A 111,417-nucleotide genomic window follows, 5' to 3' on the forward strand; every position below is an offset into this window, starting at 1 on the left:
GCCTGACCTTCCTGCCAAACAGGGGCCGTCTGCTGGTGTGGGCGACGGACATCCTGCCCGGCGAGCGGATGTTGGCGCTGCGGGTTCAGCCCAGAAAGTGAGTGGAGAGCCGGCTCTGACTCGGGGCCATCCGCCTCAGGAGCTGAACAGCGCTGCGATGGTTGTGCCTGATGCGGAGGTCTCACTCGAGCCAACAAGTCGCCCTGCTGAGGATGAACTGATCCTGCAGCTGGTTGTGGGGCGAACCGTGTTGAGTGATGGCTTGCTTGGCTATCTCGTGCCGTCAGGTGTGCTGCTGCCCCTCTCCGACTTCTTCTACGCGGTAGAGTTTCCCATCCAGGTTACCGCAGCCGAAGGACATGCCTCTGGCTGGTTTATTGATGAGCGCCACCAGTTTGATTTGGACTATGCGCGGGGCGAGGTGCGGGTGGATGGAAGAGTCCACAAACTCAACCGTAATCTGGTGGAGTTGCACCAACATGAGATCTATGTGCATAGCAGTTTGCTGCAGCAGTGGCTGCCGCTGCGACTTTCAGTGGATCTGGCCTCCCTGCGGTTAAAACTGGAGCCTGATGAAGCGTTGCCCTTCCAGCAACGTGCGCAGCGGCAGATGCGTCGGCAGATGCTGGGGCGGAAGTGGGAGGCTGGCGATGAGTTGCAACTGCCCTATCTGCCGGATGTGTTTGAAGCCGTGGAGGTGCCGTTGATCGATCTCTCCGGTTCGTTGGCGCATCGCGGGGTAAAGGGGCAGCCCGCCAGCAATGCGGCTCAATTTAATATGTTGGCAACCGGAGATCTGCTGTGGATGAATGGCAAACTCTATGTCTCAGGCAATGAGAGCGATGCCATATCGAATGTGCGTCTGACACTTTCGCGGAAGGACCCTGAGGGTAGGGTGTTTGGCGAGCATCTGGGAGTGACTAGTGTGGCGCTGGGAGATGTCTACTCGCCCTCTATGGCGTTAGTGTCCGGCAGTGGCTCAGGGCGCGGCCTGACGCTGTCGAGTATGCCGCTCAACCATCCAACCGAGTTCAGCAAGACTCACCTTACCGGGGAACTGCTTCAGGGCTGGGAGGTTGAACTCTATCGTAACGGCGAACTGCTCGATTCCCAGATTTCACGGTCTGATGGTCGTTATGAGTTTCTCGACGTGCCTCTGCTACCCGGCAACAATCACATGAAACTGGTCTTTTACGGCCCTCAGGGACAGCGCCGGGAGGAGGTACGTCGGGTGCTCGTGGGAGCGGGGCAGGTAAGCCCCGGGGAGCAGCAGTTTCAGGTTGGAATCAACCAGAAGGATGAGGGGGTTGTTGAGCTTGATGAGCGCAAGGATAGTGGAGACAGTGCTCGGGGCGCCTATCAGCTGGCCCTGGAGTATGAGCGAGGGATTAGCAATAACCTGACCCTTGGTAGTTCCTTCACAGCCCTGCCGATGGCGGATGGAGAGCGCAGGTACTACCTGGGAGTGAATGCCCGTGGCAGTTTACTGGGGGCCTTCTCACGGGTGGATCTGGTGCATGATCTGATGGCTGGGGGGGTAGCCCTGGGCCTCGATCTGCAGACACAGCAGGATCTCTTCAGCCTGACGCTTTCCCATGATCAGTTTTTCAACTTTACCAGTCGGAAGACCGGGGTTATGGAGGGCGATGATCCGCTGCTATCGAATACTGATTTTCGTCTCGATGGAGATATCGATGCCTTCAATCTGCGTTACGCACTCACCTTTGGCTGGGACCGTTTTCGTTCTGGCAACAGTGAAATCCACGTGGGCAACCGGTTGTCTCTCTTCTGGGCTGACACGGCGTTTACGAACACTTTGGACTACTATTATTCTGGCCAGCAAACTGGCCACAGTAGCGGCCTGAACGGGGCCCTGCGGGCGAGCGGTCGTTACAATGATTTTCGTCTGCGTGGGACGCTTGATTATGCGTTGCTGATGCCTGGAGTCTCGCTCGATCAGCTGAGCGGGACCCTCGATTGGCGAGTGGGGGATGGCTACTCTCTACGGGCCGATCTCTCCTACAATTTTGGCACCTCCGTGATCAGTCTGGGTGGGAGCCTGAACCGCAAATTCAAATACTTTGCCCTCTCCCTGAGTTCAAGCTACTCCTCTGACGAGAAACTCAACGTCGGGCTGACCTGGAGCCTCTCTCTGGGGCGGGAGCCACGCCATGGAAGCTGGTTTATCTGGCCTGAAAAAAGAGCTAGTTATGGCGCTGTGTCGGCATCGGTGTTTATCGACAGAAACATGAATGGGGTGTTTGATCAGGGGGAAACCCCACTCGTCGGCACCCGCTTTCGTCGAGGCAGCGTGCCTGATGATGCGCTCAGCGCTGAGTATGGAGTGCTTCTGCTGACCGGCCTTGCCCCGCACCGGCCAACTCAGGTGATGCCGATCCTCGGCAGTGTTGAAGACCCCTCCCTGATGCCCGTCTACAAAGGCGTGGTGCTGTTTCCCAGGCCAGGACACGCAACGCGGGTTGATTTCCCGTTTACTCCAACCGGTGAGATTGATGGAAGTGTGTTACTGATTGATGGGGGGAGCACTAAAGAGCTGTCTAACGTTGATATCGAATTGCTGAACAGAGAGGGCAAGGTGGTCGCGGTTGAGCGTACAGCCTATGACGGATTTTATCTCTTTAGCGGCGTCTTTCCGGGGGATTATCGGGTGCGGGTCTCACCGGAACAGGCGCGCCAGCTGTCGTTCGAGGCCTCTCGGGAGGTCAAGCTGACGATTGCCCCTGATGGTGATGTGATCAGCGGTATTGATTTCAAGCTGCGCCTGACGGCATCTCACTGATTTTAAGGAAATCCTCTGTTTGAGGAGTGAGCTTCGTGCATTGACTGCTCAGGCCTTGCATTGCTGCCAGGTCAGATCTGAGTCCGACAGGCTGTCAATCGAGATACTCTGCATCAATGCTGATCCGGGTTCTGACCGGCTTGCCAAAGCGCGGTGGCAATCGCAGATCGGCACCGATAAAGACCTCTGCGCGACCATTGGGAGCCAATACGATGGGGCCTTCCGGATAGCAGCGAAAGTTTTCCAAGACGGCTTCGTTTCTGCTATCCGACGATCTGCTATGGGGGAGCAGAAGACGTATCTTTGCATTTGGTTCCCCTTCAATCAGCAGGTGGGCCGGTCTGTGGAAGCCGCTTGCCTCGGCAGAGCTTCCCCCAAAATGCCGGTGGCCTGTCTGTGGTTCAATCGAGATGATGGTTTCTCTGTTGCTCTGGGTGATGATCCGGCCGAAAGAGAGAGGCTCTATTTCCCGGATAACCAGCGCTGCACGGCGGTTGCCATCATCGCCGGCTGCGATGGTGTTCGTGCTAAAAGCAGAGACTGTGAGAATGCACAGCAGCAACTCGATGAACGGTTGCCGGTGACAAAAGGTGCCGCCTCTGTTGCGGGCGGAGTCAGAGGGGCTGATCGCCATCGCAAGGCTCCTGTTGCCTGAATTGCGCGTTTACCAGGGAAATTTTGGGATGATGGAGAGAGTATGGCAATAACTACGATATGGTTTTTCTACCGTCTGTGATGCTGTTCGAACTATCGGTTTGCTGTGATTGGAGTTAAGAGGTTGAGGGCAGTCGACCACGCTGTTCGATATACTCCCACATCCAGACACCTGAAGCCCCAGTGGGCCGCAACCATGTCACAACGCATCGAACAACTGAAATCCTGGCTGAATGGCCTCCCCGATCTGGGCGACTACCGTTTCGAGCCGGCCTCCGACGATGCCAGCTTCCGTCGCTATTTCCGCATCACAAACAGCCACGGCAGCTTTATCGCGATGGATGCGCCGCCTGCCCAGGAAGACACTGCCCCCTTCATCCAAGTCGCCGAGGCGTTTGAGACGATCGGCCTGAACGTGCCACACATCCATGCGCGGGACATCGAAAACGGCTATCTGTTGCTGAGTGATCTAGGCAATCGGCTCTATCTCGATGAACTGGACGAAACTAGTGTCGAGCGCCTCTACGGCGATGCCCTTGGCGCGCTGATGACGATCCAGGCCTGTGGCCCACGGGAGGGGCTTCCGCCCTATGATGAGGCGCTGCTGCAGCGAGAGATGGAGCTGTTCCGCGACTGGCTGCTTGGGCGACAGCTTGGGCTGACACTCAGCACAGAAGAGCAGTCGATGCTCGACGAGAGCTTCGCCCTGCTGGCACAGAGTGCGCTGGAGCAATCTCAGGTCTGTGTGCATCGCGACTTTCACTCGCGCAACTTGATGTTCACCGAGCGCCACAACCCCGGGGTCATCGACTTTCAGGACGCAGTGGTCGGCCCGGTCACCTACGATCTGGTCTCGCTGCTGCGCGACTGCTACATCGAGTGGCCGAAATCGCGGGTGCGGGCTTGGGCGCTGGGCTACTACGAGCTGGCGGTGCAGTCGGGGGTGTTGAGCGATGAGCACGAGGACCGCTTCCTGCGCTGGTTCGATCTGATGGGGGTACAGCGCCACCTGAAAGCGGCCGGGATCTTCGCCCGCCTCAACCGACGCGACGGCAAGCCGGGCTATCTGAAGGATATCCCCCGCACCCTGGGTTATATCGTCTCGGTGGCGGAGGATTACCCTGAGCTGTCGGCACTTGCGTTGTTGATTGATGAGCGAGTTTTGCCTGCGCTGAAGGCTTAGCAGGCTTGGGGGCGCGTCAGGCTTCGCCGAGTGCCCCCTTTCCCACCCCCTCATAGGCGCGCACCAGAAAGTGTTCTGAGGGGTGTTCCGCTTTGAGGGTCTCGGCGATGTGCTGCGCTAAATTCTCTACGGTGGAGTCGGTGTCGATCAGGTAGCAGCAACTGGCCGGGAGTTGCAGCTTGAATGGCCCCTGCGCGGCTTGGTAGGCGATCTGTAGATAGCGCACCCCATCTTCGACGTTCTCGCCCTGAATGTAGCTGCGGCTACAGATGAAGATATCGCGCCAGCGTGCGGCCCACTCCCGCTCCAGTGTCGCGTCGCGCTGGCCGTTGCGCAGAATCTGGATCGGCGAGCGGTGGCCGTGGGCGATGCGCTGGCAGTTGCCGGCGTGCTGTTGCAGGCCGTGGCTGTATTGGTAGCAGGCGCCGTCGCAGGGTTCAGGGTAGAGGTGGATGCCGAGCCGCTTTACATTGGTGGGCATCAGCGGTGTCAGAGTCGCCTCGATGGCCTGGGTGACCGCCTCGCTGTCGATCCGCGGCGCATCGATCAGGCAGATGGCATCGGTTGGTGAGCGGTGGTGGATGAAGCGGCCATTGTCCAGCGTAAATCGCAGCTCCAGCATTTCGCCCTGCTGGGTCAACTTGAGCCCGGGATTGGCGTTGGGCACTAATAGTTTGTGGTCGAAGTGCTGGTCCAGGCTCTGCTTGACTTGGCGTTTGACCTCGGCGAAGTCGAGTACCATGCCCTGGGCGTCGAGTCCGCCCTCCAACTCTATATCGACCAGCCAGCTCTCGCCGAGCAGGCCACGATGCGGGTCCAGGTAGGAGAAGTCGATAACAGTCAGGCGGTTGACGAAGAGTCGGGTCATGGATTTTGAACGGTTCGCTGCTGATTAACGCTGGATAGGGGCGATCTGCCAGATCTGCTGCGCATACTCCTGGATGGTGCGGTCGCTGGAGAAGTAGCCCATCTGCGCGGTGTTGAGTATCGCCATCTGGTTCCAGATCTCTGGCTGGCGGTAGATGGCATCGGCCCGATCGCTGCACTCAAGGTAGGCCTGGAAGTCGGCCATCACCATAAAGTGATCGCGATCTAGCAGGCTCTCCACCAGTGGTTTGTAGCGCTCCGGCTCTTCAGGGGAGAAGAAGCCGTTGCCGATCATCTCTACCACCCGCCGCAGCAGCGGCTCGGACTCGAAGTGGTAGCGTGGATGGTAACCCTGCTGGCAGCGCTGTTTCACTTGGTCAGTGGTGAGGCCGAAGATGAAGATATTCTCTGCTCCCACCTGGTCGCGGATCTCCACATTGGCGCCGTCCAGGGTGCCCATGGTGAGTGAGCCGTTGAGCGCTAGCTTCATGTTGCCGGTGCCGGAGGCCTCCATGCCGGCGGTGGAGATCTGCTGCGACAGCTCCGCTGCGGGGATGATGTCGGCCGCGGTGGTGACATCGTAGTTGGGGATGAACAGCACCTTCAGCCGTTTGTTAACTGCTTGGTCGTTGTCGATGACGTCGGCCACATCGTTGATCAGGCGGATGATCAGCTTCGCCATGAAGTAGCCGGGGGCCGCCTTGCCGCCGAAGATGTAGGTGCGTGGCACCACCTCGGCGTCGGGGGCGTCGAGCAGGCGATTGTAGTGGGCGATCACCCGCATCAGGTTGAGCAGTTGGCGCTTGTATTCGTGGATTCGCTTCACCTGTACATCGAACAGGGTGTGGGGGTCGATCTGTTGCCCCAGGTGGAACTTGACCAGCCCTGCAAGGCGCTGTTTGTTGACCAGTTTGGCTGCGGCGAATCGCTCCTGAAAGCTGCTGTCGTCGGCCAGCGGGATCAGCGCCTCGAGCTGGTTCAGGTCACGCACCCAGGCGTCGCCGATCGCCTCGCAGATCAGCGCCGAGAGGGGGCGGTTGGCCTGATAGAGCCAACGGCGCGGGGTGATGCCGTTGGTGATGTTGATGATCTTGTCAGGATAGAACTCATCGAAGTCGTGGAAGGTCGATGACTTCAGCAGTCCGGAGTGGAGTGCCGAGACGCCATTGACCTTGTGGCTGCCGATGATCGCCAGATGGGCCATGCGTACCCGCCGGCCATCCTGCTCATCGATCACAGAGAGCCGCCGCTGCCGCTCAGTGTCGCCAGGGTGGAGGTTGGCCACCATCAGCAGAAAGCGGCGGTTGATCTCATAGATCAGCTGCAGATGGCGTGGCAGTAGCCGCCCGAGCAGCTCCACCGGCCAGCTCTCCAGGGCCTCTGGCAGCAGGGTGTGGTTGGTGTAGGAGAAGATCTTGGTGGTGATCTCCCAGGCCAGCTGCCACTCCAAATGGTACTTGTCGATCAGCACCCGCATCAGCTCCGGGATAGCGATGGCAGGGTGGGTGTCGTTGAGCTGGATGGCGACCCGCTCCGGCAGCTCGTGGATGTCGTTGTGGTCGGAGAAGAAGCGGCGCAGGATATCCTTGAGTGAGGCGCAGACGAAGAAGTACTGCTGCTTGAGGCGCAGCTCGCGATTCTGGCTGCTGCTGTCGTCGGGGTAGAGCACCTTGGAGATGTTCTCCGAGAGGGTCTTCTCCTCCACTGCGCTGCTGTATTCGCCCATGTTGAAGCAGCTCAGGTCGAATGCCTGATGCGCCTTGGCGCTCCACAGCCGCAGGTTGTTGACGGTGTCGTTCTTGTAGCCGGGGATCGGCGTATCGTAGGCCTGGGCGAGCACGAGATCACCCTCGATCCAGTCGAACTGACGCCGGCCGTTCGGCCCCTGATACTCCAGTACCCGACCGCCAAAGCGCACCTTGTAGGCCACCTCTGGGCGCGGGAACTCCCATGGGTTGCCGTGCGCTAGCCAGTTCTCCGGGTGCTCGACCTGTTGGCCGTTTTCGATGCGCTGGCGGAACATGCCGTACTCGAAGCGGATGCCGTAGCCGATGCCGGGCAGGTCGAGGGTCGCCATTGAGTCGAGAAAGCAGGCCGCCAGCCGCCCCAGGCCGCCGTTGCCCAGCGCGGCATCGTGCTCCAGGTTGCGCAGTCGCTCCAGTTCGATGCCTAGCCGGTGCAGGGCGCTGCTGCAGGCGTCGTGGATATCCATGTTGAGCAGGCTGTTGGTCAGGCTGCGACCGATCAGGAACTCCATCGACAGGTAGTAGACCCGCTTGGCGTCGTGTCGGTAGTAGCTGCGCTGGGTCTCCATCCAGCGTTCGATCAGCCGGTCTCGCACCACATGGCAGAAGGCCATCATCCAGTCGTGGTCGGTGGCGGTGAAGGGATCCTTGCCGATGGTGTAGACCAGATGGTTGGAGACCGAGCGCTGGATCGCCTTCGGCTTGGAGGCGAGAAAGTCGAATTTGAAGCGGTTGCTGCTACTCATGGGCATTCCTGTTGCTGATCGTCCCCAGTATGGCAGTGGCGCGACAGCAGGGGTAGTCGCAGCAGTAGTGGCAACAGCAGCGGATAGACCAGTAGGCCGATCGCGTCGGCTCCCAGGTCGAGCAGCGAGAAGTGGCGGTCGGGCAGAAAGTGCTGGATTAGCTCGATCAGCAGACCGTAGCCGAGCAGCGGCAGCCACTTGCGCCGGTCCCAGCGTGAGTGCGGGAAACTGAAGTCGCTCAGCAGGGCCAGGCAGAGAAACGCACTGCTGTGCTCCAGCTTGTCCCAGACACTGGAGACCATCGGGTAGTCGATGCTGGTGGTGGCCAGATGGGTGATCGCCAGCAGCGCCAGAACAAGAGCCGCCCGGAAGCCGAGGGTGAGTGGCGTGATTGGTCCTCTCCCCGGCTGACCAGTCTCAGTTCTGCTCACGGGCCACCGCACGATAGCCGATGTCGTTGCGCAGATAGACCCCTTCCCAGCTGATGCTGCGTGCGAGCTGGTAGGCCCGTGCTTGGGCCGCGGCGACGCTCTCGCCCAGGGCGGTGGCGCAGAGCACCCGGCCGCCGGCGGTGACCACCTGGCCATCCTGCTCTGCGGTGCCGGCGTGGAACACCTTTTCGCCATCGCACTCGCCTTCAGGTAGACCGGAGATTACCCTGCCCTTGGCGTAATCGCCGGGGTAGCCACCGGCGGCGAGCACCACGCCGAGAGCGGCGCGTGGATCCCACTCGGTGGTCTCACTATCGAGCTGGCCGTCGATGGCGGCGAGGCAGTGGGCCACCAGGTCGGAGCGCATCCGCAGCATGATCGGCTGGGTCTCCGGGTCGCCGAAGCGGCAGTTGTATTCGATCACCTTGGGGGTGCCGTCGGCCATGATCATCAGCCCGGCGTAGAGGAAGCCGGTGTAGGGCAGCCCCTCTGCAGCCATGCCCTTGATGGTGGGCAGGATCACCTCATCCATGATGCGCTGGTGGATCGCCTCGCTGACCACCGGTGCCGGCGAGTAGGCCCCCATGCCGCCGGTGTTGAGACCAGTGTCGCCGTCGCCGGCGCGCTTGTGGTCCTGGCTGGTGGCCATCGGCAGCACATGTTCGCCGTCAGCGATGACGATGAAGCTCGCCTCCTCGCCGTCGAGGAACTCCTCGATCACCACCCGGTGACCCGCCTCGCCGAAAGCGTTGCCGGCGAGCATATCCTGCACCGCTGCCTCGGCGGTCTGCAGATCCATCGCGACGATGACGCCCTTGCCGGCGGCCAGACCGTCGGCCTTGATCACGATCGGCGCACCCTGCTGCTGCAGATAGGCGAGTGCCGGCTCGATCTCGGTGAAGGTTTTATAGTCGGCGCTGGGGATCTGGTGGCGGGCGAGGAAGTCCTTGGTGAAGGCTTTGGAGCCCTCCAGTTGGGCCGCGTCCTGGGTCGGGCCGAAGCACTTCAGGCCGGCTGCAGTGAAAGCGTCCACCAGGCCGATCACCAGTGGCACTTCGGGGCCGACGATGGTCAGGCCGATCGCGTTGGTTTTGGCGAAGCCGACCAGCGCATCGATGTCCTCGACGCCGATCGCTACGTTCTCCAGCTTCGGTTCCAGTGCGGTGCCGGCATTGCCGGGGGCGACGAAGACTTTGTCGGCCAAAGGAGACTGGGCCGCCTTCCAGGCGAGGGCGTGTTCTCGGCCGCCGGAGCCGATGACGAGTATCTTCATGGTGTTCTACTTCAGGCGTTATGGAAACTGGCGCAATGATACAGTTTCATGAGACGGGTTTGTATCGTTGCGGAGTGAGGGGCGGCATGAAAAAGGCCCCGCAGGGCCGTGTTGATCGGGGCGACGGGTCTGCGCGTTACAGGCCCACCAGCTGGGCGTGCAGTCCGCGGTGTTCGACCTTGTGCAGCAGGTCGCTGGCGTGGATGTTAGCAGGATCGTAGTCGACCAGTATGAGATGACGGGCCTTCTCGTTGACGCAGGCCGAGACCACCCCGTCGACACTGGACAGTTCACGTTCGATGGCGTTGATGCTGGCGTCGTCTAGCTCTTCGACGATATGGATCATTACATCAGTACAGGTGTTTGGCATGGTAGCACCACCCTAGGGTTGACTTGAGATCAGTAGATCGACTCAGTGAGGGTCATGTAGAAGAGATAGACCAGGCTGGCGCGAAGGTAAAGCAGAAAAGCCCTGTAAGGTGTGGTGGTGCGGCTACTTGTGTGTGGTGACACCACGTTCGCTGGCTTCGAAGAAGGCGATGATGCGCTGCGCCTCGCTGCCCTGGGGCTCACCGCGCAGCTGTTCCAGAGCCTGGGAGATGTTGAGGTCTGAGTGGTAGAGGGCCTTGTAGGTCTGTTTGATCGATTTGCGGGCCGTTGCATCGAAGCCGCTACGGCGCAGCCCCACTGCGTTGAGCCCCAGGATGCGCGCTGGGTTGCCGTCGCAGGTGGTGAAGGGGGGGACGTCTTTAACCACCTTGGCGCAGCCGGCGATCATGACGTTGTCGCCGATGCGGCAGAATTGATGGATTCCCGCTAGGCCAGAGATGAAGGCCTTGTTGCTGACGGATGCATGGCCGGCAAAGGCGGTGTAAGAGCCGACTACGTTGTGGTCGCCAAAACGGCAGTCGTGGCCGACGTGGCAGTTAGACATGAAGTAGTTGCCGCTGCCGATGATGGTGCCGTCCTCGCTCTTCACGCCGCGACTGAAGTTGACGCCCTCTCTGAAGTGGTTGTTGTCGCCGATCAGCAACGGGCGGCTCTTCTCCGGAGTGAAGCTGAGATCCAAAGGTTCGCAACCCAGCATGGCGCCGCTGTAAACGCGGTTGTTTCTGCCCAGGGTCGTGCCGCTGAAGATGCGCACCCCGTTCTCGATCACGCAGCCCTCGCCGATGAAGACGCCGCTCTCGATGATGGAGAAGGGGCCGACGCTGACTGATGGGTGCAGCTCGGCACCGTCCTCGATGATGGCGGTGGGATGGATCTTATTCATGGAAACAGCGTCTCATCACAAAGAGCACAAAGAACACTAGGGCGTTAGCCATTATTTCTTCGTGTGCTTTGTGTTCTTCGTGGTAAAGCCGATCAGTGACGAAAGTGCCGCATGCCGGTGAAGACCATCGCCATGCCGTGTTCGTTGGCGGCGGCGATCACCTCTTCGTCGCGCATCGAACCACCAGGCTGGATCACTGCGGCGATGCCCGCTTCGGCGGCGCTGTCGATGCCGTCGCGGAAGGGGAAGAAGGCGTCGCTGGCCATCACCGACCCCTCCACCTCCAGACCGGCGTGTTCGGCCTTGATGCCGGCGATGCGGGCCGAGTTGATGCGGCTCATCTGGCCGGCGCCAACGCCGATGGTCATGCCGTCGCGGCCGTAGACGATGGCGTTGGACTTGACGAACTTGGCGACCCGCCAGGTGAAGAGTAGGTCGCGCATCTCGGCCTCGCTGGGTTGCCGCTCAGTGACCACCTGGATCTGTTCGGTCAGCTGCAGATCGGCATCCTGCACCAGCAGACCGCCGTTGACACGTTTGAACTCCAGCCGGTGTAGCAACTCAGAGGACCACTCGCCGCACTCCAACAGCCGTAGGTTCTTCTTCGCGGTGACCGCCTCGATGGCGGCGGCGGAGAGCTTGGGGGCGATGATCACCTCGACGAACTGGCGCTCGACGATGGCCTGGGCGGTCTCGCCGTCGAGCTCGCCGTTGAAGGCGATGATGCCGCCGAAGGCCGACTCCGGGTCGGTGCTGTAGGCGCGGTTGTAGGCGTCGAGCAGATTGTCGCCGAGGGCGACGCCGCAGGGGTTGGCGTGTTTGACGATGACGCAGGCCGGGCCCTCGTCGAAGTTCTTCACGCACTCCAGCGCCGCATCGGTGTCGGCGATGTTGTTGTAGGAGAGCTCTTTGCCCTGGATCTGGCGGGCAGTGGCGACACTCGCCTCGTCGATCTGGTGTTCGACGAAGAAGGCGGCCTTTTGGTGCGGGTTCTCGCCATAGCGCATGGTCTGCACCTGCTTGAACTGCATCGAGAAGGTGCGTGGGAAGTCGCTCACCTCGTCACCCACTCGGGCACCCAGGTAGTTGGCGATGGCGGCGTCGTAGCGGGCGGTGTGTTCGAAGGTCTTGACTGCCAGGTCGAAACGGGTGGCTGGACTGACCTCGCCGTTGCGGGCGCTCATCTCGTCGAGCACCCGGCCGTAGTCGTCAGCATCCACCACCACGGCGACGTCGGTGTGGTTCTTGACCGCGGCGCGCAGCATGGTGGGGCCGCCGATGTCGATGTTTTCGATGGCGGTGGGCAGATCGCAGTCGGGGTTGGCGACGGTCTGTTCAAAGGGGTAGAGGTTGACCACGATCAGGTCGATGGGGCCGATGCCGTTCTCTTTCATGACGCTGTCATCGGTGCCGCGCCGGCCGAGGATGCCACCGTGGATCTTTGGGTGCAGGGTCTTCACCCGGCCGTCCATCATCTCCGGGAAGCCGGTGTACTCGGAGACCTCGATCACCGGGATCACGTTTTCGGTAAGTAGGCGGGCGGTACCACCGGTGGAGAGGATCTCGACGCCCTTATCGGCCAAGGCGCGGGCGAAGTCGACGATGCCGGTTTTGTCAGAGACGCTGATCAGGGCGCGGGTGATTGCAGACATGGTTGCTCTATCCGTTTGTTTATCAATTGGTTTCTAGTTGGGGTCACTGCTTCGGTCGCGTCTCATCCTGGCGGGCAGGGTGCTGCTGGGGGAGGCGCAATCGGAGTGGCCGTTGTTATGCTCGGTGGATGGGGTTCAGTCCAGTCCGTACTGGGCGAGCTTTTTGCGCAGGGTGCTGCGGCTGATGCCGAGTACCGCGGCGGCACGAGTTTGGTTGCCGCCGGTATAGTCCATCACGCTCTCCAGCAGCGGTGACTCCACTTCGTTCATCACCAGCCGGTAGAGATTGCTCATACCATGGCCGTCGATGTGCTCGAAGTAGCGCTGCATTGCGTTGTGGACGCACTGTCGCAAAGGCTCTGATTTTTTCCTCGGAGTGGCGCTAAGATCCCCCTCGCCACTCTTGCTGTATAGTCCTGCCTCAATGTTCATGCCGCTATTTCCCCCAGTTGCATTTGCATCGAAAAAAACCGACCTATGAGTTGTAGTTGTGCTGCGATCGTGTCGGTCTGATTGATCTCCCTTCTGAAGCCTGCGCCACCCGGGTGGGTCTTGCTGTACCACGCAATGTGTTTGCGTGCGATGCGTACGCCCTGGTGTTCTCCGTAGAATGCGTAGAGGCTTTGCAGGTGTTCCATCAGTACTGCTTGTGTCCACTTCAGCGATGGACTTGGCAGTTTTTCCCCTGTCTTCAGGTAGTGATCGATCTCGCGGAAGATCCAGGGCCTGCCCTGGGCTGCCCGGCCGATCATCACTCCGTCCGCTCTTGTCTCTCTTATAACTTCAGCCGCCTTTTCCGGGGAGTCGATATCGCCGTTGGCGATGATCGGGATAGCGACAGCCTCTTTTATCTGGCGAATCGTCTCGTATTCGGCCTCTCCCGCGAAACGGCATTCACGGGTGCGGCCATGCACCGCCAGCGCTTGGATGCCGCTGTTCTCGGCGATGCGTGCAATCTCTACCCCATTACGGTTGCTGGTATCCCAGCCGGTGCGGATCTTCAGGGTGACAGGAATATCCACCGCGTCGACCACCGCTTGAAGAATCTTTTCCACCAGCGCGCTGTCCCGTAGCAGTGCTGATCCTGCCGCGACCTTGCAGACCTTCTTGGCCGGGCATCCCATATTGATATCGATGATCTGGGCGCCATGCGCCACATTGAGGCGCGCCGCCTCCGCCATCATGGTCGGATCCGAGCCGACGATCTGTATCGAAATCGGGCCGCTCTCCCCCTCATGGTCGAGCCGCTTCATGGTCTTGCGGTTGCCCCACAGCGCGGAGTTTGCCGAGACCATCTCGGAAACCGCCATGCCGGCTCCCAATCGCCGGCAGAGTTGCCGAAACGGGTGGTCGGTCACGCCAGCCATCGGCGCCAGGATCAGGTTGTTCTCCAGCTTGTAGGGGCCGATCTGCATGAGTCCCATCACCTGGCTGCGCGTGGCTTTTATTGAGGGAAAGACTGGGAATCTTACCCTCAATCAGGTCATGAAGTAAAACCTGTTTTGCCGCTGTGGGGTGGAATTTACATGGATATCAGTGGGTTAGAGGGTTTGCGTGCCGGAATTCTATTTCCATAAACAGATTAGAGGAATTCAAACTTGAAGCCAATCACGTCGCTACCCGGGTCGACCAGTTCCATCTGGATACGGATCGGCAGTCCGGCTGGCATCAGGTTATCGGTGGAGAGGCTTAGCGGCAGGTATTCGGCAGGCAGGAAAGTGCGTCGGGCGACCGCCTTGCCCGCTTCATTGAAGAGGCTCAACTGTAGCTTGGGGAAGGGTTGCTCGAAGCTTGCCTGGTTGACCATGTCGAGCTGCAGATAGAGGGCGTCGTCATGTTCTGGGTGGATGCGTAGGTCGCGCTCGACCACCACGATACGCTTTGGGTCGCGCCGTTGAGGAAGAGTACAGTTGAACTGGTTGCAGGCTTGCTGCAGCAGATCGCGCCCCAGCGGATGGGCGGCGATCTGGTCACGGAACTGCCAGGTCAGTTGCCCGCCTAGAACGATTAGCAGAAGCAGTGCGCCGAAGCCCCACAGGCGGCTCTGCTTGGCGTAGCCGGGCTCAATGAAGATCCCTCCCAGATCGAAGGAGTCCTCATCCAGTGTGTGGGCTGGTGGCTTCTCCTTGTCTGCCGAGGAGGGCTGGCTTTGTTCCCCAGGCGGGGTGGACGGAGGCTCTTCGTCGCTCGGCTGTGGCTGATCCTTCGCTGGGATCAGGGCGACATCTTCTTCAGCCTCAGCGAGCAGGGCGGTGGTTTTGCTCTCAATCTCCTGGCTGGGGTTGCTGTCGATGTCCAGGTCATAGTCGTTGAGGTTGACCCTGTCGATGCTCAGCTCATCCTCTTGCTCTTCCTTGATATCATCGAGGGGGACGCCCGCTGCGCCCTTCTCTGGAAGTGAGAAGTCGATGCTGTCGAGGATCACCGAATCGCTGTCGAGCAGCATGTAGGAGCTGGTCTGCTCGTTGCCCTCGGCATCGGCATCAAACAGCTCATCAGTCTCGCTGGTTTCAGCCTCGAGCGTGGTTTTCTCATCGGCCAGGGCCTGACCGGATGTGTCAGGGGGGCGCTGTTCCTCTGCATGCAGCCCAGGCAGCGACTGCAGATTCTGCAGTGCATTGAATATCTCCTCACACTCGCAACAACGAGCAAGGCCGTTGGCGGCCTTGAGTTGATCCAGGCTGATTCTGAACAGGGTGTGGCAGTTGGGGCAGCGGGTAAACATCAAAAGCGTGGGGGCGTGGAAACAGTTGGACTAACGTTAGACGGAAGTGGTGAGTCAGGCAATAGGCAGGTGTAGATCGGTGCGGCGGTTTAAAACTCTTTGTCGAGCACCAGACGGAACATGCTGACACCTTCGCCAAAACGATAGCCCAGGCCGATACGCGGTAGTCCAGAGAAACCGCTCTTGCCGCCGTTGGAGAGGTCTACACTAAGGCCTGTCTCCCACAGAGCGGTGATCTCCTGCTTCTCTTGCTGCAGTGAAGTGAACTCTGAGCCGTTGATGTAGAGCTGGTTGAGACCGTAGATGTTGAGGTCGGCGTTCCAGCCAAAGATGTTGCTCTGTTTGGGGAGATGGATGTCGAGCTGGGTTTCGAACGAGAGAAATCGGTCGGACTGACTGTTGTCGTCCAGGGCGTAGCCGGAATAGCGCACCCGGTTGCCGAGCAGCAGGTCGTGATTGCCCCAGTCAAAGGCGTAGCGGCTCTCCATGCCAGTGGAGTAGATCCAGGCAACCTGCTTGCCGTCGCGGGCCTTGCCGGTGCCGATGTCGACAAAGGGTGTCAGTATCCACTGCTCCGATGCGGGCAAGTGTAGGTGCAGCCCGGGCAGGCGGCCAACCGTCTCGACTTGGTCGGGCAGGTTGGGTAGAGAGATGTCGTCGAATTTGAAATCGTAGAGGCCGATGGTGGACGGCTTGGTGACCTCGAGTTCCCAGCCCGTTTTGTCGCCCAGCCGCATCGAGGCGTTGAGCGGGATCCTGAACGCGCCGGTGGTGCGATCGCTGGAGCCGATCGGCGGTGCGGGGGTGAAATGGGGACTTTCGTGCAGATCAAGTTGGGGTGTCGCAGCAGCAGGCAGCGCGGCCACCAGCAGCAATACTGCCGTGAGTATCCGGTGCGCTGCGTGGCGCTGATTTGGGAGCATTGGTTGCCGTCTGTTCCCTTTCGTGGGGGTCCCTTGATGATCACATCCTGCTGCAGTGGATGAATAGTGCATCTGAAGCACCGCTGTTGTCTCCCCTAAAATCGTGTGGTGTGACGTTGTTCCGCCTGCATTGGGATGGCAAGCTTTAGCCTCTATCGGCAGCCAAGCTGATTACTTGAATCATAGTGTGCAAAACTCATCAGGATGATAACGCGATTCCCAGGATTGAAGTTTGGCATTGTTGCACTGCCCGTGGTGTTGCTGACGCTGGGCCTGGCGGCTGCGAGCTTGCCGCTCTGGCTTGAGCCACAAAAGGACCGGTTGGCCGCACTGATTTCAGATGCCTTGGGGCGTAAGCTGGAGCTGCGCGGAGAGCTGCGCCTCAAATCGCTCTTTCCACCGACCCTGCAGGCACGGCAGGTGGTGTTGATGAACCCCGCCTGGGCCTCTCGTGCGGAGATGATCAGCGCCCGCGAGCTGCAGCTCAGCCTCTCCCCTATGGCGCTGCTGGCGGGGCGCATTGAGGTTGCTGAGGGGCGTCTGCTAGGGGCCGATCTGCGGCTCGAACGTGCTACAGATAACGCCAACAACTGGCAGTTTGAGGCGTCTGGTGGGAGCTCAAGCGGTGCTTCGTTGCCGGAGATCCCCCGGATTCAGATCGACGACTCACTCCTGTCTTATCTGGAAGATGGCATTTTGCATCGACTAGAGCTCACATCGGTCAGCGGTCGGCTCGAGGCGGCGGGCCATTTCGAGCTGCTTGGCGATGTGCGCTACCGCTCGATCCCGATGAACGGACGTTATGTTATCGATTTTCCAGCCCATGAGCCGACCAACTACTCATTCAGTTTTGCCGGTGAGGGGCTGCGGTTGGCGGGTTATACCGAGGCGGAGCGCTTGCTGTGGCTGCTTGAGGCGTGGCAGAGCCCCATGTGGGAGCGTTTGAGCGGCCTCAGCCTGGCTGCTGATGCACGGGTTGAAGTTGCGGGTGAACTGCGCGCTAGCGATCAAGGGATGGCGCTGCAGCAGATCTTTGGTCGTGCGGTCAATGTTGCCGGCGTCAACAGACTGTTGCTGACCCAGGGTAGTGCCCGGATCGCCGAGCAGAGCCTGACCATCGATCTGCAGGGAGAGGCCGATGCTCAGCCCGTCTCACTGCATGCCACCCTCGGAGAGAGAGGGAAGGGTGAAAAGCGGCCACTCACTATCGTGTTGAGCTCAGAAAAAAATAGCCTGAAGGCAGATGGTGCTCTGCATGAGACAAGACCGCGGTTGACTGAATTGTCGCTGCTGTGGAAGGGGGAGCGGTTCGAATCACTGGTGCCTTCACGAAGCCCGTCAGTTCCCATCGGGGCCTACCGGCTTGCTGCAAAGCTGCAGATTACGCAGGATCAGTGGCGGTTGCAGCAGATCGAGGGACGGATCGGGAAAACCCGCTTCGGCGGTGATCTGCAGCTGGAAACACGCCAGGGGAGGCGGACACTGACAGGTGAGCTGGGCTTCAAGCGACTCAACCTGCGCCCGCTGCTGAGCGGGGCTAGCAGGCAATCAGACGATGCAGAAGAGATGTTGCACCTGCCGCTTGCGCTCGACCTGGCTGTGCGTGCCGAATCTTTGCAGCTGCCTGCAGCTGAGTTGCGTGCGGTGCAGGCGCGTCTCACTCTCTCCGACGAACAGGTTGCCCTTGAAGATGTCGCCTTCCGATGGCGCAAGCAGAGGTTTACCGGCCAGGGCCGGCAGCAGCTGAGTGGCGGTGAATGGGATCTGCAGCTGGCAGGCTCGCAACTGTCTCTTGCAACCCTGTTGCCCAAATCCGGCCTTAAGGGGAAGCTCGCTGGCATGTCGCTCGAACTGTCGGCTAAAGGTGTGAGCCGAGAGGCAGTGGCGAAAAGCGGGCGAGTGCAACTGCGCCTGCAAGGTGGGGTGGTCGAAGTCGCCGGTTTTGGTAAACAACAGCCCTTACGCTGGGAGCTGAAACAGACCCAGCTGAAAGGGGCGCCGGGAAAGCCACTGCGGTTTGCCGCCTCGGGGCAGGTCGATGGGGAAAGCCTGAAACTGAAGGCTGTCGGGCCGCAGCTCGCTCAGCTGCTCGAATCGACTGGGCCGCTGCGGTTTGCATTCGATGCGAGCTATCCCAAAGGGGGGGCGAGCCTGAAGTTCGATTTGGCGGCTAGTGATTGGCGTTTGCAGGGGCCGCTGCAGATCGAGGCCAAGGGGCGTGCTCTGCCCGCCTGGGCGAGTCGGCAAATCGGCCTGGGCAAAGGCTGGCCGCACCGGCTCAGGATGAGTCTGCTGCTGCAGAAGCGGGGGCTACGACTGCAGCCGTTTTCGCTCACCCTGGGGCGCAACCAGATCGGCGGTAGGCTCGAGCTTCGTCGGGGCGGTAGCCGACCAGCCTTGAGCGGCTCGCTGACATCGGAGCGACTCGATCTCAGGCAGCTGTTTGCCGCCCAGTCGGGCCTGCGGGGAAAAAAGTCGCAGCGGCTGGCCGAGCGTCGCATCCGGCTCGAGTGGGTCTCCGCAGCGGATCTGGAGCTGGATCTCGACTTCAAGAGTCTTCGCTATGGCAAGAGTCGCCTCGGCAAGGGGCAGCTGCGGCTGCAGACCAAAGGAGCGCGATTGCGCTTGGTGCCGATCGAGCTGGCATTCAGCGGCGGCGGTACGCTACGGGCTAAGCTCTATGCTGATCCGCGTGGGCCGCAGAAAAAGTTCAAGCTGTTGGCCCACGCTAAGACATTGGATTATGGGCAGTTGCTGCGCCACCTCGATCTGAGCCGGGACCTGGATGGCAAGAGCGACATCACCCTTGATCTCGATGCGGGTGCACGCACCTGGGGGGGGCTGCTGCAGAGCCTGAGCGGGGATCTTGTGATAGTTGGCGGCAAGGCGAAGCTGCGCAACCAGGAGCTACCCTACAAGCTGCAGGATCTGGTCACCACTCTGCTGTCCCAGCTGCAGGATGAGAAGCAGCACGACACCCATCTGAATTGTCTGGTGAGCCGCTGGTACCTCAAGCAGGGGGTGGCGCGCAGTCTGGGACTGCTGGTTGATACCCAGGAGCTGACCATCGCCGGCAGTGGCAAGATCGACTTCAGGCGGGATCGTATCGACATGATCCTCGATCCGCGGCCCAAGCAACTGACCCTGATCTCCTTCGCTAATCCGGTGGCGGTGAGCGGATCGCTGCATGATCCGCAGATCAACCCGACCAAGCTGAGTGTTTTGAAAGCGATCGCCGGCGTGGCACTGGGGATCTCCAATCCCGCGCTGTTGCTGTTGCTGGTGGCGTTTGGCGATGTTGGGGTTGGGGATGAGAATCCCTGCCTCAGCGCCTATCAGAAGCTGGAGCGGCGCGTTGGCGTGGATGAAGAGAGCAATGAGTTGCTGGAGGGGGTGCAGGCCGAGCTGGGGAGTCAGATGGATCGGGTTGGCGGAGCGATCTGGCGGGTATTGAGTCCAGTGGATGAGGCGCTGAGTGGCGAGTCACCAAGGCAGCAGGGTGAGGCTGGCCTGAGGGCCGGCGAGAGTATTCTTGACTATGACAACTAGCCCCGTGCCTGGGGATTTATGCACTCAACCCGGTTACGGCCGTTCGATTTCGCCAGATAGAGCGCCTGATCCGCGTTTTCCAGCAGGGCCTTGGCGATGCTCTCCAGATCGGGCTGTAGATCGGGTGGTGGTGGCAGGCTCTGCGCGGCGCCGATCGAGACCCTGATCGGGATCGTCTGGCCGCTCTCCAACCGCACTGGTTCGCGCTCCACACGCTGGCGAATCCGCTCCGCTAGCCGCAGTGCCTCTTCCAGCGTGGTGTGGGGCAGCAGTAGGGTGAACTCCTCGCCGCCGTAGCGGATCGCCAGGTCACTCGCCCTCAGCTGTTCTCGCAGGCGCCGGGCCAGCTCCTGCAGTACCTGATCCCCCGCCGAATGGCCGTGTTGGTCATTGATCTGTTTGAAGTGGTCGGCATCGACAAATAGGCAGCTGAGCGGCTGGTGATAGCGGTGCGAGCGGGAGATCTCCTGGGGCAGGCGTCGGTCGAGATATCGGCGGTTGTACAGTTCGGTGAGCGGGTCGGTAAAACCGCTCAGCAGCAGACGCTCGCGATTGGCGGCGTTTTCCAGACAGACACCACTGACTGTGGCGAGGTGTTCGATGAAGTCGCTGGCATGGTGGCGGGTGAAGCGGTCGTGGCGCCGGCTGCCCATGCAGATCCAGCCGATAATCTTGCCGCGGCGGGGGATCGGAAGCAGTGCGATACTCTGCAGCTGTTGTGGGTTGTCGAACAGACCGGCGTGTTCAGGTACCAGGAAGGGGCCGAGCCAGACTCGTTGCAGGCTGGCGAGATGGGGGTGTGCCTGTTGCAGATCATCGACCAGACGCACTGCGGGGAAGCTCTCTGCCGGGATGCCGTTGTTGTTGAGCAGGTCGCGCAGATGGTGTTTCCGATCCTCTAGCAGCAGGCAGATCGACGCCAGCTCCATGGAGCGTCGCATGCCATCTGTCAGATGCTGCAGCAGTTCCGCCAGGGAGCCGGCAGAGAGCAGTTCCAGCTCTCGCTGATGGAAGCGATTCAGGGTCGTCTCATTGCGCCGCGCCTCGTTGCTCAGCTCCTTGAGTCGTTGTTTGAGATGGCGGTTTTCCCGTTCCATATCCCGCATGTCGGCGCGTCGCCCTTTCTATGACTGGGCGTGTTAGCGGCGCTTCTGTTTGATACTTGAAGAGTGGCGACTACTATCTGATTGGTCATCAGGGATTGGATAACTCAGGGAGAGTGCGATGCGACAGGGATGTTTTGCCGGTTTGGTGTTGGGTGTCGGCTTGTGTGTAGGGTGTGGCGGTGACGGCAGCAGCGGATGAGTCGATCTACCGCTGTACCATGGCGGATGGTGCGGTGGAGTTTCGCCAGCGCCCCTGTCAGCAGGGGGTGCAGAGCGAGACCTGGGTGGTGGAGCAGACTCGCGGTTTTGAAGCGCCGGCGCAGCGCCCCGCTGCCGTCAAGAAACGCAAATTACGACGTAAAAAATCGAATGCCGGGGCGGCTGAGCGGGCGCGCAAACGCCAACAGGAGCGCTGTTTTCGTACCGAGCAGAAGCTGCAGCGGGTCGAGAACCGGTTGCGGGCCGGCTACAGAGCGTCGCAGAGCGCCCGTCTGCACCAGCGCCAGGGTGAGTATGAGGATTATCTGAGTCGCTTCTGTCACTAGGGAGCGTTGGAAACCCGCCAGCGTTGGTAGTCTGGCTCGCTGAGATAGCCGCGGCTGTTGATGTAGTTGGCCACGTTGCGCAGCCGATAGAAGCGCACCACCGAGTCGACCCGGATGATCTCATTGCCCTGTTCGTCGAAGAACAGCAGGGATGGAGTGTAGAAGAGGCCAAGTTCTTTCGCCCACTGCTTCGCCGTGGAGCGTCTGCCGTCGGGGGTGACGATCGGGGTGTCGGCGTTGATATCGAGCTGCACGTTGTCGAACCGCTGGAACAGCCTGTTGATGGCGGGTTCGCGTAGCGGCTGGCCATGCAGCACATCACAGGCGTGGCACTCACCCTGCTCGAAGAAGACCGCCAGCGGGCGCTCGCCGGGGAAGCGGGAGCGGTCGAGGTTGTGCGGTGGTGGCAGGAAGAAGGGCTCCTCGTTGAGCTCGCCGGGCTCGAAGTGGGTCGCCTCGTCGGCGCGGGCCAGGTAGTCGGGAAAGCTTTCTCTCTGGTAGTGGCGGTCGGCCACATACTCCAGTGCAGCACGAAACTGGTAGGGTGGGTAGTAGCCGCGCAACCGCAGTGCCTCGTGGCCTTCCTCATCGTAGAAGATCAGCGAGGGAGTGAAAGTGGTGTTCTCGCGCTGCGCCAGTTCCCGCTCCGTGAGCAGCTCGCCGGCCAGGTCGGTTACCTCGTCGATGCCCCAGATGTTGATTGCGACTACCTCGAAGTGGCGGCGGGTGTAGGCGGTGATGTCGGAGAGACCGAAGTTCACCTGCAGAAGCATCTTGCAGTAGGCGCAGCGCTGCTGGCCAAAGTAGAGGATCAGCCCTTGCTTGCCGCTTTGTTGGACATCGGCCAGATCCTCCTGCAGGTCGAGGAAGCTGTGCTTGAACCAGTCGGGGTGGCTGAGCGGCTCCTCCAGGGGAAAGTCATCGAAGGCGAAGAGATCTTTGGTATCTTCGGCAGCAAGAGCCGGGAGTGCGGACAATAGCAGGCTGCCCCACAGCAGCAGGGGCAGGAGAGATCGATGGTGTTTCATGCGGACAGCTCTTGGTGGTTTATTTTTCCAATGCGCCCGGAACAATTAGTCTGCCTGCCGCCGGTAGTTGTTGTTGGTGTGGCGGCTGGTTCTGTTCCGGCCGCTCTGGCCGGAACGCTTTATCCAAGTATATGCAGGGTGGACTCGGATTACTCCTTTTCGCGTTCGAGGTATTGCGACCAGTTGACGCTGCTGTCGCCGAATACGAAGAAGAAGGGGTTGAGCAGCGAATCTTTGGTGTTGTAGCGCAGCGGCTGCATATCGAGCATGGTGATTTTGCCGCCGGCAGCTTCCACTACCGCCTGCGCAGCGGCGGTGTCCCACTCGGAGGTGAGGCCAAGGCGTGGGTAGAGATCGGCGCTGCCGTCGGCCACCAGGCAGAACTTCAGCGAGCTGCCCATGGATGTCAGCTCGTGGGGACCGATGTTTTCGAGGAATTTGATCAGCGAATTGCCGGCGTGGGAGCGGCTGCCGGCGACAATCGCTGGACTGCGCAGCTTGGCTTGCACCTGGATCGCCTCGGCCTCTGCCGGGCCCTGTTTTTTCCACGCCCCCTCGCCAAGTACGCCGTAGTAGAAGCGCTCCAGCACCGGCGCATAGATCACGCCGAGCGTCGCCTGCTGATTCTCCACCAGGGCGATGTTGACGGTGAACTCGCCATTGCGTTTGACGAACTCGCGGGTGCCGTCGAGCGGGTCGATCAGCCAGTAGCGCTGCCATTCACGGCGGGTCTCGAAGGGAATCTTGGCGGACTCCTCCGAGAGCACTGGGATCTCCGGGGTGAGGCGCTCCAGCGCCTCGACGATGATCTGGTGGGAGGCGAGGTCCGCCTTGGTCAGTGGCGAGTCATCGGCCTTCTGCTCGATGCCGAAGTCATCGGAGTTGTAGACCTCCATGATCGCGTCGCCGGCCTGTTTGGCGAGTTCGAGGAGTTGGTCCATGGAGATCGGTGTCGTCATTGCAGATATTCCCTTGTCAGGCAGAGTGCGGCGATCGAGCGCGCCTCGGTAAAATCGGGTTGGGCCAGCAGTTGCTGCCAGTTCGAGAGCCTCCAGGGGACCACCTCGATGGGCTCGGGTTCATCCCCTTCGAGCCGGTCCGGATAGAGATCGCGCGCCAGAATAACATGGGTATTGTGCTGGATGTAGGAGGGTACGATGGTCACAGTGCGCAGTAGTTCCAGGTTTCGCGCCGCGTAGCCGGTCTCCTCGCGGATCTCCCGCCCAGCCGCCGCCAACGGCGTCTCGCCGGCCTCGATGCGCCCCTTCGGCAGGCCGAGCTGATAGTTGTCGGTGCCGCTGGCGTATTCACGGATCAGCAGCACCGTATCCTCGTCGAGCATCGGCACGATCAGCACCGAGCCGCTACTGCCGCCAAGCAGCCGTTCGTGGGTGCGGCGCTCACCGTTGGCGTATTCGATCTCCATCTCCTCGACACGGAAGATGCGGGACTGGACCACTTGGCGGCGGCTGAGGATCTTTGGTTTTTGTGGCATGATCGAGCTCGTTTCGTTGCAACCAGCTGGGGTGGCACAGCCTAACATGGAGCAGACTTTTGACGATGATTGACTGGCAGCAAATCGATACCGTGTTGCTCGACATGGATGGCACCCTGCTTGATCTGCACTTCGACAACCACTTCTGGCTGGAGTATGTGCCACAGCGTTACGCAGAGGCCCGTGGTCTGGAATATGCGGAGGCCAAGGATCAGCTGATGGCTCGTTACAAGAGCATCGAGGGGACTCTGGAGTGGTACTGTGTCGACCACTGGAGCCGCGAGCTGGGGCTCGATATTGCGCTATTGAAGGCGGAGGTGGAGCATCTGATCCAGGTGCATCCGCATGTGGTCGATTTTCTCGATCAGCTGATGTGCGCCGGTAAACGCCGGGTGCTGGTGACCAACGCCCACCAGAAGGCGTTGGCGTTGAAGATGGAGCGGACCCGTCTGGCGGGCTTTTTCGATCACATCGTCACCGCCCATGATCTGGGCCTGCCGAAGGAGGATCCTGCGTTCTGGGACAAGCTGCAGGCACTGGAGCCGTTTGATCGTGAACGCACCCTGTTTGTCGATGACAGCCCCTCGGTGCTTGCCTCGGCCCGGGGCTACGGCATCCGCTGGTTGCTGGCGATCCTCAAGCCAGACTCCAAGGGGCCGCTGCGTGAGGCGGGAGAGATCCCAGCCATTCACGACTTCTCCGAGGTGATGGCGGGTCTGAGTTCGGTCTGCTGATCAGCTCTTTTGGGTGTCCTGGCTGGCGCTGATCTGTGCCAGCATCTGCTCCATCCGCTGTAGCCGTTCATCCATCTGCAGGGTGCGCGTCTCGATGTTGTGCACCTCGCCAGCCTCGCCCTCGCCAGTATCCCGTGCGAACTGCTCATGCTCCCGTTGCAGGGTCTCCAGCACGATGCCGATCATCATGTTCAGGAAAACGAAGGCGACGATGAAGATGAAGGAGAGATAATAGCTCCAGCTCAGTGGGTAGATGGCCATGGTCTCGTACATCACGTCGGTCCAGTCCTCGAAGGTGGCGACGCGGAACAGGGTCAGCATGGCGATGGTGATGTTCTCCCACAGCTCCGGGTTGATGGTGTGGAAGAACATGCTGCCCGCTGCGGCGTAGATATAGAAGATGATGAACATCAGCAGCGAGACGTAGCCCATGCGCGGGATCGCAGTGACAAAGGCGTTCAGCAACACCCGTAGCTCCGGGATGATGGAGATCAGCCGCAGCACGCGGAAGATGCGCAGCAATCGCCCGAGTAGCGCCGCCTCACTATCCTCCACCGGAATCAGGCTGGCCACCACGATGATGAAATCAAAGACATTCCAGGCCTTGCTGAAGAAGCGTTTCAGATTCTGCTCGGCGATTATGCGGATGCTGATTTCCAGCAGAAAGAACAGGGTAATGCCGATGTCGAGGATTGCGAAGACGCTGCTCAGAGTCGGCGGGATGGCGTAGGTCTTGGCGCCGATCACCATCGCTGAGATCAGGATCACCAGGATTACGAAGGTCTCGAAGCCCTTGTTTTCGCGGATCGAGATGAAACGGTTCTGGAGGCTGGCTGCGCTGAGGTTCATGGGGTTCGGGGTGGCTGGAGTTCAGATTTTTAGGTCGCGGATTATAGCTGCTGCCGCGGAAAAATCATGTGGCTGTTGGCTCAGATTGGGGCATGGGTTCAACAGACAGATCGGCTTACGATAGCAATGCAGTGTGGGGCGCTGCTGTTTGGCTCAGCCTCTTGCGTGGTTTTCTGCTCGCGCTGCTGACGACCTATCGTCCCCATGTCTTGAAGCGTTTTTTACAGTAGTCGAGCAGTTCACGGTAGTTACGGAAGTGGAGCTCGAAGCCCGCTTCCGCCGGGGCGTCGAGTTCGCACCAGTCGTTGCTGTAGTCGCGACAGATCTGCGGGCGCTCGGCGTAGATACCGCAGGCGCCGTTCGGCTGGATGTGTTCGCAGCGGGCCTGGAACAACAGAAACCAGCCATCCTCATCTTTGTAGACCTCCACCCCCTGGTGGGAGACCTGCCACAGCAGGTGCTCGAAATCGACCTTGGAGCGTGGCGCGACGCCGAGGGCCTCGGTGGTGTAGCTGCAGCATTTTGAGCCGCTGCAGCGGCCACACTTGTCATCCACTCGGGTTATTGCGGGTTTTTTGATGTGCCCTCCGGATGGTGCCGGTGCCGGTGCCGAGGGCGTTTGGGCTTGTCACCCTCGGCCCTGTTTTCGTCGTGCTTTTTATGATGACCGCTGCTGTGGCTTCTGCCGTGGTGCTTACGGCCATCCTTGCTGCGATGCTGCACACGCTTGCTGCGGTCCGGGTAGATGCGGCTCTTTGGATCGACCTCTGCCAGCAGTTCGGCGGAGACCGTCTCCATCGGGATGGCGTGGCCGGTGTACATGGCGATGTCGGGAAGGGAGAAGGCGTAGGTCTCGCAGGCGAAGCTGATGGCGTCGCCGCTGGCGCCGGCACGGGCGGTGCGGCCGATACGGTGCACATAGTCTTCCGCATCCTCCGGCAGATCGTAGTTGACTACGTGGGTGACATCGGGGATGTGCAGGCCGCGCGCCGCCACGTCGGTGGCGACCAGTACCGATAGTTCACCGGACTGAAATTTGTTGAGCAGGCTGAGGCGTTTTTTCTGTGGCACGTCGCCGGAGAGCACCGCAGTGTCGATCTGGTTGCCCTGCAGGAAGCCCCAGACCTTGTCCGCGACCCGTTTGGTGTTGACGAAGACGATGGTGCGGCTCGCCTCTTGCCTGCGCAGTAGGCCGATCAGCAGTGGGATCTTCTCCTCGTTGGCGACCATGTAGCCGATCTCCCGCACTTTCTCAGCGGTGACCTGTTCTGGTTGCACCTCCACATGCTGCGGGTTGTTCATGTGTTCGTAGGCGAGCTCTTGCACCCGGTAGGAGAGGGTGGCGGAGAACAGCATGCCGAGGCGGCGGGTTGGGCCCGGGCAGCGCCGCAGCAGGTAACGGATATCCTTGATGAAGCCGAGGTCGAACATGCGGTCCGCCTCATCCAGCACTACCACCTGGATCTCATTGAGGTTGTATACATGCTGTTTGAAGTAGTCGATCAGTCGTCCGGGGGTGCCGACCAGGATGTCAACGCCTTGCTGCAGCTGGTTGCGCTGCTGTTCGTAGCCGGTGCCGCCATATACCGCGGCAGTGGTGAAGTCGGTATGTTTGCAGAGTGCCTCGGCGTCTTTGTGGATCTGCACTGCTAGTTCGCGGGTCGGGGCGAGCATTAGTGCGCGGGGTTGGTTGGGCCGGCGTTGTTCGCTGCTGGGGTGGTCGATCAGGTGCTGCAGGGTCGCGACCAGGAAGGCAGCGGTTTTGCCGGTGCCGGTCTGCGCCTGGCCGGCGACATCGTTGCCGGCGAGGGCGATTGGCAGGGTCTCCGCCTGGATCGGGGTGCACTGGATGAAGCCTGCCTCGGTGATGCCCTGCAGGAGTTCAGGGGCGAGATCGAATTGGTCGAATCGTGTGTCTGTCAAGTGTGTTTTGCTCATGGCGAGCAAGGATAACCCAATTTTTGTGAACTTTGGACTTGAATTAGTGGGATTTTTTCGATCCAATAAGCGACTCGTCACTGTTTGTGGCGTGAATTCACCTGATTTACCTGCTTCTAGGAACCCAAACACAGAGCACCATGCGGTGCCTGGTGTCTTCCCAGATCTTTTTGGAGAAACCCAACGTGAGTGGACAGATTGTTCATGTGACGGACGACTCTTTCGAGTCAGATGTGCTGCAGTCAACCCTGCCGGTTCTGATCGACTATTGGGCGGAGTGGTGTGGCCCCTGCAAAATGATCGCACCGGTGCTGGATGAGATCGCGGCTGAATACTCCGGCAAGCTCAAGGTCGCCAAGTTAAATATCGATGATAATTCCAACACCCCGCCCCAGTACGGTATCCGTGGTATCCCCACGCTGATGCTGTTCAAGAATGGCGAGGTCGAGGCGACCAAGGTGGGCGCGGTCTCCAAATCACAGCTGACCGCGTTTATCGACAGTAATCTCTGAGCGCTGGCAGAAGCCTGGCGACTGGACGCGTCACGAATGCCTGCTAGACTTCCCGCAACGCGAATCCGCACGCAGATCGCCCCCATCAAAATCTGAAGATACTTTTTCTCGGCTTGTCCCCCTATTCGGGGGCGACTCTCTTTTCCCGCCGATCCCATCAACTCAAAACCATCCCAAAACACCATGAACCTGACTGAACTTAAAAAGATGCCGGTCCCAGAACTGGCCGACCTCGCGCGCGATATGAAGATCGAGGGCATGGCGCGTACCCGTAAACAGGATCTGATTTTCGCTATCCTCAAGGCCCATGCGAAGAAGGGCGAGGACATCTACGGCGACGGGGTGCTGGAGATCCTGCCGGATGGTTTTGGTTTTCTGCGTTCGGGCGACAGCTCTTACCTGGCCGGGCCAGACGATATCTATGTCTCACCGAGTCAGATCCGTCGTTTCAGCCTGCGTACCGGCGACACCATCTCCGGCAAGATTCGCCCGCCGAAGGATGGCGAGCGCTACTTCGCGCTGCTCAAGGTCTCCGAGATCAACTTCGACAAGCCGGAGAACGCCAAGAACAAGATCCTATTTGAGAACTTCACTCCGCTGTTCGCCAACCAGAAGTTCACTCTGGAGAAGGGTAACGGCAGCACCGAGGACATCACTGCCCGCACCATCGAACTCTGTGCCCCGATCGGCAAGGGGCAGCGCGGCCTGATCGTCTCCCCGCCCAAGGCGGGCAAGACCATGATGCTGCAGAATATCGCCCAGTCGATCGCCTACAACCACCCCGAGTGCTACCTGATCGTGCTGCTGATCGACGAGCGTCCGGAAGAGGTGACCGAGATGGCCCGCTCGGTGCGCGGTGAAGTGATCTCCTCCACCTTCGACGAGCCGGCCACCCGCCACGTGCAGGTCGCCGAGATGGTGATCGAGAAAGCCAAGCGGTTGGTCGAGCACAAGATGGACGTGGTGATCCTGCTCGACTCCATCACTCGCCTGGCGCGCGCCTACAACACCGTCATCCCCTCCTCCGGCAAGGTGCTGACCGGTGGTGTCGACGCCAACGCCCTGCACCGTCCCAAGCGTTTCTTCGGCGCCGCGCGCAACGTGGAGGAGGGCGGCAGCCTGACCATCATCGCCACCGCCCTGGTGGAGACCGGCTCGCGCATGGACGATGTGATCTACGAGGAGTTCAAGGGCACCGGCAACATGGAGGTCCACCTGGATCGCCGCATCGCCGAGAAGCGCATCTTCCCCGCCATCAACATCAACCGCTCTGGCACCCGCCGCGAGGAGCTGCTGATGAAAGAGGGCGATCTGCAGAAGATGTGGATCCTGCGCAAGATCCTGCATCCTATGGATGAACTGGCGGCGATGGAGTTCCTCTTCGACAAGCTCAAGGTCTCCAAGACCAATCAGGAATTTTTCGACGCGATGCGGCGTTGAGGTAATGACTGACCCGGTTGCCACCGCGCCCCGGGTTTTATCCTGACGCCAGGCTAGCATGCCGTGACTGCAGCGTTCCCCCAGCAAACCTAATGCGATGAAGGCGATGATCCTCGCGGCCGGGCGCGGCGAGCGCATGCGCCCGCTCACCGACCATACCCCCAAGCCGCTGCTGCCAGTGGCGGGCAAGCCACTGATCCAGTACCACATCGAAAATCTGGCCCGTGCCAGCGTGCGTGAGTTGGTGATCAACCATGCTCACCTGGGTGAACAGATCGAGGCCTGGTTGGGTGATGGGGCGCAGTTTGGGGTTTCAATCCGCTACTCCCCCGAAGCCGAGGCGCTGGAGACCGGCGGCGGCATCTATCGTGCGCTACCTTTACTGGGAGAGGCGCCCTTCCTGGTGGTCAACGGCGATGTCTGGTGCGACTTCGATCCCAGCTGCCTACAGCTGGCCGGAGGAGATCTGGCGCAGCTACTGATGGTCGCCAATCCGGACCACCACCCAGGGGGGGATTTTCATCTGCAGGCGGGGCGGCTGGATGATCAGGGCAGTCCAAAGCTGACCTTCAGCGGCATTGGCCTCTATCGTCCGGCGCTGTTTGAAGGATGCCGGGCTGGCCGCTTCCCGCTGGCGCCACTGTTGCGGAATGCGATGGCCCAGGGCCGGGTGGCCGGCGCTGAACATCATGGTCGCTGGATCGATGTTGGCACTCCGCAACGCTTGCAAGAGCTGGAGCGCAAACTCACAGGATAAACTCGACCATGGGCCAGGAGATCAGCTCAAGCATCTTTTCCCCGGATGACTTTCGCGAGTTTCGGCAGCGGCTGAAGGCAGAGACCCGGCTCCTCGCTGAGTGGCTCAGAGAGGGGCGTTTTGCGTCGGTTGGGCACTGCGGTGGATTTGAGCTGGAGGCCTGGCTGGTGGATGGTAGTGGCTATCCTGCACCACTCAATCAGCCCTTTTTGCAGGCCCTCGACAACCCGTTGGTGGTGCCCGAACTGGCCACCTTCAATGTGGAGCTCAACAGTACTCCGCGCGCGATCAGAGGAACAGTCTTTTCCGAGATGGCGGCAGAGTTGCAGCAGCTTTGGTGCGAACGCCGGGATGCCGGCGCGCCGCTGGATGTCCGTCCAGGCATGATCGGTATTCTGCCAAGCCTGCGCCAGTCTGATCTGAGTCTGGCTAATATGTCGCCACTGAATCGCTACCGTGCGCTCAACGAGCAGGTCTTCCGGCTGCGTCGGGGTGAGCCGGTTGAGCTCGATATCAGCGGTCGGGATCAGCTGCAGTTGAGTCATCAGGATGTGATGCTGGAGTCGGCCACTACCTCATTTCAGATCCATCTGCAGGTGGGTGGTGCGGAGATGGCGCGCTTCTACAATCTAGCAAAGATGGTCTCGGCACCGATGGTGGCACTGTCGGCCAACTCCCCCTTTCTGTTTGGCCGGGATCTGTGGGATGAGACCCGCATCCCGCTGTTTGAGCAGTCGATCTCGGTCGGCGGCTCGGATCTCACCAAGCGGGTCAGCTTTGGCGTGCGCTACGTGAAGGACTCGATCATGGAGAGCTTCACGGCCAATCTAGAGCGCTACCCGGTGTTGTTGCCGAAGCTGATGGATGAGCCGGTTGAACGGCTTGCCCATCTGCGCCTGCACAACGGCACTATCTGGCGCTGGAACCGGCCGTTGATCGCCTTCGATGAGGCGGGCCAGGCGCAGCTGCGGATTGAGCACCGGGTGGTGCCAGCAGGCCCCAGCGTGACGGATAGCATCGCCAATGCCGCGCTCTTCTTTGGTCTGATCTACCAGCTGGCGAAGACCCAGCAGGCGGCAGAGCAAAAACTCGGTTTTATCCGTGCCAGGAGCAATTTCTACGCCGCCGCGCGGCGTGGGCTGGATGCTGAGATATTCTGGTTTGACTGGCAGAGGATGCCGCTCGCTGAGCTGGTGCTCGGACAGCTGCTGCCGGCTGCCGAGTCGGGGCTGGCGGCACTGGGGGTGGAGCCGGCTGAGATCGAACACTGGCTGGGCATCATTCGCGGGCGGGTGGAGACGCGGCAGACAGGAGCCGCCTGGCAGCGCGCCTGGGTGGAGCGCCATGGCCATGACATGCTAGCGTTGACCCAGGCCTATCTTGAGGCTCAGGAGAGTGGCAGACCGGTCTACCAATGGTCGATCTGAAGGAGGTTGCAAGGATCGATGCTGAAACAAGCGTTCTCTATCCCTGACGGATTGCTTGATCGGCAGGCCGATCAGCTGGCGTCTCTGCTCGAAGGCCCCACCCTGTTGCATCTGCCAGGGGCGCGCTCTGATCCGCTGTTTGTCTCGGTGCTGATGCACGGTAACGAGACAGTGGGCTGGGAGGCGATCAGGCGGCTGTTGCGGCGCTATGCCGGGGGGCGCGAGCTGCCGCGGGCTCTGAGCCTGTTTATTGGCAATCTCACTGCTGCAGCGCAGGGAGTCCGCCGCCTGCCGGGGCAACCCGACTACAATCGGGTCTGGCCCGGCGCTGAGGCCCAGGGGCTGCCTGAGCAGCGGCTGATGCAGCAGGTGGTGGAGGAGATGCGCCGGCGCCAGCCCTTTGCCAGTGTCGACATCCACAATAATACCGGGCTCAATCCGCACTATGCCTGCGTCAACCGTATTGAGCCCCGTTTCCTCCACCTTGCTGCCTTGTTCGGGCGTACCGTGGTCTATTTTCTGCGCCCCCGGGGGGTTACCTCGATGGCGATGGCAGAACTCTGCCCCTCGGTGACCCTGGAGTGCGGCAGGGTCGGTGAGCGCCGCGGCGTGGAGCACGCCATGGGCTACCTCGATGCCTGTCTACACCTGGCGGAACATCCGCAACATCCGATGGCAGAGCACGACATCGACCTGTTCCACACGGTTGCCCAGGTGAAGATTAGAGAGGAGACGAGCATCGGTTTCGACGGTGCGGTCGGAGATATTGTGTTCCACTCTGACATCGACCACATGAACTTCCGCGAACTGCCGGTCGGCACCGCACTGGCACGCATCGGGCCGATTGGTACGAAGCTCCTGGATGTGCGTGATGAGCGGGGGACCGATCGTACCGAGCGCTATTTTCATGTCGAGGATGGTGAGCTGCGGCTGCGCACGGCAGTGATGCCATCGATGCTGACCACCGATGCCAGCATCATTCGTCAGGATTGTCTCTGCTACCTGATGGAGCGTTACGACAACCACCTGCATGAGGGTGATTGAACCGCCACTTTGCTGAGGGATAGACGGGCGGGAATTATCTACCATATTTAGGGCTGAACTTTCCTGTTTGATGAGAGACGTCGCCCGCCATGAGCAAGCCCAAACCACCCCTGATCGGCATCACTGCAGCCAATGATCCGCGCATGCCGGAACACTACCTGTTGCGCTGGGACTATGTGCGTGGAGTGGTTGCGGCAGGTGGCATCCCGGTGATCCTGGCGCCCACCTCTGGATTGGAGATCAAGGCGGTGCTGGCTCGGATCGATGCCCTGGTGCTTTCCGGTGGCGGGGATATCGACCCGGCCTCCTACGGCGGTAGCGCACGGATTAAGCCGCTGCTGGCGAATCCGGAGCGGGATCAATTCGAGCTGGAGCTAGTGAAGCGGGCGCTTGATCTGGAGATGCCGCTGTTAGGTATCTGTCGCGGCATGCAGGTGATCAACGTCGCCTGCGGCGGTGATCTGATCCAGGATATCGAAGCCGAACGGCAGAGCCCGATCCTGCATGATGACCCGCTGCGTCCGCGGGACCGGATCGCCCATGAGGTGTCGATCTTGCCGGGCACCAGCCTGTTCGGCATGGTGCGACGTGAACGCATCGCGGTGAACAGTTTTCACCATCAGGCGGTGGATCAGCTTGGTGCTGAGCTGCGCATCAGCGCCTTGGCGGATGATGATCTGGTGGAGGCGATTGAGCACCCGCAGCTGCAGTTTGTGATGGGGGTGCAGTGGCATCCGGAGTCGCTGTGTAGCCTTGGTGCGCCGTTCTCAACCCTGTTCGATGAGGTGACCCGGCAGGCCTCCCGGATGATGCATGCCTGAGCCTACTTGAAGTAGTACCAGAGTAGCCCGACATATTCGTGCATAGCGTAGGCGACATTCTTCACCGCCAGGCCATTGGGCAGTCCCTCGAGCCAGACATGGCGGGTGTTGGTTTTGTGGATGAAGCCGGTAGGGGCCGGGATCACCTCCACGCCATTGCGTTTAAAGGCATAGACGGCGCGTCGCATGTGTAGGGCGTTGGTCACCAGCAGCACCTGCTTGATACCGAGCTTTTTCAGTAATTGTGCACTCAGGCGGGCGTTATCCCAGGTGGTATTGCTGGCGGCTTCGATCTGGCTGACGCTGACCCCAAACTCATCCTGCAGGATGCAGGATGCGGGCTGCGATCTTCGCTTCGGGCTCGCCGAAATAGATCGGGGTGCCGCCGCTGGGGATCACGGGCAGGCCGGTCTGGCGCGCCAGTTTGGCCGCATAGCGCAGTCGCTCCAGTTCGCGAGCGCTGACCGTGTCGCCGCCATACTCGGGAGCATCCAGATTGCGCCCGCCGCCAAGTACGATGATCGCCTCGGGGTGACTCTCTGCCAGGCGTTCTTCGCTGAGCGCGGGGTGGATCTCCAGGCCCTGCGCGAGCAGATCGGCAGTGATCGGCAGACTGGTGACCCACAGCAGTAGCAGAGCGAAGACAAATACCCGTCGGCCGTAGCCAAAGCGCCAGTAGAGTAGCCCAAGAAAACCGAGCAGAATCAGTCCACCGGGGGGGAGCAGCAGGTACTCGATGGCGCGGTGGGTGATGACGTCCATGGGCTGTGTCGCCTCAGGCTGATGAACAGTGACATGAATTGATTACAGATTTTAGCCTTTCAGCAATCTGCGATGAAGGGCGCTGCTGTTGTCAGCGCTGCGCAAACAGTGAATCGGCCTGCAGATCTGCGTGGTAGGAAGAGCGCACCAGCGGGCCACTGGCAACGTTGCTGAAGCCCATCGCCTCGCCGCTTTGGCATAGCGTATCGAACTCTCTGGGGGTGACATAGCGTTGCACCGGCAGGTGGTCACGGCTCGGTTGCAGGTATTGCCCAAGGGTCAGCATGTCGCAGCCGTGAGCGTGCAGATCTTGCATCACCTGTTCGACCTCCGTCAACTCCTCGCCGAGACCGAGCATCAGACCCGATTTGCTGGGCACCTGTGGACAGGCCTGTTTGAACGCCTGCAGTAGTTGCAGAGACCAGGCGTAGTCGGCACCGGGGCGTGCCTGCTGGTAGAGTCGCGGCACTGTTTCTAGGTTGTGGTTGAAGACATCCGGCGGCTGCTGGCTGAGTTGCTGCAGGGCGACCTCCAGACGGCCGCGAAAGTCGGGCACCAGGATCTCGACGCGGGTGTTGGGCGTCAGCCGGCGGATCTCGCGGATGCAGTCGGCGAAGTGGCCGGCGCCGCCGTCGCGCAGGTCGTCTCGGTCGACTGAGGTAATCACCACATAGTAGAGCCCCATCTGCGCGATTGCCTCCGCCAGCTGGCTGGGTTCGTCTGGATCGAGGGGGCGTGGCTTGCCGTGGGCGACATCGCAGAAGGGACAGCGGCGGGTGCAAATATCCCCCATGATCATGAAGGTGGCGGTGCCCTTGTGGAAACATTCGCCCAGGTTGGGGCAGGCGGCCTCTTCGCAGACCGAACTGAGCTTGTGTTCACGCAGCAGCTTGCGCACCCGATTGACCTGGCTGCCCAGCGGCGCCTTGGCGCGAATCCATTTTGGTTTGCGTAGCAGGCTGTCGCGCTGTTCCACCTTTACCGGGATGCGGGCGAGCTTGCTCTCACCGCGTTGATGGCTATCGGGGGTTGAGCGGGAAGGTGGCTGGTGGGTTTTGGTTTCACTCATCGGGGCTGGATTGGGATGTGTCGCTGTCAAAGCGCAGAGTGTACCCCAGTCGATCGGCCAGTTGTTGCGCCAATTCCACGGCTAGGATGGGGATGGGCGTGTGGCATCCTAGTTCTGACAACTGGGTCACCGCCAGCCCTGGATAGCCGCAGGGATTGATGCGGCTGAAGGGCTCGGTTTCCATCGCCACATTGAGGCTGAGGCCGTGGTAGCTGCAGCCACGTCGCACGCGCAGACCCAGGGCGGCGATCTTGCGCCCCTCTACATAGACTCCGGGGGCGTCGGCACGGGCTTCTGAGGTGATGCCCCGCTTGGCGAGCAGCTCGATCACCGACTGCTCCAGCAGGGTTACCAAGGCGCGCACGCCAAGTTTGGCGCGGCGCAGGTCGAGCATCAGATAGGCGATCAGCTGGCCAGGGCCGTGATAGGTGACCTGGCCGCCGCGGTCGCTCTGTACGATGGGGATCTCCCCTGGGTTTAATAGGTGCTCCGGCTTGCCTGCCTGGCCCAAGGTGAAGACTGGGGGATGTTGGAGCAGCCAGAGTTGGTCGGTGCTCTGGAGATCGCGCTGTTCGGTGTAGTCGCACATCGCCTGCCAGACGTCCAGGTAGGGCTGGACGCCCAGTTCACGCACAAGCAGGGTGTTCATGTCAGCTGCTCAGAGTGCCATGTAGACCTTCTCGTGGGCGCTGAGGTCGAGATAGATGGCGTCAAGCTGGGCCTTGCTGCTGGCCTTGATGGTGACGGTGACCGAGACCCACTTGCCGCCCTTGCTGGTGCGGCTGACCACCGCGCCTTCGTGCAGGTCGGGCACGTGGCGGCGGATTAGTTCAACGATTATCAGATCGAAGCCGGGTTCGGCCTTGCCCATCGCCTTGATCGGAAAGCTGCAGGGAAATTCCAGTAGGCTCTCTTGCTCGTCACTCATCTTCTACTCCAGCCACATCAGGGCGGCGTCTTTGGCTTTCTGCCAGAGATTGCCTTCCGCGACGCTCTCCAGTGCGATCAGCGGTACCTCGGCGATCGTCTCGCCAGCCAGCTCGATGCGTACCTGACCCACTTCCTGCCCCTGCTGCACGGGTGCGGTGATGGTGGGGATCACGTCGAGCTGCGCATTGAGTTTTTTGTACTGTTTGTGGGGAATGCTGACGTGCAGGTCGTGGGCCAGCCCCAGCGCAATCTGTGGTTTGTTGCCCTTCCAGATGCGCGCCCGGTTGAGGGTTTCGCCGGCACTGTAGAGGCGGTGGCTCTCGAAGAAGCGGAAACCGTAGTTGAGCAGCGCCTGACTGGCAGAGGCGCGTGCCTTCTCGCTCTTGGTGCCCATCACCACCGAGATCAAGCGCATCTGCTCGCGCTGGGCGGAGGCCACCAGGCAGTAGCCGGCGGCCTCGGTGTGGCCGGTCTTCATGCCGTCGACAGTGTTGTCGCGCCACAGCAGCTTGTTGCGGTTGTGTTGTTTGATCTTGTTGAAGACGAAGGACTTCTCGCTGTACCACTTGTAGTAGTCGGGAAACTCGCGGATGGTGGCCATCGCGACCTTGGCGATGTCCTCTGGGGTGGTGTAGTGGTCTTTGTCGGGCAGGCCGGTGCTGTTGATGAAGTGGCTGGCGTGCATGCCGAGCCGGCGCGCATGGTTGTTCATGACTTCAGCGAAGGTCTCTTCGCTGCCGGCGATGTGTTCTGCCAGGGCGACACAGGCATCGTTGCCCGACTGGATGATCATGCCCTTGATTAGATCCTCCACTTTGACCCGTTTGCCGACCTCGATGAACATCCGGGAACCGGGTGTGCGCCACGCCTTTTCACTCACTAGCACCTCGTCTGTGAGGTTGATGTTGCCCTCCTTGAGTTCGCGGAACACAGCGTAGGCGGTCATGATCTTGGTTAGGCTGGCCGGCTCCAGGCGCTGTGAGGCGTTGGATTCAGCAAGTATCTTGCCGGAGTAAAAGTCGAGCAGCAGATAGCCGCTGGCGGCGACCTTGGGTGGGGATGGAATGGGCACAGCAGCCTGTAATGTGAGGCTGAGTGTAACTAACGCGAGAATGAGCAGGGAGCGGAATAGGGTCATGTTAGGCTTCATTGAGTTTCTGGGGGCGCGACGAGCGCCTATTTTAAGAGCTTGTTGAGTGCAGGGAAACATCTCTGATTGGGAGAGAGGGAGGAATGTTTCCCGCGATCAGCGGATCACCACGTGGCTGTCGTGGATGCCGAGTTCATCCAGGTGTTGGGCGAGACGGTCAGCACCCTCAACGTTGGGAATTGGCCCAATCTGCACTCGGTAGACTGGTTGCTGCTCGGAGCTGGAGTGACGGATCTGCACTGGTGTGTCGAGCTGGCTGAGTATCCTCTGCTGCAGGCGCCGGGCATTTTGCTGGTTGCCAAAGGCGCCCACCTGCAGGAACAGACTGGGGTCGTCCTTGGGCTGGCTGCGAGCTGGTCGCTTCGGCGGCTTGGTGGGTGCGCCTGGGGTGATTGCTTCGATCTCCACCAGTCCGGTGCCTCGGCCAACGATGCCAAGTTTGTAGGCTGCAGTATAGGAGAGATCGATCAGGCGATTGGCATGGAACGGACCGCGGTCGTTGATCTTTACTACCACGCTACGGCCGTTGCGCAGGTTGGTGACTCGGGCATAGGTTGGCAGCGGCAGGCTCTTGTGTGCCGCGCTCATGCCGTACATGTTGTAGATCTCGCCACTGGAGGTGCGCCGACCGTGGAATTTGCTGCCGTACCAGGAGGCGATGCCGCGCTCGCGATAGCCACGACTCTGCTTCAGGGTCTGGTAGCGCTTGCCAAGTACCACGTAGGAGGGGGCGTTGCCGTAGCGGCTGCGCGGCTCTTTTTTCGGTACTGCGTCAGGTATCGCGTTGATGTCGCTGGGTGCTGGGATCGCGCTTGAGATGCCGTCGATGTCCTGTTCGATGATCGACGGGCCGATACTGCAGCAGGTGAGGGCGAGTAGCAGGGCCGGCCAAAACAGTGGCCGCAATCTGCCACTGAAAAATCGTTTTCTCGACCGGGTCGCTCGTCTCTTCACTGCAATTGCGCCAATTTACCGATGGGTCAGGATCAATCGAGAGGCGCTCTCTCCCGGGCCTCTTTGGCTCTCTTGATGGCGCGGCTCAATTGATAGGTGGCCATCGCATAGAGGTTGCTGTGATTGTAGCGGGTTATCACGTAGAAATTGTGCAGCCCGACCCAATACTCATCTTCTTCCCCGGCATCGAGCCGGATCAGGCTGCCCAGAGCATCACCTGTCAGTTGAGGTGCCTGCTCGGCTTTCAGGCCTGAAGCGAGCAATTCTGTTACTGAGGTAACCGGTTTCATGCCGCGTTCCACATATTTCTCATGGACCTTGCTGCCGCCCCGTACCCGCAGGGCTATCGGTTCGCCGGCCCGCCAGCCATGGCGCTTGAAATAGTTGGCGACACTGGCAATGACGTCGGCCTTGTTGTTCCACAGGTCACGGCGGCCATCCTTGTCATGGTCGACTGCGTAGGTGCGATAGCTGCTGGAGATGAACTGCGGCATGCCCATGGCGCCGGCATAGGAGCCTTTGGATGCGGTCGGAGAGATCTGCTCCTCACGGCTCAGCAGCAGAAACTGCTCCAGTTCACTGCGAAAAAATTTGCTCCGTTTGGGGTAGCCGAAGGCGAGGGTGGTGAGGGCGTCGAGCACCCGATAGCGGCCGGTGTGGCGACCAAAGCGGGTCTCTACGCCGATGATGGCGACGATGATCTCCGGTGGCACACCGTACTCACGGCTGACCTGCTCCAGCAGCGCCTGGTTCTGTCGCCAGAAGCTGATGCCGCCGCGGATGCGGTCTTCGGTAAGAAATATTGGGCGATATTCGTGCCACGCCTTCGACTCTGCCGGGCGGCTGATGGCGCGGATGATGTCATCCCGGAACTTGGCCTGGCTTAGCAGGCGGGTGATCTGGCTGCTCTCGAAACCGTGTTTTTTTGCCATCTCCTCGGCAAAGGCGTTGATCTCGGGGGAGGATGTCAGGGCCTGGCTGCTGCTGGCGGCGAGGCTAAGCAGCAGTGAAGCTGCGAGCTGTCTGATTGTGTACTTCATAGGTTAGGTAGGTAGTAGCTTCCGATGCGTGTGTATCGACATGAGCATACCGAAGCCGGCCAGGATGGTCACCAGTGAAGTGCCGCCATAGCTGATCAGGGGAAGTGGCACCCCAACCACCGGCAGCAGGCCGGTGACCATGCCGGTGTTGACGAACAGATAGACGAAGAAGACCAGCGTAAGGGTGCCGGCGAGCAGTCGGCTGTAGGTATTCTGCGCCTGGGTGGCGATGTAGAGGCCGCGCAGGATGATGAAGAAGTAGAGCAGTAGCAGTGCGGCGACCCCCACCAGTCCCAGCTCTTCGGAGATCACGGCGAAGATGAAATCGGTGTGACGTTCGGGGAGAAACTCCAGGTGGGACTGGGTGCCGTTGAGCCAGCCCTTGCCGGCGATACCTCCGGAACCGATGGCGATCTTCGCCTGGATGGTATGGTAGCCTGCCCCCAGGGGATCGTTTTCCGGGTTGAGAAAGGTCATCACCCGCTGACGCTGATAGGGGCGCATGAGGAACCAGATGAGCGGCCCCATGGCGGCCATCAGGGCGCTGAAGCCAGCCACCAGCCGCCAGCTGATGCCGGCCAGAAACAGCACAAAGACTCCGGCGCTGGCGACTAGCAGGGCGGTGCCAAGATCGGGCTGTTTAGCGATCAGCAGCACTGGTAGCAAGGTCATGATGATGGCCACTAACAGGCGCCGCTTCTTCGGTGGCAGACGCTTCTCCGCCAGGTACCAGGCGAGCATCATCGGCAGCGCCAGCTTCATCATCTCCGAGGGTTGGAAGCGGAATAGCCCCAGGTCAAGCCAGCGCTGCGCGCCCTTGCCGGTCTCGCCGAAGGCGAGCACTGCGGCCAGCATTAGCAGGCCCGCCAGGTAGAGCCAAGGTGACCAGCGCCGCAGGTGGTCGGGATGGATCTGTGCCAGCAGGATTAGTGCGACGAAGGCGATGCCAAAGCGGATCGCCTGACGTTGGATCAGCGCCATGTCCTGATCCCCGGCACTGTAGAGCACCAGCAGGCTGACGCCGCACAGCAGCAGCAGGGCGCTCAGCAGCGGCAGATCGAGATGCAGCCAGGCGAGCAGACCGCTGGGGCGGGCGGGCTGGGACTCATGCAGGCTGGAGAGGCCGCTCACAGAGATTCTCCCAGCAGATATTGATCCATCACCTTGCGTGCGATAGGCGCCGCCACTGAGCCGCCGTGACTGCCGTTCTCTACGATGACTGCCACCGCGATCTTTGGCGTCTCTGCCGGGGCGAAGGCGATGAACAGGGCGTGGTCGCGCTTGCGCTTCGCCACCGTCTTTTCGTCATACTCTTCGTCCTGGCCCACGCTGAAGACCTGGGCGGTGCCGGTCTTACCGGCGATGCGATATTTTTTGTTGCGGATGCGCCGGGCGGTGCCGCGCGGCCCCTGCACTACGTCGGTCATCGCCTGGGTGATCTGCTGCCAGTGCAGTGGGTTGTTCTGTGTTATTTGAGAGACGATAGGGATCAGCTCCTCCTGGCTGCCATCACCATGGCGAATGCTGGAGACCACTCGTGGTCGGATGCGTTTGCCTCCGTTGGCCAGCGTCGCGGTGGCGACCGCCAGTTGCAGCGGGGTGGCGAGGAAGTAGCCCTGACCGATGCCGATGATCAGGGTCTCACCGGGATACCAAGGGGCGCGGCGGGTACGGCGCTTCCAGGCTCGGCTGGGCAGCAGGCCAGTGCTTTCGCCGGTCAGGTCGATACCGCTTTTGCTGCCGAAGCCGAAGTTGGAGAGGAAGCCGTGCAGCCGGTCGATGCCCAGTGTGCGGGCCAGTTCATAGTAGTAGACATCACAAGACTGCACGATCGCCTTATGCATGTCGGTCACACCGTGGCCGGTCTTTTTCCAGTCACGATATTTGTGCTCCTTGCCGGGGAGTTGATAGTAGCCCGGGCAGTAGTTCTTCTGCCTGAAATGGACCACGCTGCTCTCCAGCCCGGCTAGGCCGATGAAGGGTTTTACCGTGGAGCCGGGCGGATACTGGCCGCGGATGGCGCGGTTGAAGAGCGGTTTGTCGGGGGATTTCTGTAGCGCCCGGTAGGCCTTGCTGCTGATGCCTTCAACGAACAGGTTGGGGTCATAGCCCGGTTTGCTGACCAGCGCCAGCACCCCGCCGGTCTCGATCTCGATTGCGGCCACAGCGCCGTTGAACTCGCCGAGTGCCTTGAGCGCGGTTTGTTGCAACTGGATATCGATAGACAGCTGCAGATCCTGGCCGGGGATTGGCGGCTGCTCCTGCAGCACCCGCAGGGTACGCCCCTTGGCGTTGACCTCCACCTGCTGCAGGCCGACCTTGCCGTGCAGCAGTGACTCGTAGGTCTTCTCCACGCCGTTCTTGCCGATATGGCTGGTGCCGCTGTAGTTGGAGGTGTCGATCAGCTGTAGCTCCTGCTGATTGATGCGTCCGACATAACCCAGCAGGTGGGTGGTGTGCTCCCCCAGGGGGTAGTCGCGTAGCAGCTTTGCCTTGACGTCGACGCCTGGGAAGAGGTGCTGGTTGACTGCAAATCGGGCCACCTCCTCATCGTTCAGGCGCACTCGGATCGGGATACTGTCGAAGCGGCGGCGTTGCCGGCGCAGCTTCTTAAAGCGGCGGCGGTCCTCCTCGCTGATCGGCAGGATCAGCGCCAGTTGTTCGATGGTCTGCTCAAGCGATTCCACCTTTTCAGGGGTGATTTCCAGGCTGTAGGCAGGCAGATTCTGCGCCAGGATGACACCATTGCGGTCGTAGATCAGGCCGCGTGTCGGCGGCAGCGGCTGCAGCTTGACGCGGTTATCCTTCGACAGGGTGGTGTAGTGTTCGTGGCTGACCACTTGCAGATAGACCATGCGTACCCCGAGAAGCAGCAGCATCAGGGTGACGATGATTGCTGCGGCGATACTGCGGTTGATGAAGAGCTGGCTCTCGTAGAGATGATCTTTGATCGAGTACTGAGGCATCGCCGTTCCTCAAGGAGTCTCTGAGCGAATCATTGACGGCTGCCTGGTGGTCAAAATCTCCCGCTGCTGCGTTGAAAATCTTGGTAATAGACCAGCTATTACCTGCGATTTCCACCTTGCATCGGAACATTTGATCTCACAATTCAGCTCGCCCAGGTTCATTCAGAGGCCCCTTAGCTGACGTGAAAACGGCGGCGGATGTCCCGCAAGATGATGTAGATCCAGGGCCACAATAGCATGCCCACCAGGGGTGCGGCCCAATACCAGAGTGTCGGGGCGGGGTATCCGGCGGCGGCAGTGGCCCAGAGCGCCAGTAGCTTCTCCACCAGCAGCAGAATCATGATGGTGAACATCTGTTGGCGCAGTGGCAGTACCCGCACCCGTTGATAGATATTGAGGGTAAGAAAACTGACCACCGCCAGCGCCAAGGCGTGTTGACCGAGCAGCGATCCGCTCAGCACATCGAGCAGCAGACCGGCGAGCCAGCCGGTGCCGACGTTGACCCGCTCCGGCAGAGCCATACACCAGTAGATCAGGATCAAAGTAACCCACTGGGGGCGGAAGTTACTGGCCCAGTCAGGCATAGGCATTACCGCCAGCACAAAGCCGAATGCCAGGGTCAGGTGGGCGATGTAGAGGCGTCCCTGGACGTTCGCGTTCATTGGGTTACCTCATCTGCTGACGGCTGTTCCTGCAGCGTCTTTGGTGTCAGTGTCCATACCAGCAGTACCTCGCGGATGCGGTCTAGGTCAGCAGTAGGGCGGGCGGTAACTGAGGCGAAAGGCTTGCCAGGCTCGCGCACCACGCTGGTGACCTCCGCCACCGGGTAGCCCGGCGGGAAGCGTCCAGCGAGCCCGGAGGTGACTAGCAGGTCGCCGGGCTTGATGTCGGCGTTGTTTGGCAGATGTGGCAGTTGCAGTTGGTTGATCAGGCCGGTGCCCATGGCGATAGTGCGCAGGCCGTTACGATTGACCTGTACTGGCAATGCGTGGTTGGCATCGGTGATCAGCAGCACTGTCGAGGTGTAGGGGGTGACCAGGGTGATCTGGCCGGCGACGGCGTTGGCGTCGAGCACCGGTTGGCCCTTGAAAGCGCCGGATGTGGAGCCCTTGTCGATCACCACCAGCTGGCGGAACGGATCTTGCTCCACCGCCAGCAGTTCAGAGATCAACACCCGGTCACCGACCTTGAAGGATGAGTCGAGCAGGCCGCGCAGACGCATGTTTTCCGCCTCAAGGGCCTCAAACTTCTGCAGCCGGGCGCGCAGTTCCAGGTTCTGCTTGGCGAGCCGCTGGCGATCCTGGTTGAGTTGATCGCGATCGGCCAGGCTCTCCGCTCCCTGGCGTGCCAGCTGAGTGGGGAGGGAGGCGATATATTGGATTGGGTAGATCAGGACCGAGAGGGCTGAGCGCAGTTCGTCGAGGTGCTTCTCGCGATGGTCCAGCACCATCAATATGATCGACAGCAACACGGCCGAGAACAGCCGCGTGTTGAGGGAGAGGCCCTGTGTGAAGATCGGTTTAATGGTTGGCGAACCTCTCGGATGCGGCAAAAGAGCGAGCGGCCGCTGGCGGCCGCATCAGGCTGCTATTCCACGGAGAAGATGTCTCCGCCGCGTTCGTCGATCAACTCCAGCGCACGGCCGCCACCGCGGGCGACGCAGGTCAGGGGGTCTTCGGCGACGATCACCGACAGGCCGGTCTCCTCCTGGATCAGTCGATCCAGATCCTTTAGCAGCGCGCCACCGCCGGTGAGTACGATGCCGCGCTCGGCGACATCTGCGCCCAGCTCCGGCGGAGTCTGTTCAAGGGCGGTCCTGACTGCGCCGACGATGCCGGAGAACGGCTCCTGTAGCGCCTCGAGGATCTCGTTGCTGTTGAGGGTGAAGCTGCGCGGGATGCCCTCAGCCAGGTTGCGACCCTTGACCTCGATCTCCTTTACCTCGTTGCCGGGGTAGGCGGAGCCGATCTCGTGTTTTATCCGTTCGGCGGTGGCGTCACCGATCAGGGTGCCGTAGTTACGGCGGACATAGCTGATGATCGCTTCGTCGAAGCGGTCGCCGCCGACCCGTACCGAGTTGGAGTAGACGATGCCGTTGAGCGAGATGATCGCCACCTCGGAGGTGCCACCGCCGATATCCAGCACCATTGAGCCGCGCGCTTCGTCCACCGGCAGGCCGGCGCCAATGGCGGCCGACATTGGCTCTTCGATCAGGTAGACCTCGCGGGCGCCGGCGCCGGCAGCTGATTCCTTGATCGCACGCCGCTCCACTTGGGTGGAGCCACAGGGCACGCATACCAGCACCCGTGGGCTGGGCCGCAGGATGCGGGTCTCATGCGCCTTGTGGATGAAGTACTGCAGCATTTTTTCGGTGACCGTGAAGTCGGCGATCACGCCCTCTTTCATGGGGCGGATGGCGGTGATGTTGGCCGGGGTGCGGCCGAGCATCTTTTTTGCCTCTTCACCCACCGCGACCACGGACTTTGCGCCGCCTGGGCCGCGGTCCTGGCGGATTGCCACCACCGAGGGCTCATTCAGCACGATGCCCTGGCCACGGGCGTAGATCAGCGTGTTGGCGGTGCCAAGGTCGATGGAGAGATCGTTGGAGAAGAGGCCGCGGATGCGTCGGAACAGCATAAAATTTCTTCGTAATATCAGTGTATTGACATGGCCTTATGCGAATCGCTGGAGCTCTAGTCCAAGCTGGGGCTATTCCGGGCCACGATGAGGTTTCCGTAATCGGCCTTAATCTAGCAACCGTTGGAGGCTTGGGCAAGGCGGTGGTGTGGTGAAAGCGACTTTATATACCTTATTTGCTTTTTTATGTGAGTAGCTATACTTGATTAGAAAGCCGAGTAAAAAGCTCGGGTATTGGGTTCTTGTACTGATGCAGGAGGTGGTTATGATGATGCCTAAGCCTACCCAGGTGAAGAAGCTTGATCACGACACCTGTATGCGGGAGATTCCCCGTTCTGAAATGGGTGTAGCTGAAGCGGATGACTACATCTTCTATTTTTGTGGTAGCGACTACTACGCAGAGATGTCCCACGAGACGCCGCCCTCGGAGCAGCCGGAGGATATTACTTGATCGCTTGCCAGCTGTTGCTTTCGCTGATTCTGCGGCCGGCGGGGCGACAGTGATCTAGGGTGGATTGCTGGTGGCGGGTTGAGGGTGTTTCAGATGCCCTCTTCCGTGTTCTGTTCGAAATAAAAGATTCCGATGCCGGCCTGCATGTGCCGCTCGCCGTTGCTTTGCTGACCGGCATGGCGGCCATTTTGCGCCAGATGCAGGTCGAACTCCTTGAGCAGTGCTTGGGCCTTTCTCGCGCTGAACTGGCGGAAGGCGGGCAGTGCCTCTTGGGGCAGGTTGTCGTAGGCGACCTTGCGTTGAAATAGGGGCGGAGAGCCCTCCTTGCGGAGCCTCTGGTCAATGGTGGAGACGAGTAGCTGTACATCATTGCCGAGGCTGCGCAGCTCGTCGATCTCGTCATCATTCGGCGCAAATGCGGTGGAGGCGAGTCGTACCTGACCCTCGGCGTTCTGTTCAACTGAGCCGATGCGCAGCAGTTCGTCAAGGATCGCGCGTGGTGGGATATCGCCGCTGTGCTCGCGCACCAGATCGCTGAAACTGCCGCTGCCAGACTCGAAATAGAGGGTTGCCGGGTTGCCGTTGCTGTCCTGAAATCGCGGGTTCCGGCGCCAGCCGGCGATTACCCGGGCGGCTCGATTGTGGCGCTGGGAGATGAGTTCACTGCCGGGGTGTTGGAGCTTCTGTAGTCGGGCGACCTCTTTGCGGGTCAGCCCGGTAATCACCGAGATGCGCGAGATGGTCTGTTTTCGGCCGGGGATGGTGAACTCTTTTGCAGCCACGTCTATATAAATCCACTTTGCCAAGTCGGCGAACTCACCGTAAGACATGTTGTTGCGCAGCAACAGGTGCACCACCGGTCTAAGCAGCTTGAGTACTGCTGTGCTGAGGGTGTTGCCGGTCGGGTCTCTCATCTGAAGTGAAGTGGCCTCTGCTGGTTTACATCGGGAAGCTCTTATGGTCCTGTGTGGCTTCCTGCTTTGTCGGGATTATCAATCGCCTCACTTTTCCGGCAAATGGGGTGCGGAAAGTTTTGTGACACAGGTTGCAGCTTGCCTTGCTTCCCTTCCTAAAGTGGCAAAACTGGTCTCATTCGGTGGCAAAGATGAGTCGCTCGGGCGGCTGGGTCGTATCAATCCTGCCGGTTTTTTTCCTGGGATCTGCGCCGGTTCAGGGGGGGGTGTTGGTGCAAGGTTTCAGTCCCATGTATGGATAAGGCCAATTGTGATAAGTTTTCCCGGTTTTCAATCTCAAGGGATCATTACGGATGTCTTTGGATCATTCTGATATCGAGAAGATCGCGCATCTTGCTCGGCTCTCTGTTGAACAGGAGCAGCTGGATGGCTTTGCGCAGGAATTGAGTAACATCCTCGATCTGGTGGCGCAGATGGATGCGCAGGATACTGAGGGGGTTACGCCGATGGCCCACCCGCTGCATATGTCGCAACGGCTGCGTGCTGATGAGGTGACCGAGAGTGATCGCCGCGAGGTCTTTCAATCGATCGCGCCGAAGGTCGATGGTGGGCTCTATCTGGTTCCCAAGGTGATCGAGTAATCGTCGGATAGCCGGCGTTAATCAAGAGAATTTCCTGCACAATGCATAACAAAAGTATCGTCGAACTGGGCGCGGCCTTGCGTGCGGGCGAGTGCTCCAGCGTGGAGCTGGCCCGTCACTTTCTGCAGCGCATCGAAGCCCTTGATGGGGAGCTTAATAGCCTTATCAGCACCACCGCCGAGCAGGCGCTGGCTGCGGCAGAGGCGGCCGACAAGCAGATTGCCGCTGGCGAGGCGGGGTCGCTCACCGGCATTCCGATCATCCACAAGGATATCTTCTGTACCGAAGGGGTAAAGACCAGCTGTGGCTCGCGCATGCTCGACAGCTTCATCTCCCCCTACGACGCAACAGTGGTGAGCAAGCTGAAGGCGGCTGGCGTGGTCTCCCTGGGTAAGGCCAACATGGATGAGTTCGCCATGGGCTCCTCTAACGAGACCAGCTGGTACGGCCCAGTACGCAACCCTTGGGACAAGTCACGGGTGCCAGGTGGCTCCTCCGGCGGTTCTGCGGCGGCGGTGGCGGCGCGTCTGGCTGCTGCCGCCACCGGCACCGATACTGGCGGCTCGATTCGCCAGCCCGCCGCGCTCTGCGGCATCACCGGCCTCAAGCCGACCTACGGGCGGGTCTCGCGCTACGGCATGATCGCCTTTGCCTCAAGTCTCGATCAGGGCGGACCCATGGCCCGCTCCGCCGAGGATGCGGCGCTGTTGCTGCAGGCGATGGCCGGCTTCGACCCAAAGGATTCCACTAGCGCCGAAGCGCCGGTGCCCGACTACTCAGCGAGCCTCAACGACTCCCTGGAGGGACTGAAAATCGGTCTGCCGAAGGAGTATTTTGGTGAGGGTCTCGACAGTGCCGTGGCCGAATCGGTCGAGGCGGCGATTGCCGAGTACAAAAAGCTCGGCGCCGAGCTGGTGGAGATCAGTCTGCCGAATACCGGTTTGGCGGTCCCCACCTATTACGTGGTGGCGCCGGCCGAGTGTTCCTCCAACCTCTCCCGCTTCGACGGCGTGCGTTATGGCTATCGTTGCGATGAGCCAAAGGATCTGGAGGATCTCTACAAGCGCTCCCGCGGCGAGGGCTTTGGTGCCGAGGTGAAGCGGCGCATCATGATCGGCGCCTATGTGCTCTCCGCCGGTTACTACGACGCCTTCTATCTGAAGGCACAGAAGATCCGCCAACTGATCTCTGACGACTTCAAGCGCGCCTTCGAACAGGTCGACGTGATCATGGGGCCGACCTCGCCGAGCACCGCCTTCGGTCTCGGTGAGAAAGCGGATGACCCGGTCACTATGTATCTCAACGACATCTACACCATCGCTGCCAATATGGCGGGTCTGCCTGGGATCTCGATCCCGGTGGCGCCGGTGGCGGGTCTGCCGGTGGGGCTGCAGATCATCGGCGACTACTTTGCCGAGGCGCGACTGCTGAATGTGGCTCATAAGTTCCAGCAGGCGACCGACTGGCACACGCAGGTGCCGTCAGGTTTCTGATTCCCTTAACCTACAGAGAAAAGACCATGCAGTGGGAAACTGTCATCGGGCTGGAGGTTCATACCCAGCTCGCCACTCAATCGAAGATCTTCTCCGGGGCTTCCACCGCTTACGGCGCGGAACCCAATACCCAGGCATGCAACGTGGACCTGGGCTTCCCCGGCGTGCTGCCGGTGCTCAACCAGCAGGCGGTGAGTATGGCGCTGAAGTTCGGCCTGGCGGTAGGCGCGGAGATCGGTCGGCGTTCGGTGTTCGCGCGCAAGAACTACTTCTATCCCGATCTGCCAAAGGGCTATCAGATCAGCCAGTTTGAGCTGCCGATCATCGGCAAGGGCTCGATCACCATCGAGTTGGCCGATGGTGAGCAGAAGGTGATCGGCATCACTCGCGCCCATCTGGAGGAGGATGCCGGCAAGTCGCTACACGAGGATTTCCACGGCATGAGCGGGATCGACCTGAATCGGGCCGGTACGCCGCTGCTGGAGATCGTCTCCGAACCCGATATGCGCTCGATCAAAGAAGCGGTGGCCTATGCACGCAAGATCCACCAGCTGGTGGTCTATCTGGGGATCTGTGACGGCAATATGCAGGAGGGCTCGTTCCGCGTCGATGCCAATCTCTCGATCCGTCCCAAGGGTCAGGAGGCGTTTGGCACCCGCACCGAACTGAAGAACATCAACTCCTTCCGTTTTCTTGAACGGGCCCTCAAATTCGAGCTGGAGCGGCAGATCGATCTGGTCGAGAGCGGCGGCAAGGTGGTACAAGAGACCCGGCTCTACGATGCTGATCGGGACGAGACTCGTTCCATGCGCAGCAAGGAGGAGGCCAACGACTACCGCTACTTCCCCGATCCGGATCTGCTACCGGTGGAGGTGGAAGAGGAGTTGCTGGAGGCGATCCGAGCAGAGCTGCCCGAGTTGCCCGATGCTAAGCGACAGCGCTTCGAGCAGGAGTATGGCCTGAGTGATCAGGATGCGGACGGGTTGACCGCGAGCCGGCCGCTGGCGGACTACTTCGAGGCGGTGGCCGCCACCGGCGCCGAGCCGAAGATGGCGGCCAACTGGGTCACCATGGAGCTGGCCGGGGCACTCAACAAGGCGGGGCTGGGGATCGAGGCGTCGCCGGTGTCGCCGCAGCAGCTCGGTGGGCTGCTAGCGCGTATCGCGGATGGCACCATCTCCGGCAAGATCGCCAAGCAGGTGTTTGAGGCGATCTGGAACGGTGAGGGAGATGCTGATGCGATCATCGAGGCTAAAGGCCTAAAGCAGATTACCGATACAGCTGCCATCGAGTCGATTATCGATGAGATCATCGGCGGCAATCCCAAGCAGGTGGAACAGTTCCGGGCAGGCAAGGAGAAGTTGCTCGGGTTTTTTGTCGGCCAGGTGATGAAGGTCACCCAGGGCAAGGCTAATCCGGGACAGGTCAACGAACTGCTGCGGAAAAAGCTCGCTCCCTGAAACGTCGGTTTGAGGCTTGCCAGCGATTCCGCGGGCCGCCTGCGTGGAGAGGAGCCACTGCCGGCTTTTGTATAGTTTATGGCCGGCCGGCAGGCTGGCTCACGTAGGAGGCAGTGGCATGGGTTTTGGGTCTCGGTTTATGGTTTGGCTGTTGCTGCTGGGGTTGCCGCTGGGTGGCGTGTCGGCCAGCGGCATCTGGAGTGAGCGCCTGCCGGATGTCGCCGCGCGGAGCGCTGCGGTGCCCGCCTTCCAATATCGTTCCCTACAGGCTGATCGCCCTGCTCTGGAGTCCCTATTGGCGACAGCGCCGCTGGAGTTCACTGCCAGCGAAGGAGCGCCCCTGCAGCTGCCCCTGCCTGACGGCTCGTTTGCCCGGTTTAGCGTTGAAGAGTCGCCGATAATGGCGCCGGAGCTGGCTCGGCGCTACCCCGAGATCCGCACCTATTCGGTTCGCGGTATCGATCAGCCAACTGCGACAGGTCGGCTCGATCTGACCCCGCAGGGCTTCCACGCCATGCTCGATACACCCGCCGGCGTGATCTTTATCGACCCCGATGATCAGGGTGGCTATCGCTCCTACTTCAAGCGTGACTATGTGTTGGCGGCGCGTGGCGAGCTGTCATCACGCCCCTACTGCGTGCTGCAGGAGGTGGAGCAGGAGCACGGCTGGGAGCAGCGTGTGGCGGAGGTCTCTGCCTTGGCGCAGCGGCTCACCGGGCAGCGGCGGGTCTACCGGTTGGCGGTGGCGGCGACTGGTGAGTACACGCAGTTTCACGGTGGCACTAATGCCCAGGCCTTGGACGCCATCGTTACGGCTATCAATCGGGTCAATCAGATCTATGGGCGGGATCTAGCGATCCAGTTTCAGCTGGTGGCAGATAACGACCGCATCATCTATACCGATTCTGCCAGCGACCCCTACGACAACAGCAGCGCCTTCGACATGCTGGGCCAGAATCAGGCTAATCTGGACCGAGTGATCGGCAGCGACAACTATGATATCGGGCATGTCTTCAGTACCTATGGGGGTGGTATTGCGGTGGTGCCGAGCGCTTGTTCGCCCCATCAGAAGGCGAAGGGGGTGAGTGGCAGGCGGAATCCGAGCGGCGAGTCCTTTTTTATCGACTTTGTAGCCCATGAGATCGGGCATCAGTTTGCCGCCGATCACACCTTTAATGGCTCAGATGGGGCCTGCATTAGTGCCCAGCGGGTGGCGGCCAGTGCGGTAGAGCCTGGCAGCGGCACCACCATCATGGCCTATGCGGGCATCTGTGGCGCGGAGAATCTGCAATACAACACCGATGCGACCTTTCACGCTTGGAGCATCCAGCAGGTGAATGATTATGTGGCATCCGGCGGTAGCTGCGGCACACTGGTTGCCACCGGCAACACCCCGCCCAGCGTCGATGCGGGGGCTGACTATATCATCCCCAGGCAGACCCCCTTCAGGCTGCTGGGGGCGGCAAACGATACGGATGGTGATGAACTCTCCTTTCAATGGGATGGGCTTGATCGAGGCGCGGTGACCTCTCCGGAGACCTTGGGTAGCGATCTTGGTGCAGATCCGGCCAGTGGTAACAATCCCCTGTTTCGTTCATTTCTGCCCAAGAGCAGTGGTGAGCGCACCTTCCCCCGCATCAGTCAACTGCTGTTGGGGTTGGATGAAAACGACTCGACCAGCGCCAAGGGCGAAACCCTGCCAGCCAGCGCTCGTGTGATGAACTTTCGCCTGACGGTGCGTGATGGCAATTCCGGGGTTGCAGCGGACGATGTACGGATCAGTGTGGATAGCGCGTCTGGGCCGCTGGAGATTACCGGTGGTGAGCTGGTGTCGGGGACGTCGCTAATGGGGGGTGGCACATACAGCCTGGAATGGTCGACTAACACTACGGCGATCTGCGGCAATATGACGGTGGAGCTGTTATCACTCAGTAGCGACTATGCCAGCTACTGCGATGGCACAGATCTACCGGAGCTGATTCTGGGGAGCTTTGCCAATGCTGCTGGCAGCGCCATGGTGACCCTGCCGGACCTGCAGATCGATCGTGCAAGGGTGCGCCTCGCCTGTAGTGACAATATCTTTTTTACCCTCTCCGATGGTCTCTCGATTGAGGTGCAGGGTAATGGTGTGCCGGTGGCGGGCCGTTGCAAGGCCACAGATGGCGCGACGCTGGAGCATGGGACGCAGTATAGCGATGCGTCTGACGCACTTGGTGCTGGTGCTGAGGCGGGTCGAAGCGAAGGGGGTGGAGGGGGGCTCTTCTGGATGCCGCTGATGTTGCTGCTGGCAGGCAGCTGGGGGTTGGCCGGCTGGTTGCGGCAGCCTACTTCATGCAGTGCTGGAGCATGATTCCGTTGTAGGTTGCGGCATACTTTTCTGCCTTTTGCAGCAGTTTCAGATGCATATCGCTCACCACCGCATCGGTGGAGCCTTCCAGATATCGTATGCCGCAGACAGACTTTGCCTTTGATGCCAGCTCAGTGGGAATGCCTGGCATGCTGGCTCCTCGGGTCGCCATGGCGAGTAGCCTCAGGTCACCCCGGGCAAATGCCTGTTGTGCGTCGCGCTCTGCATCGGCTCCTTTCAGCCATGCCAAAGCGGTGAGCACCTGTTGCTCTTCAGCGGGGAGGTTTGAGAGGTCGATCTGTTCCCCCTCTTGGCAGCCATGAAGGATCAGAAACGTTAACAGGAAGAGCAGTATCGTCCGAATCACCCGGCTACCTCAGAGTCATTCAATAGTTTTAGGTTGTGCCGCCCATAGTAAGGCGCCGGCGATGCTGCCGTAAAGGTGTGCGTCGACCACGACGTTCGCTGAGATCATCGCCTCACTGCCTGGCATCGGTCCAAGCAGCTGCTCCCAGCCCAGCTTGCCCAGCAACAGGGCGGTCAGCAACCCGCCTCCTGGCTGGGCATGGCGAAGTAGGTGGAGTGCCACCCAGGCCAGATAGCCATGCAGCACTCCCGAGAGCCCCAGGTACCATTGAAGGTCGGGGTTGAGAACAAATAGCCCGCATGAGGTGGCCAGCGCGAGCCAGAGAAAACTGATCGGTTGCAGTGTTGGGCTACGGGGAAACAGCAGACGAATCAGCCAGAGTGTCAGCAGATTGAGTAGCAGGTGCGACCAGTTGAGGTGGGTCAGGTGGGCTGTCAGCAGCCGCCAGAGCTCGCCAGATTCGATCAGGCTGCGTTCGTAGCGGAGCCATTGCTGAGTCTGTCCTGGCAGTAGGGTGATGAAGGCGGTCAGCAGGCTCAATCCCGGCAGTGCGAGATCCCAGTCGGGGCGGCGGATGGCTTTAACGCGGCGGCTCGCCATTTAGTGGTGGTCGTCGCCACAAACAGGACAGCGTGGGTCGGGCTTGAGCTTGAGGCTGCGCCACTGCATGTGCAGTGCATCGAGGATCAACAGTTGGCCAAACAGTGGCGTGCCTGCCCCGGTCAGGATCTTGATCGCTTCGGTAGCCTGAATGCTGCCGATGATCCCGACCAGCGGTGCCAGTACGCCGTTCTCTGAACAGGTGTCGGCGACCTGGCCCTCCTCTGGATAGAGGCAGCGGTAGCAGGGGCCGCCTGGCTGTCCGGAGAAGGCGCTGACCTGGCCCTCCATGCGGATCGCTGCACCTGACACAAGCGGTGTGGCGTGGCATTGGCAAGCGCTGTTGATGGCGAAGCGGGTGGCGAAATTGTCGCTAGCGTCGATCACCAGATCGGCCTTTTGCACCTCCAGCACCAGCTCTTGCTCCTGCAATATCCGGTCGATGGTTTCGATCTGGATTTCAGGGTTCAGAGCCAGCAGCGCGCGGCGGGCCGACTCCACCTTGAGCTCACCGATGGCGTCGGTGGTGTGGGCGATCTGGCGTTGCAGATTGCTGAGATCGACCTTGTCGAAGTCGCTCAGCACCAGCTGGCCGACGCCGGCGGCTGCCAGATACAAAGCAACCGGCGAGCCCAGTCCGCCAAGCCCGACCAGTAACACCCGGCTTTCGAGTAGCCGCTGCTGCCCCTCAATACCGATGCTCGGCAGCATGATCTGGCGGCTATAGCGCAGCAACTGATCGTCATTCATCGAATCGTGTTCTTTGTTTGCATGGAAGCGCCACCTTAAATAAAAGGTGAGGAGAATGCATCAGGTGATTTGGATGGGAGGTTAGAGGTAACGACGCCAGTGTTCCTGGCGTTGGTAGCGGTCAGCGAAGATGCGACGGGTGCATTTGGAATCGCTGCGCAAGCAGCCCATATTGCTGCGCTGGGTCTCTTCTGTGTAGTAGTAGAGGGCCCGTTTGAGGCGGAAATAGAGGCGATTGTCGAGGTGCAGGCCGACTTCGGTGAGCCCAATCTCGATCTGCTCCAGCGAGACTTCCAGCAAATTGTAGCTGATGCGGAGGTGGGATGGTGCGATCGGCTCGACGCGGTTGATGCCTTCCACGTCAGCCAGCAGCAGTGCGGCAGTCTGCGCCTGCTGGGGGTCCGGGTGCAACTCGACGAAGTGGATCTCCCGGTGCTTGGTGAATTCTGGGCTCCCCGTTTCCATGGGAATTAATCCTAGCGAAAGTGGGTGAATATGCAAGCGTTCCTGGCCGCATCTTGAGAATCCTCATTGACTCCCCGCTTGGGCAGGCGCAGGCAGACATCCCTCAGTGACACGATCCAACCCGGCCAGATCCTGGTGGGTCTGGATCTCGACAAAGCCGGCCTGCTGTAGCAGTGAGCGGGCTGCAGCTCCCTGCTCGAAGCCGTGCTCGAAGATCAACCAGCCCCCCGCTTTGAGGTGGGCTGGGGCGTCGGCGCAGAGCTGACGTATCGCCTGCAGGCCGTCTGGTCCTGAAGCCAGCGCGGCGCGGGGTTCGCGGGGCAGGTCTCCCTGGCAGAGATGGGGGTCGTCATCGGCGATATAGGGTGGGTTGCTGAGCAGCAGTCGGTAGTGCGCACCACGTGGCAGTGCGGAGTACCAGCTGCCGAGGTGGAACTCCAGATTGTTAATGCCGAGGCGCTGGGCATTGCTGCGTGCGGTCTGCAACGTCTGCGGTTTGAGATCGGTGGCGTCGATGTGACAGTCGGGGCGCTCGCGGCCGATCGCCAGGGCGATGGCGCCGCTGCCGGTGCCGAGATCGGCGATGCGGCTGGCCTGGCTGTCGTCGAGATGGGTCAGTGCGATCTCCACCAGTAGCTCGGTCTCCGGGCGGGGGATCAGGGTATCTGGATTGACCTCGAGCTGCAGCGACCAGAATTCACGTAGGCCAAGGATGTAGGCTAGCGGCTCGCCGCTGAGGCGGCGTTCCAGCAGCTGCGAAAACTGCCGCATCTGGTTGGTTGTGAGCTCCTGCTCGGGCCAGGCGTAAAGGTGGCTGCGCGGCTTGTCGAGCAGATAGCAGAGCAGCAGCGCGGCCTCAAGTTCGGCCTCGGCGTGGGGTAGGGCGCGAAGCCGGGCGCCTGCCTGCTGCTGCGCCTCGCGCAGACTGGTCACGCCTCGCCCATCGCCGCCAGCTGTTCCGCCTGATACTCGCGTAGCAGCGGATCGATCACCTGCTCCAGGCCGCCGGCCATGATCTCATCGAGTTTGTAGAGGGTCAGATTGACGCGGTGGTCGGTGAGGCGGTTCTGCGGGAAGTTGTAGGTGCGGATGCGCTCCGAGCGGTCGCCGCTGCCGACCTGCAGTTTGCGGTTTTGCGCCTGGGCGCTGCTCTGCGCCTCCTGGGCCTGGGAGAGCAGGCGCGCCGATAGCAGCGACATGGCGCGGGCCTTGTTTTTGTGCTGTGAGCGTTCGTCCTGGCACTCGATCACGATGCCGGTGGGCAGGTGGGTAATGCGCACCGCGGAGTCGGTCTTGTTGACGTGCTGGCCGCCAGCGCCGGAGGCTCGATAGGTGTCGATGCGCAGATCGTTACTGTTGATCTCGACCTCATCGATGGCGTCGGCCTCGGGCAGGATTGCGACAGTGCAGGCGGAGGTGTGGATGCGCCCTTGGGATTCGGTCTCTGGCACCCGCTGTACCCGATGTGCACCCGACTCAAATTTCAGTCGCGAGTAGACCGCGTTGCCGCTGATGCGGCAGATGATCTCCTTGTAGCCGCCGTGCTCGCCTGGGCTCTCGCTGATGGTCTCGGTCTGCCAGCCCTGAGCCTCGGCATAGCGTAGGTACATGCGGTAGAGGTCGCCGGCGAACAGCGCCGCTTCGGCGCCACCTGTGCCGGCTCGAATCTCGAGAAAGATGTTGCGTTGGTCGTTGGGGTCGGCGGGGATCAGCAGCAGCTGCAGCTCCGGTTCGAGGACGTCCCGGGTGTGCTCTGCTTCTGCCAGTTCTTCGGCAGCCAACTCGGCCATCTCCGGGTCGGCGAGCATCTCCTGTGCCGACTCGATATCCGCCTCTGCCTGGCTGAAGTGCCGGTAGCTCTCCACCACCGGCTCGAGTTGGGCGTACTCCCGGCTGAGGTCGCGAAATCGGTTCTGGTCGTTTTGGACTTCGGGGTCGGCCAGCAGGGCGGTGATCTCCTCGAAACGGTCGGCGATCTGCTCCAGCTTGCCCCGCAGGGAGGGTTTCATGGACGATTCGTAGGCTTTTTTAGTTGAAACAGAGTGTTGGCGGCCTCTAGCAGCTCGATTTGGCCGTCGAAGCCGGCCTGGCGCAGCTGGGCGCTGGGAGTGTGCAGCAGCTTGTTGGTGAGCGTGTGGGCGAGGAACTGCAGTGCCTCCTCTGGCGATTTGCCCTTCTTCAATTGTTGCAGGGCCTTCTTCAAGGTCTCATTGCGCAGCTGTTCGGCCTGGATGCGGTACCCTTGGATTAGCTCCACCGCGTCGAGGGAGCGCAGCCAGCCCATGAACTCCTCGACATGCTGGTCGATGATCTCCTCGGCCTGCAGTGCCGCCTCTTGGCGCGAGCGTTTGTTCTCTTCGATCACCTCGTCCAGGTCGTCCACCGTGTAGAGGTAGATGTCGCTCAGATCGGCGACCTCCGGTTCGATGTCCCGCGGCACGGCGATGTCGACCATAAAGATGGGGCGGTGTTTGCGCTCCTTGAGGGCCCGCTCGACGGTGCCTTTGCCGAGGATCGGCAGCGGGCTGGCAGTGGAGGAGATGACGATGTCGGCCTCCGCCAGGTGGTTGCCAATCTCGGTCAGGGCGATGGCGTAGCCGTCGAACTGGGCGGCCAGGCTGTGGGCGCGCTCGACAGTGCGGTTGGCGACGATGATGCGGCCGATGCCGTTCTGATGCAGATGGCGGGCGGCTAGTTCGACGGTCTCGCCGGCGCCGATCAGCAGCGCGGTTTGCTCCTTCAGCTCGCTGAAGATCTGGCGCGCTAGGCTGACTGCGGCAAACGCAACCGACACGGGGCTATTGCCAATGGCGGTGTCGGTGCGGATCTGCTTGGAGACCGAGAACACGTGCTGGAATAGCTTGCTCAGCATCTTGCCGGTGGCGTTGGCGCTGGCGGCGGTCTGGAAGGCCGATTTGACCTGCCCGAGGATCTGCGGTTCGCCCAGCACCAGGGAGTCGAGGCCGCAGGAGACACGCATCAGGTGGCGCACTGCATCGGCGTCCATGTGGCTGTAGAGGTAGGGGCTGACCTTGCCGTTGTCGAGGCCGTGGAAGTCGCTGATCCAGTCGGCCACCGAGCCCTTTTCGGTGTCGTTGATGCTGCAGTAGACTTCGGTGCGGTTGCAGGTGGAGAGGATCACCGACTCCTCTACCGAGGCGGCCTCGAGCAGGCTGCGCAGAGCGCCGGCTATGATATCGGGGCCAAAGGTGATCCGTTCGCGGACCTCTACCGGCGCGGTTTTGTGGTTAAGGCCCAGGGCGAGTATTGGCATCGGGAGTTGATTCGGGTGTTGGGTTTTGGCGAACGGAATGCGGGATTGTGTAATATCATTGTCTTCAGTTCAAGGGCTGGGTTGCGCCAGGATGCCGTTTTCAAAGGGGATTCTCGTAACTCCAGTATTGGTTAGGGAAATTGATTTGAACTCTGGTAGCATCCGGCCTTTCTTGTAGAACGGCAGCAATCTCCGGCCAAATTTGAAGTCAGTCCGGCTTGGGCCTGTAATCTTAGGGTTTAATGGAGTCTTGAATAAATGAAAGTTACGATCTTCGGAAGTGGATACGTCGGTTTGGTCACGGGCGCCTGTCTGGCTGAGGTCGGTAATGATGTTATGTGTGTGGATGTCGATCCGGCCAAGATCGATATGCTCAACAGTGGCGGCATCCCGATCTATGAGCCGGGCCTTGAAGAGATGGTTAAGCGCAACCGCGAGGCGGGGCGTCTTGCCTTTACGCTCGATGCAAAAAAGGGCGTCGAGCACGGGCTGTTCCAGTTCATCGCGGTGGGTACTCCGCCGGATGAGGATGGCTCCGCCGATCTGCAGTATGTGACGGCCGTGGCGCGCAGCATCGCGGAGCACATGACCGAGTATCGTGTCATCATCGATAAGTCTACCGTGCCGGTTGGTACCGGCGACAAGGTGTGTGAGGCGATACGCGAGGTCCAGGCGACGCGTGGCGTCGAGATCGAATATGACGTGGTCTCTAATCCGGAGTTCCTCAAAGAGGGTGCGGCGATCGATGATTTCATGCGCCCCGATCGCATCGTTGTGGGTACCGATAATCCCCGTACCGGTGAGCTGCTGCGCGCCCTCTATGCGCCGTTCAACCGCAATCACGAGCGCGTGATGGTGATGGATGTGCGCTCCGCCGAGTTGACCAAGTATGCGGCCAACGCGATTCTTGCCACCAAGATCAGCTTCATGAACGAACTCTCCAATATCGCCGACCTGCTGGGCGCGGATATTGAGAAGGTGCGTATTGGTATCGGTTCTGATCCGCGCATCGGCTATCAGTTCATCTACCCGGGGTGCGGTTACGGCGGCTCCTGTTTTCCCAAGGATGTACAGGCGCTGGAGAAGACGGCGCTGAGCGTTGGCTACAATCCGCGTCTGTTGACTGCCGTCGAGGCGGTCAATGGCGATCAGAAGCGAGTCATCTTCAATAAGGTGAATCGCTATTTTGATGGGGATCTGAAGGGCAAGACATTCGCTCTCTGGGGCCTGGCCTTCAAGCCCAACACGGATGACATGCGTGCGGCCTCAAGCCGGGTGATGATGGAGTCGCTGTGGGAGGCGGGTGCCTCGGTGCGGGTCTACGATCCAGTGGCGATGGAGGAGGCAGACCGTATCTATGGCGAACGCGATGAGCTGATCTTTTGTGAGAGCGCCCAAGATGCCCTGCAGGGTGCGGATGCCCTGATCATCATGACTGAATGGACCCAGTTCCGCAGCCCCGACTTTGACAGTATTAAAGAAACTCTGGGGAGCCCGGCGGTGTTCGATGGACGCAATATGTTTGAGCCGGAGACTGTGACGCGAGCAGGTCTAAGTTATTTTGCTATCGGCCGGCCGGATGCCCACCCGGCGAGCTGAGGCACCAAATGGACCCCGCCGCAGAGCGGGGTTTTTTTTTGCCCTGAAGAGTTTGGAATCACGATATGCGAGGGCGGCAGCAGAGGCAAAAGCTGGCCTATGTAGCGGTTTTCCCTTATTGCGGTTGCAAGGGGATATTTGATATTAATACCGGCCATTAGAATAATGCGTTCCATATAAGAATAACCTAAAAAAGTTATCTGGTGGGCGCGCAGTAGTAGCACCGCTTAGGAGGATCTTCAAAGATGCACTTGCGTAAGTTTGTTGCCGCGGCCGCGGCGATTCCCTTTTTTATCTCCACTCATGTCGCTGCCGGGGTGTCCAAGGATCTAGCCATCCCCTCGGGAACCCCCGGTGCCGCTGAAATCGCCGATCAGGTCTATTTCGTCAACCACTTCTATGCGATGAAAAACTACGGCATCACCAAGAAGGGCAAGACGATGACCGTGCTGATCAATAAGTCTGCCGGCAAGAAGCCCACCACCATCGCCCTGGAACGTTACCTTAATAACGACTACCGCGACAACGCGATCAACGCTATGGACTTGGCGATCTTCCGCTCCGGCAAGCTGAGAGGCACCGGCATGCTGATCACCGACTATGTGGATGACAACAAGAGTCAGTCCTACTCCATCTGGTTGCCTGCGCTACGCAAGATTCGTCGTTTTGCCGAGCCGGCCCATGATGATGCCTGGGGCGGTACCGACTTTACTTTCGGTGATGTCACCCTGCGCAAGCCGAAGGACGAGACCCATGAACTGCTGGGCAAAGAAGAATTCAACGACTGCCTGGGTTCGATCCCGGATGTCAAGGTCAAGTATCTGCCCAATCCCCCCGCTGCGTCCTGCAAACACAAGGGCAAACAGGTCTACAAGCTGAAGAGTACCACCAAGCGTCAGAACTGGTGGTATGACTACCGTGTCAGCTACGTTGATACCAAGACCTTTGCCGACTATCGAACCGAGTTTTTCAAAGATGGCAAGAAGATCAAGGTAATCGATCGCGATTGGGTCAGCCTCGGTCAGGGTGACGCGCGCGCGCAGTCCTGGGCCTACTGGTACGGAAAGACTTTCGCTAGCGGCCATGAGACCTGGGCGGTGATTCCGGATGAAGTGGTGGAGTTCAACCACGACTGGAAGCCGAGCATGTGGTCGGAAAAGACCCTGCGCAAGATCAAGCGGTAATAATCAACCAAGTTAGAGGGGCGATTGCCCCTCTTTTTTGGGCTGCCGCAACGGCAGCCTGCAGTTTAACCAGATTCCAACCGGACAAAAGGGGAAGCCGCTAGGCGGGGTCCATGGGGCCGGGGGAGGAGTATGTAAATGTTTAAGCGATCAGTGATTTATCAATCCATGCTGCTTGCGTTGGTGCTGCCTGGGGTGGCAGTGGCGGAGATCGAAGTTAGCGGCTATCTGAAGAATGAGACCGCGGTCTTTACCAAAAGCGGGCAACGTACCGGTCAGGCCTCCAGCATGCTCGATACAACAGAGCATAGCGCCGGCGACCTGATGAAATTCGAGAACTCCGCGCGGATCTTCTTCAATGGTGATCTTGGTGAAGAGAGCAGCTGGCACGGCGAACTCAACCTGATCTACGACACTGAAGGGGTCGACGGTTACAAGAGCCACGAGAGCTATACCCAGAACGACTGGTTCCGTGAACTCTACGTGGATACCAGCGCTGGTGGTTGGGATCTACGCCTTGGTAAGCAGCAGGTGGTGTGGGGTACCGCGGATGGTATGAAGCTGCTCGATATCATTAATCCTACCGATTACCGCGAACTCAACCAGAATGCGATGGAAGACTCTCGCATCCCGATCTGGATGATCAATGCGGAGCGTAACGTGGGTGAGAGCGGCAACATCCAGCTGATCGTCTCCCAGGTTGAGGAGAACAAAATCCCCGGGCTGAATGCGGATGGAGATGCCGAGCATCCATTCCTGATGAAGGGCGTCGATTCGATCACTGGCAAGGTCAATGGCTTCCTCAACGTTACCCCGCGTCTAGCGGCGACGGCGCAGAGCTTCAACAATGCAGCCCAGGCCGGCATGTTGACCGGCGGTGTGCCGATGTCGAGCGGCCTGGTGGGTTTCGCCGGCCTGAGTGTGGACGGTTTTGCCAGCAACCCGGATCCGATCGGCAGTGGCACGTCAGGCAGTGTGATGCTCAACCAGATCGCCCAGTTTGGTCTGACCGATCCGACCGTGGCGGTTGATCCCAACGGCAACTTCTGGGTCACCAATCTGACCAGTGTCACCGGGCAGTTGCCAACTGATGTGACCTGGGATGTCAGTCAGGCCTCCTCAGCGTTCGAGTATATGGCCAACGCTACCTTCTCCACCTTTAACTCCTTTTCCGGGGCGGGTGCGACCGGTAACAGCGCCGGTGCAGTCTATGAGCGTGACTATCCGAACGATCTGGATGCCAACTTTGGCGCACGTTATCGCGGCAGCACCGATGGTGGCTTTAACTACTCCTTCAACTACTTCTATCATTACGACTCCAACCCCTATGTGGAGATGAGTTGGCGTGATGCGGTCACCAAGGAGACTCTGTCGGTGCAGCGCGCCCAGGCGATGGCAATCGGTGGCGGAGCCCAGGCGCCCAATCCAGCCACCGATCTGACGCCTGATCAGATCCCCAACTCTTTTGCGGCTGATGGTTCAAACTCGGTCTCCATCCTGCTGCACAATGCAGCGGGCGAGTACTATGGTGCGATCGACCCAACCACCTTTGCCACCAACACCAACACCAATCCGGTGGAGATGGTGATGACGGAGAAGCTGAACCGCATCCACAGTCTCGGCACCTCGTTCGACTATGCAATGGACACCGAGGCGATGGGTGCTATCGTGCTGCGCGGCGAGTTTCTCTACAACAAGGATGAGCTGCAGCCGGTGGTGGATCGGCGCCTGCTGGGGATCGGTGACCTGACCAACTCCCTGCGCATGGAAGAGGCGGACATGTTTAAGTATGTGCTGGGTGCGGATATCACCGTGCTGACCAACATGCTGGTCAGTGCTCAGTTTATCCAGTTCTGGAACATGGACTTTATCGAGGAGACGCGTACCTGTACCACCCAGGCGGGCAACAGCTACGATTGCTCCCGCTACACCGGTGACATGGCCACCATGAACCTGGATAACGGCCTGAACAAGGGACATGAGTTCAAAGAGTTCTACTCGCTCTTCTTCTCCAAGCCGTTTGGCGGCTCGCAGGAGCATCGCTGGAACAACATCACCATCTATGAAGAGGGCGGTGGCTGGTGGAACCGGCTCGATATGGAGTACACCTTCACCGACGAGTTGATCGGTTCTGCTGAATGGAACCACTACTGGGGTGACAAAGACACCACCTTTGGCCAGTTCGACAAGTCATCCAACTTCCAACTGGGTGTGAAGTACCTGTTCGACTGATCCGGGTTGAGCATCGAAACCCGCTGATGAGGATGGGGAGTCATTCCGTTGGAATGCCCTCCATCCTCGCTCTCTTTTCTACTCTCGGCATGGAGTCCCAAGTGTCATGAGCGAAACCCCCGCAAGCCAATCAGCTAACAACCACTGGGCGGAACGTTACGCCGATTTTGTCATCCGCTTCCGCTGGCCGCTGATGCTGCTGTTGCTGGTTGTTACCGTGATCACTGCTCTGCAGATCAAGAATTTGGATATGCGCAATGATCCAGATACCCTGCTGCCGCCGAGCAATCGTTATGTGGCGACCAACCTCTATGCCGAGCATAATTTTGGCATGGGCAATCTGATGGTCTTCACCCTGCGCGTCAAGGAGGGTGACGTCTACCAGGGGTGGTTCATCAACAAGGTGCAGGAGATCCATACCCGGCTGGTGGAGTTGCCCACGGCGCGCGCCTCGAACTTCATCGACATCGCTGCGAAGAAGATCAAGTTTATGGGGGCGGACGAGAACGGTCTGGTGTTCAAGCGCCTGATCCCCACCGAGGGTATCAGTGAAGACTCTGCTGTGGCCGCCGAACAGCTGGCATTCCTCAAGGAGGGCATCGAGGGCAATCCGGTGATGGGTCCGATGCTGATAGGCTTTGAGGATGCCGCCGGCAACAAGTGTGAGTTCAGCGACAGGGATACAAAGAACTGCATTGCTAAGTCGCTCTATATCATCGGTGACTATACCGATGACGTGAAGGAGATCTACCTCCCCTGGGTGCGCTCGGTGCGTGCCATGATGGACGAATATGGCGAGGATGATCGCTTCGAGTTGCTGGTCGCCGGCGAGCCCTACTTCCTCGCCTGGATGCTTGCCGATCTGGTCAATAAGTGGTGGCTGTTTGTCATCTCCCTGGCGATCGTAGTAGCTGCGCTCTGGTTCGAATTCCGCAACTGGCGCGGTGCGCTGTTCCCGATGATCGGCGTCGGCTCCACCATCATCCTGACCCTGGGAGTGATGGGTTTCTCCTCCTTCAAGCTGACCACCATGATGGTGCTGACGCCGATGTTGCTGCTTGCCATCGGCATAGGGCACTCGGTGCAGGTGACCCGGCGTTTCATGCAGGAGCAGGCGAAGGGGGGGAGCTGCGAGGATGCGGCGCGGCTCGCCATCTCACACACTATTGTCCCGGCGACCCTCTCCATCATCACCGACATGGTGGGCTTTGCCACCCTGGCCACGGTGGATATCTCCTTCTATAAGGCCTACGCCTACTTCGGCATGTTTGGCATGCTGACGCTGTTGTTTACCACCACCAGCCTGATCCCGCTGCTGATGATCACCTTTCCCGGCAGCAATGAGCAGATGGACGAAGGGGGGGGGCGCGCCTGGGAGCATAAGGTGGGCGGTGCCATCACCAACCTGCTGGCGGGGCCGGGCAAATGGTTGCCGATCGGCTTCGTGGCGGTGGTTATCGGCTGGTCCACCTATGAGACCGATATCTTGAACGGTACCTCAGAGGATCTGATGCCGGGGGTGGAGAAGGGTATCAACTACTCCCGTGCCGCCTTCAAGGAGCAGTCGATCACGATCCAGCAACTGGAACGCCTGAACCAGATAATGCCCGGTGTTATCTCGGTCTCGATCCCGATCCGGGGCAAGGCGCCGGTCTCTGAGCTCTGTACCGACACGCCTTTCCCGGAAGAGCTCTACGATATCGAGGAGCCCGCCGAGAAGCTGGCTCAGTGCAAGAAGTACGAGGCCGAGCTGGGTTGCTGGGATCCTGATCCCTGTGGCGCCCAGGGCATCTTCAACGATGCCGAGGTGCTGGCTGACATCGAGGCGATGGAGGAGTGGATGCGGGCCCATCCGTTCATCGGCTTCACCGGTTCCTACGCTCAGTACATCCGCTTGATCAACATGCTACTGACCGCCGAGCCGGGCGAGAAACCGCAGCTGAAGGATCTCTATATCCCGAGCGATGCCAAGTTGCGATCCATAGATCCGGATGATGACCGCAGCGGTGACGAGATCGTACAGCTCTACAACGGACTGCTGGAGACCATGACCGATGAGGGCGACATGGACTCCTTCGTCATGTCGAACTGGAACGAGGGCGTGGTGATGGGCTTCATCAACACCATGGATCCGAAGGAGACCCATCAGGTCACCATGGATATTCAGCAGTACATCGAGGACCACAAGAATGATTCGGGCTTTAGCAAGGTCAACTTCGGTCTGCGCGCCGGTCCGGTGGATGATCTCTCCAGTGACACCAACGAACTCTCGGTGGACGGCCCGGGTTATATCCGTCCGGCGGTTGGCGGTTTTCTCGGTGCCACCGAGGCGACTCGCGAAGTGGCTGTTGACAATTGGCTCGCGGGACCGCTGCTGACCGCCGCTGCGGTGTTCGTCATCGCAGCCCTGATCTTCCGTTCCGTGGTGGTCTCGGTGATCCTTATGGTGATGCTCTTCATCACCCTCTATGCCCAGTATGGGCTGGGTGGTTACATGACCCGGGTGGAGAACTGGTCGGGCAACCTGGCGTTCCATCTGCAGGTGGCGCTGAGTATCGCCATGGGGCTGGGTATCGACTACGGCATCTATATGATCTCGCGATTGCGCGAGGAGATGCAGGCCACCGCAGGCAATTGGGAGCAGTCGTTGGAGAACACGCTCAACACGACCGGATCGGCGGTGATCATCTCGGTGATCGTGCTGTTGGGCTGTTTTATCCCGTTGCTCAATACCGACCTGGCCAATACCTGGGGGCTGGGTGTCTATATCAGTGAGGCACTGCTGATTGATGTGGTGACCGCTCTGACCCTGCTGCCGCTGCTAGTGAAGTGGCTGCGGCCGAAGTTTGTATTTGGGGTTTGATCTCGTTTGAACCGCCAGAGCGGTGATTAGTACAGCAAGGCCGGCATCTCGCCGGCCTTGCTGTTTCTAGGCGGTAGTGGGATGAGTAGAGCAGAATCAATCTGGGGCGATGCCGGCTACACGGAGGCGAACAAGCGTGAGGCGCTTAAAGAGAAGGCCTCACCTGGAACATCGCTATGCGACGCAACCAAGTAAGGAAACTTTAACAAGGCAGCGAGATGCGCTGATTGGCGGAAGAGATCGAAACGCTCAAGGCTAAGGTCCGATCGTGTGTCGAACTCGCCTTCCACATCCTCAAACTAAGGCGGCCCATGTGGTTTTGGCCCATGAGGAGAGCAACGGTTTGGTCTTCACTTCGCATCGGCGAGTGACACCCCGGTTGGCTAATGGAAAGCCAATGCGTGGGCCAACTCTGATTGAGATTAAAGTGCATAAGTACCGCCTGCACTAGAACATCTGATGAGGCTTGACCGCTATCTGAGCAACGTCACCACGTTGACCCGTTCCCAGGCGCAGAAGGCGATCCGTGGCGGGCGGGTGTCGGTGGACGGAGAGCCGCAGAAACAGCCGTCGTCGAATGTCATGGAGGCTGCGGCAGTGTCGCTGGATGGCGGATTGGTGGCGCGGCACGAACCGCGCTATTTCATGCTGTACAAACCTGAAGGATATGTCTGTTCAACCGAGCCGGAGCTTCATCCTGGCGTGCTCGATCTGTTGGATGAGGCGACTGCTACGGGTCTCCACTTCGTCAGTCGGCTCGATATCGATGTCACCGGTCTGTTGCTGATCACGGATGATGGTGCCTGGTCCCATCGTATCCTTGCACCGGCACGGAAGTGCTCCAAGCGCTACCTTGTCACCCTGGCCGAGTCGCTGTCAGAGCGGGATGCTGAGCGCCTTCGTCAGGGTATTCTATTGTGTAGCGAGGCTCGTCCCACCAAGCCGGCGCAGCTGCAACTGGTGTCGTCGAACTCCTGTCGCCTCACTATCACCGAAGGCCGCTATCATCAGGTGAAGCGGATGTTCGCTGCGCTGGGGAATCGGGTGGTGGTGCTGCACCGCGAACGGATTGGTGGGCTCCAGCTCGACCCTGATCTGTCTCCCGGAAATTATCGGGCGCTGACGGAGGATGAGATCGGCGGGATCTTTACTGAGCCCTGAATCGACAGCGGTGGCCATCATGGCTATGGGCATATTACTGCCCATAGCTCCGCGGGAAGGGCACACTTGCTGCAAACTGCGGAGCGCAGGGCCTGCTGTCACAGGGTAACGATCAACCGCAGTGCATCCATCCTCAGTCGCGCCCCCTGGATCTGCTGATGCAGCGTCAGCCCCTGTTGCTGCAGCAGTTCAATCTCCACCCGGCGGATCGATGGGTTGTGCTTGCGCAGCGCGATCATACGCTGAATCTCCCCGGTGAAGTGCTCCATCATATTGTCGAGCGCCTGTTTGACCTTCGGTCGAAGCTCCTTTTCTGCGCTCTTCTCCGCGGCGCTGATCAACTCCAGAATCTCTTTGCGAAATCGGCGTAGCACCGGTGCGGTGGACTGGGGTGGCAGTGGCTCACCCTGTTGGGCGATCTGATCTATCGTGAGTTGCTGGTCGAGGCGTTCGCCCTGCGGGTTGACCAGCACCCGGATCAGTTGCGGCGGCAGGAAGCGCCCCACCTGCAGTTCGGCCGGGGCGATGCACTCGATCTGGAACAGCGCCTCGATCAGCAGCTGGCCGGGTTTCATCTCCGGATGGCGCAGCGCGATGGCGCTGCTGTTGCCGCTCTCCTGGCTGATCACCTGCTGCATTGCCTCGCGCAGCATGGGGTGTTCCCAGGTCAGGAACTGGCGGTCTTCGTGGGCCAGTGCATCGGCGCGGTCGAATGTCAGTGTAAGACCGTCGTCTGGCAGGCCAGGCAGGCGGTTGTTGCTGACCTGCTCAGCAGGACGTAGTACAAAGCCGTTGCCGAGGGGTTCGACCTCTGCGCCAAAGCAACCGAACAGCCGCTCGCAATATTCATAGAGCCTGGAGGAGCTGTCGAGACTGCGTATCTGCCGCACAATCTGGTCAGCGAGGGGCTGACGGCAGCCTGCCAGCTCAAGCAGGTGGTCGCGGCCCTGCTGCAGGCGTTGCGCGGTCTGCTGGCGCAGCTCAGCGGTGGCCGCCAGCAGTGGCTCAAGTTCCGCTTCGGCTTCGTCTTCCTCCAGTACCTGCTGCAGTGCCGGTGCGAGCTGGCTAAAGATGGTGTGGGCACCAGGCACGGTGTGGTGGAAGGCGTCGAGTCCCTCGTGGTACCAGCGCACCAACCGCTCCTGGGGGCCGGGGCTGAGATAGGGTACGTGCACACGCACGGTCTGCTGCTGGCCGATGCGGTCGAGCCGGCCGATGCGCTGCTCCAGCAGGTCGGGGTTGAGTGGCAGGTCGAACAGCACCAGGTGGTGGGCGAACTGGAAGTTGCGCCCCTCGCTGCCGATCTCTGAGCAGAGCAGGATGCGGCTGCCTTGGTTCGGGTCGGCAAACCAGGCGGCGGCGCGATCGCGTTCGATGATGCTCATGCCCTCGTGGAACAGGGCGGCGCCTATCCCCTCCAGGCTGCGCAGGGCCTCCTGCAGCTCGATGGCGGTCTGCGCGTGGGCGCAGATCAGCAGCAGTTTGGGTTCGGGGTTCTCGCGTAGGAAGCGGCACAGCCAGCTCACTCGCGGGTCGGTGCGCCACCACTCTTTCAGGCCGGCGGCGGCGTGGATGCGCTCGGGGGCGAGCCAGGCGTCTGGTGGGGCGCTCTGCTGCGGGTCGATCTGCTCCGCGTCGTAGCACTCCGGGTTGGGCAGCGGGTAGCCGTGGAATTCGCGCTCTGGAAAGCCGCTGATGCCTGCGCGATTGTTGCGGAACATCACCCGGCCGGTGCCGTGGCGGTCGAGCAGCAGCTCGATCAGGGCGCTGCGGGCCGACTCACGCTGCGTTTCGTCAGAGCCTACGTCGCTGATCATGGCCAGCAGTTTGGCGCACTCCTCTTCGCCAAACTGGTCGAGGATCTGTGCCTGCGCATCTTCTGAGAGGGGGGTGCGCTGCATCAGCCGGTCGATCGCCTCGGCGGCGGGGCGGTAGGCTTGTTCTTCGGCGAGAAATGCCTCCAGAGAGTGGAAACGGTCGGGATCGAGTAGCCGCAGTCGGGCGAAATGGCCAGCGCGGCCGAGCTGTTCCGGGGTGGCGGTGAGTAGCAGGATGCCGGGGGTGTTGAGGGCCAACGCCTCCACCAGCAAGTATTCGGGGCTGGGGTCATCCTCGCTCCAGGCGAGGTGGTGGGCCTCGTCGATGATCAATAGATCCCACTCGCCTTCTAGGGCTTGGGAGAAGCGCTGCGGATTCTGACTGAACAGGTCGAGGCTGCAGAGCACCAGCTGCTCGGCATGAAACGGGTTGCTTGCCTGGCCCGATTCGATAATCGCGGTACAGCGCTCTTCGTCGAAGATGCTGAAGTGCAGGTTGAAACGCCGCAGCAGTTCCACCAGCCACTGGTGCAGCAGTGGTGAGGGCACCAGGATCAGGGCGCGGTTGGCGCGTCCGCTGATCAGTTGCTGGTGCAGGATCAGGCAGGCCTCGATGGTCTTGCCGAGCCCAACTTCGTCGGCCAGCAGCACCCGCGGTGCATGACGGCCAGCCACCTCGTGGGCGATGTAGAGCTGGTGCGGGATCAGGTCGATGCGTGCGCCTTGCAGGCCGTAGTTGGCCGATTCTGCCAGCTGTGCCTGGTGGTGCAGGCTGTGGTAGCGCAGCTCAAACCAGTGGTTGGCGTCGAGCTGGCCGGTGAGCAGCCGGTCGCGGGGTTTGTTGAAGCGCAGGTAGTGACTGAGTTCGCTCTCCGGCAGCTGGCGTGTGTTGCCATCCTGCTGTCGTACGGAATAGATGAGCAGTCCCTGCTGCTCGCTGACCGAGGTGATGTGCAGGGCTTCACCCTGCTGGTCTTCCACCTGGTCGCCGCTGTCGAAGCGGATCCGAGTGAGCGGGGCGTTGGCGCTAGCATAGACGCGGGTGGCGTCGCTGGCCTCGAACCGCAGGGTGACGGTGCGGCCTTCGAGTTTGATGACGCTGCCCAGGCCGAGCTCCGATTCGGTGTCACTGATCCAGCGTTGGCCGGGGATGAACTCATGCATTCGAGGTCTCCGCAAAAAAACCCGCCATTGTATTGAATTTAGCCGCCAAATTCAGGTTTGCGGAGAGTCATGGGGGGCGGCTTTGGCCACACTGCTCTTTTACCTGCCTGTGGGAATCTTTAGAATCCGCCTAATTTCTTTCAACTGCCGCTCTGGTGGCCGGAGTCGATTGCGTGGAGAAGATCTTCGAGAGTTTTTTGTGGAACAGCCGTTTGGTGGTGGTGTTGGCGGTAGTGGCCAGCCTGGCGGCATCTGTGGGTATGTTCTATATGGCGACGGTGGATGCCTTCTACATGATCGGACATCTGCTGCACTATGCCTCACCGGAGCTGACGGAGACGGCGCGGGTGGCGCTGCGTTCCAGTTCAGTGACCCATGTGGTGGAGATTGTCGATGGCTATCTGTTGGCTACCGTGCTGTTGATCTTTGCGCTCGGGCTGTATGAGCTGTTTATCAGCAAGATCGATCAAGCTGAGCATGATGAGCGGGCCTCGCGGGTGTTGCTGATCAGCAGTCTGGATGATCTAAAGAGCCGCCTGGCCAAGGTGGTGATGATGATCCTGGTGGTGCGCTATTTTGAGTTTGCCCTGGGCATGAGTTTCAACACGCCAATGGATCTGCTGCAGTTTGCTGGGGGGATCGCGCTGCTCGGCTTGGCGCTCTATCTCTCGCACATGGCGGACAAAGGGGGGCATTGAGTCCGCTAGAAATCCCCGACAATGGGTGATGGATTGATAAATCTCTTTTAAGTGGACATCTTATCTGGTGGTAATATACTGCCCCGTCGAGCCGATGGGACGAGGCGAACTCATCCCTGTAAACAGGCAGATCTCTCTCAAACTGAAACACGAGGTTCTTTTACCGATGATGAAAATGAAAGCTCTGGCGCTGTCTCTGAGTGTCGCTGCCCTTTCCCTGGGCATGGTTGGCAATGCGGCCGCTGATGGTGCAGCCCTGTTCAAGGCTAAGACCTGTTTCTCCTGTCACGGTCAGGATGCCAAGACCCCGATCATGCCGGTCTACCCCAAGCTGGCTGGTCAGAACGCCGACTACGCCTTCAACCAGATGATGGATATCAAGTCTGGCAAGCGTAATAACGGTCAGACTGCTGCGATGAAGGGCATCATGGCGATGGTCAGCGAGGCTGAGGCGCGCGAGATCGCCAACTGGCTCTCCAGCCTGTAAGGCAGCAGTGATGCTGTTGGCTGGCACGCCTTATTGGAGGTCGGCCGGCAAGCTGCGATAGAGGGGCGAAGATGAAGATCTTTGCCCTTTTTTTTGTCTGATGGATCGGCCATTTGCCTGAATTGCAGGGCAAATGCCATAAAAAATAGCGGAAAGGGTGCGTTTGGGGGCGTGACAGGTTCCTCTGATGGGGTGCTTGATGTTTATCATGTGCCCAGGCAACAGGCCGGGGGATTATGCCTCGGCGAATCGGGTTCAAATACATATGATTGCCGCTCCCTTCCCGGCAGTGGCCGTTATTCTCAGGAGTCATCGTGAATATTTTCAGAACAGTCGTGAGCCTTGTTTTTCTGATGGTCAGTGCCGCTGCATGGGCCGGTTCCGTAGCGGATCAGGTTGAGGTCGAGGACCCCTATGTGCGGGGGGTGCCACCAGGCCAGCCCAACTCTGCCAGCTTTTTGCGTCTCACAAACCATGGCAGTGTAGACAGCGCTTTAGTTGGGGCGAGGAGTCCGGTGGCCAAGGTGGTTGAGCTGCATACTCACACCATGGAGGGCGGCATGATGCGGATGCGGCCGGTGGAGAAGATTGATCTGCCGGCGGGCAAGCAGGTTGCGCTGCAGCCGGGTGGTCTGCATGTGATGTTGATCGGTCTGAAGCAGAAGCTGGTTCCTGGTGAGCGGATTCCGTTGACCTTGCTGTTCGCCGATGGTTCAGAGAAAGCTCTGGAGGCGCCGGTGCGCAAGCTGCAGATGCGTATGATGCAGAATAAAAAGATGTCGCACTGATCCGACGCTGGCGCTGATCGAGTGAGCGTGCACCCGATTGGGGAAATCGGGTTACACTCCCCGGTCAGCGTTTCAAGCCGTCGGAGCGAGCATGCCAGAATCCCCTTTTTCCTCTTTCGATCACTTCTCCGGAGCGTTTGTCGAAGGGCTGCGCGGCGTGCTGCAGCAGCCTGGTCTGGGCGCCTATATTCTGGCCCACGCCAATGCAGTCTTCGATGAGGCGATCTTAACTACCCTGGAGGCGCCGCTACGGCAGCGCTTTGAGACCCTGGCTGCGGAGTGCCGGGAGGCGCTGGGTAATGGCCGGGAGATCAATGGAGCACCGGACGACCAGTTGGTCTTCCTCAAGCTGATGGCTATCGGTTTCGATGGGGTGCAGCTCAACCGCTTCCGTCGTGAAGGCCCTTGGGCGCTGCAGTTCAACCATCTGCGTTCGTTCCGTCCGGCACGGATGGCGACTGAGCAGGTCAGTGGCATCCACAAGTCGTTCAATCCCGCGGGGTTTCACTTCAATAAACCTTTCCTGCGGCGCGAGGTGTTTTGGGCTGGGTCTCTGCATGGCCTGGAAGTGGAGCTGCTCTACAATAAGTTTCCGTTTGTGCCGATGCACGGTCTGCTGGTGCCTGAGCGGCTTGATCGTGAACCGCAATTTCTCTCCCACCCTTATCATATCTACATCTGGCGACTGACCGAGGCGCTGGCCGAGACGCTATCCGGCGTCGGCTTCGGTTACAATAGCTATGGCGCCTATGCCTCGGTCAACCACCTGCATTTCCAGATGTTTCTGCAGCAGACGGCGATGCCCATAGCTGATCCCCGCTGGGCACATAATGGTGGGCCAGAACCCTATCCGCTGGAGTGTCAGCTGTTCAGCTGCCCCGAGCAGGCCTGGGAATGGCTGAATCAGCAGCATCTGGAGGAGACTAGCTACAATCTGCTCTACCAGCCTGGATGCATGTATGCGGTGGCGCGTAGAAAACAGGGCAGCTACCAGCATTCCCCCTGGACTGCAGGATTTGGCTGGTCCGAGATCGTCGGTGCTATCACGACCTTTAATCAGGTTGACTTTGAAACGCTCGAGGTGGAGACGGTGCTCAACGAGATGAAGCGGTTGCGCCTGGGGTGAGCGTGGGCGTGGGGTCAGCTACCGTCCAGCCAGTCGATCAGGTAGTAGAGCCGGACACCCTCGGACGAGCGGGATGGGCCGATCACGTGCGCGGGGTGGCGGTGTTGCTCAGGTGCTGCAGCTTCCAATGCCGCCTTCGCGCTCTCCTTTATTTCAACACAGTTTTCCGGGAAGCGACTGCGCCGGCGGCTGGGAGTGAATACGATGGCGTAGCAGGTTTTGCTGATTCGGCTGTCAAGTGGTGGGTGCTGCATGCTCTTTCCAGGATTTTCCGTTCAAATTACTGCCTGATCAGGTAATTAACAAGTGTGCGGGAGGCGCGGCTGAGTCATTTTGACCTGTATTAGAGGGTTCTGGTATAGTTCCGCAGCTTTTTTGGGGTTATCAGGTAGAACCGGATGAGGGTGCGGCGTGCTGTCGCAGACGGTTGGCACCTGTTAGACAGTGAACAATCCAGGCAAGAACATAGCAGGATCGAACATGAACAAATGGCTAGTAACTGCTTCCATCGCACTCGCTGTTGCAGCAGGTGGAGCTCAGGCGGCCGGTGACGCAGCCGCAGGTCAGACTAAATCGGCAACCTGTGCGGCCTGCCATGGTCCCGATGGCAACAGCCTCAATCCGCAGTGGCCGAAGTTGGCGGGGCAGCATGCGAAGTACATTGAGCGGCAGATTGCCGACTTCAAATCCGGGGCCCGCAAAGATCCTGTGATGACCGCCCAGGCGGCTCTTATCCAAGAGCAGGATATTCCTAACTTGGCGGCCTATTTCTCCTCACAGAAACGCAACGCGGGTACTGCGGCGGCGGACAAGGTCGCATTGGGTGAGAAGATCTACCGCGCCGGCAACGCAGCCACCGGCGTTTCGGCCTGCATGGCCTGTCACGGTCCGTCGGGTTCAGGCAATCCGCAAGCCAACTTTCCTTCCCTGGCCGGCCAGCATGCGCCCTATGTGGAGAAGGCCCTCAAGGATTTCCGTTCGGGTGGACGCACCAACGATACCGGCAAAATGATGCAGGGGGTGGCCAATCGCATGACTGATGAAGAGATTGCAGCAGTTGCTCAGTATGTGCAGGGCCTGTCCCGCTAGTTAGTGACTCAGGTCTTGCATCAGAAAGGCGGCTTTGGGCCGCCTTTTTTGATGGTGGAAATCTGTGGGAGAGAGCTCAAGGGATGCTGAATAGTTGCCGTAATATCGCTGCAGGTACACAATGCCAATATTCTGGCAGGGAAACAGGGTTGCGCTAATGCGACATCAGGCAGATCAGTTTGGCAAGGAGCAGGGCGGTAAAGATCGTCTCCGGCTCCTCAGCTACAATATTCAGGCTGGGGTAGATACCAGCAGCTACCGCGAGTATGTGACCAAGAGTTGGAAACACATCCTGCCCCATCAGGAACGGCAGAATAATCTGGATTGCATCGCCGGGATCATCAAGGATTTCGACCTGGTCGGCCTGCAGGAGGTCGATTCGGGCAGCCTTCGTAGCGGCTTTATCGATCAGACTGAATACCTTGCCAGTCAGGCCGACTTTCCCTACTGGCACAAACAGGTCAATCGGCGCATCGGTAAACTAGCTCAGCACAGTAACGGAGTGCTCAGTCGCCTGATGCCTTCGGCGATTGCCGAGCACCAGCTGCCGGGGCTGCCGGGACGGGGCGCATTGCTGATCGAGTTTCAGACCAGTGAGCAGCCCCTGGCCATTTGCATTCTCCATCTGGCGCTGGGCAAGCGCGCGCGGATGCGTCAGCTCGCTTATGTGAGCGAGGTCATCTCTCACTATTCTCATCTGGTGTTGATGGGGGACTTCAACTGCGGTTGTGGCTCCCGCGAATTTACCTACCTGATGGAATCCACCGGTCTGCAGGGATCCTCCTGCAACCTGCACACCTTTCCGAGCTGGCGTCCCAAGCGCAAGCTCGACCATATCCTGGCGTCCCCCAGCCTGCGTGTCGCCAGGACCGAGGTGCTTCACTACACCCATTCCGATCATCTGCCGATCATGCTGGAGATCGAACTGCCTGATAATGTGGATCTGGCGCGAGCCGCCTGACGGCACCATTTTTTGCTTTTCCGGCAGGGGCTGGATAACCTTCAGCAGAATGCTATAAAGCTTGGGAACTCTTTTCATAGAAGAATAAGATGGACGTTGATAAGGATTTGAAAAAGGCCTACGAGGATCTGCTCAAGAAAACCGAGCAGGAGTCAGATAGACGCCTCGAGGCAGAGTCGCTGTTGACTCGAACTATCGTTCGGCTGTGCCTGGCCTGCTCCGGCCTCGATCCAAATCTGGATCCATACCTTAAATCGATCCGCGAGTCGCTGCGTAATGGCGTCAACCCCGACTTGCCCAAGGAACTGAATGAGCTTTCAGATACCTTGATGCGTCTTGGTTCGCCGGATGAGGCACCGCCTGCTGTTGTCTGGCATAAACTCACCTCTCGTTTGAGCCTCTCCGAAGCGGATGCCAGCGAGGCGGAAAAGCTCTTCGGTCAGTTGCAGACTGATCCCCAGGCGGCCGGGGAGCAGGAGTTGGACCGTCTTGCCCTGCTGCTGAGCCACGCGATTGGTGGCGATGGGAAGCAGAAGAGCTTTTTTGACCGGCTGATCAAGAGCAAGCGTAGCAGTGAGTCGCCTCCTGGCGAGCTGCCAAACCACCTGTTGCGGGAACTGCTTGCTGCCGGCAGCTGGCCTGGGCACTGGAGTACAGAGATCTCTCGCTTTCAGGCGCGGCTCAATGATGATTCGGCAGAGGATGAGTGGATCAGTGTACTCAGGGAGCTGCTTGATCTCACTTCCACATCCTATAGCGACGCCCAGGTTGAGATCCATGAGGCAGAGGAGTTTCTGGCGAACCTGACCCGGCGGCTGCACGATCTGGAGACCCACTTCCGCGAGGCTCATGCGATCCGTGAAGAGGTGATCAGCAGCGGGAGGAATCTGAATGTCGAGGTGAATGCCCAGGTCAGTGGCCTGCAGGCATCGATCGCCAAGGCAACTGATCTGGGGTATCTGAAGCGTGAGCTGGAGTCCCACCTGTCGGGTATTCAGCAGACCATCGACACCTTCCTCGAGGAGGAGGAGCAGCGCTTCTCCTCCTCTGAAGAGCGCGAACGTATGTTGCGGGAGCGGATGCGGGAGCTTGAGCAGGAGTCGGAGGATCTCCATTTTCGCATGGTCGAGGCGCACCATCTCGCCCTGCTCGATACGGTTACCGAACTGCCGAATCGGCTCGCCTACGAGGAACGGCTGGCACAGGAGGCGGCACGCTTCAATCGATTCGATGCGCCATTGGCCCTGATGGTCTGGGATGTGGATGACTTCAAGTTGATCAATGACCGTTTTGGCCACCAGGCGGGTGACAAAACACTGCACATCATCGCGCAGAATTTGAAAAAACGGCTGCGCGAAACCGATTTCATCGCCCGCTATGGCGGCGAGGAGTTTGTCAGCCTGCTGTGTGGCAGCGATGAGACGCAGGCGCTAGGGGTGGCCGAGGAGATGCGTCTGGCGGTGGAGAAGAGTGGTTTCCACTCCGGTAGCCGCTCGGTGACAGTCACCATCTCCTGTGGCATCAGTGGCTTTATCAAAGGCGACTCGCCGGAGGCTGTTTTTGCGAGGGCGGATAAGGCGCTGTATGAGGCAAAACGCGCCGGCAAAAATCGCTGCGTAGTTGCTGATTCTGGTTTCGGCACTTAATCCTGAATAAAGAAGTAGTGCCAGGGTGCGCCGCTCGCCTCAGCCAGTGTGTTGAGCAGACGGGTTGAGGGCTGTGCCTCCTGCGGGAAGATGTTCTCCACATAGAGAAACAGCTGGCCTGAGCCCGCCGTTTGGCGCCACTGGTAGTGAGCAGGATTTTGGCTGTGAGCGCAGTGGGGGCAGGTCGCCTGGTAGTCTTGAGGTTGCTCCTGCCACTCTTCCATTATTCTCTCCCATCCCTGGATGCGCCGCCGGCATTTGCCACAGCGAGGAGGGTTGGTGTTGCGGCCCTGCAGGAAGATTGGTTGGTCCATCGGCAGGATCTGCAGATGACAGAAAGAGCGGTCGTCATCGGTGGGCTCCAGCTCGATATGGGGTGAGCAGCCCATGAAGCTGATCAGTTGCAAGAATCGTTCGCCCAGCAGGAAGCGCCGCTGATCCAGTCGTTCGCCACAGAAGTCGATCTGTCGCAGGTGCCCTGTTATGCCGTCGAGAGTTGGCAGGGCGAAAAACGGGTCTTGCGGGGTCAGAACCAATCGCCCGGTGTGCATCGCCATCTGAGTTACTTTTTTACCGGTGTTGGGCGATAGAGTGGCACGGCGGTGATGCTGTTTTTCGGCGAACCATCCACCAGCTTATCGCTGTAGGTGAGGTAGATCAGGGTGTTGCGGCTGGCGTCGTAGAAGCGCACTACCTGCATCGTTTTGAAGAGGATCGAGGTGCGTTTCTTGAACACCTCCTCTCCATCACGCTGGCCGTTGTAGATATCCTCAGCAAGCTGCACCGGCCCGGTCTGGCGGCAGGCGATGGAGGCATCAGAAGTATCCTCTGCCAGGCCCACAGCGCCGCTCATGCCGCCGGTTTTGGCGCGGCTCAGATAACAGGTCACTCCGGCCACTCCTGGGTCATCGAAGGCCTCGATCACTATCTTGTCGTTGGGTCCGAGCATACGGAACTTGGTGCTGACCTTGGCGATGGTCTCTGCCTGTGTGCTAGCTGCCAACACCATCAAGCCGGTTAATGCCGCGTATTTTATCAATTTCATCATCTGTTGGGTTTGTTAGCTTACGATGGCCTTATACGATGAGGGCATAGCTTCAGTTGTTCAAGGGGGGGGGAGTCGGCATGCTGAAGAATAAGCAGTCCAGTCGGGCATTCATTGCCTTTGTCGTAACTTGGGCATTTGCCATTCTGACGGTGACCGGGATTGTGCTCTATGTGGTGCCCCAGGGGCGTATCGCCTATTGGATCCACTGGTCATTTCTGGGGCTGGGCAAGGAGCAGTGGGGGGATCTGCATATGGTCTTTGGTGGTCTCTTTATCGCCACAGGGATCTACCACCTCTATTTCAACTGGAAGCCCTTCAAAAAGTACCTGGCTGACCGGGTGAAAGGGCATCTGCAGATCAAACGGGAACTGGTTGGTTCGCTGCTGCTCTCGTTGGTGATCATTATGATGTCGATCTATGCGCTGCCGCCGGTCAATTGGGTATTTGATCTCAATGATTGGCTGAAAGCGGCCTGGGTCAAGTCACCGGAGATGGAGCCGCCCTTCGGTCATGCGGAAGAGGTCTCCCTGGGCGGCATCTCGAAGCGTATGCGGATCGATCTGCCGGTGGCGATGCAGGCATTACAGAAAGCCGGTATCCGCTTTGAGGGGACGCAGCAGTCGCTGGAGAAGATCGCTCTGGCCAATAACACTACGCCAATGGCAGTTTACGCAGTGATCCGGCCACATATGGAGAGGCCAGAAAAATTGCAGCTAGGGGATTTGTCGCCTGAAGAGCTTGAAGCGCACTTTGCTGGCACTGGTCTGGGACGAAAATCGCTGGCTGAGGTTTGTCAGGAGGTTGGTGTTGAGACCACTGTTGCCATTCAACGTCTTGCCGAGCAGGGTATAGATACCAGTCTGCAGATGAGCCTACGGGAACTTGCCGGACATCATGGCAATTCCCCGGTTGGTTTGGTCAAGATTATCCTCAAGAGTGAATGAGATGATGGGGCGGCAAGCTTTCCGACTCGCCTTAACGATTGGCCTGGCCTATCGGGATTGATTATTGTTCAGGGTGGCAGACGGTTTCGTTCCCGTCAGGGGATGGCGCTGGATCTCGTCACTCTAATTGACGGGGTTCGGTATGTCTGTCGATAAGGGGCCTCTGATCAAGTCATAAACTCGTATCTTGTGCCCAGAATATCCAGCTTCTGCGTTGCAAATCTTCGCAATAGCCAGCTATTACGTGCGATTTGCGTCTTGAATCTGAAAATTCTGAATCACAATTTAGTTCGTCCAGACTTAATCAGAGGCTCCCTAATCTGCGCTGCTGCTATCAGAAACAACCCCTTCCCACCGGCATTGGCAGTCCTGCATAGCGACAGACCGATCTAGCGCCCTCTGGAAAGAGCCCGTTGATATATTTTTTGCTCCAGCGACAGTCGTTTTTGTCTTTGCAGAGATTGCGCGCGAGCACCGGCATCTCCGGTGCAATCTCGAACTCTGCATAAAAACGGTGCAGAAAATCGATGAGGATCCAGTGATCCTCTTCCAAGGTGACACCATCACGTTGCGCGAGGGTCTCTGCGATGAGTGGTGACCAGTCGTTGTGGTCGAGCAGATAACCGTCTTTGTCGGTTGCGATGACATGGCCGTCGATGGTCAGCACCGAGGGGTTGCGGAGCCCGGATAAGGCTTGCTGCCGCTCCATTTCCTCCAAACGCATTTCACACCTCCAACAAGGTGTCAGATCAAACTGTGTGCGATTTGTCTTTGTTATACCAACAAAAATAGCAGGGATTTTGGCTGGTGCTCGGGTCTGCAGGTCCTGGATAGGTGAGGCTCGGCGACAATCAAAGGGCGCTGGCGTCCTGATCGGAGCCTGACGGCGACTCATAGAGCTCGATAGGCAGCCCGTCCGGATCGCTAAAGAAACAGAATCGCCGGCCGGTATACTCATCGACCCGCAGTGGCTCGACCCGAACCCCCCGGGCCTGCAGGCTCGCGATGGCGTCGCCGATCTGTTCCACTGCAAAGGCGAGATGCCTGAGCCCCCGCGCCTCCGGATAACTTGGTCGAAGAGGCGCGTCGGGAAAGGAGAATAGCTCGACCTGCACGCCGTCCGGTGCGCGCAGGTCGAGCTTGTAGGAATCACGCGCCGCCCGGTAGTGCTCGTCGATCACCGACAGCCCCAGCGTCTCGGTATAGAAGGTTTTGGATCGTGCATAGTCCGAGCAGATGATGGCGATATGGTGAATGCCTTTTATCTTCATAATGCTTCCTGCCAGTCTGGATCTGCAGCAGTCTACTCGGCAGGGCCGTTCGCTGTCAGTGCCTGGCACAGCCTCCTGATCCTATGAACTATTTTAGTTGGACTCTGCCGGTGGAAAGATCACGCTCGCTTACCGGCGTGGGCGGCGCTGCATGTGTGAATCTGCGGGGTGCTTCTTCCTCCGCCTTGCCGGTGCTCGTCAGAGATGAAAAAACAACCTATAAGTTGCAATATCGGCACATTGTGGGGTGTGGAGGAAACATGGACTTGCCATTGATCGAGACGCTCAGGCGTAAAACGATAACACTACTGACGATATTCCTGCTGCTGGTGTTGTTGGGATGGAACTGGTCGTTGGGTGCAGTGGAAGCGGAGAGTCTACTCACGCCTGCCGAGTTGATCGCAGCGCTGCGCGAGGGCGGCATGGTCCTCTACATGCGGCATGCAGCGACTGACCACAGCCAGCTCGACCAGAGCCGCAATCGGGCGATGTTGCAGGATTGCCGCATGCAGCGGAATCTCTCTGCCGAGGGGCGTCAGCAGGCGGAGTGGATTGGTCAGGCGATTCGCGCACTGGGGATCCGCATCGATGAGGTGTTTAGCAGCCCCTACTGCCGGTGCAGGGATACTGCCCAGCTGGCATTTGGCGATCACCATGTGATGCAGGCGTTGCACTTTGCGATCGGGATGCGGCAGAGCGAAAAGGCACAGATGAGCGAGATCCTGCGCCGGCAGCTGGGCCAAGCTCCGCGCTCGGGGAGCAACCGGGTGCTGGTCTCCCACACCGCCAATCTGAAGGAGGCGACTGGGCTATGGCCTATGCTAGAGGGGGTGGTGATGGTGTTCCGCCCTCAACAAGGGCAGTCTTATCAGTTTCTTGGGCAGATCAATCCCGATGACTGGCCTGAATAAAATGCCAGACCGGACCTGATCCATGCGTCTCCTCTCTCGCCTTCCACTGCGCAGCAAGTTTCTGGTGGCACCCTTGATTGGGTTGCTGCTGATGCTCGGGCTGGCGCTGATCTTCCTGAATGCCATTTTTGAGCAGGAGGTACTGTTTGAGCACCTGAACGGTGAGGATCTGCCGATCCTGAACAGGGTGAGCCAGCTCTCGAGCCGTGTCAGCAACAATTATGTGAGGTTGCTGAAGGTGATGGGTGCAGCCGGTCAGGAGCTTGATGAAGAGGGAGTCTATGAGCGGGGTACACCCCTGTTGGATGAGCTGAATGAGATCGAAGAGGAACTGAATTCGTTGCCCTCTGACTACCCGCTGGACGATCTGGAACAGGAGAAGTACCGGGTCCTGTTGGATGCCTTTGGCGTCTATCGCAACGACGTGATCACGGCGGTGGAGATGGGTACGGTCAATCTGGAGATGGCCGGCTTTCACATCAGGGGGGTGGCTCGCCACTATCTGGCGATCAATCAGTTGTTTCAGGAGCTACAGCGGATTTTTCAGGAGGATATTAAGCGGGAGATCGGCAAGCAGTGGGAGCACTCCAAGCAGCAACTGATCAACTACTCCATGCTGCTGATCATCACAGTGGCCGGCATGATCGTTTCCGGACTACTGTTGGCGCGGCTCATGTCGGCTGATGTGCAGCGCATGATCAAGGCGATGGTGGAGTTGGCCAAGGGCAACACCGGGGTGCAGGTTCCCGCCTCGGTGATGGCTTCCCGTGAGCTGAAGACGATGGGACAGGCACTAATTGTATTCCGCGATTCACTGATCAAGCTGGCGGACTCCCAGGAGCGTTACCAGCAGCTTGCCCAGCACGATACACTGACCGGTTTGCCCAACCGCCTGCTATTTCATGATCGACTCAACCATGCGCTGAATCGCGCCAACCGTAGCAAGATCGGTCTGGCGCTGCTGTTTCTCGATCTGGACCGATTCAAGCAGATCAATGACGCCTTCGGCCACCCGATGGGGGATCGCTTGCTGGCGCTGGTAGCGAAGGATCTGCTCGAGGCGTTGCGCGAAGAGGATACCATTGCGCGCCTGGGTGGGGATGAGTTTGTGGTAATCCTTGAGGGGGTGCATGGGCGTGACCATGTGATCAACGTGGCCGAAAAGCTACTCGCTGTGATCGGCAGGGAGCGCAGTCTCGACTCGCTGCAGATGCATATCGGCGTCAGCATTGGTATCAGCCTCTACCCGGAGGATGGCGAGGATGTCACCACCTTAGTGCGCAATGCGGATGCTGCGATGTACCAGGCCAAGGCCAAAGGGCGCAATGGCTATGCCTTCTACACGCCAATGCTGACCGAGGTGTTGGAGGCATCATTCGAACTGGAACGGGCCATGCGTCAAGCGGTGGAGCAGGAGCAGTTCCTGCTCCTCTATCAGCCACAGGTGGATGTTGAGAGTGGGGAGATTGTCGGTGTAGAGGCGTTGCTGCGTTGGCAGCATCCGGAGTTGGGTTTGATGCTTCCAGAGCAATTTATCTCTCTGGCGGAGGAGAGCGGGTTGATCCTGCCGCTCGGTCGATGGCTGGTGCGGCAGGCACTGCAACAGGTGTCTCAATGGCAGATAGACGGCCTGAAGCCGGTGCGTCTCTCCATCAACATCAGCAACCATCAGCTGGCTGATGTGCAGTTTGCCAGTGAGTTAGGTGAACTGCTGGGGCAGTTCGGACTCGATCCCGGTCTGATTGAACTGGAAGTGACCGAGAACAGCTGTGCCGAGAACCTTGAGATACTGATTGAACACCTGGAGAGCATCAAGGCGCTGGGGGTGCAGATCGCCATCGACGACTTTGGTACCGGCTACTCCTCTCTCAGCTATCTGAAACAGTTTCCGGTCGACACCCTGAAGGTCGACCGTACCTTCATTCACGATCTAATTGGCAGCATGGAAAATCAGGCGATCGTGCGGGCGATGATTGTGCTAGGCAGGAGCCTGGGTCTGCAGGTAATCTCCGAGGGTGTGGAGCAGTCGGCTGAGCTGGCGTGGCTGCGGGCCGAGGGCTGCGACACTTATCAGGGGTTTCTGCACAGCCAGCCGATGTCGGCCGAGGCCTTTGCGCAGCTGATCATGCCCTGAACAGAAAAAAGCCACCCCGGATGGATGGCTTTTTTGATATGGCGCGCCCGAAGGGATTCGAACCCCTGGCCTCTGCCTCCGGAGGGCAGCGCTCTATCCAGCTGAGCTACGGGCGCATGACGATCCTGTCTGCGAAAGACGGCGTAGTTTACCGCCCAGCAAAGGTCGCGTCTATCCGAGGATTCGATCTTTGCCCATCTACCTGTATAATCTCGTGATTTTCTAATGGATGGTCGGCCCAGCGGGCTGTTCGCGATATTTAACGAGGGGGTTTCCAGTGATGAGTAGGGCTGCTTTGAAGATGGGTAGGTTGGTGATGGCGGGTGCTCTGGGCGTGACGCTGTGCGCGAGTGCCTGGGCCGAAGAGCGTGCCGATGTGCGTGTTCGCATCAGCCCGGTAGGCAAGGTGGCTGTTGAGGGGCAGGCGGCTCCTGCTGCTCCTGCGCCAGCTGCAGCAGCGGCGCCGAAGCCTGCTGCTAATGCCGCGCCGACAGCGGCAGCGCCAGCCGCTGCTGGATCTGCCGGCGCCGCACTCTATGCGGCCAAGGGATGTGCCGGCTGTCATGGAGCGGATGCCAAAAAGACCGTAATGCCGGTCTACCCCACGCTGGCGGGGCAGAGTGTTGCCTATCTGGTCGCGCAGATGAAAGATATCAAGACGGGTGCCCGCCACAATGGCCAGGCGGCGGTTATGAAGGGCGTGGTTGCCGGTGTCTCAGATGCTGAAATGCAGACCATTGCGGAGTGGTTGAGCACTCTGTAAGCCTGACTTTATCGCTCTTTGAGCAAGAGGCCGCCGCTGCGCGGCCTTTTGCGTTATGACGCCCTGTCCCCTGTTTGGAACGGGGACGTTAGGCTTTAGGAGAGCATCGCCTTCAGGTTCGCTAAGTGAGCGCTGCCGCGCTCCTGTTTTTGTTCCGGTGAGAGGCTGCTCTTACCCCCCTCCCAGCTGAGATCCTCCTCCGGCAGCTCCTGCAGAAAACGGCTCGGTTCACAACGGACCAGCTCGCCGTAGCGTTTGCGTTTGGCGGCGTAGGTCATGGTCAGGCTGCGCTGGGCGCGGGTGATGCCGACGTAGGCGAGGCGGCGCTCCTCCTCGATATTCTCTTCCTCGATGCTGCTGCGATGGGGCAGCAGCTCCTCCTCCATGCCGACCAGGAAGACATGGGGGAACTCCAGCCCCTTGGCGGCGTGCAGGGTCATCAGGTGCACCTGGTCGTTGTCACCGGCCTCCTCGTTCTGCCGCTCCAGCACATCCATCAGGGTCAGATGGCTGACCATCTCGGCCAGGCTCTTCTCCTGTTCATCCTTGGCCAGGGCGCCAAGCCAGTCGCACAGATCGTTGACGTTCTCCATGCGCCGCTCAGCGATGGCGTCGCTGCTGGCGTTCTCTCGCAGCCAGCTGTCGTAGTCGATGTCGCGCACCAGGGCTTGGGCGATCTGCTTGGGTGGTTCCGACTCGGCGCGCCGGGCGAAGCCGCTGATCCACTCGGCAAAGCTGCGCAGCCGGCTCAGGGCGCGTTCGCCCAGCTGTTCACCCAACCCCAGCTCGTCACAGGCGCTGAACAGGCCGATCTCGCGCTGCTGGGCGTAGGCGCCGAGCTTCTCCAGGGTGGCGGGGCCGATCTCGCGGCGCGGGGTGTTGATCACGCGCAGGAAGGCGGCGTCATCGTCGGGATTCGCCAGCAGCCGCAGGTAGGCCATTACGTCCTTGATCTCGGTGCGTGAGAAGAAGGAGGTGCCGCCGCTGAGGAAATAGGGGATCTTGTGGATGCGCAGGGCCTTTTCGAACAGCCGCGCCTGATGGTTGCCGCGGTAGAGGATGGCGTAGTCGCCGTGGCTGGTCTTCTTCTGGAAGCGGTGGTGGAGGATCTCGCTCACCACCCGCTCCGCCTCATGCTCCTCGTTGCGGCACTCGATCACCCGCAGCTCCTCGCCAGGGCCGAGTTCACTCCACAGACGCTTGTCGAAGACGTGGGGGTTGTTGCTGATCAGCTGGTTGGCTGCCTTTAGAATGCGCCCGCTGGAGCGGTAGTTCTGCTCCAGCTTGATCAGCCGCAAGCCGGGAAAGTCCTGCTGTAGCCGCACCAAATTCTCCGGGCGGGCGCCGCGCCAAGCGTAGATCGACTGGTCGTCGTCGCCCACCACGGTAAAGCTGGCGCGCAGCCCGACCAGTTGCTTGACTAGCTCGTACTGCGCTAGGTTGGTGTCCTGGTATTCGTCCACCAGCAGGTGGCGGATGCGGTTTTGCCAAGCTTCGAGTGCCTCGGGGTGATCGCGGAACAGCTGCACCGGCAGCAGGATCAGGTCGTCGAAGTCGACCGCGTTGTAGGCCTTCAGATGGCGCTGGTACTCTGCGTAGATGATGGCGTTGCGGGTGTCCAGGTCGTCCTCCGCCTGGGCCAGCGCCTGTTCGGGCTCGATCAGGTCGTTCTTCCACTCGGAGATGCGCCACAGAGTGCTGGAGACGATGCTGTCATCACCGCTGCCGTGGCGCTTCATCAGCTCTTTCAGCAGGGTGGCGCCATCCTGGTCGTCGAAGATCGAGAAGCCCGCTTTATAGCCGAGCCGCTTCAGCTCGCGACGCAGGATGTTCAGCCCGAGGGTGTGAAAGGTGGAGATGCTCAGACCCCTGCCGCGCTTGCCGCTGAGCTGCTTGGCGACGCGTGCTTTCATCTCCCGCGCCGCCTTGTTGGTGAAGGTGACGGCGGTGATGTGGCGGGCATCGATGCCGCACTTCTCTACCAGATAGGCGATCTTGGTGGTGATGACTCGGGTCTTGCCGCTGCCGGCACCGGCCAGCACCAGTAGCGGGCCGTCGATGTAGCGCACCGCCTCGGCCTGTCGTGGGTTGAGATCAGCCATCGCTGAAGAGGTCGCGTTTGCGGTGGAACAGGGTGGAGATGTCCTCTTCGCCGTGGCCCTCGTCGAGCAGCGAACGATAGTCGGCCAGGGTCATCTCCACTATCGGCAGCTCAACTCCTAACTGCGCCGCCATCTGACGGATGATCTCCAGATCTTTGTTGTGCAGGGCCAGCTTGAAGCCGGGGGCGAAGCTGTTGTTCACCATGGTTTTGCCGCGATGGTCGAGGAACCAGTTGCCGGCGGCGCCGCCACCGACCACCTCGATCACCTTGTGCATATCGAGTCCCTGTTGCTGGCCGAAGGCGAGGGCCTCGGTAACCGCCTGATTGATGCCGGCGACCATGATCTGGTTGACTGCCTTGGTGGCCTGACCGCTGCCCACTGGCCCCATGTGAGTGACGCTGTTGGTGATGGCGGTGAGGGTCGGGCGCAGCCGCTCGACTGCCTCGGCGTCGCCGCCCACCATCATCGCCAGGGTGCCGTTTATTGCCCCCTCGGAGCCGCCGGAGACCGGTGCGTCGAGGAACATTGCGCCGCGGCCGGTAACCCGTCTGGCTGCCTCGCGGGCGGTTTCGCTGTTTACGGTGGAGGTGTCGAGCACCACCTTGCCCAGTGCTAGGCCGGGTAGTAGCTGATCGACCACCTGCAGCAGGTCGTTGTCGGCGGAGACGCTGGTGATGATCAGTTCGCAGCCGGCAGCGAGGCTGGCCGGGTCATCAAACAGTGTGCAGTTGTGTTCGTCGGCAAATGCTTCGGCGCGGCTGCGGGTGCGGTTCCAGGCGCCGGCCAGGGCGCCGCTGCGCTGCAGGTTGGCGGCCATGCCCTGGCCCATGGTGCCGAGGCCGATGACGCCGGTTTTGATCAGGTTGGAGTCAGTCACGATGCTTCTGCTCGGGTGTGCGGAGCGGGCAGATTACGCAGCCGCCTGTGCCAATGCAACCAAGCTGGTCGCGTTTCGGGCTTCGTGTGTGTGGGTAGGCTTGCTATGATGCGAGGCTCACCAAATCGGGCCTTTTAGGCAGATAGAGGATATGAGTATTCAGCAAAAAGATCGGCGTTCGCGCCCCCGTCCTGGCAAGGAGCCGCAGCTCACCCGTGAGTCCTGGCGGGTGTTCCAGATTATGGCGGAGTTTGTCGAGGGATTTGAGCAGCTGGCGCAGATTCGCCCCTCGATCAGTTTTTTCGGTTCGGCACGCACGCCCAGGGATCACCCCCACTATGGACTGGCGGAGGAGATCGCCCGGCTTTGCTCCGATAGTGGTTTCTCCGTGGTCAGCGGTGGTGGTCCCGGCATCATGGAGGCGGCCAACAAGGGGGCTTATGAGGGCAAGTCGCCGAGTATCGGGCTGAATATCCAGCTGCCCAAGGAGCAGTCGGGCAATCCTTATCAGGATATCTCATTGCAGTTCCGCCACTTTTTCTCGCGTAAGGTGATGTTTGTTAAATATGCATCCGCTTATGTGGTGCTACCGGGGGGGTTTGGCACCCTTGATGAGCTGGCGGAGATTCTCACCCTGGTGCAGACTGGTAAAACACGCGAGATCCCGATCATTCTGGTGGATGGTCAGTTTTGGAGCGGACTGTTGGACTGGTTTCGCCACAGCCTGTGCGAGGCGGGAACTATCGATCCGGAGGATCTGGATCTGCTGCAGGTCTGTAATGAGCCACAGGAGGTGGTGGATGCAATCTTCTCCCACTACGAACATCGTGGTTTTGAACCTTCTGCGGCGGAGCAGGAGATGTTGCTGGAGCTCTGATAAGGGGTTTCAAGGAGAGTGGAATGAGTAGAAAAAGCTATTTTCTGTTGTCGCTGAGCGGTCTGTTGTTGACGCCGGCATTTGCCGAAGAGCCGGCGGCTGTGCCTGAGCCGCCGCAGATCCCCTCGGCGGTGATTGATGGCGAGGCGCTGGAGCCAGAGATCACTATCCTCAAGCGCGAGGATAGAACGATCCACGAGTATCGAATCAACGGCCAACTCTACATGGTGAAGGTGGTGCCCCAGGCGGGCGCACCCTACTACATGGTCGACCGAGATGGTGATGGTGAGTTCGACTCCCGTCACCGTGAGCCGGGGGATGTCGCTGTGCCCCAGTGGGTGATTTTTCGCTGGTAGGTATGGTGTTGCGGTGATCTGTGGGGTGGTAGGCGATGTTTGAGCGGCTGGCGCGGTTGGCCGATGCCTTTGATGCGCTCAATGAATGGCTTGGCCAGGCAGTCTCCTGGCTAAGCTTGCTGATGGTGTTGGTGACCTTTCTGGTGGTGGTGCTGCGCTATGCCTTCGATCTAGGCTGGATCGCGATGCAGGAGTCGATCACCTATATGCATGCGGCGCTGTTTCTGGTCGGTGCTGCCTATACCCTGAAGCACAAAGGGCATGTGCGGGTGGATGTCTTCTTCGGTCGATTCTCAGCGCGTGCCAAGGCCTGGGTCGATCTGCTCGGCAGCCTGCTGTTGCTGCTGCCGGTCTGTCTCTTTATCTTCTCTGTCAGCTGGGACTATGTGGCGCAATCCTGGTCGCTGTATGAGGGCTCCCGGGAGGCGGGTGGTTTGGATGGGGTCTATCTGCTGAAGAGCCTGATCCTGGTAATGGCCGCACTGCTGGTGCTACAGGGGGTGTCGATCATGATCCGCTGCGGCCAGGTGCTGAGGAAGCTGCGGGCATGATGCCGGAGCTGTTGCCGCTGCTGTTGTTTCTTGCCGTCTGCTTGGTGCTGTTGCTGGGCTATCCGGTGGCCTTCTCGCTGGGCGGAACGGCGCTGGCGTTTGCTTGGATCGGTGGCCTTACTGGCCATTTTGATGGCGCCTTCCTGGAGGCCCTGCCGAATCGCCTCTACGGCATCATGACCAACGAGACGCTGATCGCGGTGCCGCTGTTTGTCTTCATGGGGGTGATGCTGGAACGCTCCCGGGTGGCAGAGAATCTGCTTGATACCATGGCGGCCCTGTTCGGCCCGCGGCGTGGCGGTCTGGGCATCTCGGTAACGCTGGTGGGGATGCTGCTCGCCGCCAGTACCGGCATCGTTGGCGCCACGGTGGTCACCATGGGGTTGTTGTCACTGCCCACCATGCTGCGGCGCAACTATGACCCGGCCCTCTCCAGCGGCGTGATCTGCGCCGCCGGCACTCTCGGCCAGATTATTCCCCCCTCGATCGTGCTGGTGCTGCTTGGCGATGTGCTCTCTGCCGCCTATCAGCAGGCGCAGCTCGACATGGGCATCTTCTCGCCAGATACCGTCTCGGTGGGGGATCTGTTTGTCGGCGCGCTGATCCCGGGGCTGCTGCTGGTGGTGCTTTATCTGCTCTATATCGGTGGTGTTGCCGTGTTCAGACCCGCTGCGGTGCCGGCTCTTCCAGAAGAGGAGCGGGAGCAGGAACTGGGGCGGCTCTGGCGGCGGGTGGTGAAGGTGCTGTTGCCACCGTTACTGCTGATCTTTGCGGTGCTGGGTTCGATCCTGGGGGGCTTGGCCACGCCCACTGAGGCCGCCTCAGTGGGGGCGGTCGGGGCGATGCTACTGGCGCTGAGTCAGGGGCAGCTGAATCGTGAGACCTTGCGTGCGGTGATGCTCGGCACTACCCGAGTGACCAGCATGGTATTCCTGATCTTCATCGGCGCCTCGCTCTTCTCACTGGTTTTCCGAGGCTTTGGGGGCGATGAGGTGGTGACCGATTTCCTCACCGATCTGCCGGGCGGCGTGGTGGGGGCGGTGGCGTTGGTGATGCTGGTGATGTTCCTGCTCGGTTTCATCCTCGACTTTATCGAGATCACCTTCGTGGTGGTGCCGATCGTCGGGCCGATCCTGCTGGCGATGGGGCTCGATCCGGTCTGGCTCGGGGTGATGATCGCGATCAACCTGCAGACCTCTTTTCTCACCCCGCCGTTCGGTTTTGCGCTCTTCTATCTGCGCGGGGTGGCGCCGCCGGAAGTAAGTACCGGCGCGATCTATCGAGGCGTGGTGCCGTTTATCCTGATTCAGTTGTTGGTGCTCGGCCTGCTCGCTTTGTGGCCGGAGATGGCGACCTGGCTGCCGGGGGTGTTCTACGGCTAGCCAGGTGTTCTGGGTGGGGTTCAGGCGAGGGCAATGCGGCCCGCGACCGGAGCGAAGGATTGCCCCATCTCGAGGGTTGCGGCGCGAACCAGCTGGGGTTGGGCGGCGCTGAACCGGATCCCCATGCCGGTGGTGTTGGCGTGCATCACTTGGGCGGCGATGCTCCACTGCTGGCCGTGGAAGCTGAAGCTGACTTCGATCTGCTCACCGATGGAGAGCTGTCTGGAGTCGAGCTCCAGCATCATTCCTTCAGTCGAGATGTTTCTGGCAACTCCATCTTTTTGAGAGCCCTCTCTGCTGGTGATCGTTGCGACGAAAGTGGTGGGGTGGCGCTGATTGGTCCTGTTGGATCGCTGCATTCCTTGTGTGCTCCTAGCTGGTCACTCGCCTGTGGATGTTACATGAAAATTACCTGGCAGATCATACGGCTAATTCCTGAGCGAAATATAGACGAAGTTTGTCGAGCCGTTGGCATTTTTTCGAATCTGATCCAATAGCGACTATTTGCTCAGTTCCTTGAGCATTTTTTGCAACGCTTGACCACGATGGCTGAGGCTGTTTTTGACCTCGGAGGAGAGTTCCGCCGCGCTGCAATTGTGCGTCGGCACAAAGAACACTGGATCGTAGCCAAAGCCGTTTTCGCCGCGGGGTTCGCTGAGAATGTACCCCTCCCATGTCCCTTGGCAGATGGTGGGGGTGGGATCGTTGGCGTGGCGCATGTAGACCATCAGGCATCGGAAGCGGGCGCTGCGCTGGGCCTCGGGCACCCCCTGCAGATCTTGCAGTAGCTTCTGCAGATTCTCCTGATCGCTGGCGCCGACCCCGGCAAAACGAGCCGAGTAGATGCCGGGGGCTCCGTTGAGGGCATCCACCTCGATGCCACTGTCGTCGGCGATGGCGGGCAGCCCGCTCAGCTGCGCCGCGTGGCGTGCCTTGAGAATCGCGTTCTCGACAAAGCTCAAGCCGGTCTCCTCCGCCTCCGGGATGTCGAAAGCCTTCTGCGGCACCACCTGCAGATGTTGGCTGGTGAGTAGCTGGTTGATCTCACGGACTTTGCCGGCATTGTTGCTGGCGAGCACGATACGTGAATCGCTCGGTCTGTCGTTCATGGATTGTTCTCGAGATGGGGTGTTAGTCCTGGGAGAGGGCCTGTTGCTGTAACTGGATGAGTTGTTGGATGCCCTGGCTGGCCAGATCCAGCATGGCGTCGAGCTCCTGCCGTGAATAGGCGGCAGCTTCGGCAGTGCCCTGGACCTCAATGAAGCCATCCTGATCGTTCATCACCACGTTCATGTCGGTCTCGGCGCTGGAGTCTTCAGCGTAGTCGAGGTCGAGGATTGGTGTGCCCTGATGGACGCCGACTGAGACTGAGGCCACTTGGCCGAGCATCGGGTCGGTTTTGAGCAGATCCTGCTGCAAGATATGTTGCACTGCGTCGTGCAGGGCGATCCAGGCGCCGGTGATGGAGGCGGTGCGGGTGCCGCCATCAGCCTGGATCACATCGCAGTCGAGGGCGATGCTGCGCTCACCTAGCGCCTGCAGGTCGATGGCTGCGCGCAGTGAGCGTCCGATCAGGCGCTGGATCTCCATGGTGCGCCCCCCTTGCTTGCCGCGGGATGCCTCGCGCCCCATGCGGCTGTCGGTGGAGCGCGGCAGCATGCCGTATTCGGCAGTGACCCAGCCGCCCCCCTGGCCGCGCATCCAGCCGGGCACGCGCTCTTCCACGGAGGCGGTACAGATGACCTTGGTATCGCCAAACTCCACCAACACCGAGCCTTCGGCGTGTTTGGTGTAGTGGCGGGTGAAACGGATCGGGCGGAGTTGGTCGGGTTGACGGCCGGAGGGTCTCAAATGGGGTTCCTCATAGTTTGGATTTGTGCGTCGCCTCGATGACGGCGCCACGCAGGCTGTTGATCGCCTCCTCCAGCGCCTTGTCGCTCGGCAGTTCGGGGGTGTCGGGCATGGGTGTGTTGTCACCAAGTGCCATGCTGAAGTCAGCGGGTTTGAGGTTTACCGGTGCGGTCCCCCAGCGCAGGCCGATAGCCGTAACGTTGTCGCTCTCCGGTTGGCTGTTGGCGGCGGCCCGGTTGCTGAGCATCTCAATCAGCTGGTTCAACGGCTGGCTGATATCGCTGAGCTGCTGCGCCATGACACGTTCCTGCAAGGCACCCCAGAAGCCGTCACTGCAGAGCATTAGCACATCATCCCGTTGCAACTTAAAGGGGCCGCTGAATTCGGCGACCGGGCGGTTGGAGATGCCGCCGAGACAGCGGGTGACATAGTTACGATAGCGGTGCGTCGCGGCTTGGGCGGCGGAGATTACACCCTGTTGACGTAACTGCTCGACGTAGGAGTGGTCGGCAGTGCGGTGGGCGATTACGCCCTCGCGCAGCAGGTAGATGCGGCTGTCGCCGGCGTGGGCCCAGTAGGCATTGCCATCCTGGATCAGGCAGAGGGTGGCGGTGGTGCGGGGTTCGATGGGCGGCTGCTGATCTCGGCCGAACTCGAGGATTGAGCGGTGCGCCATGTCCATCAGGCCGCTGAGGAAGACTCGAGGAGAAGAGATTGGTTTGCGGCTGGTCAAAAACGATTTGCGGCAGGTGTTCATCAGGACCTGCGCTGCCATTTCTCCTCGCGGATGTCCGCCCATGCCGTCGGCCAGCGCCAGCAGTACTGAGTCGGGGGATTCCATGATCAGGCAGCGGTCCTGGTTCAGCGATCGGTTGCCGATCAGAGTGCACTGGCCGGAATGATATTTCATGAAGAGACCCTCTTGCCCGCAGGCGCATGTGGCTGAGAGCTCCCCACCATCAGGCTCCTGTCGTTGTCATTGCCGCTTTGCTTGTGGTTGAGGGCAGAAAGCAGCTGACCGGCGTTTTGCGGGCGGTTTTCGTGATTGATCTCCATCGCCCAGTCGATGGCCTCCAGCATGTGGGCCGGATAGCGCTTGCGAAAGGCTCGGCTGGCGGGCTTGAGTTTATCTTTGGCGTGGCGCTCGATGGCAGAAGGTGGGGCCTTGCCGTCGAGGCAGGCGCGCATGCTGGCGCCGATCGCATAGACGTCGCTCCAGGGACCGACCTCGCCCGACTGGTAGTACTGCTCCACTGGGGAGAAACCGGTGGTGACGATGCGGCCGTTGCGCCCCCCTTCGCCCTGGATCTGATGCACTGCACCGAAGTCGAGCAGCAGCGGGCTGCCACCGGTGCGCAGATGGATGTTGCTTGGCTTGATGTCGAGATGCAGTAGGTTGCGGGAGTGGATCAGGTTGAGCGCGTCGAGAATCGGCGGGAATACCGTCATCATAAAGCGGGTGCTAAGGCCGCCGCTGCGTTTTTTGATGTAGCTGGCAAGGTTCTTGCCGCGCTCATGATCCATCACCAGATAGCCGGTATTGTTGGCAAGGAAAAAACCACGCACCTGCACGATATTGGGGTGGCGTAGCGATGCCAACACCTTGACCTCCTGATGAAACAGCCGGCGGCTGCGGTGGAAGTTCTCGGTGTGCTTTTTCGGGTTGATCACATCAACCCGCTTGCCCTCGCCACGGCAGGCCAGCTTCTTTGGTAGAAACTCCTTGATGATCACTTCGTCCTGGGTGTCCTCATCCTCGGCTAGATAGATCAGGCTGAAGCCGCCACTTGCGACCACTTTCATGATCACAAAGCTGTCTATGACAGTACCGGGTTCAAGGCTGTCGCGTGTCTGCTCCATCACTGCTGATTCTCAATCGAGGGAAGCTCGATTATACGGCCACGGCGGCAAAAATGGAGGCTGCAACTGTGCGCTTATCACATTATGATACAAAGAAAGATCGCAGGGAATTAAATTCCTCGTGAGATGGTATGCGAATCCGGACGGTTTTGCTCTACCGGCACTGGCAGTGTTCGCCCTGGTTTTGTGTTGCCAAGGGGTAGAGGTGGCGCTTAACTCGATGACCCAACCTGGTATGAGGAGTGAATCTGATGGTCAGCAGCATGACTGCTTTTGCCCGGCAAGAGTATCGCGGTGAGCTGGGGGTGATGAGTTGGGAGATCCGCTCGGTCAACCACCGCTATCTTGAGATGCATCTGCGCCTGCCGGAAGAGCTGCGCGTCCTTGAGAGCGGAGTGCGCGAGCGGATCGCCGCCAAACTGGGGCGTGGCAAGCTCGACTGCAGCCTGAAGTTTGTACCGGGCAAGACTGCTGCGGCGGATCTGCAGGTCAACTCCCGGCTGCTCTCCCAGCTGCTGGCGGCTGGTGATGAGATCGCCTCGGTGATGGGGGGTGCCGCGACGATCCAAGTGATGGATCTGTTGCGTTGGCCCGGGGTGCTGGAGGAACAGGAGCGTGACTTTGCACCGATCGCTCAGCAGGCGATGGAGTTGTTGGAGCAGACCCTTGATTCACTGCAGCAGGCCCGCCAGCGTGAAGGTGCGCGTCTGGCGGAGACCGTGATGCAGCGTCGCCATGCGATGCAGGATCAGGTGGCTCAGGTGCGCGAACTGATGCCGAAGGTGCTGCAGAGCGTGCGACAGAAGATTCGTCAGCGTCTCGAAGAGGTGATGGCGGAACTGGACGAGGCCCGCCTGGAGCAGGAGATGGCGCTGCTCGCCCAGCGCCTCGATGTGGATGAGGAGATGGACCGACTCGATACCCATCTGCAGGAGCTGGAATGGATCATCAGTGAGGTGTCTGAGCCGGTGGGGCGGCGTCTCGATTTCCTGATGCAGGAGCTGAACCGCGAGGCCAATACCCTCACCTCCAAATCCAATGATGTTGAGGTGACCCGCATCGCGGTGGAGATGAAGGTCCTGATCGAACAGATGCGTGAGCAGACCCAGAATATCGAGTAAGTATTGGTCTCAGTCGAAAGCAGGCACAGGAGGAGTCGCCATGATCTTCAGGCTTAGGGCCATTTTCAGCGCGCTGCTGGTGAGTGTGGTGCTGCTAGCCTGCGCCACCTCACCAACCGGACGCAATCAGCTGCTGATCATCTCCGAGGAGCAGGCGATTGCATCTTCCCGACTGGCCTACCAGGAGATGCTCGAGCCCTATGCGAAGGAGGGCAAGCTCGACAACGATCCGCAGCTGAAGGCGCGGGTGGAGTGGATCACTGAACGCCTGATCGCCCAAGCGATCCGCATGCGCCCGGAGACCAGCTCCTGGGAGTGGAGCATCAAGATCATTGACGATCCAGAAACGGTCAATGCCTGGGCCATGGCCGGAGGCAAGATGGCGCTCTATACGGGGCTGGTGGAGCAGGTCAAGCCGACCGATGACGAATTGGCTCAGGTGCTGGGTCACGAAATCAGCCACGCACTGGCAAAACACTCGGCAGAGAAGATGTCGATGGCGATGATGACTCGCCTCGGCGTGATCGCGGTTGGCGCCGCTTCCGACCGACCGGCGTTGACCATGGCCGGGGCGGCACTGGCGGCCAAGCTGGCGCTGGAGCTGCCTAACAGCCGCACCGCCGAGAGCGAGGCGGATCGCATCGGCATCGAGCTGGCGGCAAAGGCGGGCTATGATCCCCGTGCCGCCGTCTCCCTCTGGCAAAAGATGGCGAAGGTGGGCGGCGACAACCCACCGGAGTTTCTCAGTACCCACCCCGCACCGCAGAGCCGGCAGCAGACCCTGAGCGATCTGGCGCAGGAGATGATGCCCTACTATCGGGACAAGTCGCCGCGCCCGGTCTATCCCTTGAAGCACTGACCCCACAGCTCATCACGGAATCCACTATGTCGACAGGTGCCCTCTATATCCTCTCCGCCCCCTCTGGTGCGGGCAAAACCAGTCTGTTGAAGGCGTTGCGCGAGCGTGATCCCGCACTTGCCGTATCGGTCTCCCATACCACTCGGTCGATGCGCCCGGGCGAAACTGACGGGGTCGATTACCATTTTGTCGACCATCAGAGTTTCCTGCATATGGTGGAGACTGGCGCCTTCATCGAGCATGCGGAGGTTTTCGGCAATTTCTACGGTACTGCCGAGGCGTCGGTGCGCAGGCAGCTCGAGCAGGGCCAGGATCTGGTGCTGGAGATCGACTGGCAGGGTGCGCGTCAGGTGCGGCAGCGCTTTCCCGAGGCGCTATCGATCTTCATTCTGCCGCCTGACCCGCAGGCGCTACGGGAGCGACTCGATGGTCGGGGCCAGGACAGTGCAGAGGTGATCGAGAGTCGCATGCGTGAGGCGGTGAGCGAGATGAGCCACTACGATGAGTTCGACTACCTGGTGATCAATGACGACTTCGATGCCGCGCTCGATGAACTGGCCAGCATTGTCGATGCCCAGCGGTTGCGCATGTCGTCCCAGCAGACGCGGGAAGCGGAGCGCATTCAGGCGCTGCTGTCGGCCTGAGCTGGTGCTGCGCATGGGATAATCCGCGTGAACCAGATGGCTTCTCTGGCTCGATTTTTTCTTATTATCCAGGCAATTGAATGGATGCAGGGCGGCCCGTGGTCGCCACCGGTAATAGATTGAAATCAAGGATGATGTCGAACGCAGCCCGACCTATACATGTCATGTTTAATGTTGGGTTAATAACCTGAATGAAAGGTTGATAAGGAACTGGATGGTGTCTGGCCATGAGTTATAAGGTTCGCATCGAACCCAGCGGCCACGAATTTACAGCGGAGTCCTGCGAATCACTGTTGCATGCTGGCTTGCGCGCCGGCCTGAATCTGGAGTGCCGCTGTGCCAATGGCAGCTGTGGCCACTGCATGGTGCGTATCCTCCAGGGCGATTTCGAGTTGATCAGACAGCCCGACTTCCGTCTGACACCCCGTCAGCGAGCAGAGCGGCAGGTTTTACCCTGCTGTGTACTGGTGCGCTCTGACATGGTTATCGAAGCCCGTGAATCCCGCGACGTTGCCGGGATGCCACAGCAGCGCCTGACTGCCCGAGTGGCGAGGGTGGACTCGTTGAACGAGCGGGTGCGTGAACTGCATCTGCGAACCCCGCGTTCCCAGACCCTGCAGTTCCTCGCCGGTCAGCGGGTGACGCTGCATCTGGAGGGTGTGGGGCGACAGGAGTTGCATCTCGCCTCCTGTCCCTGTGATGGCATGAATCTCAAGTTCCATATTCCTGAAAATCCACATCAGGCATTTTCCCGCGCGCTGTTTGCCGGCTTGGGTAAGGGGAAGAGGGTCGAAGTGGAGGGGCCGGAGGGTGAGTTTCTGCTCGATGAGGCAAGTCGCCGGCCGCTGATCTTCATCGCCTGGGAAACCGGTTTTGCGGCAGTAGAGAGTCTCATCGAACACGCCATCGCACTGCAGATGTCGCAACCGATGCGGCTCTATTGGCTCGCCTCGGTGGAGAGCGGCCGCTACCTCACAAACTACTGTCGTTCATGGCAGGATGCGCTGGATGAGTTCCACTATCAGGAGCTGGATGTTGCGCCTGACGCCTTGGCCCGGCAGCTTGAGACAATCATCGCGCAACAGTCTGAAGCTGCGGCGTGTGACTACTATCTGATCCTGCCTGAAGAGCAGTCTGCCTCAGTGATCAAGGTGTTGCAGGAGGCCGGCCTGGAGGGCTGCTCGCGGCTGGAGTGGTTGGCAGAGGATTGATGAGCCAATCGCCAGCGAGATCCTGTTGTATCGGCTGGTGTTTGTGGATTGGCTGCGCTGCACGTTAAAATGAGAGCCTTTTTTCGATGGTAAGGGCACATGGGCGGCAAACTGCATATCAAAACCTTCGGCTGTCAGATGAATGAATACGACTCCACGCGCATGGCGGACGGGCTGCGCGAGGCGGAAGGGCTGGAGCTGACTGAGGTTGCGGAACAGGCCGATGTGCTGCTGCTCAACACCTGCTCGATCCGCGAGAAGGCACAGGAGAAGGTCTTTTCCCAGCTCGGTCGCTGGCGCCCTTGGAAGGAAAAAAACCCCAATCTGATCATCGGCGTCGGCGGCTGTGTGGCGAGCCAGGAGGGCGATGCAATTCGCCAACGCGCACCCTACGTGGATCTGGTGTTCGGCCCGCAGACCCTGCACCGCTTGCCGGAGATGATCCGCGAGGTGCGTGCCCAGCACCATCCGGTGGTGGATGTCTCCTTTCCCGAGATCGAGAAGTTTGACCGTCTGCCCGAGCCCCGGGCCGAGGGTCCCACCGCCTTCGTCTCAATCATGGAGGGCTGCTCCAAATACTGCACCTACTGTGTGGTGCCCTTCACCCGCGGCGAGGAGATCAGCCGCCCCTTTGACGATGTGATTGCCGAGGTGGCGGGCTTGGCCGCCCAGGGAGTGCGAGAGGTCAACCTGCTGGGGCAGAACGTCAACGCCTATCGCGGTGAGATGCACGACGACGAGGCCGCCGACCTGGCGCTGCTGATCGAATACGTGGCGGCTATCGACGGTATCGAGCGCATCCGCTTCACCACCTCTCATCCGCTGGAGTTCTCCGACAGCCTGATCGAGGCCTATGGTCGGGTACCGGAGCTGGTCAGCTTTGTCCATCTGCCGGTGCAGTCGGGCTCCGACCGGGTGCTGGCGATGATGAAGCGCGGCCACATGGCGATCGAATACAAGGCGAAGATCCGCAAGCTGCGCGAGGTGCGTCCCGATATCACCATCTCCTCCGACTTCATCGTCGGCTTTCCCGGCGAGACCGAGCGGGACTTCAATGACACCCTGAAGCTGATCGAGGAGATCGGCTTCGACCACTCCTACAGCTTCATCTACAGCCGCCGACCCGGCACCCCCGCGGCCGACCTGCCCGATGATGTGCCGCTCGAGGTCAAGCAGCAGCGTCTGGAACGGCTGCAGCAGCTGATCAACAGCCAGGCCCAGCGCATCAGCCGCCAGATGGTTGGCAGCGTGCAGCGCATTCTGGTGGAGCGGCTCTCAAAGAAGAGCCCTAACCAGCTGGCCGGTCGCACCGAGAACAACCGGGTGGTCAACTTCGACGGTCCGGCTGAGCTGATCGGCGAGTTCGTGGAGGTCCGTATCACCGAGGCGCTGCCCAACTCGCTGCGGGGCGAACGCCTGCAGAGCCTCTCCGGTCAGGCCGCCAGCGGCTGAATCTGACCATTCAAATCATTCCATCAGGAAATACCTTGTCAGAACACCCTGAATCCCTCGATCTGCTGCTGGAGCCCGAGGACAATGAGCGGCTGGCGAATCTCTGCGGCCTGCTTGATGAACACTTGCGGCTGATCGAACGCCGTCTGGGTATTGAGATCAACAACCGCGGCGCCAGTTTTCGCTTGATCGGCGAACCGGCGGCGATCCATGCCGGTGAGCAGGTGCTGCGCGACCTCTATCACACCTCGGCGGAGGAGTTGCTCGATCCGCATCGGTTGCATCTGTTTCTGCAGGACTCGGCCATCGACGTCCTGCTGGAACAGGTGCCGCGCAGCGAACTGCCGAAGTCGGTGATCAAGACCCGCCGCGGCATGGTGCGTGCTCGCGGGCCGAATCAGCAGGAGTACTTGCACAAGGTTCTGAGTTACGACATTAGCTTCGGCATTGGTCCGGCGGGCACCGGCAAGACCTATCTGGCGGTGGCCTGTGCGGTGGAGGCGCTGCAGAAGGATCAGGTGCGGCGCATCCTGCTGGTGCGTCCGGCGGTGGAGGCGGGCGAGCGGCTGGGCTTTCTGCCCGGTGACCTGGCGCAGAAGATCGACCCCTACCTGCGGCCGCTCTACGATGCGCTCTACGAGATGCTCGGTTTCGAGAAGGTCAACAAGCTGGTAGAACGCAACGTGATCGAGGTGGCGCCGCTCGCCTACATGCGTGGCCGCACCCTCAACGACGCCTTTATCATCCTCGACGAGGCGCAGAACACCACTCCAGAGCAGATGAAGATGTTCCTCACCCGCATCGGTTTTGGTTCCAGAGCGGTGATCACTGGTGATGTGACCCAGGTCGATCTGCCGCGCGGGCAGAAGTCGGGCCTGCGCCAGGCTATCGAGGTGCTGGGACAGGTGGAGGGGATCGGTTTTACCTTCTTCAACGCCAAGGATGTGGTGCGCCACACTCTGGTGCAGCGGGTGGTGTGCGCCTACGATGACTTTGATCAGCGTTGCGAGGAGAAGCGCGGCGGTGATTGATTCGGCGCAGGATGGATCGCGCCTGACACTGGAGCTGCAGCGGGTCAGCGAGACACCGTCGCTGCCGTCACAGGCCCAGCTGCATGCATGGGCGCTGGCGGCGCTGAGCGAACAGAGCGGGCCGGTCGAACTGGTGATCCGTATCGTCGATGAGGCGGAGAGTCAGGTGCTGAACCGCGACTATCGCGGCAAGGACCGCCCCACCAATGTGCTCTCCTTTCCCTTCGAGGCTCCCCCCGAACTGCCAGCCGAAGCGGCTGGCAATCTGTTGGGGGATCTGGTGATCTGCGCCCCGGTGGTGGCCCGCGAAGCGGCAGCGCAGGGTAAATCGCCGATTTCCCACTGGATTCACATGGTGGTGCATGGGGTCTTGCATCTGCAGGGCCTCGACCATCAGAATGATGCCGAGGCTGGGATAATGGAGGCTCTTGAGCGGAAGATCCTCGCAAGCCTTGGGGTTGCGGACCCCTACCAGATTGAAAAGGAAACATGAGCAGCAAAGATCGACCGATGTTCGGTTCGTTCCAGGCTTGGCTGAAGCGTATCAGCCAGCGTTTCAGGAGCGAACCGGAAGATAAGGCGCAGCTTGTCGAACTGCTACAGGAGTCGAACAAGCGCCGGCTGTTGGATCACGACACCCTCTCGATGATCGAGGGGGCAATGCAGGTCTCTGAGATGCGGGTTCGCGACATCATGGTGCCGCGGGCCGAGATGGTGGTGCTGCGCCGCGATGACACCCTGGAGGAGATCCTGCCGGTGGCGGTGGAGTCGGCCCATTCCCGTTTTCCGGTGATCGGCGACGATAAGGGCGAGGTGGTAGGTATCCTGCTCGCCAAGGATCTGCTTGCCTGGTGTCAGAGTGCGGACCAACGCCGTTTCCAGATCCGAGATCTGTTGCGCTCGGCGGTATTCGTGCCGGAGAGCAAGCGTCTCAATGTACTGCTGCAAGAGTTCCGTGCTAGTCGCAACCACATGGCGATTGTCATCGACGAGTACGGCGCCGCCGCGGGGCTGGTGACCATCGAGGATGTGCTGGAACAGATCGTCGGCGAGATCGAGGACGAGCATGACTACGACGAGGGAGGCAATATTTTTCGTCGCAGCAACCAAGAGTACATGGTCAAGGCTCGCACCGAGATCGGCGAGTTCAACGACTGCTTCGACTCCAATCTGCAAGATGACGAATTTGATACTGTCGGTGGGCTGGTGGTTAACGCCTTCGGCCATCTGCCAAAAAAAGATGAGTCGGTGGATATCGGCCGTTTCCGTTTCCGGGTGATGCGCGCCGACAGCCGCCGTCTGCACCTGCTCAGTCTGACCCTGTTGCAGAGTGCCTCCCCCCCCCAGGAAGAGTAGTCCCATGTTGCATGATGCGCGTACCGCGCTGCTGCGCAGGGGGAGGCTGCTGGCCTTGCTGGCGGGGGCGCTCACCACCCTGGGGTTTGCACCATTCAATCTATGGCCGCTGGCGATTGCCGGACCAGCCCTGCTGTTCTGGCTCTGGCTGCATGCCGGCCGCGATAGTGGCTTCCGACTGGGGCTGCTCTACGGTCTTGGGCTGATGGGCAGCGGCGTCACCTGGCTGCATGTCAGCCTGGCCCAGTTTGGCGATGTGGGCTGGTTTCTGCCGCTGTTGGTTACGGGATTGTTTGTTTTGGTGATGGCCCTCTACTACGGCCTGCTGGGCTGGTTGGTGAGCCGTATCCCGGTCGCCAAACGGCTGCGCCTTAGCCTGCTGTTCCCCGCCGCCTGGGTGTTGGTCGAGTGGCTGCGCGGCTGGTTCCTCAGTGGCTTCCCCTGGTTGCAGCTGGGCTATGCCCAGATCGATTCACCGTTGGCCGGGCTGGGGCCGCTGTTTGGCAGCCTTGGCGTCAGCTGGGCGGCGGCCTTCAGCGCCGGCCTGCTGGTGTTGATCCTGATCACAACGGCGCGGCGTACCCGACTCAAGGCGCTGGCGATGCTGGGGGGGCTCTGGGTGGCAGCCTGGGGCGCCGGCCAGATCGAGTGGAGCCACCCCGAGGGCGAGCCGATCCGGGTGGCGGTGGTGCAGGGCAACATCCCCCAGGCTGAGAAGTGGAAGCTGGAGCAACTGGCGCCGACCCTGATCCACTACGCCAAGGAGACCCGCCGCCACCTGGATGCGGATCTGATCCTCTGGCCGGAGACCGCGGTGCCGGCGTTTCAGTTCCAGGTGGAGGAGCCCTTTCTGCAGGGCATGCATCGGCTGCTGCAGGAGCAGGGCCACAATCTGGTGTTCGGTGTGGTGCAGATGGATCCGGAGAGCAAGGCCTACTACAACGCGATGGTGAGTCTGGGCAGTGAGCGAGCCCACTACCACAAGCGTCATCTGGTGCCGTTTACTGAGTATCTGCCGCTCAAGGGTTGGCTCGGCTCGCTGGTCGACTTCCTGACCATCCCGATGTCGGACTTTGCCCATGGCAGCTCGGCTCAGCCGCTGATGCAGGTGGGGGAGCACCAGGTCGGTATGTCGATCTGCTACGAGGACGCCTTCGGCAGTGAGATGATCGAGGCGCTGCCGCAGGCGGCCTATCTGATCAACGCCTCCAATGACGCTTGGTTCGGTGACTCGCTGGCGCCCCATCAGCACCTGCAGATCGCCCGTATGCGCGCCCTGGAAACTGGCCGCTATCTGCTGCGCGCGACCAATACCGGCATCTCTGCGGTGATCGGGCCGAAGGGGGAATTGGTCGGGGTCTCGCCACTGCTGCAGCGGCATGTGCTACGCAGCGAGATCCGCGCCATGCAGGGACTGACCCCCTATGCCAGGATTGGCAACTGGGGCATAGTTATCCTGATGCTGTTTGCCCTGATGGTCGCCTACCCCTGCAACTATTGGCGGGGCTCCTGAGTTTGTAGCTGCTCGGCTGTGGCCTGTTCGAGCTGCTGGCGCTCCTGCTCATATTTGATCACCTCGCGCAGCTGGAACAGCACCTCATCCTGGTCGCTCCAAGGGGCGGCGGCCGGGACGGTGACGGGTGGCGCCTCGCCGCATGCGGCCAGCAGCGCCAAAAGCAGGGGGGTGAGGCAGACCGGGGATGGGCTGAAACAGTTCATGCTGTGACTCCGCCTTAGCCAGGAGAGAGAGATGCTTAAACTATTGGATGATTCAGTTATCGCTGGGTTGATCGAAAGCTCCCGCAACGCGTCCCGTCGGCGCTCTCACCACTGTTTTCATGCCGACCACAGCGAAATGGTGCAGCGCATGGCGATGGCGGCTCAGCCCGGCACCTACTACCGGCCCCATCGCCATCTAGCCCCGTCGACCTGGGAGTTCCTGATTATACTGCAGGGGTGCTGTGGCCACCTCACCTTCGATGAGAGTGGCGCGGTGCTGAGCCGTACCGAGCTGAACGCTGCTGGGCCGGTGCGCGGTCTCGAAGTGGCGGCGGGAGTCTGGCATGCCTTGGTCGCGCTGGCCCCGGACACCCTGCTGTTCGAGTTCAAACAGGGGCCGTTCAAGCCGATCGCTGAGGCTGATTTTGCCAGCTGGGCGCCAGCCGAGGGGGAGGCGGCTGCGGCGCAGTTTGAGGCCTGGTTCCGGCAGGCTGGGGTGGGAGAGCGTCCGCCCAGGCGGGCTGACTAGTGGTAAGATCCCGCGTTTTGCAACCGTGAACCATCGATGAAGTCACTGCTGAACTATTTTGTCGATCTCTGCCTGCTGCGTGCCGCGCCGCAGGATCTGCCTGTCTCCTCGGTGTTGCTGGCGTTGACCGCGCTGCTGAATGTGCTGGTTGGGGTGCTGATGATTGTCGACTCCTCCCGTCAGCTGGGCATGGCAGTGCTGGAGAGCCTGTTCGAGGCGGGGTTGATGCTGCTCAGCCTGCAGCTGGCGCTGCGCCTCACCGGCCTGCAGCCACGATTTCTGCAGACGGCCAGCGCATTGATGGGCAGTGGTCTGTTGATGGGCCTGCTGGCGCTGCCACTACTGAGCTGGAATCAGGCGTCGGGCGGTTCAGAGGTGGGGCTGTTGTTGCTGGTGCTGGTGATCTGGAGCATGGTGGTGTTGGGTCATATCATCCGTCACGCCTTTAACCTCAGCCTCAACCTGGGGATCGCCTTCGGCTTTGTCTATACCTTGTCGGCCTGGTCGATCACCTCCACGCTCTTCCCAGTGGTGAACTGATGCATCTACACATCCTTGGTATCTGCGGTACCTTTATGGGCGGTATTGCGCTGCTGGCGCGGGCCCTGGGACATCGGGTCACCGGCTCCGACGCTAACGTCTATCCGCCCATGAGCACCCAGCTGGAGGCGGCCGGTATCACCCTGATGGAGGGCTATGCGCCGCAGCATCTGCAGCCCGAGCCGGATGTGGTGGTAGTGGGTAACGCTATGTCGCGGGGCAATCCGGCGGTGGAGTACATGTTGGAACGGGGGCTGCGCTACACCTCCGGTCCCCAGTGGTTGGCGGAGAATGTGTTACAAGGGCGCTGGGTGCTGGCGGTGGCGGGCACCCACGGCAAGACCAGCACCGCCAGCCTACTCGCCTGGCTGCTGGAGTATGCCAATCTGGAACCGGGCTATCTGATCGGCGGGGTGCCGGAGAATTTCGGCCGCTCGGCGCGGCTCGGTAAGGCGCCTTTTTTTGTGGTGGAGGCGGACGAGTACGACACCGCCTTCTTCGACAAGCGCTCCAAGTTCGTCCACTATCGGCCACGCACCCTGGTTCTTAACAATCTGGAGTTCGACCACGCCGACATCTTCGATGACCTGGCAATGATCCAGCGCCAGTTCCACCATCTGCTACGTACCGTGCCGGGCAATGGCCTGGTCATCGCGCCGGCCCACGACGCCAATCTGGCCGCCGTGCTCGAGCAGGGCTGCTGGACCCCGCTCGAGTCGTTCGATGCGGAGCGGGAGGCGACCTGGCAAGCGGCATCCGCCAGCGCCGACGGCAGCCGCTTCGAGCTGATCTGTGAGGGCAAGCCGGCCGGGCGGGTCGAGTGGGGGCTGCTCGGGCGTCACAACATCAACAATGCCCTGGCGGCGATCGCCGCGGCGCGGCATGCCGGGGTGCCGGTGGCGGTCTCGATTGAGGCGCTACGGGAGTTTCGTAACGTCAAACGGCGCCTGGAGCTGATCGGTGAGGTGGGCGGGGTGCGCGTCTACGATGATTTCGCCCACCACCCCACTGCCATCCGCACCACCCTGGAGGGGCTGCGCGGACGGGTCGGCTCGCAACGCATCATCGCGGTGCTGGAGCCGCGCTCCAACACCATGCGCCGCGGTGTGCATGCGGGTGAGCTGGCCGGGGCGCTGCAGGTGGCTGATCGGGTACTCTTCTTTCGTCCTGCTGAACTGGCCTGGGATGCGGCGACGGCGCTCCAGCCACTGGGGGATCGTGTCGCTCTGTTTGACAGTAGCGAAGCGATCATTGAAGCGTTGGCCGAGACCGCCCAGCCCGGCGATCATCTGCTGATCATGAGCAACGGTGGCTTCGAGGGGCTGCACCGACGGCTGCTGGAGCGCCTCGGGCGGGGCTAAAATACTCCAACAAGCCGCAGCAGGTTCCGGTAGGTCCGACTTTAGTCGGACTGTTCGGTTGACAGGGATTGTTCCCAACAATCTTTTTGCATTTCCTCTATCCATGGAGGTCAAGCCAAACCTACGGGCTGTTATTGATCCGCCACTTGTAACCAAGTGAAATCACGGATGATGTCGGGCACGGCCTGACCTATACATGTGCCAGATTAAATTGCCGGGTTAATAGCATCAGACGAGACAAAAGAGTTGCCGGACCATACCATGCATGATTCTAAGCCCATCGCCCTCGGTATCACCGGCGCCTCGGGCAGCGCCTACGCTCTACGCTTGCTGGAGTGCCTGATCGCGGCGGGGCGACCAGTCTATCTGATGATCTCTCAGGCCGGGCAGATCGTGTTGAATATGGAGTCCGGGCTGCAGCTGCCTTCGCTGCCGGTAGAGGTGGCGCGCATTCTGTCGGAACGTTTTCAGGCTGCGCCCGGGCAACTGCAGGTGTTTGGCCGTCAGCAGTGGATGGCGCCGGTGGCGAGTGGTTCCAATCCGCCTGAGGCGATGGTGATCTGTCCCTGTACCACCGGTGCGCTCTCCGCGGTGGCCTGCGGCGCTAGTAACGACCTGATGGAGCGAGCCGCGGATGTGATGCTGAAGGAGCGGCGCAAGCTGATCCTGGTGGTGCGTGAGACCCCGCTCTCCGATATCCACCTGGAGAACATGCTTAAGCTGTCGCGCATGGGGGCGTTGATCATGCCGGCCAGTCCCGGTTTCTATCAGGATCCAGAATCGCTGGAGGATATCGTCGACTTCATGGTGGCGCGGATCCTCGACCAGCTCGGAGTGGAGCAGCGTCTATTGCCGCGTTGGGGGGAGCCGCTTTGACAGCCGGTTATGGGCTCACTGTGGTGCGGTTGCGCCCCTCCCGCTTGGAACGGTAGAGCGCCTGGTCGACCCGTTTGATCAAGGCGCGCGCATCGTCATCAGGGTGCAGCATGCTGGCGCCGAAGCTGGCGGTGATCCGGCCCACTTGCGGGAATTGGTGCTGCGCGATCGCCTTGCGCAGGTCTTCGGCAACCGTCTCCACCACCGCGAGATCGGCCAGCGGGGTGATGATCATGAACTCCTCGCCGCCCCAGCGGGCCAGCATGTCGCTCTTGCGGATGCGCTTCTGCACCACCGCGACAGCCTCCTGCAGCACCCGGTCGCCGATGTCGTGGCCGTGGTTGTCATTGATGCGTTTGAAGTGGTCGATGTCGAACATGATCAGCCCCAGCGCGCTCTGCTGCTGCTTGGCCCATTCGATCTGCTCCACCAGTTCGTCGTCGAACTTCATCCGGTTGAAGACCTGGGTCAGGCGGTCGGTGGCGGCGAGCTGGGTGAGCTGCTGCTCCATCTCCACATGGTGGGTGATGTCGCGATGGGACTCGATGATCTGTACCACCCGTTCTCCTGTGTCGTCGAAGATCGGTGTGGCCGAGACCTCGGCGTAGATGACCTTGCCGTGACTGTCGAAATGTTTGTGGATGACCCGTGCCGGAGCTTTGGTCTTACGGATCAGCTCGATCGGGCAGGGGTCATGCTCGCCACTGCAGGGGACCTCGCGCTTGTGGGAGAGACGGTGGCAGGTCATCTCCGCATCGATGCTGGCGCCGCCGCAATAGGTCTGGCGCGCGGCGCTGTTGGCTATCTCCAGCCGATAGGTGTCGATGTTGATCACCAGGGTGGGGTCGGCGATGGTGTCCACTACGTTCTGAATGTAGTGGTGGGAGCGCTGCAGCTTTTCCTCCGCCTGCTTGAGGGGAGAGATGTCGGAGATATAGGCGTAAAAGTGGGTGATGTGACCTGCGCTGTCGCGGATCACGGAGGTGGTGTCCTGGATCCACAGGCGCCGGCCATCGGCGCTGACCAGCTGATAGGGTTTGCGCTCGAACCAGGAGCGACTGTCTGTTTGAGCTGTTTCGTTCTCTTGGATGAGTTGTTGCAGGTAGCTGGGGGCGACGATGCTGGAGAGGGAGAGTTCTCCACTCTGGAACTCTTCTGCGGTGTAGCCTAACAGAGGTTCCACGTTGCTCGAGATGTAGTCGATGGGCCAGCCGAATTCGTTGCGCCAGTGGATGACGACGGTGGGGCCGCCGATAAACAGGTCGCGCTCGTCGGCGATCTCCTGGTTGAGGTGCTGGATCTGCAGCTCCGAGAGTCTGCGTTTTTCTCGGTTGAAGGTGAGGAATATCAGGACCGCGCCCAGTATCAGAAAAAACAGTCCAAGCAGGGGATATTGACGCGCCATTTCCTGGTCGATCTGGGTCTCGAGCAACGCTTCAGGGATCTGCAGTATCAGTACAAACTCGCAGTTTTGGTAGCTGCTGGAGAGGCTTGACTGGCTGTTGGGGAGACGCATGCGGAGATGGACAAAGCGGCCCTCTGCGGTGCGGCTGCTGGCGATGCCGCGCTGTGTGATCTGCGACCAGATGAGAGGATGATCCTGTGCAAAACCGACTTGGGGTAAGTCGGGGAACATGAAGTTCCACTCCTGCAATTTGTTCGGGCTGAGCAGATACCGACCTTCACTGTTGAGCAGATAGGTTCTGCCCGGGTAGTCGCGGGTCAGGGCCAGAAAATCGTTGAGCAGATGGCGTCCCAGATAGTTGAGGATGACGATACCCCGTTTATTGCTCTGGGCGTCGCTCACCGGACTGGCCAGCCGCAGCATCGGCTTTAGCGGCAACTCCACCTCCCCGTGTTCCACATTGAGATCGAAAGGTGAGGTGTAGATGGCGCCGCTCGGCAGGCCGATTGTCTCGGTGAAGTAGTAGCGATGGGCCTTGGACTGCAGCTGGTCGGCGGGCACAATCGTTGGCTGCCCCTGATTGGCGTTGACCCGTACCCGCTCCATGCCTTCTGCATCGAGAAAGCGCACTTGGTCGTAGCGACGTTTGTACCTACTGAAGACCTTGAATGCGATGCCGGTTCGGGCGATCGCCTGAGCGCTCGGTTGCGGCTGGGCCAGCCCGTTCTGGCGAGCCTGGTCGGTCAGGTAGAGCAGGTCGGAGCGGATCTCCTTGAGATCGGTCTGCAACTGTTGGTTCAGCTGTCGCAGCAGCGTCACCGACTGGTCGTGCAGTTTTTGCTCGACCCTCTCCTGCACCTGCGCCCGCAACCCCCAATGGATCAAGCTGGCCAGCAGCATCAGGCCGAGCAGAATCAATAGCAGATGATGGGTGAGACGGTGGTTCGGTTGCATCGCTGAGTTGGGCGTCACGCTTAGCTGTTGTGTGAGAGGCTGGACACCTCACGAAAAACCACCACCGCACCTGTTATTTTCTTCTCCTCGATGATCGGGGTGCAGGTGTACTCAGCGTGGAAGTTGCCGCCATCCTTGCGCCAGAACAGCGCATCGCTGCTGCGGTGTGTCACGCCATTGTGCAACACACGGGTGATCGGGCATTCACCTTCGGGGAAGGGCTCGCCGTTGGCCCGAGTGTGGTGCCACATGGCGTGGCTGTTACGCCCGAGCATCTCATCCACCTCATAGCCCAGCAGGCGGGCCGCCATCGGGTTGACGAAACTGTGGTTGGCCTGCAGATCGAGGCCGAGAATGCCGTCACCGGCCAATTCCAGGATCAGTTCCTGCTGCTTCTGGCTGAGCCGGTTTTCCTCCTGCAGTTGTTTTATCGGGTCAATGTTGTCGATGGCTACCACCAGATATTTGATCTGCCCGCTGATATCGCGCACACAGGAGATGTTCAGCCGGGCCCAAAATGCAGTTTGGTCGGCCCGTTTAAGACGCAGCTCAACCGCGCCCTGTCTGGTGTCGCCGCGACGAATCTCGTTGAGATATCTCAGTCCCGTCGAAAGATCATCGGCAAGCAGCAGCTCCTTCAGATTGAGAGAGTGTAGCTCTCTGGCGCTGTAGCCAGTCATCTCGCAGAACTTTTGATTCTGTTTCAGGAAGGCGCCGTTGAGTGTGAGGTGTGCGATGCCCACCGCAGCTTGCTCAAAGGTCACACGTAACTGCTCTTCACTCTGCATCAGGTTTCGCTGGTTGGCCTTGAGGGTGCGGTTGAGACGGGCGATACGCCATATCAGGAGGAGTAGAAAAGTGATGATGCCGAACAGGCCAAGCAGCCAGCCCCCGTAGGCCTGAATGATGGCGCGCAAGCCGATCTGATCCGCTTGATCGTAGGGTGCAATGCTGAGTCGTTTGAGCAGATCATGCACCGATTGATAGTTCTCTGGGATGGTCCAGCCGGTGATGTGTGCGTTGCGAGCGGCGAGGTGCTCCGGTGGCAGTTCTAGCAGCGCAATGGCGATCTGTCGTGCCAGATCGTCAGAGGTTTGCGGCAGTTTGGCAAACGGCCACTCTGGATAGAGCTGGGTGCTGATGAGCAGCGGGAAATTGGGGTGACGCTGGGGGTTGATGACCCGCAGCATGCTGATCTTGAGTTTGCCCTCTTTGGCCATTCGCTCGAGGGTGTCCGAGCGCACCACGCCGACCTCGGCGTTGCCTTCCAGCACCGCCTGGGCCACTGCGTCGTGGGTGTTGTAAAACGCTACCGGACCCAGTTCTCCCCGTTTCAGACCGGTGTTCAGTATGGTGTCCAGGGCCATGATCCAGCCCCCCAGTGAGGTGGCGTGAACTGCGGCGATGCGCTTCTTCTTCAGGTCGCTCAGGCCACGGATCGAATGGTTCTCCCGATGGGTGAAGATGACGCTGCCAAATTGGGAGTTGTCGGCCTCGGTGGTGAGGCGATTGGTCAGGGTGAGGATGCGGCGCACGCCAAACTTGACCGACAGATCAACAAAGATGCCAGAGTTGACGATGACGAAGTCCACCAGATCGTTTTTCACCAGGATCGGGATGTCGTCGAACAGCATCGGCACGATGCGGAACTGGTACCCGGGCAGTTGCTGGTTAAGATAGTCGGCGGTGGCATCCCACTTGGCATGGGTCTTGGCTTGGCCGCGCTTCGCCAACACGCCGATGCGTACCTCTGGCCTGATTTCTGTATTGCCGGCGGCCTGGATGGGCGATGCTGTGGCGATCAGCAGGAGCAGACCCAACAGCGGTAGCAAAAGGTGGTAGAGGGAGATGCTGGGGGGCTTGCGTTTCATACTTCCTGACGCTGGTTTGGCGTTGGGCTTTGCGAAGGGGCGGCCAACCTGCCCGGTCGCCCAGCCTGGCCTGAAATTAAGTATAGATTCAACTATCCGAGGTTGTCGGCATGGCTTGGCTGTAATTGAATCCATTGCTCGGTGTTATTGCGATGGAGTCCGGGGGTGTTCGGTAGTGCCAATCGCAACAGCGCCTCGTTGCGATGGGGTTCGAGCGCTTTGATGGGGCCGAGGTCCTGCTCTAACATCCTGAGCGGGTTGAGGAAATCGGTATCGGTCTGCGGCAGGCTGAGCAGCCCTGCCAGATCGGGCCGGATCTGCTGCGAAACGTTGCCGATCCAGAGCGGCCGGTTGTCCGGCGCGATCCGAAAATGGCTCGACCAGAGCCGCAGCACCAGCCGTCCGCCCTCTGGCAGCGGCCTCTCCCAGCTGATCGACTCGTGCCGGCCGTCGTGCACCTGGGGCAGCAGCGGCAGCTGCTGCAGTGGTAGCGAGGGGGAGAGCAGCTGCAGCGCATTGCCCCAGTCTAACCTTGTGGCTGGTCGCCAGCCCTGTGTCTGCAGCTGATCCAGCAGCTGCGCCGGATCGCCGATCAGCTGCAGATTGAGCGGGTGGTCCAATCGGGCACGGATATCATGGCGTTGTCGGGGGATCAGGCTGCCATCATCGGCCAGCCACTCGGCTTGGCTGATCACCTCAGTGGCTGGTTGCGGCTGGTAGCGCTGCAGTTTTTCAGAGTGGTTCTGCCAGCTGTCGATGGCGAAGAGCGTGCTCAGTGCCAGAGCGGAGGCGAACATGAAGCGGCCGGCATGGGTCTCCGCCGCCAAATGGCGGTGGTAGGCAAGCCCCAGTGCCGAGATCCAGGCCAGCCCGAGCAGCAGACTACCGATTATGTCGCTCAGCCAGTGCACACCCAGATAGAGTCGTGACAGCGCCACTGCGAAGACTAGTAGCGT

At 60.2% G+C, this 111,417-nt stretch carries 106 protein-coding genes and 1 tRNA gene (2 of these 107 running past the window's edge); 49 read left to right on the forward strand and 58 right to left on the reverse strand.

What is annotated here, in order from left to right:
• Positions 1-2,800, forward strand: the 3' portion of a protein-coding gene (locus Ga0074115_RS00555; RefSeq protein ID WP_232432830.1) for a carboxypeptidase-like regulatory domain-containing protein. It extends 902 nt beyond the left edge of the window; only the last 2,800 of its 3,702 coding nucleotides appear in the window; the start codon falls outside the window, past its left edge; the stop codon is at positions 2,798-2,800.
• A gap of 94 nt (positions 2,801-2,894) precedes the next feature.
• Here the strand turns inward: Ga0074115_RS00555 and Ga0074115_RS00560 are convergent, their stop codons facing one another.
• Complete coding sequence (locus Ga0074115_RS00560) at positions 2,895-3,434, reverse strand: DUF4402 domain-containing protein (RefSeq protein ID WP_057955457.1); 540 nt, start codon at positions 3,432-3,434, stop codon at positions 2,895-2,897.
• Positions 3,435-3,650: 216 nt separating this feature from the next.
• Here Ga0074115_RS00560 and Ga0074115_RS00565 point away from each other — a divergent pair, with 216 nt between their 5' ends.
• Positions 3,651-4,637, forward strand: a complete 987-nt coding sequence (locus tag Ga0074115_RS00565) for an aminoglycoside phosphotransferase family protein (protein ID WP_057955458.1) — start codon at positions 3,651-3,653, stop codon at positions 4,635-4,637.
• 16 nt (positions 4,638-4,653) lie between these two features.
• Here Ga0074115_RS00565 and Ga0074115_RS00570 read toward each other — a convergent pair whose 3' ends face one another.
• The 11 genes from Ga0074115_RS00570 to Ga0074115_RS00620 form a co-directional block, all read right to left on the reverse strand.
• A complete protein-coding gene (locus Ga0074115_RS00570; protein WP_057955459.1) occupies positions 4,654-5,505 on the reverse strand; it encodes a 6-carboxytetrahydropterin synthase in 852 nt (283 codons plus the stop codon).
• A gap of 24 nt (positions 5,506-5,529) precedes the next feature.
• Positions 5,530-7,995 carry a glycogen/starch/alpha-glucan phosphorylase gene (locus Ga0074115_RS00575; RefSeq protein WP_057955460.1) on the reverse strand — a complete coding sequence of 822 codons (2,466 nt, stop codon included), beginning with the start codon at positions 7,993-7,995 and terminating at the stop codon, positions 5,530-5,532.
• Entirely contained in the window at positions 7,992-8,426 is a 435-nt protein-coding gene (locus Ga0074115_RS00580; protein ID WP_232432831.1) for a VanZ family protein, read from the reverse strand. The genes Ga0074115_RS00575 and Ga0074115_RS00580 overlap by 4 nt, the downstream gene beginning before the upstream one ends.
• Complete coding sequence (purD, locus tag Ga0074115_RS00585; protein WP_057955462.1) at positions 8,413-9,699, reverse strand: phosphoribosylamine--glycine ligase; 1,287 nt, start codon at positions 9,697-9,699, stop codon at positions 8,413-8,415. Before purD ends, Ga0074115_RS00580 begins: the two co-directional genes overlap by 14 nt.
• A gap of 136 nt (positions 9,700-9,835) precedes the next feature.
• Complete coding sequence (locus Ga0074115_RS00590) at positions 9,836-10,069, reverse strand: heavy metal-associated domain-containing protein (protein ID WP_057955463.1); 234 nt, start codon at positions 10,067-10,069, stop codon at positions 9,836-9,838.
• 123 nt (positions 10,070-10,192) lie between these two features.
• Complete coding sequence (gene lpxA / locus Ga0074115_RS00595) at positions 10,193-10,972, reverse strand: acyl-ACP--UDP-N-acetylglucosamine O-acyltransferase (RefSeq protein WP_060528098.1); 780 nt, start codon at positions 10,970-10,972, stop codon at positions 10,193-10,195.
• Between the two features lie 92 nt (positions 10,973-11,064).
• Positions 11,065-12,624 (reverse strand): bifunctional phosphoribosylaminoimidazolecarboxamide formyltransferase/IMP cyclohydrolase, encoded by a 1,560-nt coding sequence (gene purH / locus Ga0074115_RS00600; protein WP_060528099.1) that lies wholly within the window; start codon positions 12,622-12,624, stop codon positions 11,065-11,067.
• A 135-nt stretch (positions 12,625-12,759) separates the two neighbouring features.
• On the reverse strand, positions 12,760-13,056 hold the full coding sequence (gene fis / locus Ga0074115_RS00605; protein ID WP_082626742.1) for a DNA-binding transcriptional regulator Fis: 297 nt from the start codon (positions 13,054-13,056) through the stop codon (positions 12,760-12,762).
• Positions 13,053-14,048, reverse strand: a complete 996-nt coding sequence (dusB, locus tag Ga0074115_RS00610; RefSeq protein ID WP_060528100.1) for a tRNA dihydrouridine synthase DusB — start codon at positions 14,046-14,048, stop codon at positions 13,053-13,055. Before dusB ends, fis begins: the two co-directional genes overlap by 4 nt.
• 158 nt (positions 14,049-14,206) lie before the next feature.
• A complete protein-coding gene (locus tag Ga0074115_RS00615; RefSeq protein WP_057955467.1) occupies positions 14,207-15,349 on the reverse strand; it encodes a zinc-ribbon and DUF3426 domain-containing protein in 1,143 nt (380 codons plus the stop codon).
• Positions 15,350-15,438: 89 nt separating this feature from the next.
• Positions 15,439-16,272, reverse strand: coding sequence for an AsmA family protein (locus Ga0074115_RS00620; protein WP_232432832.1), 834 nt, complete (start codon positions 16,270-16,272; stop codon positions 15,439-15,441).
• 204 nt (positions 16,273-16,476) lie between these two features.
• Between Ga0074115_RS00620 and Ga0074115_RS00625 the strand changes: the two genes are divergently transcribed.
• Complete coding sequence (locus Ga0074115_RS00625; RefSeq protein WP_057955468.1) at positions 16,477-19,821, forward strand: AsmA family protein; 3,345 nt, start codon at positions 16,477-16,479, stop codon at positions 19,819-19,821.
• On the opposite strand, the gene Ga0074115_RS00630 is transcribed toward Ga0074115_RS00625, so the two are convergent.
• On the reverse strand, positions 19,818-20,918 hold the full coding sequence (locus Ga0074115_RS00630; RefSeq protein ID WP_232432833.1) for a GGDEF domain-containing protein: 1,101 nt from the start codon (positions 20,916-20,918) through the stop codon (positions 19,818-19,820). The genes Ga0074115_RS00625 and Ga0074115_RS00630 overlap by 4 nt on opposite strands.
• A 188-nt stretch (positions 20,919-21,106) precedes the next feature.
• Here Ga0074115_RS00630 and Ga0074115_RS00635 point away from each other — a divergent pair, with 188 nt between their 5' ends.
• Positions 21,107-21,472, forward strand: coding sequence for a DUF4124 domain-containing protein (locus Ga0074115_RS00635; protein ID WP_232432834.1), 366 nt, complete (start codon positions 21,107-21,109; stop codon positions 21,470-21,472).
• Here the strand turns inward: Ga0074115_RS00635 and Ga0074115_RS00640 are convergent.
• The 3 genes from Ga0074115_RS00640 to nudE all read right to left on the reverse strand — a co-directional run bounded on the left by Ga0074115_RS00640 (position 21,469) and on the right by nudE (position 23,995).
• Positions 21,469-22,500, reverse strand: coding sequence for a thioredoxin family protein (locus Ga0074115_RS00640; protein ID WP_057955470.1), 1,032 nt, complete (start codon positions 22,498-22,500; stop codon positions 21,469-21,471). The genes Ga0074115_RS00635 and Ga0074115_RS00640 overlap by 4 nt on opposite strands.
• 149 nt (positions 22,501-22,649) lie before the next feature.
• A complete protein-coding gene (cysQ, locus tag Ga0074115_RS00645) occupies positions 22,650-23,459 on the reverse strand; it encodes a 3'(2'),5'-bisphosphate nucleotidase CysQ (RefSeq protein WP_057955471.1) in 810 nt (269 codons plus the stop codon).
• Positions 23,456-23,995 (reverse strand): ADP compounds hydrolase NudE, encoded by a 540-nt coding sequence (gene nudE / locus Ga0074115_RS00650; RefSeq protein ID WP_006474891.1) that lies wholly within the window; start codon positions 23,993-23,995, stop codon positions 23,456-23,458. Before nudE ends, cysQ begins: the two co-directional genes overlap by 4 nt.
• 65 nt (positions 23,996-24,060) lie before the next feature.
• On the opposite strand from nudE, the gene yrfG reads away from it, so the two are divergent.
• The gene (gene yrfG, locus Ga0074115_RS00655; RefSeq protein WP_060528101.1) at positions 24,061-24,729 is read left to right on the forward strand and encodes a GMP/IMP nucleotidase; all 669 of its coding nucleotides are present in this window, start codon (positions 24,061-24,063) and stop codon (positions 24,727-24,729) included.
• On the opposite strand, the gene Ga0074115_RS00660 is transcribed toward yrfG, so the two are convergent.
• From Ga0074115_RS00660 to rhlB, 3 genes are all read right to left on the reverse strand, one after another.
• Positions 24,730-25,578, reverse strand: coding sequence for an ion transporter (locus Ga0074115_RS00660; RefSeq protein ID WP_057955066.1), 849 nt, complete (start codon positions 25,576-25,578; stop codon positions 24,730-24,732).
• A gap of 193 nt (positions 25,579-25,771) precedes the next feature.
• The gene (locus tag Ga0074115_RS00665; protein ID WP_057955067.1) at positions 25,772-26,134 is read right to left on the reverse strand and encodes a YkgJ family cysteine cluster protein; all 363 of its coding nucleotides are present in this window, start codon (positions 26,132-26,134) and stop codon (positions 25,772-25,774) included.
• Positions 26,135-26,139: 5 nt separating this feature from the next.
• A complete protein-coding gene (gene rhlB, locus Ga0074115_RS00670; protein WP_060528118.1) occupies positions 26,140-27,501 on the reverse strand; it encodes an ATP-dependent RNA helicase RhlB in 1,362 nt (453 codons plus the stop codon).
• 200 nt (positions 27,502-27,701) lie between these two features.
• Here rhlB and trxA point away from each other — a divergent pair, with 200 nt between their 5' ends.
• From trxA to Ga0074115_RS00700, 6 genes are all read left to right on the forward strand, one after another.
• Entirely contained in the window at positions 27,702-28,028 is a 327-nt protein-coding gene (trxA, locus tag Ga0074115_RS00675) for a thioredoxin TrxA (RefSeq protein ID WP_006474896.1), read from the forward strand.
• Positions 28,029-28,211: 183 nt separating this feature from the next.
• The gene (gene rho / locus Ga0074115_RS00680; protein ID WP_006474897.1) at positions 28,212-29,468 is read left to right on the forward strand and encodes a transcription termination factor Rho; all 1,257 of its coding nucleotides are present in this window, start codon (positions 28,212-28,214) and stop codon (positions 29,466-29,468) included.
• Between the two features lie 97 nt (positions 29,469-29,565).
• Positions 29,566-30,225: an N-acetylmuramate alpha-1-phosphate uridylyltransferase MurU gene (gene murU, locus Ga0074115_RS00685; protein ID WP_057955070.1), complete on the forward strand. Its 660-nt coding sequence runs from the start codon at positions 29,566-29,568 to the stop codon at positions 30,223-30,225.
• An 8-nt stretch (positions 30,226-30,233) separates the two neighbouring features.
• Positions 30,234-31,652 (forward strand): glutamate-cysteine ligase family protein, encoded by a 1,419-nt coding sequence (locus Ga0074115_RS00690; RefSeq protein WP_057955071.1) that lies wholly within the window; start codon positions 30,234-30,236, stop codon positions 31,650-31,652.
• Positions 31,653-31,670: 18 nt separating this feature from the next.
• Positions 31,671-32,696 (forward strand): M14 family metallopeptidase, encoded by a 1,026-nt coding sequence (locus Ga0074115_RS00695; RefSeq protein ID WP_057955072.1) that lies wholly within the window; start codon positions 31,671-31,673, stop codon positions 32,694-32,696.
• Between the two features lie 89 nt (positions 32,697-32,785).
• The gene (locus Ga0074115_RS00700; RefSeq protein ID WP_057955073.1) at positions 32,786-33,517 is read left to right on the forward strand and encodes a gamma-glutamyl-gamma-aminobutyrate hydrolase family protein; all 732 of its coding nucleotides are present in this window, start codon (positions 32,786-32,788) and stop codon (positions 33,515-33,517) included.
• A 2-nt stretch (positions 33,518-33,519) separates the two neighbouring features.
• On the opposite strand, the gene Ga0074115_RS17020 is transcribed toward Ga0074115_RS00700, so the two are convergent.
• The 13 genes from Ga0074115_RS17020 to Ga0074115_RS00760 form a co-directional block, all read right to left on the reverse strand.
• Positions 33,520-33,888, reverse strand: a complete 369-nt coding sequence (locus tag Ga0074115_RS17020; RefSeq protein WP_324616965.1) for a YdcF family protein — start codon at positions 33,886-33,888, stop codon at positions 33,520-33,522.
• On the reverse strand, positions 33,833-34,279 hold the full coding sequence (locus Ga0074115_RS17025; protein WP_267887541.1) for a YdcF family protein: 447 nt from the start codon (positions 34,277-34,279) through the stop codon (positions 33,833-33,835). The genes Ga0074115_RS17020 and Ga0074115_RS17025 overlap by 56 nt, the downstream gene beginning before the upstream one ends.
• Before the next feature lie 91 nt (positions 34,280-34,370).
• On the reverse strand, positions 34,371-35,348 hold the full coding sequence (lipA, locus tag Ga0074115_RS00710) for a lipoyl synthase (RefSeq protein ID WP_057955074.1): 978 nt from the start codon (positions 35,346-35,348) through the stop codon (positions 34,371-34,373).
• On the reverse strand, positions 35,341-35,997 hold the full coding sequence (gene lipB, locus Ga0074115_RS00715) for a lipoyl(octanoyl) transferase LipB (protein ID WP_057955075.1): 657 nt from the start codon (positions 35,995-35,997) through the stop codon (positions 35,341-35,343). Before lipB ends, lipA begins: the two co-directional genes overlap by 8 nt.
• Positions 35,998-36,006: 9 nt before the next feature.
• Positions 36,007-36,276, reverse strand: coding sequence for a YbeD family protein (locus Ga0074115_RS00720; RefSeq protein WP_057955076.1), 270 nt, complete (start codon positions 36,274-36,276; stop codon positions 36,007-36,009).
• Between the two features lie 3 nt (positions 36,277-36,279).
• Positions 36,280-37,416, reverse strand: coding sequence for a D-alanyl-D-alanine carboxypeptidase family protein (locus Ga0074115_RS00725; protein WP_057955077.1), 1,137 nt, complete (start codon positions 37,414-37,416; stop codon positions 36,280-36,282).
• 108 nt (positions 37,417-37,524) lie between these two features.
• Positions 37,525-38,334, reverse strand: a complete 810-nt coding sequence (locus Ga0074115_RS00730; RefSeq protein WP_057955078.1) for a septal ring lytic transglycosylase RlpA family protein — start codon at positions 38,332-38,334, stop codon at positions 37,525-37,527.
• Between the two features lie 80 nt (positions 38,335-38,414).
• The gene (gene mltB, locus Ga0074115_RS00735) at positions 38,415-39,422 is read right to left on the reverse strand and encodes a lytic murein transglycosylase B (protein ID WP_057955079.1); all 1,008 of its coding nucleotides are present in this window, start codon (positions 39,420-39,422) and stop codon (positions 38,415-38,417) included.
• A gap of 3 nt (positions 39,423-39,425) precedes the next feature.
• Entirely contained in the window at positions 39,426-40,553 is a 1,128-nt protein-coding gene (gene rodA / locus Ga0074115_RS00740; protein ID WP_057955080.1) for a rod shape-determining protein RodA, read from the reverse strand.
• Positions 40,550-42,388, reverse strand: a complete 1,839-nt coding sequence (gene mrdA / locus Ga0074115_RS00745) for a penicillin-binding protein 2 (protein WP_057955081.1) — start codon at positions 42,386-42,388, stop codon at positions 40,550-40,552. Before mrdA ends, rodA begins: the two co-directional genes overlap by 4 nt.
• A 173-nt stretch (positions 42,389-42,561) precedes the next feature.
• Positions 42,562-43,050 carry a rod shape-determining protein MreD gene (gene mreD, locus Ga0074115_RS00750; RefSeq protein ID WP_057955082.1) on the reverse strand — a complete coding sequence of 163 codons (489 nt, stop codon included), beginning with the start codon at positions 43,048-43,050 and terminating at the stop codon, positions 42,562-42,564.
• On the reverse strand, positions 43,047-43,940 hold the full coding sequence (mreC, locus tag Ga0074115_RS00755) for a rod shape-determining protein MreC (RefSeq protein WP_057955083.1): 894 nt from the start codon (positions 43,938-43,940) through the stop codon (positions 43,047-43,049). Before mreC ends, mreD begins: the two co-directional genes overlap by 4 nt.
• Before the next feature lie 35 nt (positions 43,941-43,975).
• Positions 43,976-45,025 carry a rod shape-determining protein gene (locus tag Ga0074115_RS00760; RefSeq protein WP_087959698.1) on the reverse strand — a complete coding sequence of 350 codons (1,050 nt, stop codon included), beginning with the start codon at positions 45,023-45,025 and terminating at the stop codon, positions 43,976-43,978.
• Between the two features lie 265 nt (positions 45,026-45,290).
• Here Ga0074115_RS00760 and Ga0074115_RS00765 point away from each other — a divergent pair, with 265 nt between their 5' ends.
• Positions 45,291-45,476: a DUF3330 domain-containing protein gene (locus Ga0074115_RS00765; RefSeq protein WP_232432836.1), complete on the forward strand. Its 186-nt coding sequence runs from the start codon at positions 45,291-45,293 to the stop codon at positions 45,474-45,476.
• An 89-nt stretch (positions 45,477-45,565) separates the two neighbouring features.
• On the opposite strand, the gene Ga0074115_RS00770 is transcribed toward Ga0074115_RS00765, so the two are convergent.
• Complete coding sequence (locus tag Ga0074115_RS00770) at positions 45,566-46,390, reverse strand: DUF6502 family protein (RefSeq protein ID WP_057955085.1); 825 nt, start codon at positions 46,388-46,390, stop codon at positions 45,566-45,568.
• Positions 46,391-46,743: 353 nt separating this feature from the next.
• On the opposite strand from Ga0074115_RS00770, the gene gatC reads away from it, so the two are divergent.
• The 4 genes from gatC (at position 46,744) to Ga0074115_RS00790 (ending at position 52,334) form a co-directional block, all read left to right on the forward strand.
• On the forward strand, positions 46,744-47,031 hold the full coding sequence (gatC, locus tag Ga0074115_RS00775) for an Asp-tRNA(Asn)/Glu-tRNA(Gln) amidotransferase subunit GatC (protein WP_057955086.1): 288 nt from the start codon (positions 46,744-46,746) through the stop codon (positions 47,029-47,031).
• Between the two features lie 41 nt (positions 47,032-47,072).
• Complete coding sequence (gene gatA, locus Ga0074115_RS00780; protein ID WP_057955087.1) at positions 47,073-48,524, forward strand: Asp-tRNA(Asn)/Glu-tRNA(Gln) amidotransferase subunit GatA; 1,452 nt, start codon at positions 47,073-47,075, stop codon at positions 48,522-48,524.
• 26 nt (positions 48,525-48,550) lie between these two features.
• Positions 48,551-49,984, forward strand: coding sequence for an Asp-tRNA(Asn)/Glu-tRNA(Gln) amidotransferase subunit GatB (gene gatB, locus Ga0074115_RS00785; protein WP_057955088.1), 1,434 nt, complete (start codon positions 48,551-48,553; stop codon positions 49,982-49,984).
• A 118-nt stretch (positions 49,985-50,102) separates the two neighbouring features.
• Positions 50,103-52,334, forward strand: a complete 2,232-nt coding sequence (locus Ga0074115_RS00790; RefSeq protein WP_232432837.1) for a reprolysin-like metallopeptidase — start codon at positions 50,103-50,105, stop codon at positions 52,332-52,334.
• Here the strand turns inward: Ga0074115_RS00790 and Ga0074115_RS00795 are convergent.
• The 7 genes from Ga0074115_RS00795 to hemA all read right to left on the reverse strand — a co-directional run bounded on the left by Ga0074115_RS00795 (position 52,309) and on the right by hemA (position 57,787).
• Positions 52,309-52,698: a hypothetical protein gene (locus Ga0074115_RS00795; protein ID WP_060528102.1), complete on the reverse strand. Its 390-nt coding sequence runs from the start codon at positions 52,696-52,698 to the stop codon at positions 52,309-52,311. The genes Ga0074115_RS00790 and Ga0074115_RS00795 overlap by 26 nt on opposite strands.
• A 15-nt stretch (positions 52,699-52,713) precedes the next feature.
• Complete coding sequence (rrtA, locus tag Ga0074115_RS00800; RefSeq protein ID WP_057955089.1) at positions 52,714-53,298, reverse strand: rhombosortase; 585 nt, start codon at positions 53,296-53,298, stop codon at positions 52,714-52,716.
• A complete protein-coding gene (locus Ga0074115_RS00805) occupies positions 53,299-54,048 on the reverse strand; it encodes a HesA/MoeB/ThiF family protein (RefSeq protein WP_057955090.1) in 750 nt (249 codons plus the stop codon).
• Between the two features lie 81 nt (positions 54,049-54,129).
• Positions 54,130-54,513 (reverse strand): hypothetical protein, encoded by a 384-nt coding sequence (locus Ga0074115_RS00810; RefSeq protein ID WP_057955091.1) that lies wholly within the window; start codon positions 54,511-54,513, stop codon positions 54,130-54,132.
• A 63-nt stretch (positions 54,514-54,576) separates the two neighbouring features.
• A complete protein-coding gene (gene prmC / locus Ga0074115_RS00815; protein ID WP_057955092.1) occupies positions 54,577-55,446 on the reverse strand; it encodes a peptide chain release factor N(5)-glutamine methyltransferase in 870 nt (289 codons plus the stop codon).
• On the reverse strand, positions 55,443-56,522 hold the full coding sequence (prfA, locus tag Ga0074115_RS00820; RefSeq protein WP_060528103.1) for a peptide chain release factor 1: 1,080 nt from the start codon (positions 56,520-56,522) through the stop codon (positions 55,443-55,445). The genes prmC and prfA overlap by 4 nt, the downstream gene beginning before the upstream one ends.
• Positions 56,519-57,787 (reverse strand): glutamyl-tRNA reductase, encoded by a 1,269-nt coding sequence (gene hemA, locus Ga0074115_RS00825; RefSeq protein ID WP_057955094.1) that lies wholly within the window; start codon positions 57,785-57,787, stop codon positions 56,519-56,521. Before hemA ends, prfA begins: the two co-directional genes overlap by 4 nt.
• Positions 57,788-58,045: 258 nt before the next feature.
• On the opposite strand from hemA, the gene Ga0074115_RS00830 reads away from it, so the two are divergent.
• From Ga0074115_RS00830 to rsuA, 5 genes are all read left to right on the forward strand, one after another.
• Complete coding sequence (locus tag Ga0074115_RS00830) at positions 58,046-59,386, forward strand: UDP-glucose dehydrogenase family protein (RefSeq protein ID WP_057955095.1); 1,341 nt, start codon at positions 58,046-58,048, stop codon at positions 59,384-59,386.
• A gap of 245 nt (positions 59,387-59,631) precedes the next feature.
• Positions 59,632-60,570, forward strand: coding sequence for an outer membrane lipoprotein-sorting protein (locus tag Ga0074115_RS00835; RefSeq protein WP_060528104.1), 939 nt, complete (start codon positions 59,632-59,634; stop codon positions 60,568-60,570).
• A 138-nt stretch (positions 60,571-60,708) separates the two neighbouring features.
• Positions 60,709-62,802 (forward strand): DUF1302 domain-containing protein, encoded by a 2,094-nt coding sequence (locus Ga0074115_RS00840; RefSeq protein WP_060528105.1) that lies wholly within the window; start codon positions 60,709-60,711, stop codon positions 62,800-62,802.
• A 106-nt stretch (positions 62,803-62,908) separates the two neighbouring features.
• Complete coding sequence (locus tag Ga0074115_RS00845; RefSeq protein ID WP_057955097.1) at positions 62,909-65,665, forward strand: efflux RND transporter permease subunit; 2,757 nt, start codon at positions 62,909-62,911, stop codon at positions 65,663-65,665.
• A 459-nt stretch (positions 65,666-66,124) separates the two neighbouring features.
• Positions 66,125-66,826: a 16S rRNA pseudouridine(516) synthase RsuA gene (rsuA, locus tag Ga0074115_RS00850; protein WP_057955098.1), complete on the forward strand. Its 702-nt coding sequence runs from the start codon at positions 66,125-66,127 to the stop codon at positions 66,824-66,826.
• A 98-nt stretch (positions 66,827-66,924) separates the two neighbouring features.
• Here rsuA and rapA read toward each other — a convergent pair whose 3' ends face one another.
• Positions 66,925-69,807, reverse strand: a complete 2,883-nt coding sequence (gene rapA / locus Ga0074115_RS00855) for an RNA polymerase-associated protein RapA (protein WP_057955099.1) — start codon at positions 69,805-69,807, stop codon at positions 66,925-66,927.
• Positions 69,808-69,980: 173 nt separating this feature from the next.
• Between rapA and Ga0074115_RS00860 the strand changes: the two genes are divergently transcribed.
• From Ga0074115_RS00860 to Ga0074115_RS00875, 4 genes are all read left to right on the forward strand, one after another.
• Complete coding sequence (locus tag Ga0074115_RS00860) at positions 69,981-70,505, forward strand: YqhA family protein (protein ID WP_057955100.1); 525 nt, start codon at positions 69,981-69,983, stop codon at positions 70,503-70,505.
• A gap of 166 nt (positions 70,506-70,671) precedes the next feature.
• A complete protein-coding gene (locus Ga0074115_RS00865; RefSeq protein ID WP_057955112.1) occupies positions 70,672-70,992 on the forward strand; it encodes a c-type cytochrome in 321 nt (106 codons plus the stop codon).
• Positions 70,993-71,327: 335 nt separating this feature from the next.
• Entirely contained in the window at positions 71,328-71,780 is a 453-nt protein-coding gene (locus Ga0074115_RS00870; RefSeq protein WP_232432838.1) for a copper chaperone PCu(A)C, read from the forward strand.
• Positions 71,781-71,871: 91 nt separating this feature from the next.
• On the forward strand, positions 71,872-72,906 hold the full coding sequence (locus tag Ga0074115_RS00875) for a GDP-D-glucose phosphorylase 1 family protein (RefSeq protein WP_060528106.1): 1,035 nt from the start codon (positions 71,872-71,874) through the stop codon (positions 72,904-72,906).
• Between the two features lie 14 nt (positions 72,907-72,920).
• Here Ga0074115_RS00875 and Ga0074115_RS00880 read toward each other — a convergent pair whose 3' ends face one another.
• Complete coding sequence (locus Ga0074115_RS00880) at positions 72,921-73,160, reverse strand: hypothetical protein (RefSeq protein WP_057955102.1); 240 nt, start codon at positions 73,158-73,160, stop codon at positions 72,921-72,923.
• A gap of 226 nt (positions 73,161-73,386) precedes the next feature.
• Here Ga0074115_RS00880 and Ga0074115_RS00885 point away from each other — a divergent pair, with 226 nt between their 5' ends.
• The 3 genes from Ga0074115_RS00885 (at position 73,387) to Ga0074115_RS00895 (ending at position 76,602) form a co-directional block, all read left to right on the forward strand.
• A complete protein-coding gene (locus Ga0074115_RS00885; protein ID WP_057955103.1) occupies positions 73,387-73,995 on the forward strand; it encodes a c-type cytochrome in 609 nt (202 codons plus the stop codon).
• 157 nt (positions 73,996-74,152) lie between these two features.
• Positions 74,153-74,956, forward strand: a complete 804-nt coding sequence (locus tag Ga0074115_RS00890; RefSeq protein WP_057955104.1) for an endonuclease/exonuclease/phosphatase family protein — start codon at positions 74,153-74,155, stop codon at positions 74,954-74,956.
• Positions 74,957-75,045: 89 nt separating this feature from the next.
• Positions 75,046-76,602, forward strand: a complete 1,557-nt coding sequence (locus Ga0074115_RS00895) for a GGDEF domain-containing protein (RefSeq protein ID WP_057955105.1) — start codon at positions 75,046-75,048, stop codon at positions 76,600-76,602.
• Here Ga0074115_RS00895 and Ga0074115_RS00900 read toward each other — a convergent pair.
• Both Ga0074115_RS00900 and Ga0074115_RS00905 read right to left on the reverse strand, forming a co-directional pair.
• Positions 76,599-77,159, reverse strand: coding sequence for a hypothetical protein (locus Ga0074115_RS00900; RefSeq protein WP_057955106.1), 561 nt, complete (start codon positions 77,157-77,159; stop codon positions 76,599-76,601). The two genes, Ga0074115_RS00895 and Ga0074115_RS00900, sit on opposite strands and share 4 nt — an antisense overlap.
• Positions 77,160-77,164: 5 nt before the next feature.
• Positions 77,165-77,647, reverse strand: a complete 483-nt coding sequence (locus Ga0074115_RS00905; RefSeq protein WP_408642700.1) for a CreA family protein — start codon at positions 77,645-77,647, stop codon at positions 77,165-77,167.
• Between the two features lie 80 nt (positions 77,648-77,727).
• Between Ga0074115_RS00905 and Ga0074115_RS00910 the strand changes: the two genes are divergently transcribed.
• The gene (locus Ga0074115_RS00910) at positions 77,728-78,594 is read left to right on the forward strand and encodes a DUF4405 domain-containing protein (protein WP_057955107.1); all 867 of its coding nucleotides are present in this window, start codon (positions 77,728-77,730) and stop codon (positions 78,592-78,594) included.
• Between the two features lie 334 nt (positions 78,595-78,928).
• Here Ga0074115_RS00910 and Ga0074115_RS16085 read toward each other — a convergent pair whose 3' ends face one another.
• The gene (locus Ga0074115_RS16085; RefSeq protein ID WP_006475103.1) at positions 78,929-79,318 is read right to left on the reverse strand and encodes a TusE/DsrC/DsvC family sulfur relay protein; all 390 of its coding nucleotides are present in this window, start codon (positions 79,316-79,318) and stop codon (positions 78,929-78,931) included.
• A gap of 127 nt (positions 79,319-79,445) precedes the next feature.
• Positions 79,446-79,865 carry an SMU1112c/YaeR family gloxylase I-like metalloprotein gene (gene gloA2 / locus Ga0074115_RS00920; protein ID WP_057955108.1) on the reverse strand — a complete coding sequence of 140 codons (420 nt, stop codon included), beginning with the start codon at positions 79,863-79,865 and terminating at the stop codon, positions 79,446-79,448.
• A gap of 260 nt (positions 79,866-80,125) precedes the next feature.
• Here gloA2 and Ga0074115_RS00925 point away from each other — a divergent pair, with 260 nt between their 5' ends.
• A complete protein-coding gene (locus Ga0074115_RS00925; protein ID WP_060528107.1) occupies positions 80,126-80,776 on the forward strand; it encodes a histidine phosphatase family protein in 651 nt (216 codons plus the stop codon).
• Positions 80,777-80,798: 22 nt separating this feature from the next.
• Complete coding sequence (locus tag Ga0074115_RS00930) at positions 80,799-82,910, forward strand: putative bifunctional diguanylate cyclase/phosphodiesterase (protein ID WP_060528108.1); 2,112 nt, start codon at positions 80,799-80,801, stop codon at positions 82,908-82,910.
• Positions 82,911-82,949: 39 nt separating this feature from the next.
• Here Ga0074115_RS00930 and Ga0074115_RS00935 read toward each other — a convergent pair.
• Positions 82,950-83,026, reverse strand: a tRNA-Arg gene (locus Ga0074115_RS00935).
• A 164-nt stretch (positions 83,027-83,190) separates the two neighbouring features.
• On the opposite strand from Ga0074115_RS00935, the gene Ga0074115_RS00940 reads away from it, so the two are divergent.
• Complete coding sequence (locus tag Ga0074115_RS00940; protein ID WP_232432839.1) at positions 83,191-83,673, forward strand: c-type cytochrome; 483 nt, start codon at positions 83,191-83,193, stop codon at positions 83,671-83,673.
• A gap of 95 nt (positions 83,674-83,768) precedes the next feature.
• On the opposite strand, the gene rep is transcribed toward Ga0074115_RS00940, so the two are convergent.
• Both rep and Ga0074115_RS00950 read right to left on the reverse strand, forming a co-directional pair.
• Positions 83,769-85,775 carry a DNA helicase Rep gene (gene rep, locus Ga0074115_RS00945; RefSeq protein ID WP_057955929.1) on the reverse strand — a complete coding sequence of 669 codons (2,007 nt, stop codon included), beginning with the start codon at positions 85,773-85,775 and terminating at the stop codon, positions 83,769-83,771.
• Positions 85,768-86,655, reverse strand: a complete 888-nt coding sequence (locus Ga0074115_RS00950; protein ID WP_057955930.1) for an NAD(P)-dependent oxidoreductase — start codon at positions 86,653-86,655, stop codon at positions 85,768-85,770. The genes rep and Ga0074115_RS00950 overlap by 8 nt, the downstream gene beginning before the upstream one ends.
• Positions 86,656-86,812: 157 nt before the next feature.
• Between Ga0074115_RS00950 and Ga0074115_RS00955 the strand changes: the two genes are divergently transcribed.
• The 4 genes from Ga0074115_RS00955 to Ga0074115_RS00970 are packed head-to-tail and all read left to right on the forward strand — an operon-like array spanning position 86,813 to position 89,821.
• Positions 86,813-87,532: an LOG family protein gene (locus Ga0074115_RS00955; protein WP_370443649.1), complete on the forward strand. Its 720-nt coding sequence runs from the start codon at positions 86,813-86,815 to the stop codon at positions 87,530-87,532.
• A gap of 23 nt (positions 87,533-87,555) precedes the next feature.
• A complete protein-coding gene (locus tag Ga0074115_RS00960; RefSeq protein ID WP_057955931.1) occupies positions 87,556-87,888 on the forward strand; it encodes a DUF2782 domain-containing protein in 333 nt (110 codons plus the stop codon).
• Positions 87,889-87,923: 35 nt separating this feature from the next.
• Complete coding sequence (locus Ga0074115_RS00965; RefSeq protein ID WP_057955932.1) at positions 87,924-88,439, forward strand: TRAP transporter small permease subunit; 516 nt, start codon at positions 87,924-87,926, stop codon at positions 88,437-88,439.
• Entirely contained in the window at positions 88,439-89,821 is a 1,383-nt protein-coding gene (locus Ga0074115_RS00970; RefSeq protein WP_198295022.1) for a TRAP transporter large permease, read from the forward strand. Before Ga0074115_RS00965 ends, Ga0074115_RS00970 begins: the two co-directional genes overlap by 1 nt.
• A 20-nt stretch (positions 89,822-89,841) precedes the next feature.
• On the opposite strand, the gene Ga0074115_RS00975 is transcribed toward Ga0074115_RS00970, so the two are convergent.
• The 5 genes from Ga0074115_RS00975 to Ga0074115_RS00995 form a co-directional block, all read right to left on the reverse strand.
• A complete protein-coding gene (locus Ga0074115_RS00975; RefSeq protein ID WP_005959956.1) occupies positions 89,842-90,180 on the reverse strand; it encodes a PilZ domain-containing protein in 339 nt (112 codons plus the stop codon).
• 141 nt (positions 90,181-90,321) lie between these two features.
• Complete coding sequence (locus tag Ga0074115_RS00980; protein ID WP_057955934.1) at positions 90,322-90,930, reverse strand: XTP/dITP diphosphatase; 609 nt, start codon at positions 90,928-90,930, stop codon at positions 90,322-90,324.
• Positions 90,931-90,952: 22 nt separating this feature from the next.
• Entirely contained in the window at positions 90,953-91,672 is a 720-nt protein-coding gene (rph, locus tag Ga0074115_RS00985; RefSeq protein WP_057955935.1) for a ribonuclease PH, read from the reverse strand.
• Positions 91,673-91,682: 10 nt separating this feature from the next.
• A complete protein-coding gene (locus tag Ga0074115_RS00990) occupies positions 91,683-92,582 on the reverse strand; it encodes a PP2C family protein-serine/threonine phosphatase (RefSeq protein WP_057955936.1) in 900 nt (299 codons plus the stop codon).
• Entirely contained in the window at positions 92,579-93,532 is a 954-nt protein-coding gene (locus Ga0074115_RS00995; RefSeq protein WP_006475095.1) for a serine/threonine protein kinase, read from the reverse strand. The genes Ga0074115_RS00990 and Ga0074115_RS00995 overlap by 4 nt, the downstream gene beginning before the upstream one ends.
• A gap of 251 nt (positions 93,533-93,783) precedes the next feature.
• Between Ga0074115_RS00995 and Ga0074115_RS01000 the strand changes: the two genes are divergently transcribed.
• The 9 genes from Ga0074115_RS01000 to lnt all read left to right on the forward strand — a co-directional run bounded on the left by Ga0074115_RS01000 (position 93,784) and on the right by lnt (position 102,719).
• Complete coding sequence (locus Ga0074115_RS01000) at positions 93,784-94,653, forward strand: YicC/YloC family endoribonuclease (RefSeq protein ID WP_057955949.1); 870 nt, start codon at positions 93,784-93,786, stop codon at positions 94,651-94,653.
• Positions 94,654-94,693: 40 nt separating this feature from the next.
• Positions 94,694-95,512, forward strand: a complete 819-nt coding sequence (locus Ga0074115_RS01005) for a M48 family metallopeptidase (protein WP_057955937.1) — start codon at positions 94,694-94,696, stop codon at positions 95,510-95,512.
• A gap of 26 nt (positions 95,513-95,538) precedes the next feature.
• On the forward strand, positions 95,539-96,156 hold the full coding sequence (gmk, locus tag Ga0074115_RS01010; protein WP_057955938.1) for a guanylate kinase: 618 nt from the start codon (positions 95,539-95,541) through the stop codon (positions 96,154-96,156).
• A 227-nt stretch (positions 96,157-96,383) separates the two neighbouring features.
• A complete protein-coding gene (locus Ga0074115_RS01015; protein WP_057955939.1) occupies positions 96,384-97,367 on the forward strand; it encodes a 2Fe-2S iron-sulfur cluster-binding protein in 984 nt (327 codons plus the stop codon).
• A 99-nt stretch (positions 97,368-97,466) separates the two neighbouring features.
• Complete coding sequence (miaB, locus tag Ga0074115_RS01020) at positions 97,467-98,819, forward strand: tRNA (N6-isopentenyl adenosine(37)-C2)-methylthiotransferase MiaB (protein ID WP_057955940.1); 1,353 nt, start codon at positions 97,467-97,469, stop codon at positions 98,817-98,819.
• A 35-nt stretch (positions 98,820-98,854) separates the two neighbouring features.
• Positions 98,855-99,850: a PhoH family protein gene (locus Ga0074115_RS01025; RefSeq protein WP_057955941.1), complete on the forward strand. Its 996-nt coding sequence runs from the start codon at positions 98,855-98,857 to the stop codon at positions 99,848-99,850.
• Complete coding sequence (ybeY, locus tag Ga0074115_RS01030) at positions 99,843-100,343, forward strand: rRNA maturation RNase YbeY (RefSeq protein WP_057955942.1); 501 nt, start codon at positions 99,843-99,845, stop codon at positions 100,341-100,343. Before Ga0074115_RS01025 ends, ybeY begins: the two co-directional genes overlap by 8 nt.
• Positions 100,340-101,206, forward strand: a complete 867-nt coding sequence (locus Ga0074115_RS01035; RefSeq protein ID WP_198295020.1) for an HlyC/CorC family transporter — start codon at positions 100,340-100,342, stop codon at positions 101,204-101,206. Before ybeY ends, Ga0074115_RS01035 begins: the two co-directional genes overlap by 4 nt.
• Positions 101,207-101,210: 4 nt before the next feature.
• The gene (gene lnt / locus Ga0074115_RS01040) at positions 101,211-102,719 is read left to right on the forward strand and encodes an apolipoprotein N-acyltransferase (RefSeq protein ID WP_057955943.1); all 1,509 of its coding nucleotides are present in this window, start codon (positions 101,211-101,213) and stop codon (positions 102,717-102,719) included.
• Here lnt and Ga0074115_RS01045 read toward each other — a convergent pair.
• Complete coding sequence (locus Ga0074115_RS01045; protein WP_057955944.1) at positions 102,701-102,925, reverse strand: hypothetical protein; 225 nt, start codon at positions 102,923-102,925, stop codon at positions 102,701-102,703. The two genes, lnt and Ga0074115_RS01045, sit on opposite strands and share 19 nt — an antisense overlap.
• 31 nt (positions 102,926-102,956) lie before the next feature.
• Between Ga0074115_RS01045 and Ga0074115_RS01050 the strand changes: the two genes are divergently transcribed.
• The 4 genes from Ga0074115_RS01050 (at position 102,957) to Ga0074115_RS01065 (ending at position 106,231) form a co-directional block, all read left to right on the forward strand.
• Positions 102,957-103,454: a WbuC family cupin fold metalloprotein gene (locus Ga0074115_RS01050; protein ID WP_057955945.1), complete on the forward strand. Its 498-nt coding sequence runs from the start codon at positions 102,957-102,959 to the stop codon at positions 103,452-103,454.
• A gap of 36 nt (positions 103,455-103,490) precedes the next feature.
• Positions 103,491-103,994 carry a hypothetical protein gene (locus tag Ga0074115_RS01055; RefSeq protein ID WP_057955946.1) on the forward strand — a complete coding sequence of 168 codons (504 nt, stop codon included), beginning with the start codon at positions 103,491-103,493 and terminating at the stop codon, positions 103,992-103,994.
• Positions 103,994-105,355, forward strand: coding sequence for a UDP-N-acetylmuramate:L-alanyl-gamma-D-glutamyl-meso-diaminopimelate ligase (mpl, locus tag Ga0074115_RS01060; protein ID WP_057955947.1), 1,362 nt, complete (start codon positions 103,994-103,996; stop codon positions 105,353-105,355). The genes Ga0074115_RS01055 and mpl overlap by 1 nt, the downstream gene beginning before the upstream one ends.
• 261 nt (positions 105,356-105,616) lie before the next feature.
• Positions 105,617-106,231, forward strand: a complete 615-nt coding sequence (locus tag Ga0074115_RS01065) for a flavin prenyltransferase UbiX (RefSeq protein ID WP_057955948.1) — start codon at positions 105,617-105,619, stop codon at positions 106,229-106,231.
• Between the two features lie 7 nt (positions 106,232-106,238).
• On the opposite strand, the gene Ga0074115_RS01070 is transcribed toward Ga0074115_RS01065, so the two are convergent.
• The 3 genes from Ga0074115_RS01070 to Ga0074115_RS01080 form a co-directional block, all read right to left on the reverse strand.
• Positions 106,239-108,608 carry a sensor domain-containing diguanylate cyclase gene (locus Ga0074115_RS01070; RefSeq protein ID WP_157292595.1) on the reverse strand — a complete coding sequence of 790 codons (2,370 nt, stop codon included), beginning with the start codon at positions 108,606-108,608 and terminating at the stop codon, positions 106,239-106,241.
• Between the two features lie 2 nt (positions 108,609-108,610).
• Positions 108,611-110,461 (reverse strand): PhnD/SsuA/transferrin family substrate-binding protein, encoded by a 1,851-nt coding sequence (locus tag Ga0074115_RS01075; RefSeq protein WP_060528111.1) that lies wholly within the window; start codon positions 110,459-110,461, stop codon positions 108,611-108,613.
• A gap of 92 nt (positions 110,462-110,553) precedes the next feature.
• Positions 110,554-111,417 carry the 3' end of a bifunctional DedA family/phosphatase PAP2 family protein gene (locus Ga0074115_RS01080; RefSeq protein WP_057955372.1) on the reverse strand. Its footprint extends 1,194 nt past the window's final position, so the window shows 864 of its 2,058 coding nt (coding positions 1,195-2,058); its start codon lies beyond the right edge, outside the window; it ends in the stop codon at positions 110,554-110,556.

The sequence above is a fragment of the endosymbiont of Ridgeia piscesae genome (assembly GCF_001443665.1).
GTDB lineage: Bacteria > Pseudomonadota > Gammaproteobacteria > Chromatiales > Chromatiaceae > Endoriftia > Endoriftia persephonae.

What these genes read in the sequence shown, in the direction of transcription:
- Ga0074115_RS00835 (WP_060528104.1), top strand. Translation starts at nt 59,632, where the DNA reads ATGCACTTGCGTAAGTTTGTTGCCGCGGCCGCGGCGATTCCCTTTTTT.
- mpl (WP_057955947.1), top strand. Translation starts at nt 103,994, where the DNA reads ATGCATCTACACATCCTTGGTATCTGCGGTACCTTTATGGGCGGTATT.
- Ga0074115_RS00880 (WP_057955102.1), bottom strand. Translation starts at nt 73,160, where the DNA reads ATGCAGCACCCACCACTTGACAGCCGAATCAGCAAAACCTGCTACGCC.
- Ga0074115_RS00970 (WP_198295022.1), top strand. Translation starts at nt 88,439, where the DNA reads ATGCCGGAGCTGTTGCCGCTGCTGTTGTTTCTTGCCGTCTGCTTGGTG.
- Ga0074115_RS00575 (WP_057955460.1), bottom strand. Translation starts at nt 7,995, where the DNA reads ATGAGTAGCAGCAACCGCTTCAAATTCGACTTTCTCGCCTCCAAGCCG.
- Ga0074115_RS00990 (WP_057955936.1), bottom strand. Translation starts at nt 92,582, where the DNA reads ATGAAATATCATTCCGGCCAGTGCACTCTGATCGGCAACCGATCGCTG.
- Ga0074115_RS00790 (WP_232432837.1), top strand. Translation starts at nt 50,103, where the DNA reads ATGGGTTTTGGGTCTCGGTTTATGGTTTGGCTGTTGCTGCTGGGGTTG.
- lipB (WP_057955075.1), bottom strand. Translation starts at nt 35,997, where the DNA reads ATGAACACCCTGCTTGTGCGTGAACTGGGCGTCCAGCCCTACCTGGAC.
- gatB (WP_057955088.1), top strand. Translation starts at nt 48,551, where the DNA reads ATGCAGTGGGAAACTGTCATCGGGCTGGAGGTTCATACCCAGCTCGCC.
- Ga0074115_RS00940 (WP_232432839.1), top strand. Translation starts at nt 83,191, where the DNA reads ATGAGTAGGGCTGCTTTGAAGATGGGTAGGTTGGTGATGGCGGGTGCT.
- Ga0074115_RS01055 (WP_057955946.1), top strand. Translation starts at nt 103,491, where the DNA reads ATGAAGTCACTGCTGAACTATTTTGTCGATCTCTGCCTGCTGCGTGCC.
- Ga0074115_RS00845 (WP_057955097.1), top strand. Translation starts at nt 62,909, where the DNA reads ATGAGCGAAACCCCCGCAAGCCAATCAGCTAACAACCACTGGGCGGAA.
- Ga0074115_RS17025 (WP_267887541.1), bottom strand. Translation starts at nt 34,279, where the DNA reads ATGGACGTCATCACCCACCGCGCCATCGAGTACCTGCTGCTCCCCCCC.
- rho (WP_006474897.1), top strand. Translation starts at nt 28,212, where the DNA reads ATGAACCTGACTGAACTTAAAAAGATGCCGGTCCCAGAACTGGCCGAC.
- hemA (WP_057955094.1), bottom strand. Translation starts at nt 57,787, where the DNA reads ATGCCAATACTCGCCCTGGGCCTTAACCACAAAACCGCGCCGGTAGAG.
- Ga0074115_RS01045 (WP_057955944.1), bottom strand. Translation starts at nt 102,925, where the DNA reads ATGAACTGTTTCAGCCCATCCCCGGTCTGCCTCACCCCCCTGCTTTTG.
- Ga0074115_RS00720 (WP_057955076.1), bottom strand. Translation starts at nt 36,276, where the DNA reads ATGAGTGACGAGCAAGAGAGCCTACTGGAATTTCCCTGCAGCTTTCCG.
- Ga0074115_RS01015 (WP_057955939.1), top strand. Translation starts at nt 96,384, where the DNA reads ATGAGTTATAAGGTTCGCATCGAACCCAGCGGCCACGAATTTACAGCG.
- Ga0074115_RS00565 (WP_057955458.1), top strand. Translation starts at nt 3,651, where the DNA reads ATGTCACAACGCATCGAACAACTGAAATCCTGGCTGAATGGCCTCCCC.
- murU (WP_057955070.1), top strand. Translation starts at nt 29,566, where the DNA reads ATGAAGGCGATGATCCTCGCGGCCGGGCGCGGCGAGCGCATGCGCCCG.
- cysQ (WP_057955471.1), bottom strand. Translation starts at nt 23,459, where the DNA reads ATGACGACACCGATCTCCATGGACCAACTCCTCGAACTCGCCAAACAG.
- Ga0074115_RS00765 (WP_232432836.1), top strand. Translation starts at nt 45,291, where the DNA reads ATGATGATGCCTAAGCCTACCCAGGTGAAGAAGCTTGATCACGACACC.
- Ga0074115_RS00895 (WP_057955105.1), top strand. Translation starts at nt 75,046, where the DNA reads ATGGACGTTGATAAGGATTTGAAAAAGGCCTACGAGGATCTGCTCAAG.
- purD (WP_057955462.1), bottom strand. Translation starts at nt 9,699, where the DNA reads ATGAAGATACTCGTCATCGGCTCCGGCGGCCGAGAACACGCCCTCGCC.
- Ga0074115_RS00910 (WP_057955107.1), top strand. Translation starts at nt 77,728, where the DNA reads ATGCTGAAGAATAAGCAGTCCAGTCGGGCATTCATTGCCTTTGTCGTA.
- Ga0074115_RS01000 (WP_057955949.1), top strand. Translation starts at nt 93,784, where the DNA reads ATGGTCAGCAGCATGACTGCTTTTGCCCGGCAAGAGTATCGCGGTGAG.
- Ga0074115_RS00875 (WP_060528106.1), top strand. Translation starts at nt 71,872, where the DNA reads ATGCCAGAATCCCCTTTTTCCTCTTTCGATCACTTCTCCGGAGCGTTT.
- Ga0074115_RS00865 (WP_057955112.1), top strand. Translation starts at nt 70,672, where the DNA reads ATGATGAAAATGAAAGCTCTGGCGCTGTCTCTGAGTGTCGCTGCCCTT.
- nudE (WP_006474891.1), bottom strand. Translation starts at nt 23,995, where the DNA reads ATGCCACAAAAACCAAAGATCCTCAGCCGCCGCCAAGTGGTCCAGTCC.
- Ga0074115_RS00700 (WP_057955073.1), top strand. Translation starts at nt 32,786, where the DNA reads ATGAGCAAGCCCAAACCACCCCTGATCGGCATCACTGCAGCCAATGAT.
- Ga0074115_RS00770 (WP_057955085.1), bottom strand. Translation starts at nt 46,390, where the DNA reads ATGAGAGACCCGACCGGCAACACCCTCAGCACAGCAGTACTCAAGCTG.
- Ga0074115_RS00810 (WP_057955091.1), bottom strand. Translation starts at nt 54,513, where the DNA reads ATGGAAACGGGGAGCCCAGAATTCACCAAGCACCGGGAGATCCACTTC.
- Ga0074115_RS01005 (WP_057955937.1), top strand. Translation starts at nt 94,694, where the DNA reads ATGATCTTCAGGCTTAGGGCCATTTTCAGCGCGCTGCTGGTGAGTGTG.
- Ga0074115_RS00620 (WP_232432832.1), bottom strand. Translation starts at nt 16,272, where the DNA reads ATGCTCCCAAATCAGCGCCACGCAGCGCACCGGATACTCACGGCAGTA.
- Ga0074115_RS00590 (WP_057955463.1), bottom strand. Translation starts at nt 10,069, where the DNA reads ATGCCAAACACCTGTACTGATGTAATGATCCATATCGTCGAAGAGCTA.
- Ga0074115_RS00630 (WP_232432833.1), bottom strand. Translation starts at nt 20,918, where the DNA reads ATGGAACGGGAAAACCGCCATCTCAAACAACGACTCAAGGAGCTGAGC.
- Ga0074115_RS00570 (WP_057955459.1), bottom strand. Translation starts at nt 5,505, where the DNA reads ATGACCCGACTCTTCGTCAACCGCCTGACTGTTATCGACTTCTCCTAC.
- Ga0074115_RS00830 (WP_057955095.1), top strand. Translation starts at nt 58,046, where the DNA reads ATGAAAGTTACGATCTTCGGAAGTGGATACGTCGGTTTGGTCACGGGC.
- Ga0074115_RS00690 (WP_057955071.1), top strand. Translation starts at nt 30,234, where the DNA reads ATGGGCCAGGAGATCAGCTCAAGCATCTTTTCCCCGGATGACTTTCGC.
- gatC (WP_057955086.1), top strand. Translation starts at nt 46,744, where the DNA reads ATGTCTTTGGATCATTCTGATATCGAGAAGATCGCGCATCTTGCTCGG.
- gatA (WP_057955087.1), top strand. Translation starts at nt 47,073, where the DNA reads ATGCATAACAAAAGTATCGTCGAACTGGGCGCGGCCTTGCGTGCGGGC.
- Ga0074115_RS01035 (WP_198295020.1), top strand. Translation starts at nt 100,340, where the DNA reads ATGAGCAGCAAAGATCGACCGATGTTCGGTTCGTTCCAGGCTTGGCTG.
- Ga0074115_RS00905 (WP_408642700.1), bottom strand. Translation starts at nt 77,647, where the DNA reads ATGAAATTGATAAAATACGCGGCATTAACCGGCTTGATGGTGTTGGCA.
- Ga0074115_RS00965 (WP_057955932.1), top strand. Translation starts at nt 87,924, where the DNA reads ATGTTTGAGCGGCTGGCGCGGTTGGCCGATGCCTTTGATGCGCTCAAT.
- Ga0074115_RS00925 (WP_060528107.1), top strand. Translation starts at nt 80,126, where the DNA reads ATGGACTTGCCATTGATCGAGACGCTCAGGCGTAAAACGATAACACTA.
- yrfG (WP_060528101.1), top strand. Translation starts at nt 24,061, where the DNA reads ATGATTGACTGGCAGCAAATCGATACCGTGTTGCTCGACATGGATGGC.
- miaB (WP_057955940.1), top strand. Translation starts at nt 97,467, where the DNA reads ATGGGCGGCAAACTGCATATCAAAACCTTCGGCTGTCAGATGAATGAA.
- gloA2 (WP_057955108.1), bottom strand. Translation starts at nt 79,865, where the DNA reads ATGAAGATAAAAGGCATTCACCATATCGCCATCATCTGCTCGGACTAT.
- rrtA (WP_057955089.1), bottom strand. Translation starts at nt 53,298, where the DNA reads ATGGCGAGCCGCCGCGTTAAAGCCATCCGCCGCCCCGACTGGGATCTC.
- Ga0074115_RS00660 (WP_057955066.1), bottom strand. Translation starts at nt 25,578, where the DNA reads ATGAACCTCAGCGCAGCCAGCCTCCAGAACCGTTTCATCTCGATCCGC.
- Ga0074115_RS01075 (WP_060528111.1), bottom strand. Translation starts at nt 110,461, where the DNA reads ATGAAACGCAAGCCCCCCAGCATCTCCCTCTACCACCTTTTGCTACCG.
- Ga0074115_RS00625 (WP_057955468.1), top strand. Translation starts at nt 16,477, where the DNA reads ATGATAACGCGATTCCCAGGATTGAAGTTTGGCATTGTTGCACTGCCC.
- mreD (WP_057955082.1), bottom strand. Translation starts at nt 43,050, where the DNA reads ATGAACGCGAACGTCCAGGGACGCCTCTACATCGCCCACCTGACCCTG.
- rep (WP_057955929.1), bottom strand. Translation starts at nt 85,775, where the DNA reads ATGGCTGATCTCAACCCACGACAGGCCGAGGCGGTGCGCTACATCGAC.
- Ga0074115_RS00930 (WP_060528108.1), top strand. Translation starts at nt 80,799, where the DNA reads ATGCGTCTCCTCTCTCGCCTTCCACTGCGCAGCAAGTTTCTGGTGGCA.
- Ga0074115_RS00885 (WP_057955103.1), top strand. Translation starts at nt 73,387, where the DNA reads ATGAACAAATGGCTAGTAACTGCTTCCATCGCACTCGCTGTTGCAGCA.
- lipA (WP_057955074.1), bottom strand. Translation starts at nt 35,348, where the DNA reads ATGAGTGAAACCAAAACCCACCAGCCACCTTCCCGCTCAACCCCCGAT.
- Ga0074115_RS00975 (WP_005959956.1), bottom strand. Translation starts at nt 90,180, where the DNA reads ATGCAGCGATCCAACAGGACCAATCAGCGCCACCCCACCACTTTCGTC.
- lpxA (WP_060528098.1), bottom strand. Translation starts at nt 10,972, where the DNA reads ATGAATAAGATCCATCCCACCGCCATCATCGAGGACGGTGCCGAGCTG.
- Ga0074115_RS00805 (WP_057955090.1), bottom strand. Translation starts at nt 54,048, where the DNA reads ATGAATGACGATCAGTTGCTGCGCTATAGCCGCCAGATCATGCTGCCG.
- Ga0074115_RS00760 (WP_087959698.1), bottom strand. Translation starts at nt 45,025, where the DNA reads ATGCTGTTCCGACGCATCCGCGGCCTCTTCTCCAACGATCTCTCCATC.
- rapA (WP_057955099.1), bottom strand. Translation starts at nt 69,807, where the DNA reads ATGCATGAGTTCATCCCCGGCCAACGCTGGATCAGTGACACCGAATCG.
- Ga0074115_RS00995 (WP_006475095.1), bottom strand. Translation starts at nt 93,532, where the DNA reads ATGGAGCAGACACGCGACAGCCTTGAACCCGGTACTGTCATAGACAGC.
- fis (WP_082626742.1), bottom strand. Translation starts at nt 13,056, where the DNA reads ATGAACATTGAGGCAGGACTATACAGCAAGAGTGGCGAGGGGGATCTT.
- Ga0074115_RS00890 (WP_057955104.1), top strand. Translation starts at nt 74,153, where the DNA reads ATGCGACATCAGGCAGATCAGTTTGGCAAGGAGCAGGGCGGTAAAGAT.
- lnt (WP_057955943.1), top strand. Translation starts at nt 101,211, where the DNA reads ATGTTGCATGATGCGCGTACCGCGCTGCTGCGCAGGGGGAGGCTGCTG.
- Ga0074115_RS00615 (WP_057955467.1), bottom strand. Translation starts at nt 15,349, where the DNA reads ATGTTTACCCGCTGCCCCAACTGCCACACCCTGTTCAGAATCAGCCTG.
- rsuA (WP_057955098.1), top strand. Translation starts at nt 66,125, where the DNA reads ATGAGGCTTGACCGCTATCTGAGCAACGTCACCACGTTGACCCGTTCC.
- mltB (WP_057955079.1), bottom strand. Translation starts at nt 39,422, where the DNA reads ATGAAGTACACAATCAGACAGCTCGCAGCTTCACTGCTGCTTAGCCTC.
- Ga0074115_RS01065 (WP_057955948.1), top strand. Translation starts at nt 105,617, where the DNA reads ATGCATGATTCTAAGCCCATCGCCCTCGGTATCACCGGCGCCTCGGGC.
- Ga0074115_RS00960 (WP_057955931.1), top strand. Translation starts at nt 87,556, where the DNA reads ATGAGTAGAAAAAGCTATTTTCTGTTGTCGCTGAGCGGTCTGTTGTTG.
- purH (WP_060528099.1), bottom strand. Translation starts at nt 12,624, where the DNA reads ATGTCTGCAATCACCCGCGCCCTGATCAGCGTCTCTGACAAAACCGGC.
- Ga0074115_RS00840 (WP_060528105.1), top strand. Translation starts at nt 60,709, where the DNA reads ATGTTTAAGCGATCAGTGATTTATCAATCCATGCTGCTTGCGTTGGTG.
- gmk (WP_057955938.1), top strand. Translation starts at nt 95,539, where the DNA reads ATGTCGACAGGTGCCCTCTATATCCTCTCCGCCCCCTCTGGTGCGGGC.
- Ga0074115_RS16085 (WP_006475103.1), bottom strand. Translation starts at nt 79,318, where the DNA reads ATGCGTTTGGAGGAAATGGAGCGGCAGCAAGCCTTATCCGGGCTCCGC.
- Ga0074115_RS00900 (WP_057955106.1), bottom strand. Translation starts at nt 77,159, where the DNA reads ATGGCGATGCACACCGGGCGATTGGTTCTGACCCCGCAAGACCCGTTT.
- Ga0074115_RS00695 (WP_057955072.1), top strand. Translation starts at nt 31,671, where the DNA reads ATGCTGAAACAAGCGTTCTCTATCCCTGACGGATTGCTTGATCGGCAG.
- prfA (WP_060528103.1), bottom strand. Translation starts at nt 56,522, where the DNA reads ATGAAACCCTCCCTGCGGGGCAAGCTGGAGCAGATCGCCGACCGTTTC.
- Ga0074115_RS00640 (WP_057955470.1), bottom strand. Translation starts at nt 22,500, where the DNA reads ATGAAACACCATCGATCTCTCCTGCCCCTGCTGCTGTGGGGCAGCCTG.
- mrdA (WP_057955081.1), bottom strand. Translation starts at nt 42,388, where the DNA reads ATGCCTCAGTACTCGATCAAAGATCATCTCTACGAGAGCCAGCTCTTC.
- Ga0074115_RS00725 (WP_057955077.1), bottom strand. Translation starts at nt 37,416, where the DNA reads ATGACCCTATTCCGCTCCCTGCTCATTCTCGCGTTAGTTACACTCAGC.
- Ga0074115_RS01050 (WP_057955945.1), top strand. Translation starts at nt 102,957, where the DNA reads ATGCTTAAACTATTGGATGATTCAGTTATCGCTGGGTTGATCGAAAGC.
- dusB (WP_060528100.1), bottom strand. Translation starts at nt 14,048, where the DNA reads ATGGGACTCATGCAGATCGGCCCCTACAAGCTGGAGAACAACCTGATC.
- Ga0074115_RS00560 (WP_057955457.1), bottom strand. Translation starts at nt 3,434, where the DNA reads ATGGCGATCAGCCCCTCTGACTCCGCCCGCAACAGAGGCGGCACCTTT.
- Ga0074115_RS00980 (WP_057955934.1), bottom strand. Translation starts at nt 90,930, where the DNA reads ATGAACGACAGACCGAGCGATTCACGTATCGTGCTCGCCAGCAACAAT.